Genomic DNA, 99,669 nt, shown 5'->3' with positions numbered 1-99,669 from the left:
GGATACAAGCGGGCCGGAATGAAGACCATCGAGGTCGACTCCTCCCACCTCGTCATGCTCGCCCACCCCGACCGCGTCATCGCCCTCATCGAAGAAGCCATCGACGCCACCTCCAAGTAACACCCCCGGAACCAGAGGGATACCACCGATGAACACACCGCTGTCACGCCGAACCGTGACCGTGTCCATGCTGGCCGGCGCGGCCGCCGTGGGCGCCGGGGGTCTCGCCCGCGCCACCCCGGCGCAGGCCACGACCGGCACCACCACCCCGGCCGCCGCCGACGCGACCCAGCCGACCATCGTCCTCGCCCACGGTGCCTTCACGGACGCGTCTAGCTGGACTTCCGTGGTCAAGAAGCTGCTCAAGCACGGGCACCGCGTCGTCGCACCTCCGGTCCCCCTACGTGGAGTGGCCAGTGACGCCGCCTACCTCCGCAGCGTCCTGGACAGCATCGAGGGCCCTGTCGTCCTGGTCGGCCACTCGTACGGCGGCTCCGTCATCAGCCGCGCCGCCGTCGGGGCCGCCCACGTGAAGGCCCTCGTCTACATCGCCGCCTTCGTTCCGGACGTCGGTGAGAGCGCGGCCGAGCTGACCGACAAGTTCCCGGGCAGCTCCCTGTCGCGCACCACCGTCACGCAGAAGTACCCGCTGACCGGTGGCGGCCAGGGCGACGAGCTCCTCATCCGCCAGGACCTGTTCCACCGGCAGTTCGCCGCCGGCATCCCCCGCGTCACCGCGGACACCCTGGCTGTGGGGCAGCGTCCCATCACCGTGGCCGCCCTCCAGGAGCCCGCCACCGCGGCCGCCTGGAAGAAGCTGCCGACCTGGTACCTGATCGCCACGGAGGACCGCAACATCCCGCCGGCCGCGCAGCGCTGGATGGCCACCCGTGCCAAGGCCCGCACCGTCGCCGTCCACGCCCCGCACGCCGTCGCAGTGAGCGACCCGCGCGCCGTGACCGACATCATCCGCAACGCCGCGCGGTCCGTGCGCAGCAGCCGCTGAGCCGGCCCGGACGGGAGGGCGGGCCGGCTCCCCCCGGCCCGCCCGGTTCTTTTCCGCACCCGCCGTTCTACAGGAGGAACAATATGACCGACGTCGCGAAGAAGGCGGGGGGCAGCCAGCCCTGGCTGCACCAGAAGGGCGAGGTGATCCAGGAGTTCGGAACGGTCAAGCAGTTCCCGATCGGCCTGACCTACGAGGCCCGGATGTACGCCTGCCAGCGCCTGAACAAGGTGCTCGCGGACACCCAGATCCTCTACCACCTCTACAAGAAGTCGCACTGGCTGATGCGCGGGGCGACCTTTTACCAGCTCCATCTGCTGCTCGACAAGCACGCCGGGGAGCAGCTCGAGCTCGTCGACACCATCGCCGAGCGCGTGCAGACTCTGGGCGGCGTCGCCGTGGGCGATCCCCGGCACGTCGCCGAGATCACCTCGATCCCGCGTCCCCCGGACGGCGTCGAGGAGGTTCCGGCCATGCTGTCCCGACTGCTCGAGGCCCACGAGACGATCCTCGTCGAGGCGCATGACGCCGCCGCTCGCACCGTCGAGATGGGTGACGACGGCACCAACGACCTGCTGGTGTCCCAGGTGATCCGGACCGGCGAGCTCCAGGCCTGGTTCGTGGCCGAGCACCTGGTCGACACCCCGCTGGTGCGCGTCTGACACGCACCAGCGGCGAACGCACGAGGGCAGGGCGGTTCTTCGGGAGGACCGCCCTGCCTTCCTGTTCGTGCGGATGCCGTCAGAAGGACCCGGCGTCGGGTACCACGTGCATCGCCGCTTCCTCCGCCGAGGCGCCGGCGCCGTCCAGCCCCGCATCGATGCCGTAGACGTCGGTCTCCGGGTCGCCGGGCGCGACCGGAGGCGCGACGAGCCGGCCGGCACGGTCGTCGCCGACCTCGCCGTCGACGAGCTCGCCGTCCGTGCCGTAGACGTCACCGACGCCGTCACCGAGGGGAACCGCGATGTCCGGTACCTCTTCGGCCAAGCGCTCGTCCAGGGTCTCGCCCCTCAGCCGCTCCGCCGCGGTGACGCCGGTGTGCTCCGCACCCCACGGCCGCTCCGGCGGCGAGTAGCCCCCGTCGAGGACGTCGTCGCCGGCCGCGTAGTCCAGGGTGTCCGACGCGTCCAGCACACCCGCGTCGTCCTGCACCTCCGAGCCGTCCGGCTGATAGACGTCGTCGCCCGTCATCTCGTCGCTCATCCGCGCTCCTCCTCATCACCGGGACGCACCCGCCGTGCTCCGAACAGCAGAAGTATCGGCGCACCTACCGCCCGCCGAGACGGTCACCGGGAGGACTGTGCACTCCTGGAGCACCACCGGCGGAGGACGAGGCGCTAGGAGGCAGGCAGGTCCTCCGACGGTGCTCTCGCGGACCGCGGCGCGGAAAGGTGATCGTCGGGATCCACGACGGGGCCGGCGGTCGCGTCGAGGGCGTGGGTCACCTCGGGAGCGGTACCCGGGACGAGGAGCGCGCGGGCCTCTTCCTCGGAGCGGCGGTCGGTCACCGTGAGCCGGGTGTGGTGCTGGGCAAGGTGTTCAGCCCGGGAGGCGGCCAGATGGATCTCCACGAAGCGGCCGGGGTCCCGGTGCCGGGCCCCGGAGGCAGGGCGAGGGCCAGCAGGACGCCGGCGCCGACGCTCGCGCACCAGGCGAACAGCGTCAGCAGGGACAGGGCGACCGACACGGGCACCCCGTCCATGCGCCACGTGCGCAGATCCACGTCCGTGTCGAAGGCGCCGGCGCGGGCCGCGCCCATCGCGACCAGCAGCCAGAAGCACACGACCACGACGAGGGCCGCGGTCAGCACGATGGTGGGCAGGCCGACGGCGGCCGTGAACACCGTCCGCATCGCTCGGCCCCCCACTCGGGTTCCGGTGCCGGTCACCCCCGTGACCGGCACCGGAACCATCCGATGTGCTCCCCGCGGCCATGCTGCCCGGGCGGTCCCCGCGGGCGCATTGCCGGTTCCCGGCAGAGTTGGCGGTGGCCTGCATGCCGGTGCGCGTCGAGGAAACGACAACTGCCGTCCCCTCAGGGGTGGGTATGCTCCGGGTCGAACTGGTCGACGGCTTGGGGGACCGATGGCGGCGGGGGACGGTCGGGTGCTGGACGACGGCCGGATCAAGCATCTTGAGCTGATCCAGATGGTCGTGGCCCGGATGGGCAACAACTCGTTCCTGATCAAGGGCTGGTCGCTGACGGTCACCGGCGCGCTGCTGGCGTTCGCCGTCCGCGCGGACGACCGGGCCGTCACGGCGGTCAGTCTGGCACCGGTCCTGGCGTTCTGGCTCCTCGACGGTTACTTCATGTACCGGGAGCGCCTGTACCGGCGCCTGTACGACCGGGTGCGGCGTCCGGAGGTGGCGGTGGAGCCGTTCGCGATGGACGTGGAGCCGGGCCGGGAACGCGCGGGAGTGGCGAAGGCGGCGCTCTCGCCCACCCCGGTCTGCTTCTACGGGGGACTCCTCGTCGCCCAGGTCTTCGCCCTGCTGGTCGCCGCCTGACCCACGGGCGGACGGTTCGTCACCTACGCGCGCGGCGCCCGCCGCCGGCCTCTCGGGGCCGGGACGCGCGCCGCGCGGGGGTCGTGCGGGTGGATCAGCGGGCGGTCCGGGTGTGGACGTACTCCACGAGCCGGGTCAGCGCGTCCGGCTCCGTGGACGGCAGGACGCCGTGGCCGAGGTTGAAGATGTGGCCCTCCAGGCCCGCCGCCGCGTCGAGGACCTCGCGGGTCTTGGCCTCGACCGCCTGCGGGGAGGAGAAGAGGACGGCGGGGTCCAGGTTCCCCTGGAGCGCCTTGCCGGGGCCGACACGGCGGGCGGCCTCGTCCAGCGGGACGCGCCAGTCGACGCCGACGACGTCCGCGCCGGCCTCGCCCATGTCGCCGAGGAGCTCACCGGTGCCCACACCGAAGTGGATGCGCGGCACGCCGTACCCGGCGACGGCGTCGAAGACCTTGCGGGAGGCGGGCTGCACGAAGCGGCGGTAGTCGGCGGGGGCGAGGGCGCCGACCCAGGAGTCGAAGAGCTGGACGGCGCTCGCGCCCGCCTCGATCTGCACCTTGAGGAAGGCGGCCGTGATGTCGGCGAGCCGGTCCAGCAGGTCGGCCCACAGCTGCGGGTCGCCGTACATGAGCGCCTTGGTGTGCTCGTGGTTGCGGGACGGGCCGCCCTCCACGAGGTAGCTCGCGAGGGTGAACGGGGCGCCCGCGAAGCCGATCAGCGGGGTGGCGCCGAGCTCGCGGGTGAGCAGGCCGTACGCCTCGGTGACGTACGAGACGTCCTCGGGGGTCAGGTCGCGCAGCCGGGCCAGGTCCTCGCGGGTGCGGACCGGCTTCTCGACGACCGGGCCGATGCCGGGCTTGATGTCGAGGTCGATGCCGATGGCCTTGAGCGGGACCACGATGTCGCTGAAGAAGATCGCCGCGTCCACACCGTGCCGGCGCACCGGCTGGAGGGTGATCTCGGTGACCAGTTCCGGCCGCATGCAGGACTCGAGCATCGGGATGCCCTCGCGCACCTTGCGGTACTCCGGCAGTGAGCGGCCGGCCTGGCGCATGAACCACACGGGCGTGTGCGGCACCGGCTCACGCCGGCACGCCCTGAGGAAGGCGGAGTCGTACGTGGCGGTCGGCTGCTTGCCCGCGGGGCTCTGGTTGGCACTCACAGCGGCAAGTCTCGCATGTCCCCCGGGCGGTGCCCGCCCTCGGGTGCGGGCACGCCGGGCCGGGGCGCGCGCACCCGCTCGGGGGCCCCGGCGCGCCCTGGCGGCACCGCGTGATCCGGACATCGCGCCCGCACGCGGGTGTCTCTCCCTGCGCCGGGGCGCCGTTCCGCTTAATCTTCCCCGCATGGCTGCGGCTCAGGGACGACTGTCGGACGACGCTGGCGGAATGGACGAACCGAAGGGCACCAAGGAGGGCGGGCGGCAACCGGGCGGTGCGGCACCGCCGCCGTTCACGGCCGCCGTCGACGCGCTCCAGACCGCGCGGCTGCGGCCGCAGGTCGAGGTGGAGCCGACGCGCGCGCCGCAGCGTCTCGCGCCGTACGCGTACGCGCTGGAGGCCGCGGTCGTCGACGGCGACGAGGATCTGGCCGACGGGCGTCTGGTGCTGCTGCACGATCCGGCCGGCCACGACGCCTGGCAGGGAACCTTCCGGCTGGTCACCCTGGTGCGTGCCGAGCTGGAGCCGGAGATGGCCGCCGACCCCCTGTTGCCGGACGTGTGCTGGTCCTGGCTCACGGGTGCCCTCCAGGCCCGGGGCCTGGCCTACGGCGAGCCCAGCGGCACGGTCACGCGGGCGAGCTCCCACTACTTCGGCGGGCTGTCGGCGCGCCCGTCCGCGTCGCAGATCGAGATCCGCGCGTCCTGGACGCCCCGCGAGGGCCTGAACGGGGTGCCCGACACCGCCGCCCACCTCGCCTCGTGGTGCGACCTGCTGGCCCAGGTCGCGGGTCTGCCGCCGGCCGGTCCGGGCGACGCGTCGATCGTCACGCTGCCCCAGCGGCGCGGACCGCAGTCCCGCTAGAAGCCCACGCACGGCCGATCACTTCTGGTCACCCGGCGATGCGCGTCGACGCAGGCCGACGCCTGCCGGACTTTCGGTCACTTTGTCGATACGGCCACTTTCGGCCTCGTATCGACAAAGATCTCGACAGAGATGGGAACCGTTCGATCTTCGAATGATCGACCGCCTGTCCGAATTGCTCGGATTGTTACTCACCAGATCGTGATCATTCTCTAAAGGCGGACGCGTTCGGTGCCGAAGACGACTGTGACCTTGAAAGCACGGTTCGTCCCGGCTTCGTCCCCCAGGAGCCGGTCCCGTCCCCCCACCCCAGGAGGCCTGGTGTCCGTTCTCCTCGAGCAGCCCGCAAGCCTGGTCGCCTACCGCCCGAACAAGCCGACCGCCATGGTGGTCGTGGCCGACCCGCGCGTCCGTTCCACCGTCACCCGCCATCTGTGGGCGCTCGGTGTGCGCGACGTCATCGAGGCCTCGTCCGTCGCGGAGGCTCGTCCCCGCATCGGCAACCCCCGCGACATCTGCGTCGCAGACGTCCATCTCCCCGACGGCTCCGGCCTCACCCTGCTGTCCGAGACCCGCGCCGCGGGCTGGCCCAACGGGCTCGCCCTGTCCGCCGCCGACGACATCGGCGCCGTCCGCAACGCCCTCGCCGGCGGTGTCAAGGGCTACGTCGTCACCGGCACCCGTACCAACATCGGGCTCCCCACCCGGCCCGGTGCCGCCCCCATCGGCGGCGCCGCCGCCCGACTGCACCGCCGCCCCCCGGGTGCCCCGAGCCACCCGGGCGGCTACCGCGAGCTCTCCGGCCGCGAGGTCGAGGTGCTGCGACTGGTCGCGGAGGGCCAGTCGAACAAGGCGATCGGCGTCTCCATGGGCCTGTCCGCCCTGACCGTCAAGAGCCACCTCGCCCGCATCGCCCGCAAGCTCGGCACGGGCGACCGCGCCGGCATGGTGGCGGTGGCCCTGCGGACCGGCATCATCCACTGACCGCCCCGACTCCCCTCCGCTCCCCGACCGTTTCCCCCTCCTCCATGAGCCCGATCCTTCACTGACCTGTCTGGATCACGACCCCCCGGAGCCCGCCGACGGAACGTTCCGTCGGCGGGTTCCGCGCATACACCGATACCCTTGACCGGTGACCGACGCCCACGAAACCGCAGCAGACCGTTCACTGCGCACCACCGGAGGCGCCCCTCCGGACGACGCCGGATCTTCTGCGAGTCAGGCGCCGATCCCCTTGCTCGAGCCACGCGAGGGTGTTCCGCCGGTGATCGCCGACGCGGCCGCCCTCGCCGAGGTGACCGCCGCCTTCGCCGCCGGCAGCGGCCCCGTCGCCGTCGACGCCGAGCGCGCCTCCGGCTACCGCTACGGCCAGCGCGCCTACCTGGTGCAGTTGCGCCGCCAGGGCGCCGGCACCGCGCTCATCGACCCCGTGGCCTGCCCCGACCTGTCGGAGCTGGGCGCGGCGATCTCCGGCGTCGAGTGGGTGCTGCACGCGGCCACCCAGGACCTGCCGTGTCTGCGGGAAATAGGGATGGTGCCCACCCGCCTGTTCGACACCGAGCTGGCGGGCCGGCTCGCCGGCTTCCCCCGGGTCGGCCTCGGCGCGATGGTCGAGAACGTGCTGGGCTTCGTCCTGGAGAAGGGCCACTCGGCCGTCGACTGGTCGACCCGCCCGCTGCCCGATCCGTGGCTGCGCTACGCCGCGCTCGACGTCGAGCTCCTCGTCGACCTGCGCGACTCGCTGGAGAAGGAGCTGGACCGGCAGGGCAAGCTGGAGTGGGCCCGGCAGGAGTTCGACGCGATCGCCTCGGCGCCGCCGGCCGAGCCCCGCAAGGAGCCCTGGCGCCGCACCTCCGGCATGCACAAGGTGCGCCGGCGCCGGCAGCTCGCCGTCGTCCGGGAGCTGTGGCAGACCCGGGACCGCATCGCGCAGCGCCGGGACGTCTCCCCCGGCAAGGTGCTCGGGGACGCGGCCATCGTGGAGGCCGCGCTCGCCCTGCCGGCCAACGCGCACGCGCTCGGGGCGCTCGGCGGCTTCGGGCGGGTCAACCGCCGGCAGCTGGAGCAGTGGCAGGCCGCGGTCGACCGGGCCAAGGGCCTCACGGAGTCGCAACTGCCGCAGCCGGGCCAGCCGGTGACCGGTCCCCCGCCGCCGCGCGCCTGGGCCGACAAGGACCCGGCCGCCGCCGCCCGGCTGGCCGCGGCGCGGGCGGGGGTGACGGCGCTGGCCGAGCAGCTGAACATGCCGCAGGAGAACCTGATCACCCCGGACACCGTGCGCAGGGTCTGCTGGGAGCCGCCGAAGCCGGCCGACCGGCAGAGCGTGGCCGCGGCCCTCACCGGACACGGCGCCCGGCCCTGGCAGGTGGAACAGGTGACGCCGGTACTGGTGACGGCCCTGAACCAGGAGGCGGAGCCTGCCTGACGGACGCGGGACGGGGCGCGGGACCGCCCTGCGGCGCCCCGCCCCCTGCCGGCCGTGACGGTGGCGCCGCGGGTGCCGGCGCCACCGTAGGGGTGATGTCCGCCCGGCTCCGGGTGTGACCTTCGCCGCTTGGGGCGGGGGGACTGGGCAGCTACGTTACTCATAAGTAGCATGGGCCTGAGCGCACGCTCAGCGTGCCGCAGCAGTGCAGTGCCATCCCGCACCCTGGAGGAGAGCCATCGTGCCTCGTACCGTCAGGGACGTCGTCTTCGTAGACGGCGTCCGCACCCCGTTCGGCAAGGCGGGCCCGAAGGGCATCTACCACGAGACCCGCGCCGACGACCTGGTCGTGAAGGCGATCCGGGAGCTGCTGCGCCGCAACCCCGGTCTCGACCCCAAGAAGATCGACGAGGTCGCCGTCGCCGCGACCACGCAGATCGGTGACCAGGGCCTGACCATCGGCCGCACCGCCGGCATCCTGGCGGGCCTGCCCACCTCGGTCCCGGGCTACTCCATCGACCGCATGTGCGCGGGCGCGCTGACCGCCGTCACCACGGTGGCCGGCTCGGTCGCCTTCGGCGCGTACGACGTCGCCATCGCGGGCGGTGTCGAGCACATGGGCCGCCACCCGATGGGCGAGGGCGTGGACCCGAACCCGCGGTTCGTCAGCGAGAAGCTGGTCGACGAGTCCGCCCTGTTCATGGGCATGACCGCCGAGAACCTGCACGACCGCTACCCGAGCATCACCAAGCAGCGCGCCGACGAGTACGCCGTGCGCTCGCAGGAGAAGGCCGCCAAGGCGTACGCCAACGGCCAGATCCAGGCCGACCTGGTGCCGATCTCGGTGCGCCGCACCAACGAGGAAGCCGGCGAGACGGGCTGGGGCCTGGTCACCGCCGACGAGCCGATGCGCCCGGGCACCACCCTGGAGAACCTGGCGGGCCTGAAGACGCCGTTCCGCGTCCACGGCCGGGTCACCGCGGGCAACGCGGCCGGTCTGAACGACGGCGCCACCGCGTCCCTCATCGCGAGCGAGGACTTCGCCCGCGAGAACGGCCTGCCGGTCAAGATGCGCCTCGTCTCGTACGCCTTCGCGGGCGTCGAGCCGGAGGTCATGGGCTACGGCCCGATCCCGGCCACCGAGAAGGCCCTCGCGCAGGCGGGTCTGTCGATCTCCGACATCGGCCTGTTCGAGATCAACGAGGCCTTCGCCGTCCAGGTCCTCGCGTTCCTGGAGCACTACGGCATCGCCGACGACGACGCGCGCGTCAACCAGTACGGCGGCGCCATCGCCTTCGGCCACCCGCTCGCCTCCTCCGGCGTCCGTCTGATGACGCAGCTGGCCCGCCAGTTCGAGGAGCAGCCGCACGTCCGCTACGGCCTGACCACCATGTGCGTCGGCTTCGGCATGGGCGCGACGGTCATCTGGGAGAACCCGCACTTCGAGGGGGACAAGTGAGCACCACCGCAGAGCTGCTGAAGGGTGCGGCCGAGCTGTTCCCCGGCGAGGTCGTCACCCAGGCGCACGTACGCCACTTCGACCTGCCCCTGGGCGCCGGGCGCTTCGCCCTGATCACCCTGGACAACGGTCACGACCACACCAAGCCGACCACCCTCGGCCCGCAGTCGCTGGCGAACATCGACGCCGCGATCGACCAGGTCGAGAAGGAGGCCGCGGACGGCGACATCGTCGGCGTCGGCGTCACCGGCAAGCCGTTCATCTTCGCGGTCGGCGCCGACCTCAAGGGCGTCGAGCTGCTGAAGCGGCACGAGGACGCGCTGGCCATCGGCAAGGGCGGCCACGACGTCTTCAAGCGGCTGTCGAAGCTGGCCGTGCCGACCTTCGCGTACTACAACGGCGCGGCCATGGGCGGCGGCGTCGAGATCGGCCTGCACTGCGCGTACCGCACGGTGTCGGCGGCCCTCCCGGCGTTCTCGCTCCCCGAGGTCTTCCTCGGTCTGGTCCCCGGCTGGGGCGGCTGCACGCTGCTGCCGAACCTGATCGGCGCCGACAAGGCCGTCTCGGTGATCATCGAGAACAGCCTGAACCAGAACAAGCAGCTCAAGGGCAAGCAGGTCTACGAGCTCGGGATCGCGGACGCGATCTTCGAGGGCGCTGACTTCCTGGAGCAGTCGCTGATCTGGACGGCGTCCGTCCTCAAGGGCGAGATCGCCGTCGAGCGTCCGGCGATCGACCGCGGTGAGGCCTGGGACCAGGCCGTCGCCCGCGGCCGGTTCATCGCCGACGGCAAGGTGCACGGCGCCGCCCCGGCGGCCTACCGCGCGCTGGACATCATCGCCGCCGCCAAGAACGGCGACCTCCAGCAGGGCTACGACGCCGAGGACCAGGCGCTCGCCGACCTCATCATGGGCGGCGAACTGCGCTCCGGCATCTACGCCTTCAACCTGGTGCAGAAGCGCGGCAAGCGCCCCGCCGGTGCCCCGGACAAGTCGCTGGCCCGCCCGGTCACCAAGGTGGGCGTCGTCGGCGCCGGCCTGATGGCCTCGCAGCTGGCGCTGCTCTTCCTGCGCCGCCTGGAGGTCCCGGTCGTCCTGACGGACATCGACCAGGAGCGCGTCGACAAGGGTGTGGGCTACGTCCACGCCGAGATCGACAAGCTGCTCGGCAAGGGCCGTGTCAACCAGGACAAGGCCAACCGTCTCAAGGCCCTGGTGACGGGTGTCCTGGACAAGGCCGAGGGCTTCGCGGACGCCGACTTCATCATCGAAGCGGTCTTCGAGGAGATGGGCGTCAAGCAGAAGGTGTTCGCTGAGGTCGAGGCGGTGGCGCCGGCGCACGCCGTCCTGGCCACCAACACCTCGTCCCTCTCCGTGTCGGAGATGGCGTCGAAGCTGAAGCACCCCGAGCGGGTCGTCGGCTTCCACTTCTTCAACCCGGTCGCGATCCTCCCGCTGCTGGAGATCGTCCGTGGCGAGCAGACCGACGACGCGGCGCTGGCCACGGCGTTCGGCGTCGCCAAGAAGCTGAAGAAGACCGCGGTCCTCGTGAAGGACGCCCCGGCGTTCGTCGTGAACCGCATCCTGACCCGCTTCATGGGCGAGATCCAGAACGTCATCGACGAGGGCACGCCCGTCGAGGTGGCGGAGAAGGCGGTGGAGCCGCTCGGTCTGCCGATGTCTCCCCTCGTCCTCCTGGAGCTGGTCGGCCCGGCCATCGGCCTGCACGTCTCGGAGACCCTCAACCGGGCCTTCCCGGAGCGCTTCACGGTCTCCCCGAACCTGAAGGCGGTCGTCGAGGCGGGCAAGCGCGGCTTCTACGTCTACGACAGCGGCAAGCCGGAGCTGGACCCGGAGGTCGCCGCGCTGCTGAAGCAGGGCGACACGGTCCTGACGGAGGAGCAGGTCCGCGCCCGCGTCCTGGACGCGGTGGCGCAGGAGATCGGTCTGATGCTCGACGAGGGCGTCGTCGCCGAGGCCCAGGACATCGACCTCTGCCTCATCACCGGCGCCGGCTGGCCCTTCCACCTGGGCGGCATCACGCCGTACCTGGACCGCGAGGGCGTGTCCGAGCGGGTGAACGGGAAGCGGTTCCTGGAGGCGGGCGTGGCGAGCGTTCCGGCGTAGGCGCTCTGTCCCGTGCGCCTGAGGGGCGTGGGGCGACTGCGGACCGGCTGCGGCCGGTCGCGCAGTGCCCCACGCCCCTTTTGGCTGCGGTCACCGACCTCGTGCCGCCGCGGCATGCGTCTCCGCTCCGACCATCAAGTCCTGATCGGTACGGTGACGCCTTGCCGCAGCCGGTGAGTCGGGGCCCTACACCTCCGATGCCGCCAGCTCCGCGATAGCGGCTGTTGCCCGGGCGCAGTTGTTGCGGTCCTCGTAGGCGAAGAACGCGCGCGCCCGGTAGTCGTACTCCGGCTCGCGCACACATCCGTTGCTGAGGTAGCGAATCACTTCGGTCACCACCTCCTCGACGTTGCCGCACACCGGTCCGAACCCGTCGTACTCCGCCTCGAAGTACCCCTTTCTGGCGTGCTTGGCCCAGTACTCGTCCGGATCGAACCGGGCGTAGACGAGTGGCGTGCCGAGATAGGCCATGTCGAAGTGGACCGAGGACCAGTCGGTGATGAACAGGTCGCACTGGCGTAGGGCCGTCTGCACACTGACCTTCGTCTGGTCCAGACGCTGCACCCGGGGGTGGTCCGGTACGACACCGTCGATCATGTTCCGCATCTCGTAGTGCGGAAGGAAATCGAGCACGTAGTCGTAGTACTCCAGCGCCTCCATCAGCTTCGGGTGGCGCAGCAGCTGCACCATGAACTCCCGGTAGGTCGACTCCCGGAAGATCTCGTCGACCGCGTCCTTGTCGGCACCGTCCTGCTGGAGGTAGGAGGGGATCGTCAGGTACTTGCGCCAGGTGGGCATCAGCAGGACACGCCGTCGGCCTCGGTCCGGCTGCAGCGCGTCGAAGCGCGGAAAGCCCAGCGCCTTCGCCTGCTCCCCGTAGTGCATGTGCTCGGAGAAGTACTGGGCCTCCCGGTCGCTGGTCGCGAACACGAGGTCCACGCCGGTCCGGTTGCGGTGCAGGGCCTTGCTGCCGTCCTCGTCGGTGACACCGTGCTGGAGGAAGACCCTCCGGGCCCCGACGCGCCAGTTGAGGTGCTTGAGGTACTTCGTGCGGTCCCAGCCGTCGGGCAGCATGTACGAGTCGATGTCGTAGGCGTTGATGAGCAGCGACGCGTGCAGCATGAGCAGCTTGTGCTTCCAGGAACTGTGCGCCACCACGTTCCCCAGACGCTTCAGCTTGGCCCGGTCGGCGCTGTCCTTCTCGATGATGTAGTAGGCCTTCCGGCGGCGCTCGTGCGTGCGCAGATACGTGAACAGGTGCAGGCTGTTGTCCTGTGCGGTGTCCTTGCGCTCGCCGATCAGCCATATCTCCTTGCGCCGGAAGAACGCGAGCGTGGCCCGCCGGATGGAGCGGGCCCGCCAGAAGGGCGCCTTGCGCTTCTTCTGCTCCTCGTCCAGACCCTCGAGGAACTCCTCCCAGGCTTTGTCGCCGTCCCGGCCCTGCGCCTCCCGGACGACCAGGACGGAGTTGTCCTTGCCCTTCGACAGCGGAAGGACCCAGCGGTCCGCGATCTTCATGGGCCGGGCGCTGCGCAGCATCGCGGTGGTGGTCATGCACGGACGCGAGACATCGCGGCCCGAGGTGCAGAACACCAGCTTCAGCGGGAACTCACCGTCCTTGAGGGCGCTTGCCGGGACGACCGCCTCGAAGCCGCCCCAGGCGAGGTCGTCACGCGTTGCCAGCAGATCACTGCGCCACACCTGCCGCGCGGTCACCATCTGACCGCTCTTCTCCACCCACAACTGCAGGGGATTGCGCATGGGGTGGCTCATCGGGAGTCCGTTGAGCACGAACCGGCCGGCCACCACGATGCCGCCGGAGTCGGGGTCCGCCTGGATCCGCTCCACGTGCACGCTGGTGGCGGAAACCTTCGTCAGCGGGAGCAGCGCGCTCGGCACCGCGACATCGAGGTAGAGGTCTCCCCCGCGTCCGTACACACCACTGATCGCCTGCTCCGGGCGCGCGAAGAGCTCGTACCAGTTCATGTACATCGCCAGGAACGGCACCCGATGACGGGTGTCGTGGGTGGAGGCCAGCACCGCGTCGGGCGTCACCAGCGTGTAGACGGCGCGGGCCCGCTGGAAGAGCCGGAACAGTTCGTCCTCGGGCAGCGCCTGCGGCGCGCGCAGGGCGAACCCCTGGTAGCTGCGGACCAGGAACCGGTTGAGGACCTCCTGCCGGTGACCCGAGAGGCGGGAACGGAGCGCCATCAGGTACTCCTCCAGAAGGAGGTGGTCCCAGTAGTTCTCCGTGCGCTCCCACAACTTGTCCATCGTGGAGTCCTCGGCGGCACGCTTGCGGTACTTGTAGACCGTGCTCGGCACCATCGCGATGCGGTCCGCGAGCAGCATGGCGGGAACCGAGAAGAACGCGTCCTCGAAGTGCACCCCTTCGCGGAACCGGATGTTGTTGGCGCGAATGAACTCGACGTCGAAGAGCTTGTGGCAGGCGCTTCCGCCGTGAATCATCTCGGGGATGTTCTCGATTCCGGGATGCACCTGAACACTCTTCCCGAAGTAACGGAGCCAGGGCCATTTGGTCTCCTCCGGGAAGGTCTCCATCCGCCCGATGGTGAGCGGAACACGCTCCTTCACCGCAGTTCGCCACATGGTTTCCAGGGCGTCTTCGGGCAATACGTCGTCGGAGTCGCAGAACGTGATGTAGCGGGCGCTGACCATGTCCATCCCCGCGTTCCTGGCCCCACCGGCCTTCCCCTCGGGGTGCACGAACGCCCACACGTTCTGATGCTGTGCGGCGAACTGCGCGGCAATGGCAGGTGAGCTGTCACTGCTGCCGTTGTCGACCAAGATCACCTGACAGCGGTCGAACATCGTCTGGCCGGCCAGCGAGTCCAGGCACTCCTGGAGATATCTCTCCACGTTGAAGATGGGCACGACGACGGCGACGGCGTAGAGGGGATCGAACACGTTTGACTCCTGATTTCTGACGAATACCCCATTTCTGGAGCGGCCCCTGATCAGTGCTGGGCGGACTCGACGACGAGTTGGGCGTTCCCGCCTTCGGCGGTGATGCGCGCGAGGCCGTGGAACCCGTTGACGGGCTGCTGTTGGACCAGTGACGGGGAGACGCTGCAGGGGCGCGAGACGTCCCTGCCCCGGGTGCACAGCACCAGACGTACGGGGAAGGAGCCGGCCGGGAACTCCCGGGGGTCGACGGCGACGCTGAAGACGGCTCCCGCCCGGCCCGGCCCCTCGTGTGCCTGCCCGTGGTTCACCGCCGGAAGGGTCTTACCGCTCCGCTCGAACCAGACCTGCAGTTCCAGCTTGGCCAGCACTTCGTCGGGGAGCCCGTTGACCGAGAAGCGGCCGTGGATCACCGCCGTCCCGCCCTCCCCGGCGGAGACTCCCTCGATCCGGGCCGGAACGGATGTGACCTTGGTGAGGGGCAGCCCCCAGGACGTCCCCGGGTAGTCGACGTACAGGTCCCCTTCACGGCCGAAGACGGAACCGAGAACGGAAGCCGGACGGTAGAAGAGGTCGAAGTCCCCGAAGTTCAGCGCGAGATACGGGAGCCGGTGCCTGGTGTCGTGCGTGCTGCGGGCGAACTGTTCCGAGGTGATGCCCCAGTAGAGCGTGCGGCAGCGCTCGAAGAGCTGCCGGCAGTCGGATTCCCCGAAGACCTGAGGCGCTCGCAGCAGGAAACCCTGCATGCTGCGGATGAGGAACCGCTCCAGCGTCTCCTGCTGGTACGGCGTGAGCCCCTGGCGCATACCCGCGAGGTACTCCAGCATCACCAGCTGGTCGGCATAGTTCTGCGGCAGATCCCAGATGGTGTCCATGACAGAGGTGCCGTCGCCGCGCCTGCGGTACTCGTAGACCGGAGCGTCGACCAGCGCGATGCGCTCCGACAGCAGCAGCGCGGGCAGCGAGACATAGGCGTCCTCGAAGGCGGTGCCGGTCCCGAACCGGATGCCCTGGGAGCGCAGCAGGTCGAGATCGAAGATCTTGTTCCAGCAGGACGCGGAGTGGATCAGGTCAGGGATGTCGACGACGCTGCCCACCGTCTTGACGCTCTTGCCGAAGTACTTGTGCCACGGGGCCTTGACCGGCTTGGGGAAGTGCTTCTCGCGGCCCACGACGACCGTGGCCCTGGTTTTGACGATGGTGTTCCGCAGCACTTCCAAGGACCGCTCGGGCACGATGTCGTCGGCGTCCCAGAAGACGATGTACGGCGTTACTGCCATGTCCATGCCCATGTTGCGGGCATCGCCGGCCCGGCCCAGAGGTTGCGAGACCAGGTCGACGTTGGGGTACCGGCCGGCGAATTCGCCGGCGATCGCCACCGACTGGTCGCAGCTGCCGTTGTCGACGAGGATCACGTGGGCACGCGCGAAAGCCGTCTGTGCGGCCACCGACTGCAGAAATTCGGCGAAGAAATTCTGGACGTCGCGGAACGGAACGACGACTGTCACGTCACGGTTGGCTTGGGACATACTTCCTCCTGGCACACCACATCATTGTTTCAACCCCGAACGAGACGATCGATCGCTTCCGACGACCTCATGTTGTTCTTTTGATCCCGGTACTCGAAGAACTTCTCCACCCGCCGCAGGTACTCAGGCTCCCTGACACACCCTCCCCGCATGTAGCGGATCACTTCGCCCACCACCTCTTCGACGCTTTCACCGACCGGCCCGAATCCGTCCCGGCGGGCGTCGAAATAGCCCTTCTGGTAGTGCCCGTCCCAGTACTCCTCGGCATCGAACTGCGCGTAGACCAGAGGGGTTCCGAGGTAGGCGACGTCGAAGGCAGTGGACGACCAGTCCGTCACGAAGAGATCGCAGTGCCGCATGGCGTCCTGCACGCTGACTTCGTTCTGGTCGACGATCCGGACGCGGTCCCGGTCCGGCACCATCTCCCCGACCATCGCACGCATTTCGTAGTGGGGCAGGAAGTCCAGGGCGTAGTCGTACCGGTTCAGGGCGGCCAGCAGATCCGGGTCGTTCAGGAAGCGGACCATGAACTCCCGGTAGGCGGAGGCGAGGAACCGGTCGCGCATGGCCTGTCGCGCCTCGCGTCCTCCGCCGTCACGGCTGTACGAGGCGACGGTCAGATAGGCGCGCCACGTCGGCATGAACAGGATGGTGCGGCCGCCGCGAGCGGGGACCAGCGCGTCGAAACGGGGGAAGCCGGTGACCTCGACCTGTCCCTCGTAGCCGAGTTCCTCCGACAGGAAACGCCCCTCGTGCCGGCTCACCGCGAGGATGAGGTCGACGCCCGTGCGGTTGCGGTGCAGGCCCTTGCTGACGTCCTTGTCCGTCACACCGTGCTGGAGGAAGACCCGGCGGGCGCCCACGCGCCAGTTCAGGTGTTTGAGGTAGCGGGTCCGGTCCCAGCCGTCGGGCAGCATGTAGGTGTCGATGTCATAGGCATTGACCAGCGCGGACGCGTGCAGCATCAGCAACTTGTGCTTCCAGGAGCTGTGCGCGACCACGTGCCCGAGGCCCGCCAGGTGGGCTCGGTCCGGGCTGCCGGCCCGGATGACGTAGTACGCCCCGCGCCGCTTCCCGGCGGTGCGCACATGCCGGAACAGGTGCCGGCTGTTGTCCTGCGCCGTGTCGCCCCGCTCACCGAACAGCCAGATGTCCCGGCCGAGGAGCAGCGGTTTCAGCGGTTTGGTGAGCAGCCGTATCAGACGCTGCTTCCAGAACGGCCGACGGCGCAGCACGTGCTTGGCGTCCTTGGCGAGGAGGCTTCCCAGGATGCCCCGCCTGGTGAACCGTCGCGCCGGACCGGAGACCATCAGGACGGCCCGGTTCTTCCCCTTCCAGTGCGGCACCACCCGTGTCCGGCCGTGCTCGACGACGCGCGCCCCGCGCAGGTACCCGGCGGCGACGAGGCACGGGGTCACCGCCTGACCGCCCTCGGTGTCAAGGACGAATTCGAGGTCGTGGACACCCTGCCGCAGAGCCTCGAGGGGCAGGTCCGCGGTGAAGCCGCCCCACTCCGTGTCAGGCCTCGTGTTCTTCAGATCCCGCCTGCGGACCTGCGTGGCGGGGACGCTGAGGCGGCTCCCCCTGACACGCAGGCCGAGGTGCCCGGCCAGGGGCCCGACCATGGGCATGCCGCTGGCCTCGAACCGTCCGGAGAGCCGCAGCGTCCCGGTACCCGGCACCCTGCGGACGTGCTCCAGGTGTGCGGTGAACGGCGTGGCCTGCGCCAACGGGGAAAGCTCGTCCGGCAGTCCGCCGATGAGGTACGGGCGGCCGTCGCGGACGGAGAGCTTGTGCAGTCTGGCCGCCCGGTCCGCGAAGAGGCCGAAGTCCCCGGTGAGGAAAGCGAGATATGCCACGCGATGGCGCGCGTCCGCGGTGGCCCTGAGGATCACGTCGGGGGGGACGTCCCAGTAGACCGCGCGGCACCGCGAGTAGATGTCCTCCAGCTCCACGCCCTGGAAGAGGTCGGGTGCCCGGAGCGCGAATCCCTGGTAGCTCCGTACCAGGAAGAGGTCGAGCACGGCTTTCGACGACTGCGTGAGGCCCGCACCCAATCGGTGCAGGTACTCCACGAGCAGGAGGTGGTCCCAGTAGTTCTGCCGCCGCGTCCAGATCGCGTCCATGGTCGAGTTCCCCGCGGCGCGCTTGCGGTACCGGTAGACACACGCGTCGACCAGGGCGAGCCGGGTGGCGAGAACGAGCGCGGAGACGCCGACGTAGGCGTCCTCGAAGTGAACGCCTTCCGCGAAACGGATGCCGTGAGAGCGCAGGTAGGAGAGGTCGAAGAGTTTGTTGCAGGCGCTTGCGCTGTGCACCAGTTCGGGCGCCTCGGCAAGGCTGCCGAACGTCCGGTCACCCTTCCCGAAGTGGTCCTTCCAGGCCCAGTTGGTCGGCTTGGGGAATGTCTCCATCGCGCCCACCACGACCTGTGCACCGGTCGCCAGGGAGGCGTCCAGCATGCGTTCGAGCGCGGTGGGCGGGAGCACGTCGTCGGAATCGCAGAACGTGATACGCGGGCTGGTAGCCCGGTCCATGCCGAGGTTGCGGGCCGCTCCGGCGCCGCCGCCCCGGCGCACCAGCACCGTGGTGTTGGCGTGCCGGCGGGCGAACTCCGCACAGAGTCGGTAGGAGCCGTCCGTACTGCCGTTGTCGACGAGCAGGACCTCGCAGCGCTCGAACACCGTCTGCGCCTCGATGGAGTCCAGACACTCCTGGAGGTACTGCTCCACGTTGTAGACCGGCACGACCAACGTGACGTCATAAGGATTCATGTGCGGCGGAACTCACTCGCAGGCGGCGTGACAGGGAAGGGGAGGTCATCGGCCGGCGGCATGGATGCTCCTCTCCGGCTCGGCGTCCCGCTCGAGAGCATGCTCGTACTCGGCTGCCTCGTAAGGACTCGGCACCGGGAAATAGGCATCCAGGAAACGTTTCAGCATCTCGCGCTGAGCTTCCGGGTCAGCCGATTCCACCGTGTCGTTCAGGCAGAAAGTGTCCATGTTCCGGTTGGCGAGCAACGTGTTCAGGCGCCGCTCTGCCAGGTCGGCCGAGAGGTCGATGTACCGGTACTGGATGTCGCCCACCGTGGCCCGTGCGGAGTGGTACGCGAAATAGTGGTGCAACGACGAGGCGATCGGCACGTCCCCGGGGGAACGGAAACGGGAATGCTGGGTTGCCGTGTGCTCCGCCGGGAATGTCTCCTCGATCTCCTGCAGCACGCTCCTACGAAGCGCATGCGGCGTGTGCTTCATCTTCTGGGATATGGCGGTACCGAATTTCTGGGCAATGAGCCAGCGGCTGTTCTTGCCCGCAGCGTTGACCGGGAGATCGGTCGGAGAGACGCCGCCTCCCGGAATCAGCGCAGGTGAGGTGAAGAACTTGGTGATGCCGTTCGGGTGGAAGAAATGTGCAGGCGTCACCGGGCGACCGAAGAAGACGTCGTCGTTCAAGTAGAGGAAGAACTCCGAGAGTCCCGGAATATGGTGCAGCTGGCTCTCGATGGCATGTGAGTTGAACGTCGGCAGGGCTGCGGGGTCGGAGAAGATCTCCCGGTGGTCCACCACCCGGAGGTTCGCGTGCTGCGCATGGAGCCAGGCGGGGACCTGTCCGGCCGTCACGAGATAGATGTTGCGCACCCAGGGTGCGTTCTGGTGGAGCGACCGCAGCGAGTAGCGCAGTTCGTCACGGCTGGTGTACCGCGAGTCGTTCGCCGCCTGCTCATGGAGCCCGTCCGCGGAGAACCCCTGACGCGCACGGTCGCGCGACGCCCGCCAGACCGGATCCGAGTCGTCGACCCAGGTGTAGACGACGTCGATGGGGAACTGGTGATCCTCGGGGAGCGGCACGGCGAACTCGGCCAGCGTCCTGGCGTCCCCCGTGTGATACGCGGGAGGTATCGGGCTGAAGAGACTCTGCGGTGCCGACTTGCGCGGAGCGCTCGCCGGAACCGCGTCGATGACCCGGTTGGGACGTGGAGCCCGCAGCTCCCCGTCCCGCTCCGTCCACATCTCGAGGTCACATCCGGATGCCGCACCGAAAACCAGCCGCTGGGTCGGGTCGCACACGTACCAGGCCAGCCGCAGCACCTTGTGGTTGCGCAGCTGCCGCCACGACCGCTCCTCGCCGCCGGGCTCCATGCGGGCCTCGTTGCCGCCGGCCGGTCCCACGTAGCCAGGGGCCTGCGCGAAGGCCATCTGGAGCAGTTCCTCGACCACTGGACGGGATGCGGCCGGGACGGCGACGGTCGGCAGTCCGCTGTTCGTGCCCCGCACACAGAAGTAGTCGATGCCCGCCGCCTCCAGAACGGAGACCACGATGTTCAGGTTGCGGGCGCGGGCCGCCCAGTCCGTCGCCCCCTCGACCAACAGCACGCGCATGTGGCGGCGGCCGACGCGGACGACCCGCTGGCTGTAGGCGTTGCTGTGACGGGGAGCCTTCCGCTTGCCCCCCATCGCCCAGACCACCGTGGCGGAGCGCACGGAGTCGGCGGCGGTGAGCGAGGACTTCACAGCTTTGCGGACCGGGGTCGGCACCCTCCGGACGATGCGTTGCCTCGCGCCGGTCGGGACCGCAGAGCGGTACGCCGAGATCAGCGCACCGGCTTCAGGGTTGTCCGAGCCACCCACGAGGCATCCACCATCCATACCCAGCAGCTCCGCCTTCCAAGGATGTCGCACACCTCGCTGCGGGGGCCCTGGGAGAGGAAGAAGCTCGCGTCACCAGCGGTAGGGACTCATCGCCCCGAACTGCTGCGATCACCACACATCGGCAATCCATCAAACTTTCACATAATGGTTTCCTAAAAGTCCAGGTCGCGACAGCCCGTGGACAGGTTGTGACGCGTGACGATCGTCACGGATGAGCGGTACAACCTTTTCCGCCCTGGACTTCCCCGATGCTCTGGTGTACTGACGGCTCGTAAGTTGACAGGCCCCGCCGAGGTGTGCCGACGCAGCTGGACTCAGGTGCCCGGCAGACGGTCCCAGTCGGACAGGGTGAGCCCGGGTTCAGGCCGCTGCCGATTCACCAGGACAGCGCCGTCCGCGGCGACCACCGCCATGACGACCCGGCCTCGACCGTCCAGCGCCAGCGCCGGAGTGCCGATACAGGTCACCCCCGTGTCGGTCCACCACAGCCCGCCGGACTCCTCTCCGGTGCCGCAGACGCCGAGCACGGCTGTCCCCGTACGCCCCTGATGGGCCATGACCGTGCAGTCATAGCCGTCGACGGCGGCACGGAGCGTGGCGTGGGGTCCCTCTCCGGGAGCCCCGCCCGCGGGAAAGGCCCATTCGCCGGGCCGCTGCGCATAGACACCCGTCCCGCTCTGCTCGGACCAGTACGCGGTGAACACCCCCGGAGCGGTCTCCAGGAGCGCGGCCGAGCCGGGGACCGGGGCGGGTACGAGATCCTGCGCCCGGCGCAGGTCCGCCCCCTGCTCCGTCTGCACCCAGCGCATGACCGACCGGTGCCCGGGCGCGAGAACTTCGACCAGGCCGACGGAGTTCGCCGCCGCGGTCAGCCCGCCCGCGACCGCACCCCCACGCAGGTCTTTCCAGGCCTCCCACGCCCCGCTCCTGGATTCGCGCCGGAGCATCACCCCGCCGGGGCCGCCGGAGACGAAGACGTGGACCGTGCCCTGCCCGTCGACGGCGGCGGTCGGCATGCCGAGTACCGCCGCATCCCTCGGGTCGCGGTACGGGTTACCGAGAGAACGCCACTCCCCCAGCGTCCGGGCCGACTGGTACTGCACTGCGTAGAGCAGATCGACCTTCGACGCTCCCCCGTCCGCCCGTTTCTCCCGGCGCCCGATGAAGTGCGCGTAGCGATTGGCCCCCTGGGCGACGGTGAGACCGGTCAGCCCGGCAGCGGGGAAGAAGTCCGGCCCACTCCAGCGCCCGCTGCCGACCGCGGTCTCCGTCCAGCGGTGCACACCGCCTTCGACGAGCGCGTACACGGCGAGGCGGTCGTCGTTCCCGCGCAGCAGCCACGACCCCGTGGCCACCGCCGTCACGGACACTCGCCGGGGCCGGTCCTCGGCCTCGGCAGCGCCCCGGGACCGCCGGTCCACCGCCTGCGCACCTCTGCCGCGCATGTGTGCCGTCCCTTCCCGCCCCAGGCCCGGTGCCCACAGATGACTCCAGAATTCGCCACATCATAAGCACGTACGAACACGTGTCCCGCTGCTCCGTCGGCGCCTCACAAGCCTCAGGTCACGGCCTCGGGAACGGATCCAGGGGCGGACGGCACCCCTGGGGACGGGGTGGTCCACCGTCCCCGCCAGGGCGAACAACCGGGCACATTGCTCGCACGGGTGCTCGAGTGCACGTCTATAGTTCAGTGCCAACCAAGCGTCAGCCGAGCAGCACCGACCCGGCCCCTCACGGGAGCGGCCTGCTGCCCTTGCCCTCCGGGCACGAGTTGCGAGGACCCCGCCGTGAGCCACGACCTGAGCACCCCTGTGCCGCCTGCCCGCCATTCCCCGCCCGGCAAGCGCGGCAGTCGCAGAGCTCAGAAGAAGAAGCGCCGGACCGGCCGCATCATGCTTCTCTCTCTGCTCGTTCTCGTCCTCGCACTCGGCGGTACCGCCTACTGGCTCTACAGCGACCTGGACGGCAACATCAACGGCGTCGACATCAACGACGCGATCGGCAAGGACCGGCCGGAGAAGCTGCCCACCTCCGGGCAGAACATCCTGATCCTCGGCTCCGACTCACGCGCCGGTGACAACGCCGAGTTGAACACCGGCAAGGTCGCCGGGGCCCGTTCTGACACCGCTCTGGTGATGCACATACCCGAGGGCCGTACGAAGGCCGTCGCCGTCAGCATCCCGCGTGACACCCTGGTGACCCGTCCCGACTGCACCAAGTCGGACGGCTCCGAGGTGGCCTCGGCCGAGCGGGTGATGTTCAACTCCATCTACTCGCAGGTCGGTCCGGCCTGCGTGGTCAAGACGGTCGAGAAGATGTCCGGCGTACGCATGGACCACTACGTGGAGATCGACTTCGCCGGCTTCAAGGACCTGGTGGACGCGATCGGCGGCGTCACCGTCACCGTCGATCAGGACATCCACGACAGCTCCAGCGGCCTGGACCTGACCGCCGGTACCCACCGTCTGAACGGCACCGAGTCCCTGCAGTTCGTCCGCACCCGGCACGGCGTCGGCGACGGCAGCGACCTCGGGCGCATCGGCCTCCAGCAGGAGTTCATGATCGCGCTGCTCGGCGAGATCAAGAAGCAGGACCTGCTGGGCAGCCCGACCAAGACGTACAAGATCGCCGACACGCTCACCGCGGCTCTCACCACCGACTCCGAACTCGCCTCGCTCACCGCTCTGGCGGACTTCGGCCGCAGTCTGAACGGCGTCGACCCGTCGACCATGGATACGATCATGCTTCCGGTGGCGTACGACAAGATCGACCAGAACCGGGTAGTGGCCGCCGAGCCGCAGGCGTCGACGCTGTGGAAGGCGATCCGCAGCGACGAGGAGATCCCGGAGTCGGCCAAGAAGTCCCCCGCGACCGGCGGCACTTCCTGAACCGGCCGGCCCCGCCGCCATCCACTCGGGAAGGCAGCGGGGCCGGGGACTCCGGGTCCGTCAGACCTCCTGCCACGCCGTGAGTGCCAGCCCCGGCTCGTCCTTGCGGCGGGTCAGCAGGAGCCGGCCCGTCGACGGGGAGAGGACCGCCGCCACCACCCGGTCGTCGGCGTCCAGGGCGAGGGAGACCTCGGCGTCGGCGGGCAGGTGCGGGCCGGACTCGGTCCACCAGGCGCCCGCCGCCTCCTGCTCCGCGGGGTACGCCGCGAAGGCGACCCGGCCCGAGGGCGTGCACTGAGCCAGCAGCGTGCAGTCGTGGCCGTCGAGTTCGCAGCGGACGGCGGCGGCCGGGCCGGGGCCCGCCGCCGGGAGGACGGACACGGGGTCGGTGCCGGGGCGCCAGGCGCAGAGGGTGCCGGACGCGTCGGTGAAGAACAGGGTGGTGTTCTCGTCGGAGGTGGCCAGGGCGCGCAGGGTGTCCGGGCGGGCGGTGGCCTCCACCGCGTCGGCCAGCTGGAACTCGGTGCCGGGCGCCTCCTGGCGCCAGTGCAGGATCGTGCCGGCACCGGCGGCGTACGCCTCGATGCGACCGGCCCTGCCCGCCACCGCGACGGGCGCGTCCTGCAGCTCGGCGCCCTTGAGGTCACGCCACGGTCCCCAGCCGCCCTTCTGCTTCTGGGCCCGCATGCCGAGCCCGCCGGCGGCGTTGCGCACGAAGACGTGCGCGCGGCCCTGGGGGTCGACCGCGACGGCGGGCCTGCCGGTGCGGTCCCCCTTGCCGTTCGGGTGGCCCACGGGCTCCCAGTCCAGGGCGGCCAGCAGCGGCCGGAAGTGGGTGGAGTGCACCAGGCCCGACTCGCCGGGCACCGTGGGCCGCCAGGCCACCAGGTGCGCGTAGGAGTCGGCACCCTGGCCGACCGCCAGGCCGGGGTGCAGTCGCTGGTCCCCGCCCATCCTGCGCGGCGCGTCCCAGGCGCCGCCGGGCACCTGCTCCGCCCGGCACAGGACAGCGTCCTGGGTGACCAGGTAGACGCTGAGTCGGCCGTCCCGGCCGCGTATGAGCCACTCGCCGTTCACCTGATCATTTTATGCCGCCGTCCGCCGGCCCGCTCCGGCCGGGTGCCTTCGCGTGCGACCCTGACCCCATGAGCGACAGCGGACCCCTCCTCGTGATCGTCGACGGCGCGAACGTCGTGGGGTCCGTGCCCGACGGATGGTGGCGTGACCGGCGCGGGGCCGCGCAGCGGTTGCGCGACCGGCTGGCGGCGGACGGGGTGCCGGGCCGGCCCGGCCCGGTCGAGATCGTCCTCGTCGTCGAGGGCGCGGCCCGCGGCGTGGAATCCGTGCCCGGCGTACGGGTGGAGGCGGCACCCGGCAGCGGGGACGATCACATGGTCGAGCTGGTCGCACGGGCCGGTGACCGCCCCGTCCTGCTGGTGACGGCGGACCGCGAGCTGCGCCGCCGGGTGACGGAGCTGGGCGCGGAGGTGGCGGGGCCCCGGACGGTCAGGCCGGTCTGACCAGCCGGCCTATGGCCTGTCCTCCGCCGCCGTGCGCCGGTACAGCACCGCCCCGTCCACCTCCCCCGCCTCCTCGTACGCCGCTCCCAGCAGGCGCCGCAGGGTCGGCACGTGGTCCGGTGCGTAGGGCTTCCCCCGGGAGTCGTCGACGACGAGGGCCGGCGGGTGCGCGGTCAGTTCCTCGCGGAAGGTACGCCAGGCGCCCTCGACCCCGTACCGTTCGCCGACCATGGTGCCGTCCCGGCCGCCGCCGTAGTTGGTGAGCAGTCCGGCGGTGAGATAGCGGCTGGCCGGGGTGCGGCCGGCGAACCAGTACGCCTCGGGGTGCATGCCCCAGAACAGGACGCGGTCGCCCGGGCGGGTGCGGTGCGCGGCGGTGTCCGCGAGGCGACGGGCGTGGTCGAGTTCGGCGCGGGGCGCGAACAGGCCCCAGGTGAGGAACAGGGCGCAGCAGGACGCCGTGACGAGGAGCGTGCGCATCCGGCGTTCCCGGGACGCGGTGCGCAGCGCGGCCGTCGCCAACAGGGCCAGCGGTGGCAGGAGTTGCAGGTAGTAGTGACCGTGGAAGTGGAGGCCCACCGTGACCGCCCCGGCGGACGCGGCGAGCCACAGCCACAGGTCGGCCGTCCCCGGGCGGGCGACGCGCAGCGACCGCAGGACGGGTGGGAGCAGTCCCGCGCAGGCCACGGCCAGGACACCGGTGTTGGCCAGCGCCCGGCCCAGTACGGGGAGGGCGGATCCGCCGAGGGAGGCGTAGGTGCCCGAACCGGTGACCGTCCAGAAGAGGAAGCCCGCCGGGTCGGTGACCAGGGCCGCGCCCAGTACGGGTGCCACGGCCCCCGCCACGAGCCGCGCCGTCCCGGCCCGCCTGGCGCCGCACAGCAACAGCACCGGCAGCAGCACCGCGCCGCCGGTCTGCTTGGCGAGGACCGCGCAGCCGACCGCGAGACCGGCGGCGCCGGGGCGGCGGCGGTCGGCGCACCACATCGCGGTCGCCGTGCACGGCAGCATGAACACCTCGAACGTGGCCGCCTGGGCGTCCTCCGGGTTGAGCCCGACGGAGATCAGCAGGTACAGCACTCCCGCCGTACGGCCGGCGGTGTCGCCCCAGCGGCGCCGGGCGAGGGAGGCGAGGGCCACGGCGGTGACGAACTGGGCGAGGACCGCCAGGACCCGCAGCGGCGTCAGCGACTCGGGGCCGGCCACCGCGAACGCGGCCTGGTACAGCCAGGGCACCAGCGGGGGCTTGCGGTCGACGACCGTCTCGTACAGCTCGCCGCCGTGGGCGAGCAGGCCCGCCTGGACGGCGAGGTAGCCCTCGTCGGGGTTCCACAGGGGGCGGGCGAAGGAGGGGACGCGGGTGACGCAGGCCAGGACCGCGAGCAGGGGCAGCAGGCGCGTCCAGTAGCCGGCCCCTCCGCGCACGGTCGGTACGGAGTGTGACGGGGTGAGGAGCCTGGCATCCATGGCCGTACGTTAACCGGCCCCGCATTTCCCACGAGAAGGGACATACAGGGCCGGGTCGACCTGGGACAATGACTACGGAGAGTTGCCGCCGGCTGGTGTGGCCGGGGTGTCCTCGCCGCGGGCCATGCGGCTGTGGGTGCGGCCGTAGAGGAAGTAGACGACGAAGCCGATCGCCATCCAGATGCCGAACCGGACCCAGGTCTCGGCGGGCAGGTTCAGCATCAGCCACAGCGAGGCGGCCACCGACACGATCGGCAGCAGCGGGACCAGCGGGGTGCGGAAGGCGCGCGGCAGGTCGGGGCGGGTACGGCGCAGGATGATCACGCTGATCGCGACGACCACGAAGGCGAACAGGGTGCCGATGTTCACCAGCTCGGCGAGCTCGCTCAGGCTGGTGAAGCCCGCGACGATCGCGATGATCACGCCGAGCAGGATGGTCGGCCGGTACGGGGTCCGGAACTTCGGGTGGACCACGGAGAAGAAGCGCGGCAGCAGTCCGTCGCGGCTCATCGCGAAGAACACCCGGGTCTGGCCCAGCAGCAGGATCATGCACACCGTGGTCAGGCCGACGGCGGCGCCGAAGCTGATCACACCGGCGAAGAAGGGGTGCCCGGTGGATTTGAAGGCGTCGGCGAGCGGGGCGTCGACGGACAGCTTGGTGTAGTGCTGCATGCCGGTGACGACGATCGAGACGGCGACGTACAGGACGGTGCAGATGAACAGGGAGCCGAGGATGCCGCGGGGCATGTCGCGCTGCGGGTTCTTGGTCTCCTCGGCGGCCGTGGCGACGATGTCGAAGCCGATGAAGGCGAAGAAGACGACGGACGCGGCGGTGAAGATGCCCATCACGCCGAAGTTGGACGGCGCCCACCCGAACATCAGCTGGATCAGCGGGGAGTGCAGGCCCCCGCCCGCCTCCACCGGCTGCTCGTCGGGAATGAACGGGTCGTAGTTGGAGCCCTTGATGAAGAAGGCACCCGCGATGATCACGATGAGGACGACGGTCACCTTGATGGCGACGACGAGCGAGGTGATGCGGGCCGACAGCTTCATGCCGAGAACGAGGATGCCGGTGAGCACCAGCACCAGGGCGGCGGCGAGGATGTCGAAGCCGAAGCCGTCGGCGCCCTCGCGGCCGGCGAGGGCCTCGGGGAACTGCCAGCCGGCGTTGTCCATGAACGAACGGATGTAGCCCGACCAGCCGACGGCGACCACCGCCGTTCCGAGCGCGAACTCCAGGACCAGGTCCCAGCCGATGATCCAGGCGGGCAGTTCGCCGAGCGAGGCGTAGGAGAAGGTGTAGGCGGAGCCGGCCACCGGGACCGTGGAGGCGAACTCGGCGTAGCACAGCGCGGCGAGCGCGCACACGACACCGGCGACGACGAAGGCCAGGGCGACGGCGGGCCCGGCGTTGTCCTTGGCGACCGTGCCGGTCAGCACGAAGATGCCGGTGCCGATGATGACACCGACGCCGAAGACCGTCAGGTCCAGCGCGGACAAGGTTTTCTTGAGCGCGTGCTCCGGCTCCTCCGTGTCCCGGATGGACTGCTCGATCTTTTTGGTCCTGAAAAGACTGCTGCTCACGGGTACCTCCGACGCTTGTCGTCCTCGACATGATCGTGAGGGGGCGTAGTGCGTATGCCCGGGTGTGAGCGGATTCACGCGGATGGGCAGGTTTCACCACTGCAACGAGTGGAGAACCTGCCCATCCGGCCGTACGTCAGTCGCGCGCCGCCTCCACGGAGTCCACCTCGGCCCCGGCGCGCTCGTACCGTCCGTCGAGCTTGGCGACCAGGCCGGTGACCTGGCGGGCGATGTCGGGCGCGGTGAGCCCGATCTCGGCCAGGACCTCGGCGCGGGAGGCGTGGTCGAGGAAGCGCGGCGGGATGCCGAAGTCGCGCAGCGGTACGTCGACGCCCGCGTCGCGCAGGGCCTGTGCGACGGCGGAGCCGACGCCGCCCACGCGGGAGTTGTCCTCGACGGTGACGACCACCCGGTGGCGCTCGGCGAGCGGGGCCATGGCCTCGTCGACGGGCTTGACCCAGCGCGGGTCGACCACGGTGGTGGTGATGCCCTGCTTGGTCAGCAGGTCGGCGACCTCCAGGCACATCGGCGCGAGGGCGCCGACGGAGACCAGCAGGACGTCCGGGGTGTCGGTGCCGGGTGCGCGCAGGACGTCCATGCCGCCGACGCGGCCGACGGCGGGCACGGCGGGGCCGACGGCGCCCTTGGAGAAGCGGACCACGGTCGGCGCGTCGTCGACCTCGACGGCCTCGCGCAGCTGGGCGCGGACCTGGTCGGCGTCGCGCGGGGCGGCGAGCCGCAGGCCGGGGACGACCTGAAGGATCGACATGTCCCACATGCCGTTGTGGGAGGCGCCGTCGGTGCCGGTGACACCCGCGCGGTCCAGCACGAAGGTGACGCCGCACTTGTGCAGGGCCACGTCCATCAGGACCTGGTCGAAGGCGCGGTTGAGGAAGGTGGCGTACACCGCGAAGACCGGGTGGACGCCGCCGTGGGCGAGGCCGGCCGCGGAGACGGCGCCGTGCTGCTCGGCGATGCCGACGTCGTAGACACGGTCGGGGAAGGCCTTGGCGAACTTGTCGAGGCCGACCGGCTGGAGCATGGCCGCGGTGATGGCGACGACGTCCTCGCGCTCCGTGCCGATCTTGACCATCTCGTCGCCGAAGACGGACGTCCAGTCGGCGCCGGAGGTGGAGATGGGCAGGCCGGTGTCGGGGTGGATCTTGCCGACGGCGTGGAAACGGTCGGCCTCGTCCTGGAGGGCGGGCTGGTAGCCGCGGCCCTTCTCGGTGAGGCAGTGCACGATGACGGGGCCGCCGAAGCGCTTGGCGCGGGTGAGGGCGGACTCCAGGGCCTCGAGGTCGTGGCCGTCGATGGGGCCGACGTACTTCAGGCCGAGGTCCTCGAACATGCCCTGCGGGGCGATGAAGTCCTTCAGGCCCTTCTTCGCGCCGTGCAGAGTGTCGTAGAGCGGGCGGCCGACGACCGGGGTGCGCTCCAGGACCTCCTTGGTACGGGCCAGGAAGCGCTCGTAGCCGTCGGTGGTGCGCAGGGTGGCCAGGTGGTTGGCGAGGCCGCCGATGGTCGGGGCGTAGGAGCGCTCGTTGTCGTTGACGACGATGACGAGGGGGCGGTCCTTGGCGGCGGCGATGTTGTTCAGTGCCTCCCAGGCCATGCCGCCGGTGAGCGCGCCGTCACCGATGACGGCGACGACGTGGTCGTCGCGGTCGAGGACCTGGTTGGCCTTGGCGATGCCGTCGGCCCAGCCGAGGACGGTGGAGGCGTGGCTGTTCTCGATGACGTCGTGCTCGGACTCGGCCTGCGAGGGGTAGCCCGACAGGCCGCCCTTCATCTTCAGCTTCGAGAAGTCCTGGCGGCCCGTGAGCAGCTTGTGCACGTAGGACTGGTGGCCCGTGTCCCACAGCACCTTGTCCTTCGGCGAGTCGAAGACGCGGTGCAGGGCGAGGGTGAGTTCCACCACGCCGAGGTTGGGGCCGAGGTGGCCGCCGGTCTTGGAGACGGCGTCGACGAGGAAGGTCCGGATCTCCTCTGCCAGCCGGCCCAGCTCTTCCAGGCTGAGCCGGTCCAGATCGCGCGGTCCCGTGATGCGGGTCAGCAGCGGCACCCGTGCCTCCTTGAAGTAGAGCTGTTGCCGGGCTCGACGAGTCTAATGTTCCGCCCCGGCGGAACGTGTCCGGGCGGTGCGTCGTACATCACGCGTTCGGCTGTACCCAACGGTGGCTGCTTCTACGTCGCCGGGAGCCCTCTTTCCGATCTTTCCGTTTTGTCGGCTCGCCCGGCGGAGGCTCCCGACAGCCGCACGCACAGCGGTCCGCCCGCCCCACCCATGGCTCAGATGGGTGGGGCGGGCGGACCGTCGTCGGCCGTGCGGCCAGGGGGCGTCGTTTGAATCCTGCCGGGATCGCGGGGCCTGGCACCGTCGCCCGGAGCCCGCCTGATCCGCACGACAGCCCCTAGGCGCGGCCGGCCGTCTTCTGTGTCTTGCGGGTGACCGCGTCGATGACGACGGTCGCCAGCAGCACACCACCGGTGATCATGTACTGGACCGGCGAGGCGATGCCCTCCAGGGCGAGGCCGTACTGGATCGAGATGATGACCATCACACCGAGCAGCGCGTCCCAGGTGCGGCCGCGGCCGCCGAAGAGGGACGTGCCGCCGATCACGGCCGCGGCGATGACGTTCATCAGGAACTCACCGGTGCCCGCGCCCTGGTTGGCGGAGGCGATCTTCGAGGCGACGAAGAGGCCGCCGATCGCGGCGAAGGTACCGGCGATCGCGAAGACCGAGATGCGGACCAGGTCGACGTTGATACCGGCCCTGCGGGACGCCTCGACGCTGCCGCCGAGCGCGTAGATCTTGCGACCGTAGGCGGTGCGGCGCAGCACGAAGTCCGTGAGCAGCAGGAACGCCAGGAAGATCACCACGGCCAGGGGCAGGCCCTTGTACTGGTTGAAGACGATCGCCACGGCGAAGGCCAGCACGGCCAGCAGCACCGTGCGCACGACGATCTCGCTCAGCGGCCGGGACGGCACCCCGGCGGCCGCGCGGCGGCGGTTGTCGAAGAACGCGGTGAGGAAGTACCCCGCGGTCACGACGATCGCCAGGCCGTAGGCGGCGGCCACGTCGGTGAAGTAGTAGCTGGTCAGCTTGGCGACCACACCGTCGGCGTCCAGGTTGATGGTGCCGTTGCTGCCGAGGATCTGCAGCATGAAGCCCTGCCAGAACAGCAGGCCGGCCAGGGTCACGGCGAAGGCCGGGACACCGATCTTCGCGAAGACGAAGCCGTGGATCGCGCCGGCCACGGTGCCCGTGAGGATGGCCAGCACCAGGGCCAGGATCTCGTTCATCCCGTGCGTGACGCTCAGCACCGCGAAGGTGGCGCCCGCGACACCGCTGACCGAGCCGACCGACAGGTCGATCTCGCCGAGCAGCAGGACGAAGACGATGCCGACGGCGATCATGCCGGTGCCGACCATGGCGATCGACATGTCGGAGAAGTTGCCGGCGGTGAGGAAGTTGGAGTTCAGGCTGGTGAAGATGGCCCAGATGATCAGCAGACCGACGACGACCGGGAGGGACCCGAGGTCACCGGCCTTCATCTTCCGCTTGAACTCGCTGAGGTAGCCCGCGAAGCCCTGCTCGCGCACCAGCAGCCGGGGGTCGACCGTGGGGACCGCGGCGGAGGCGGCCTCGGGGTTCTCCACGGCGTGGTCCCCGGCGGGGGTGGAGGTCTTGTCGATACTCACTTCTGGATCTCCCCATTGGTGCGCGCCGCACGACGGGTCACGGCGTTGTCCGTGGCGCCCGTGATGGCGGAGATGATCTCTTCCTGCGAGGTCGACTTGACCTCGAAGACGCCGTTGTTGCGCCCGAGGCGCAGGACGGCGACCTTGTCGGCGACCGCCTTCACATCGGCCATGTTGTGGCTGATGAGGATGACGGCGTGACCGCGCTCGCGCAGCCGCTCGACCAGGTCGAGGACCTGCGCGGTCTGCTCGACGCCGAGGGCGGCGGTGGGCTCGTCGAGGATGACCAGCTTGGGCTCGCCGAGCATGGAGCGGGCGATCGCCACGACCTGGCGCTGACCGCCGGAGAGGGAGGCGATCGGGATGCGGACGCTGGGGATGCGGATGGACAGCGTGTCCAGCAGCTCGCGGGACCGGCGCTCCATCTCCACCTCGTCCAGGACGCCGCGCTTGCGCAGCTCCCGGCCCAGGTAGAGGTTGCCGACGACGTCGATGTTGTCGCACAGCGCGAGGTCCTGGTAGACCGTCGCGATGCCCAGGTTCTGGGCGTCGTGCGGCCTGTTGATGGTGACGGCCTTGCCGTCCCACTCGATGGCGCCCTCGTCGATGGGGTGCACGCCGGCGATCGTCTTGACCAGCGTGGATTTTCCGGCTCCGTTGTCGCCGACCAGGGCGACCACCTCACCGGCGTGGACCTCAAGCTCTACGTCGGTGAGCGCCTGGACGGCACCGAATCGCTTGGAGACCCCGCGCAACGCCAGCACGGGCGTAGCGGACACGTGAACCATCTCCTTCGCCGCCTGACCCGGCGGGAGGTTGTGCAGAAGTTTGGGGGTGGTGATTTCCGTCCGGCGCCCCGCGTAGCTTGCGGGGCTGATGATGCGGGGCGCCGGAGGAAGCCGCGTGCAGCCGGTCCCGTACCCGCTCGGCGGGTACGGGGACGGGACTGCTTACTTCAGGCCGGCCTTGTCGCAGGCGGCCTTGTACTTGCCGGCGCAGATCTCGTCGAGGGTGTAGAAGCCCTCCTTGATGACGGTCTCGTTGATGTTGTCCTTGGTCAGCGAGACGACCGGGACGAGCACCGTCGGAACGCCCTTGGTGGTGGCGCTGTCGGCCTTGCTCGTGGCGATGGAGTCGAGCGACTTGCCCTGGGCGAGGGCGACGGCCATCTCACCGGCGACCGCGGCCTCCTGCGGGTACGACTTGTAGACGCTCATGTACTGCTCACCGGTGAGGATGCGCTGCACGCCCGCGAGCTCGGCGTCCTGGCCGGTGACCGGGATGTTGCTGATGCCGGCGGCCTTCAGGGCGGTGATGATGCCGCCCGCCATGCCGTCGTTGGCGGAGTAGACGCCGACGATCTTGTCCTTGCCGAGGGCGGAGATGGCGCCCTCCATGTTGGCGTTGGCGTTCTCCGGCTTCCACTCCTTGGTGTCGTACTCGCGGCCGACCTTCACCTTGCCGTCGAGGACGGAGTGGGCGCCCTCCTTGAACTGGGCGGCGTTCGGGTCGGTGGAGGAACCGTTCATCATGACGATCTGGCCGTCCTTGGCCTTGTCGCCCAGCGCCTTCAGCAGGGCCTCGCCCTGCGTCTTGCCGACGGTCACGTTGTCGAACGAGGTGTAGGCGTCGATCGGGCCCTCGGCCAGGCGGTCGTAGGCGACGACCGGGATGCCCGCGTCCTTGGCCTTCTTGATCGAACCGGCGATGGCCTTGGAGTCCACCGCGTCCACGATCAGGACGTCGACCTTGTTGGTCACCATCGTGTCGACCTGCTGCGACTGCTGGCTGGCGTCCTGCTTGGCGTTGGCGTAGACCACCTCGCCCTTGTTGTTCGTGAGCTCCTTGACCTTCTTCTCGATCAAGGGCTTGTCGAACTTCTCGTAGCGCGCGGTCTGGTTCTCCGGAAGGAGCAGACCGACCTTGATGGCGTCGCCCTTCTTGGCGCCGGAGTCGGACGAGTCGGCCTTGTCGCCGGACTCCTTGGCGCTGCCACAGGCGGCGAGCGAGACGGCCATGGCGGTGGCGGCAACGGCAACGGCGGCACGACGCATACGCGTGTTCACTTCAGAAACCTCCCTGACGAGGCCGCGTCGTTGCGGCCGAGGTGGCTGGAAGTCAACTCGGCCACACGTGCGACGTCAAGAAGTAAATCCTTAACGAGATGGCAACGGTGCCATCCGTTCTCTAAGTGAAGGCAGGGGTGGCCGCGGACAGGGCGCCGGTCGCACTCCCGTCCAAAAGCGTCGAATCGCCCATCTCGCTGAGCGCCAGGGCGAGCGCTCCGAGGACCTCCGCACGGCCCCCAAGTGCCCCCGGAAGTACGGAGAGTTGACGCGCCGCGCTGGGGATGGCGTAGCGGCCGACGGACTCCCTTATCGGGCCGAGCACCAACTCACCCGCCTCGGCGAGATCGCCGCCGAGGACCACGCGGCTCGGGTTGAGCAGGTTGCAGAGATTGGCGACTCCACTGCCGATGTGACGGCCGACGTCGGCGATCACCCGACGGCAGCCCGGGTCGCCGTCCCGCGCCAGCCGCACGACGCCTTCCATCGTCAGGTCCGTGCCGTGACTGGGCTGGAGCAGCGGGAGCACATAGCGTGCGGCCGCGAAGGTCTCCAGGCAGCCGCGGTTTCCGCAGCGGCAGACGGGACCGGCTTCATCCAGAGTAATATGCCCGATTTCTCCTGCGGTGCCGCCGGGTCCCCGATAGATCTTGCCGTTGATCACGAGACCCGCTCCGACACCGCTGGCGACCTTGATGTACGCCAGGTCGCGCACCCCCCGGCCGCTGCCCCAGACCAGCTCGCCGAGGGCGCCGAGGTTGGCGTCGTTGTCCACGTGCACGGGCACGCCGAGCCGCCCCCGCAGCTCCTCGGCGGGCCGGGTGCCGCCCCAGCCGGGCAGGATGGCGGTCGAGCCCAGCGTCCCCGACTCCACGTCGATCGGGCCGGGCACGCCGAGGCCCACGCCGGCGATCTTGGAACGGTCGACGCCGGTGGCCTCGATCAGTCGGCTGACCAGCTGTTCCGCGCGGTCGAAGCCCTGCGCCGAGGACGCGTCGACGTCCAGCGGCTCGGACTCCTCGGCGAGCACCTGGTGGGCGAGGTTCCCGACCGCGACGCGCAAATGCGTGTGCCCGAAGTCGACACCGATGACGATGCCCGCGTCCCCGCTCAGCGAGACGCTGCGGGCCCGGCGGCCGCCCGCCGAGGTGGGCGTGACCTCGACGGTCCCGCCGTCCTTCAGTTCCCGGACGATGTTCGAGACCGTCGCCGCGGACAGACCCGTCGTCCTCGCGATCTCCGCCTGCGTGAGCGACCCGGCGAGCCGTACCGCTCGTACGACCCGTTCCAGGTTGGCTCGGTGCAGCGACGACTGCGACCCGGGAGTCTCCACGACGACCTCCTGCGCACGGGGCCGCTTCGATGAGGCCCCGTCTATGTCCAACTAGTGAACTCTAAGCTGAGCCGTTCGGGTCGCCTCCCGTCAAGAGGTTGAACCGCATCCGGGTGCCCCGCACACGCACACGTATGCCGCCCCCGATGGTCCGGGAGCGGCATGCGCGAGGGTCGGGGCGGGCTACTTCAGGGCGCCCGCCGTGAGGCCCTGGACCACCTGGCGCTGGAAGATGATGTAGGCGGCCAGCACCGGCAGCATCGCCATCACCAGGCCCGCGAAGAGGCCGGACCAGTCGCCCTTGTAGCCCTGGCTGACCGCCAGTTGCACCAGGCCCTGGGTGAGGACGTGCTTGTCCGGGTCGGTGTTCAGCACGGTGGGCAGCATGTACTGGTTCCACTGCCCCAGGAAGTTGAAGATCCCCACGCTGATCAGGCCGGGCTTGGCCATCGGCAGCATGATCTGGAAGAACGTCCGGGTGTGGGAGGCCCCGTCCACGAACGCCGCCTCCGCCACCGAGCTCGGCAGGGTCCGGAAGAACCCGGTCAGGAAGAACACCGTGAACGGCAGCGAGTACGCGATGTAGACCAGGATCAGCCCGTGGATGGTGTTCAGCAGGCCCATGTTGTCCACCACGTAGAACAACGGGACCAGCGCGAGCATGATCGGGAAGCTCATGCCGCCGATGAACAAGTAGTAGATGAACCGGTTGCCCGGGAAGTCGAACCGGGCGAGCACGTAGGCCGCCATGGAGCCGAGCACCAGGGTGCCGACGAGCGAGCCGCCGACCACCAGCACGGTGTTGAGGAAGTAGTCGCCCATGTGGGCCTGTGACCAGGCCCGCGACCAGTTGTCGAAGTGCAGCTTGTCGGGCAGCGACCAGGGCGAGCCGAAGATGGAGGCGTCGTCCTTGAAGGAGGTCATCACCGCCCACACCAGCGGCATCCCGACCATGATCGCCCAGATGACGAGGACGCCGTGGGAGAAGACGTTGAGGGTGGTGCCCTCCTTCTTCCCCTTGGTGAGTCCGCCGGGCGGGGCCTCGGTCTTGCGGACGACAGGGCCGGACTCGGCCGGTACGGGGGCGGGGGTCTCGGTCGTCTTCATGATCAGAACTCCAGCCGCTCGCGCCGGCCCAGTCGCATCACGACGGCGGCGAAGGCCAGCGTGACGATGAGCAGGGCGACGCCGATCGTGGTGGCGTAGGCGGCCTGACCGTCACGGAACGCCTTCTGGTACACGTACAGGACCATGACGGTGGTCGAGTAGTCGGGGCCGCCGGGGCCGGTCGTCATGATCTGTACGACCGCGAACGACTCGGCGCCGAGCGCGAGGATGCCCATGTAGACCCAGCCGGACTGCACGGTGTCCCACAGCAGCGGCAGGGTGACCTTGAAGAAGGTCGTCGCGCGGTTCGCCCCGTCCAGCAGCGCGGCCTCGTACAGCTCCGCCGGGATGGACGCCATGCCCGCGGAGAACAGGACCACGAAGAAGCCGACCGTGGACCAGACGAGCACCGCCATCACGCACCACAGCGCCAGGTTCGGGTCGCCCAGCCACAGCGGCTGGATCGATTCGAGTCCGATGCCGCGCAGCAGCGAGTTGATCGCGCCGCTGTCCGGGTTGTACGCGAACGCGAACAGCAGGGCGACGATCGCGATCGACAGCACCTGGGGGAAGAAGTAGACGATCTTGTAGAAGCCGGAGCCGCGGACACCGGTGATCACCGGCCCGCCGCGGCGGTGGCGTCCCCCCACGTTGATCATGAAGGAGAAGAACAGCGCCAGGCCGAGCGTCACCAGCGGCACCAGCAGGGCGAACATCACGCTGTGCTGCAACGACTTCCAGAAGATGTCGTCGTCGAGCATCCGTGAGTAGTTGTCGAAGCCGACCATCGTGAACTCGGGACTCAGTCCCGTCCAGTCCGTGAACGAGTAGTAGATGGACTGGATGAACGGCCAGACGACGAAGAGCGCGTACAGTCCCAGGGGAACCGCCAGGAACCCCACGATGAACCGGTACTTGCCGTGCTGCATTGCTACCGACCCCGATCTGCGCGCGGGTGGCGCCGCCAGGGCCCGGCCGGCGACGATCCGCCGGCCAGGCCCTGGTGACACGTCCTCACTGGTGCTTGTAGTGCTTGATCGAATCGTCCTTGGCCGCCTCGTCGGCGAAGCCCTGGATCTTCTTGATGGCCTCGGCCGGGGTGAGGCGGCCGGCCATCATCTCGCCGAGTCCGGAGACGCCGATCTTCTCCTTCTGGAGCTGCACGTACCAGTCCTGCAGACGCGGGTTCACCACGTTGGTGCCCGCCAGTTCCAGCGCCGCGACACCGGACTTGAGGCCCGGGGTGAGCTCGATGCCCTCGGTGCCGCCGTTGTACGCGGTCAGCGACTTCACCTTGGCCGTGAAGTTCTTCGAGGACGCCTCGCCGAGCATGATGCGCAGCTGCTCCATGCCGCCGGCGCCGTTGGCCGCCTTGGCCGGGACGATGAACGGCTCGCCGCCGGAGGCCCAGATGGTGCCGAACGGCATCTTGTCGGAGGAGTCGATGCCGGGCGGGGCCGAGACGGAGAGCTGGAAGTCGGCGGGGATGACCTTCGCGGACTCGTTCTCCACCCACGAGCCGTTCGGGATGAACAGGGCGTCGCCCTTGGCCCACGCGGTCTGCGACTGGATGTGGTCCAGACCCGGGGTGCCCTTGAGGACGTAACCCTTCTTGTAGAGCTCGTAGTAGGCCTCGAAGACGGTCTTGACCGCCGGGTGCTTCCAGGCGTTCGGCTCGAGGTTGTCGATGGCGTCGAGCACGTCGACGCCGCCGACCTTGGCGATCATCGGGTACATCGAGAAGGGAAGGTAGTAGGGGTACTTGCCGGCGTAGGTCCAGCCGGCCATGCCCTTCTTCTTCGCCTTCTCGCAGACGGCGAGCATCTCGTCCCAGGTCTTGGGGTACTCGGCGTCGAGCGAGTCCAGGGCCTTCTGGGAGTACCAGTTGCCGTACACCGTGTAGGCGTAGTAGAGGATCCAGACCTTCTCGCCGTCGAACTGGCCCATCTCCACGATGCCGGGACGCAGCGTGTCGCGGACCTTCTTGCTCGGGTCGTCGTAGGACGGGGCGTCCAGCAGCGGGGTGAGGTCGGCGAGCTGGTTCTTGCCGACCAGCACGCCCATGTCCATCTGCTCGGCGCCCGAGTTGTCGACGAGGTCGGGCGGGTTGCCACCGTTGAAACGCGGCTGCAGCGTGGACTGGATCTTCTGCGTGGCGGCGAACTTCACCTTGGCCTTGGGGAAGTTCTGCTCGTAGATCTTGACGGCGTCCTCGGCGTACTCCTTGCCGAAGCCGCCGTCGAAGAGGACGAATTCCATCTGGGCGGTCTCGTTGACGGCCAAGGGGTTCTTGGCCGTCTTCTTGCCGGACTCGGCCTTCTTCTGGTCGTCCCCGCCGCCGCTCGCGCAGGCGGACAGGAAACTCATGGTCGGTACGGAGATCAGGCCGAGCGCGGCGGACCGCTTGATCAGATCGCGGCGGCCGACGCCCGTTCGGTTGTTCTCGGCGGAAGTGGATCCCATGCTCAAGTCCTCGCCTTCTCCAGGACTCAGGCGGTGAACCGGATCCTCCCCGGCACCGCGATCGGGTCACGCTGGGTCGTGCAGGAAGTGCGGATGCTGCTGTACGGGCGCCTTGGCGGTGTGCTTTCGCGGTTCCCCCCACGGATCCCCCGGTGGCCGACAGGTATAGTCCACTTCCGGTCGACGGAGCAAGATCGAATGCATGGTTCCCGGCACGTCTTTTCCGAGTTGAGACCTGGCGGAAATATGGGCGGACCGTGTGCCCCCTGAAGGAAATCTCACGGGCACCGCACCTGGGCGCCACAGGCAACACCCTTGACACCACTGGCATCTTCACGCGCTACTGTTCCTTGCGCTGCGAATTTGACAACGTTGTCCACTACCCGGAAAGCACTTCCGGGGAGCGCAGGGAGGGTGCTGGGGCATGCGGTACAGAGTTCGGCACAGATGGGGCCCGGCGGTCGTGCTGACGACCGCCTTCACGGTGGCGGTGGGTTCGCAGGGGGCCGCGGTGGCGCTGCCCGCGGCGCCCGCCGCCGCCGACCGGGAGTTCGCGTCCTCGTTCGAGGCGGACGACCCGGTTCCGGACTGGCTCAACACGGTGGAGACCGCTCCGGACGGCAGCAAGCGCGCCGCGGGCGTCGACGGCGGGTACAGCACGGGCATACCGGGCAATGTCACCGACCACGTCACCGACGTGCGGGCGAGCGACGAGAACACCGGCGGCGGCGAGGTGAAGGAGAACCTCGTCGACGGTGAGCCGAGCACCAAGTGGCTGACCTTCGCCAAGACCGGCTGGGCCGAGTTCGACCTGGACAAGCCGGTGAGCATCACCAAGTACGCGCTCACCTCGGCCAATGACCACGACGAGCGCGACCCGGCGGACTGGACGCTCCAGGGCTCGGTGGACGGCACGACCTGGCAGACCCTCGACAGCCGCTCCGGGCAGTCCTTCGGCGAGCGGTTCCGGACGAAGACCTACGATCTCGCCCAGCCGGCCGAGTACCGGCACTTCCGGCTGGAGGTCACGAAGAACAACGGCGGGGACATTCTCCAGCTCGCCGACGTGCAACTGTCCACCGGCGACAGCGACACGCCCGTCCCCGAGGACATGCTCTCGCTCGTCGACCGCGGCCCGAGCGGCTCGCCGACCGCCAAGGCGGGCGCCGGCTTCACCGGCAAGCGCGCCCTCAGGTACGCCGGCCGGCACACCGCGGACGGCCGGGCCTACTCGTACAACAAGGTCTTCGACGTCGACGTGAAGGTCGACCGCCGCACCGAGCTGTCGTACAAGATCTTCCCGTCGATGGCGGACGGCGACCTCGACTACGACGCCACGAACGTCTCCGTCGACCTGGCCTTCACCGACGGCACCTACCTGAGCGACCTGGGCGCCACCGACCAGCACGGGTTCGCGCTGACGCCGGCCGGGCAGGGCGCCGCCAAGGTCCTCTACGTCAACCAGTGGAACGCCGTCGAGTCGGGCATCGGCACCGTCGCGGCCGGCAAGACCGTCGACCGGATCCTGGTGGCGTACGACTCCCCCAAGGGCCCGGCGAAGTTCCGCGGCTGGCTGGACGACGTGGCCATCAGGTCCGTCGGACCGGAGCGGCGCGAGGCCCATCTGTCCGACTACGCGCTGACCACCCGCGGCACCAACTCCAGCGGCGGCTTCTCGCGTGGCAACAACATCCCGGCGACCGCCGTACCGCATGGCTTCAACTTCTGGACGCCGGTGACCAACGCGGGCTCGCTGAGCTGGCTGTACGACTACGCGCGCGGCAACAACGCGGACAACCTGCCGACGCTCCAGGCGTTCAGCGCGAGTCACGAGCCGAGCCCGTGGATGGGCGACCGGCAGACCTTCCAGGTGATGCCCTCCGCCGCCTCCGGCACCCCCGACACCGGCCGGGAGGCGCGCGAGCTGGCCTTCCGGCACGAGAACGAGACCGCCCGGCCGTACTACTACGGGGTGCGGTTCGAGAACGGTCTGAAGGCCGAGATGGCGCCGACCGACCACGCGGCGATCATGCGCTTCACCTACCCCGGTGACGACGCGAGCGTGATCTTCGACAACGTCACCGACCAGGCCGGCCTGACCCTGGACAAGGAGACCGGCACCTTCACCGGCTACTCGGACGTCAAGTCCGGGCTGTCCACGGGCGCCACCCGGCTGTTCGTGTACGGCGAGTTCGACAGGAAGGTCACCGGCGGCGACTCGGCCGGCGTCAAGGGCCACCTGCGCTTCGACGCCGGCGAGGACCGCACGGTGACGCTGCGCCTGGCGACCTCGCTGATCGGCGTCGACCAGGCGAAGGACAACCTGCGCCAGGAGATCCCGAAGCGCACCTCCTTCGACAAGGTCCGGAAGAACGCCCAGAAGCAGTGGGACCGGATCCTCGGCAAGGTCGAGGTGGAGGGCGCCACGCGGGACCAGCTGACCACCCTGTACTCCAGCCTCTACCGGCTGTACCTGTACCCGAACGCCGGCCACGAGAAGGTCGGCGGCACGTACAAGTACGCCTCGCCGTTCCAGAAGATGCCGGCGGCGGACACCCCGACGCAGACCGGCTCGAAGGTCATGGACGGCAAGGTGTACGTCAACAACGGCTTCTGGGACACCTACCGGACCACCTGGCCCGCGTACTCGTTCCTGACGCCGTCCACGGCCGGTGAGCTGGTCGACGGCTTCGTGCAGCACTACAAGGACGGCGGCTGGACCTCACGCTGGTCCTCCCCCGGCTACGCGGACCTGATGACCGGCACCTCCTCGGACGTGGCGTTCGCGGACGCCTACGTCAAGGGCGTCGACTTCGACGCGAAGGCGGCGTACGAGGCGGCCGTCAAGAACGCCACCGCGGTGCCCCCGTCCTCGGGCGTGGGCCGCAAGGGAATGGCCACTTCGCCGTTCCTCGGCTACACCAGCACCGAGACGCACGAGGGCCTGTCGTGGGCGCTGGAGGGCTACCTCAACGACTACGGCATCGCGAAGATGGGCGAGAAGCTCTACAAGGAGACCGGCGAGAAGCGGTACCAGGAGGAGTCGGCGTACTTCCTCGACCGCGCCCAGGACTACGTCAACATGTTCGACGCGAAGGCCGGCTTCTTCCAGGGCAAGGACGCGGCGGGCAAGTGGCGCGTGGACTCCGCCAAGTACGACCCGCGTGTGTGGGGCTACGACTACACGGAGACCAACGGCTGGGGCTACGCCTTCACCGCCCCGCAGGACAGCCGGGGCCTGGCCAACCTGTACGGCGGGCGCAAGGGCCTCGGCGACAAGCTCGACGAGTACCTCGCCACCCCGGAGACGGCCTCCCCCGAGTTCGTCGGCTCCTACGGCGGTGTCATCCACGAGATGACCGAGGCGCGCGACGTCCGCATGGGCAACTACGGGCACTCCAACCAGGTCGCCCACCACGCGCTGTACATGTACGACGCGGCCGGGCAGCCGTACAAGACGCAGAAGAACGTCCGCGAGGTGCTCTCCCGCCTGTACACCGGCAGCGAGATCGGCCAGGGCTACCACGGCGACGAGGACAACGGCGAGCAGTCGGCCTGGTTTCTCTTCTCCTCCCTGGGCTTCTACCCGCTGGTGATGGGCAGCGGCGAGTACGCCATCGGCTCCCCGCTGTTCACGAAGGCGACCGTCCACCTGGAGAACGGGCGGGAGCTGGTCGTGAAGGCGCCGAAGAACAGCACGAAGAACGTCTACGTGCAGGGTCTGAAGGTCAACGGCAAGCGCTGGAACTCCACTTCGCTCCCCCACTCGCTGCTGGCGAAGGGCGGCGTCCTGGAGTTCGACATGGGTGCGAAGCCGTCCGCGTGGGGCACCGGCAAGGACGCGGCGCCGGTGTCGATCACCCAGGACGACCGGGTGCCGGCGCCGCGCGCGGACGCCCTGTCCGGTGACGGGGCGCTCTTCGACGACACGTCGGCGACGGACGCGGCGGTGACGTCGGTGGACCTGCCGGTGTCCGGTGAGGGCGTCAAGGCGGTCCAGTACACCCTGACCTCCTCGGCGGACCGGACGAAGGCCCCGGCCGCCTGGACGCTCCAGGGCTCGTCCGACGGCATCACCTGGCGGACCCTGGACCAGCGCTCCGGCGAGTCCTTCGCCTGGGACTGGCAGACGCGGGCGTTCTCGGTGAAGTCGCCGGGCACGTACGCGAAGTACCGGCTGGTCCTGGACGGCGAGCACACGCTGGCGGAGGTGGAACTGCTGGCGTGAGCCGGCGCGGGGGTGGCGGGTGCGGGCCTGTGGCCCGAAACCGCCACCCCCGCGTGTCGCCCCGTTCCCCGTAGGTGACGCAGGCACCAGAATGGGCGGGCGTCACCGGCCGGCGCCGGACGGCGCACGGTCATCGCGCGCTCGACGGAGGGGGAACACGTGCGGACGAGCATCGGCAAACGGTTCACGGGGCTGGTCACGGGGGCGCTGCTGGCGGCGGGGGCCCTGTTCGCGACGGCCGCGCCGGCCCAGGCGTACGACCCCGATCCCGGCGTCGCCACGTACTACCGCGACACCGGCACCTGCCCGTGCAGCGGCGGCACCCTCACCGACCCGTTCGACAGCACCTCCTTCGCGTACGACGCGGGCGGCACCGCCGTCAAGATGGAACTGAGCGACGCGGGCTGGTTCGTGGGCAAGGTGGAGTTCCATCCGAACGACGAGAAGCTCTGGGTGTACGACACCAGGAACGACGGCGACACCTTCTACGTGGCCGTCGGCTACTCGTCCGGCGGCTCGTACCACGACCTGGGCACGTTCTCCGCGCCGGGCACCTCGGAGACCGTGGACCTCACGGTGAAGGACCTCGACATCCCGGACGGCGCGTACGTCGACATCACGCTGTACGACGGGGCCGGCCGCACCGACTACATCGCCGCGGCCCGCGGCACGGGCGGGGCGGTCGCCTGACGTCCGCGGGCGCCCGCCGGAACGCCCGAGGGCCGCACCCCCGTGACGGGGGTGCGGCCCTCGACCGCTGTGCCGTACCGCTTACTTGCGGATCAGGCTGCGCAGCACGTACTGCAGGATGCCGCCGTTGCGGTAGTAGTCGGCCTCACCGGGGGTGTCGATGCGGACGACCGCGTCGAACTCGACACCGGTGTCGGTGGTGACCTTCACCGTGCGCGGGGTGGTGCCGTTGTTCAGCTCGGTGACGCCGGAGACGGAGAAGGACTCTTCGCCGGTCAGGCCGAGGGAGGCCGCGGTCTGGCCCTCCGGGAACTGGAGCGGCAGGACGCCCATGCCGATGAGGTTCGAGCGGTGGATGCGCTCGTAGGACTCGGCGATGACGGCCTTGACGCCGAGGAGCGCGGTGCCCTTGGCGGCCCAGTCGCGGGACGAGCCGGAGCCGTACTCCTTGCCGGCCAGGACGACGAGCGGGATGCCCTGCTCGATGTAGTTGCGGGAGGCGTCGTAGATGAACGACACCGGACCGCCGTCCTGGGTGAAGTCGCGGGTGTAGCCGCCCTCGGTGCCCGGCGCGATCTGGTTGCGCAGGCGGATGTTGGCGAACGTGCCGCGGATCATGATCTCGTGGTTGCCGCGGCGCGAGCCGTAGCTGTTGAAGTCGCGGCGCTCGACGCCGTGCTCCGTCAGGTACTTGCCCGCCGGGGTGTCGGCCTTGATGGCACCGGCCGGGGAGATGTGGTCGGTGGTGACCGAGTCGCCCAGCTTGGCGAGCACCCGGGCGCCGGAGATGTCCTCGACCGGGGCCGGCTCCATGCCCATGCCCTCGAAGTACGGGGGCTTGCGGACGTAGGTGGACTCGGTGTCCCACTCGAAGGTGTCGCCGGTCGGGATGGACAGCGCCTGCCACTGGGCGTCGCCCGCGAAGACGTCGCTGTAGGACTTGGAGAACATGTCCTCGCCGATGGCGTTGGCGACGACGTCGTTGACCTCGGCCTCGGAGGGCCAGATGTCCTTCAGGTAGACCGGGTTGCCGTCCTGGTCGGCGCCGAGGGCGTCCTTGGTGATGTCGACCTTCATCGAACCCGCGAGGGCGTAGGCGACGACCAGCGGCGGGGACGCCAGGTAGTTCATCTTGACGTCGGGGTTGATGCGGCCCTCGAAGTTCCGGTTGCCGGAGAGGACCGAGGTGACGGCGAGGTCGTGGTCGTTGACGGCCTTGGAGACCTCGTCCGGCAGCGGGCCGGAGTTGCCGATGCAGGTGGTGCAGCCGTAGCCGACGAGGTTGAAGCCGACCTTGTCGAGGTACGGGGTCAGGCCCGCCTTCTCGAAGTAGTCGGTGACGACCTTGGAGCCCGGGGCGAGGGTGGTCTTGACCCACGGCTTGCGGGTCAGGCCCTTCTCGACCGCCTTCTTGGCCACCAGGGCGGCGGCGACCATGACGTACGGGTTGGAGGTGTTGGTGCAGGAGGTGATGGCCGCGACCGTCACCGCACCGTGGTCCAGCTCGTAGGTCGTGCCGTCGGGGGCGGTGACCGGGACCGGGTTGGACGGCACGCCGTTGGTGACGGCGGGGGCGTCGGAGGCCGGGAAGGACTCCTGGCCCGCCTCGTCCACGCTGTCGACGTAGTTGCGCACGTCCTGCTTGAACTGCTCGGCGGCGTTCGCCAGGATGATGCGGTCCTGCGGGCGCTTCGGGCCGGCGATGGAGGGCACGACCGTCGACAGGTCGAGCTCGAGCTTCTCGGAGAAGTCCGGCTCGGCCTTCGGGTCCAGCCAGAGGCCCTGCTCCTTGGCGTACGCCTCGACGAGGGCGACCTGCTGGTCGGAGCGGCCGGTCAGGCGCATGTAGTTCAGCGTCTCGCCGTCGATCGGGAAGATCGCGGCGGTGGAGCCGAACTCCGGCGACATGTTGCCGATGGTGGCGCGGTTGGCCAGCGACGTGGCGGCGACGCCCTCGCCGTAGAACTCGACGAACTTGCCGACGACGCCGTGCTTGCGCAGCATCTCGGTGATCGTGAGCACCAGGTCGGTGGCGGTGGTGCCGGCCGGGAGCTCACCGGTGAGCTTGAAGCCGACGACGCGCGGGATCAGCATGGAGACCGGCTGGCCGAGCATCGCGGCCTCGGCCTCGATGCCGCCGACGCCCCAGCCGAGGACGCCGAGGCCGTTGACCATGGTGGTGTGCGAGTCGGTGCCGACCAGGGTGTCGGGGTACGCCTTGCCGTCACGGGTCATGACGACGCGGGCCAGGTGCTCGATGTTCACCTGGTGGACGATGCCGGTGCCGGGCGGGACGACCTTGAAGTCGTCGAAGGCGGTCTGGCCCCAGCGCAGGAACTGGTAGCGCTCCTTGTTGCGGCCGTACTCCAGGTCGACGTTCTGCTGGAAGGCGTCGTTGGTGCCGAACTTGTCGGCGATGACGGAGTGGTCGATGACCATCTCGGCCGGGGAGAGCGGGTTGATCTTGTTCGGGTCGCCGCCCAGCTCCTTGACGGCCTCGCGCATGGTGGCGAGGTCGACGACACAGGGCACGCCGGTGAAGTCCTGCATGATCACGCGGGCGGGCGTGAACTGGATCTCCTGCGACGGCTGGGCCTGCGAGTCCCAGCCGCCGAGGGCGCGGATGTGGTCGGCGGTGATGTTCGCGCCGTCCTCGGTGCGGAGCAGGTTCTCCAGCAGCACCTTCAGGCTGTAGGGAAGGCGCGCGGAGCCCTCGACCTTGTCCAGCCGGAAGATCTCGTACGACTCGTCGCCCACCTGCAGCGTGCTGCGGGCGTCGAAGCTGTTCGCCGACACGACAGTCTCCTTCATTTATGTGCGCGTACCACCGCATCCTGCCGCCACGCCGCCCTGGCCGGTCCGCTAAGGTAGGGCTAAGTTAGGTAACCCTTACCAGGGTGGCGGCTGCGGTGCGCCTCGGCAGATATCTCGATGTCGAGATAACTCTAGTACATGGGGGCGGGCTGGTCATGCCCGGGCGCGGTGTGGCGTGTACCCCACCCGAGTGACCCGGGCGGCCATCTCTACGCCGAACCGGGGTATCCGACTTGCGCCGGGACCATCCGGCACGACTCGGAAGGAGGCACGATGCCGCTCACGTTCCGCAAGAGCTTCCGGATCCTCCCCGGAGTACGGCTGAACATCAACAAACGTTCGTGGTCCATCACGACCGGTGGCGGGAACGGCCCGCGCCACACCCGCAGCAGCACGGGACGACGTACGACATCGATGGATCTGCCGGGACCTTTCGGCTGGCGCCGCACGACCACCGATCGGCGCCGCTGACGTCCCTTTGACGTCCCATCACCCGAACGGACCCCCCAAGAGGCGCCATCTCATATCTGAGATAGCCTCAACCTCATGGCAGACGACTACCTCGTACGCATCGGCAAGCTCATCCGTGACGCCCGGCAGCACCGCGGCTGGACGCAGTCACAGCTTGCGGAGGCGCTCAACACCAGTCAGAGCGCCGTCAACCGCATCGAGCGCGGCAACCAGAACATCAGCCTTGAGATGATCGCCCGCATCGGCGAAGCGCTGGACAGCGAAATCGTCTCCCTGGGCTACGCGGGTCCGATGCACCTGCGCGTGGTCGGCGGCCGGCGCCTCTCCGGTGCCATCGACGTCAAGACCAGCAAGAACGCCTGCGTGGCCCTGCTGTGCGCCTCGCTGCTCAACAAGGGGCGCACAGTGCTGCGCCGGGTCGCCCGCATCGAGGAGGTCTACCGCCTCCTGGAGGTGCTCAACTCCATCGGCGTGCGCACCCGCTGGATCAACGACGGCACCGACCTGGAGATCGTGCCGCCGGCCGAGCTGGACATGGAGGCCATCGACGCCGAGGCCGCCGTCCGCACCCGCTCCATCATCATGTTCCTGGGCCCGCTGCTGCACCGCATGGACCGCTTCCGGCTGCCCTACGCCGGCGGCTGCGACCTCGGCACGCGCACCATCGAGCCGCACATGATCGCGCTGCGCCGGTTCGGCCTCGACGTCGCCGCGACCGAGGGCCACTACCACGCGGTGGTCGACCGGAGCGTGCGCCCGGGCCGCCCGATCGTGCTGACCGAGCGGGGCGACACGGTCACCGAGAACGCGCTCCTCGCGGCCGCCCGGCACGACGGCGTCACCGTCATCCGCAACGCCTCGTCCAACTACATGGTCCAGGACCTGTGCTTCTTCCTGGAGGCCCTGGGCGTCAAGGTCGAAGGCATCGGCACCACCACGCTGACCGTGCACGGCCTGCCGGTCATCGACGCCGACGTGGACTACTCCCCCTCCGAGGACCCGGTCGAAGCGATGAGCCTGCTGGCCGCCGCCGTCGTGACGGAGTCGGAGCTGACGGTGCGTCGCGTGCCCATCGAGTTCCTGGAGATCGAGCTGGCGGTGCTCGAGGAGATGGGCCTCGACCACGACCGCACACCGGAGTACGTCGCGGACAACGGCCGCACGCGCCTGGTGGACCTCACCGTCCGGCCCTCCAAGCTGGAGGCGCCGATCGACAAGATCCACCCGATGCCGTTCCCCGGCCTCAACATCGACAACGTCCCGTTCTTCGCGGCCATCGCGGCGTCCGCGCAGGGCAAGACCCTCATCCACGACTGGGTCTACGACAACCGCGCCATCTACCTGACCGACCTGAACCGCCTCGGCGGCCGCCTCCAGCTCCTGGACCCCCACCGCGTCCTGGTCGAGGGCCCCACGCGCTGGCGCGCCGCCGAGATGATGTGCCCGCCGGCCCTGCGCCCGGCGGTGGTCGTCCTGCTGGCCATGATGGCGGCGGAGGGCACGTCGGTGCTGCGCAACGTGTACGTCATCAACCGGGGGTACGAGGACCTGGCGGAGCGGCTGAACTCGATCGGGGCGCAGATCGAGACGTTCCGGGACATCTGAGGGCTCCGAAAAGACGCCGTCGTCCCGCTTCCAACCTGCATGAACGCGAGGCCGTAGGGAGCGTGGTGACTTCTTCGGGACGCACGGGGTGCGACGCAGGCGGGGCCGGAGGGACGTGTCGTCCCTCCGGCCCCGCCGTGCTGCCTGAGCCCCGCCGGCCTCCGCGCGGGACCGGCTGTCCCGGGGGCTCAGGCGGTCGGTGGGTCCGCCGGTCAGTAGGCGGAGTCGACGTTGTCCATGGAGCCGTACTTGTCGGCCGCGTAGTTGCAGGCGGCGACGATGTTGGCCACCGGGTCGGTGATGGAGTCCTTGGTGCCCTTGACGTGGTAGTAGTCGAAGGTGGGCTGGATTGTCTGGAGCAGGCCCTTCGAGGGGATGCCGTTCTGGGCGTTGACGTCCCAGTTGTTCTGCGCGTTCGGGTTGCCGGACGACTCGCGCATGATGTTGCGGTGCAGGCCCTCGTAGGTGCCCGGGATGTTCTTGGCGTCCATGACGTCCAGCGCGGTGCGGATCCAGCCGTCGAGGTCGTCACCGTGCTTCTTCTTGCCGGCCTTGACGATGGCCTCGATCTTGTCGGTCTGGGCCTGGGTCTGCGCGGTGGATGCCTTGGCCGGCTCGACGGCGTGCGCCGGGCTCGGGGCGAGGGTGAGGGTGACGGCGGCGGCGCCCGCGGCGGCGAGGGAGGCCACGGCGGACTTGCGGATGTGGGGACGGCGCGTGAGGGCGTGCATGGGTGTACCTCTCCATTCGGGAACGTGATGGGGAGGCCGACGGGGGGTCGGCGACGCGGTGTCCGCGTGGGACGCGGCTTCGCGTCATCAGGGCCGGTGTCTGGATCACGGACGGGCTCTTCCCGTCCGGTCCCGGCACTCGGCTCCCCGGTACACCGAACACACTGCGGAACGCTCCGGCGCCGCGACAAGTGTGTGACCTACTACGCCGCTTCGCAGACCGGCGGCCTGATGGCCCGGACGGCAGGCGACCACGCGGGCGAGCGGCCGTCGGGCGTCTACTAAGCCCGGCCCTGTGTGACGTGAGCCCTGTGCGCGCCCTCACAGAGCCGGTCACCCGGTGGTCACCTCTCGTCACCCTGCGAAGGCAGGCACCTCACTCAACGGAACGTCGGAGTCACCGTTCGAGGTCGCGAGGAAGGCCGCGTCCCGATACAAGGCGAGGTGGTGCGCGAGGACGCGCGTGACGAGGCTGTGTCAGTCGGTACGCGCGGAACTCCGCGCCCGCCGCGGCCGGGGGACGCGCCTCAGCGGGACCGCGTGCCGAGGTCCGTGAGCAGGTCGTTCAGCACCGTTTCCTCCTCGACCCAGACACCGCACTCGGGGAGAGCGACGGCCAGGGCCGGGTCCCAGGGGGTGGCGGCGGGCGGGCCCCTCAGGGCCCTGGCCTCGGCCAGTGTGGTCACCGCTGCCCGGTATTCCCCCGCCGTGTACCGCCACGGCCTCCAGGGGACGCTTCGCGCCAGTGCCGTGGCGATGCGACCCCCGCCCCAGTCGAGATCACCGTGGTAGCCGCGTCGTCCAGGGCCTGGGCGAGCCGGCGCGCGAGGATGCGGAAATCGGGGTCATCTCGCCCGACCCTTCCACCGCGGTCCCGAGCTCACATGGGAGTTGCGAACACGCACTCCGCCCAGACCGTCTTGCCCGGGCCTCCCGGCCGGAGGTGCCAGCCCCAACGGGTGGCGAGACCGGCGACCAGGGTCCGTTCAGCTCAGGAGGCGGGTGGCTCGTCGGCGAGCTGGTTGTTGTGGTCGATCTCCGCCATGTGGGCCTCGGCCCAGTCCCGCAGGGCGGAGAGCGGCGCTTCGAGGGAGAGGCCGAGTCCGGTGAGCCGGTAGTGAACGGCGGGCGGCACGGTGGGTTCCACGCGGCGCGCGACCAGGCCGTCGCGGACCAGGCTCCGCAGGGTGGTGGACAGCATCTTCTGCGAGATGCCCGGGACACGGCGCTTCAGTTCCGCGAAGCGGAGCTCGTCCGGGGCCGCTTCGGCCAGCACCTTGACCGTCATCGACGTCCACTTGGTGCCGATGCGGTCGAGCAGCCGACGGGTCGGGCAGCGCGGATCGAGCAGGTCGCCGCGCTCCCCGGGCCGTTGGTCACGTCCGCCGGTCCTCGACCTGGTCACCTGGAGCTCACCACCTGATGCGAAAGTGCCGTCTTGGGCGGGCCACGGTAGTTCCTTACGGTGACCATGTCACTGTCGCTCACCGCCCCGGAGGACCCCATGCCCGAGCTGCGACGCGTCCCCGTCAACGGTGTCGAACTGAACGTCGCCCTCGCGGGATCCGGTCCGGCCGTCCTGCTGCTGCACGGCTTCCCGCACACCTGGGAGCTGTGGACGGACGTCATGGCCGACCTGTCCGGCCGCCACCGCGTCATCGCACCGGACCTGCGCGGGTTCGGCGCGAGCAGCGGAGCCGCCTCCGGGTACGACGCGGGCACGCTGGCCGAGGACGCCGCGGCGCTTCTCACCGCGCTCGGCGTGTCCTCGGCCGCGGTGGTCGGCATCGACGCGGGCACCCCGCCGGCCTTCCTGCTGGCCCTGCGTCGCCCCGGTCTCGTCCGGCGCCTGGTCGTCATGGAGTCCCTGCTGGGCAGGCTGCCGGGCGCCGAGGACTTCCTCGCCGGCGGGCCACCGTGGTGGTTCGGCTTCCATTCCGCCGCGCCCGGCCTCGCCGAGACCGTGCTGGAGGGCCGCGAAGCCGCGTACGTCGACTGGTTCCTGCACGCCGGGACGCTGGGCGACGGGGTGCCCCCGGCCGTCCGGGACGCCTTCGTCCGCGCGTACACCGGCCGCCAGGCGTTGAGCCGCGCGTTCTCGTACTACCGGGCCCTGCCCGAGAGCGCGGTACAGATCGAGCGGGCGGTCGCCACTGCCCGCCTGACCGTGCCGACGATGGCGCTGGGCGCCCGGCCTGTCGGTGACGCACTGGAACGCCAACTCCGCCCCCTCGCCGACGATCTGACCGGACACGTCATCGAGGACTGCGGCCACATCATCCCGCTGCACCGGCCGCGCGCCCTGCTCACGCTGCTGCATCCGTTCCTGGCCGGTGAAGACGGTCGCTCCTGATGAGTGGTCAGGGCCGGGCCCGGGAGGCGGGGCAGGAGGCACTCGCGCAGCATGCGCGGGGCCTGCTCTCCGCACACCCGCCGCGGGTCCCGGGGCGCTACGGCTGTCGGTCCACGGGGCGGTCGGCCGGGCCGGTGCGCGGTCGCAGGCGTTCGCCCTGCGGGCCGAACATGATCAGGTACTCGACGGGTCCACCGGGGCCGGCGTTCGCCACCCCGTGGGCGGTGCGGGTGTCGAACTCGGCCACCTCGCCGGCGGTGAGGACGAGGTCCTGATCGCCGAGCGCCAGCCACAGCCGCCCGTACAGCACGCACAGCCACTCGTACCCGTCGTGGACGACCTGCCGTGGCCGCGGTGGCGGTCCGTCGACGGGCGGCAGCACGTGTTTGTGGGCGTGCAGGCCCCCGACGTAGCGGGTCAGGGGCAGCACCGTCTTGTCGTCGCCGCGCCTCAGCGGCGCGGGCGGGCGCGCTCGGTCCGCCGCGGCGGACTCGATGCCCGCCAGCTCGTCCAGGGAGAGGCCGTACGTCTTCGTCAACCGCAGCAGCACCTCCAGGGTCGGCGTGCGCCGGCCGGTCTCGATCCGCGACAGCGTGCTGAGGGAGATGCCGGTCGCGCGGCTCACGTCGGTCAGCGTGTCACCGCGGTGCTCGCGCGCGGCCCTCAGCCGCGACGCCATCGCGGCCAGGGTGCCGGTCACGCCGTCGTCCGTCACGGGTCGTCCCGCCTCCCTTCCAGGGGCCGCCTCCAGGGACGTGTCCTGCCACTTTGCCAGACGGGCAAGAGGTGTCGCCCCGGCCTGCTGCCGCAGCGCATCATCGGTGCATCCGCGGCACCAGGATTCCCGAGGAGACAGAACCATGCCCCAGCCCACGCCGTCCGCCGGCCCACGCCACCGCACCGTCCCAGCGCCCGCCGGACGGCTGCACCTGGTCGAGCAGGGCACCGGGCCGCTGGTCCTGCTCGTGCACGGCTTCCCCGAGTCCTGGTACTCCTGGCGCCACCAGCTCCCGGCCCTCGCGGCGGCGGGCTACCGGGCGGTCGCACTCGACGTGCGCGGCTACGGCCGCTCCTCCAAGCCCGCCGCGACCGACGCGTACCGCATGCTCGACCTGGTCGAGGACAACGTCGCCCTGGTGCGCGCCCTCGGCGAGGACCGCGCGGTGATCATCGGGCACGACTGGGGGTCCAACATCGCCGCCGCCTCGGCCCTGCTCCACCCCGACGTGTTCCGCGCGGTCGGGCTGCTGAGCGTCCCCTACGCCCCGCCCGGCGGACCCCGCCCCACCGACGTCTTCACCCGGATCGGAGGCCCCGAGCAGGAGTTCTACGTGTCCTACTTCCAGGAGCCGGGCCGCGCCGAGGCCGAGATCGAACCCGACGTCCGGGGCTGGCTCGCGGGCTTCTTCAGCGCCCTGTCCGCCGACACCATGCCGACCCGGGGCGAGCCCGACCCGCACTTCCTGGACCGGGGCACGGGACGGCTGCGCGACCACTTCCCGGCCGGCCCGCTTCCGGCCTGGCTGGCCGAGGCCGATCTCGACGTGTACGCCGGGGAGTTCGAACGGACCGGCATGACCGGGGCGCTCAACCGCTACCGCTGCATGGATCGCGACTGGGAGGACCTCACCCCGTACAACGGCGCCCCGGTCAAGCAGCCGTCCCTGTTCGTGGGCGGCGGCCTGGACGCCTCCACGACGTGGATGGCCGACGCGATCGACGCCTACCCGGTCACGCTCCCCGGCCTGGTCTCCTCCCACATCCTGGACGGCTGCGGCCACTGGGTCCAGCAGGAACGCCCGGAGCAGGTCAACGGTCTCCTGACCGCCTGGCTGGCCTCCCTCCAGGACTGACCGGGGAGACCTGACCGGTGACACCGGACCCGCAGGAACCCCGGCCGTCGTACGGCCGGGGTTCCTGGGAGCGGCGGATTCGGTCAGCAGCTCGGATCAGGAAGCCTGGCGCTGCAGGGTGAGGACGCCCGGCCGCCACGGCAGCTGGTCGTAGGGGCCACCCGCGGTCGGGGACTTGCCCTGGTAGAGGAGCTGCAGGTTGCAGGGGTCGATGGTCATGGTCTGGTCGGGGTTGTTGCGGACCAGGTCACCGTGGCTGATGTCGTTGGTCCAGGTGGCACCACTGTTGGCCTTGCCCGCGAAGGGGTTGCTCTCGGTGGCGGCCTGCGGGGTCCACGAGCCGCTCAGGCTGGTGGCCGTGAAGGAGCGGAAGTAGCGCTGCTCGTTCGCACCCCGAGCCTCGACGATCATCAGGTACTGGTTCTGGCCCTTGACCTTGTAGACCTGCGGCGCCTCGAACAGGTTCTTCGCGGTGTCGCTCATGACCGTCGTGTACGACGAGCCGAAGTTGCCCGGGAAGTTCCCGATCGGCATGCTCGCCCGGTAGATCTTGCCGTTGTCACCGGCGAAGAACAGGTACATGTTCTGGCCGTCGGCGATCAGGGTCTGGTCGATCGGACCGGTGCCGGAGTCGGGAAGGCTCCCGGTGAACAGCGGCTGCGGAGCGGACCAGCCGTTGGGGTTGGTCGGGTCGCTCGACGTGCGGTAGATGAAGGGCCACGCACCCCACTGGTACGCCAGGACCCAGATGTTCTTGGGCGCGAAGTAGAACAGCGTGGGCGCCACCGCGGACTGGCTCATGCCGGTCTGTCCGGCCGACGCCATGTCCGACCAGTTCGTGAAGGGGCTGAACATCATCGAGCCGTACGACGATCCCGACACGTTCGACGCGTAGACCAGGTGCCTGCCGTTGTAGGTCACGTTGGTGAAGTCCTTCACCGCGGCCCACCCGTTCGCCGGCTGCGCCAGCGCGCCCGTCGACGTCCACCGGTATGTCGACGGAAGGGGGCACGTGCCGTCAGGCGGGGTCGGGGTCCCGGACAGGCCGGTCCACTTCTGGTTGCTGCCGCCGTTGCACGTCCAGAGCTGCACCGCCGTGCCGTTGGCCGTACCGGCGCCCGCGGCCTCCAGGCACAGCCCGGACTCCACGCCGACGACCGTGCCGTCCGCGTTCACCCGCCACTGCTGGTTCGCACCGCCGGAGCAGGCCCAGATCTGCACCCGGGTACCGGCCGTGGTGGCGTGGCCCGGAACATCGAGGCAGGAATTGCCGTACACGGTGAGCTGATTGCTGTCCGTCAGGGTCCACTGCTGGTTCGTCCCGCCCCAGCAGTCGTAGATCTGCAGGGCCGTGCCGTTGGTCTGGCCGGCTCCCGGCACATCGAGACACCGGTTCGAGCCGACACCGCGCAAGGCGCCGGTGGAAGCCGCCTGAGCCGGGGTGGCGACGAGCATCGCCGCCAACGCGGCCAGGGCCCCGACGACGGCGGCGAGCACCACAGACGTATGCCTGCGGCTGAAACTTCGTCTGCGCATGGGAACTTCCTCATCCTCGGGCGTGCTCGAACGGGTGACGTGTTCATGACATTTACGTGAGCGGCTCACTCCCTGCGATTCGGTCATTGCGGGAGCGTGCGTTCGGCATATCGAACGCAGGTCGGAATGTCGAGCAAATTGAATGATAGGGAGACGGTGAACGACGTCAATACCTCTCGCAAGAGTCGAGAGCTCCATCGAAAGATTCGGGGAGACGCCCCCCGCACAGACCGCGTCCCCCGGGAGCACGGGGCTCCCGGGGGACGCGGTCTGTGCGGTGCGGGGGACTACCAGGTGAAGGCCGCCGACTGGTTGCCGGTGGCGACGCAGTAGGACGTGAAGCTGCCGCCCGCGTCGTTCACGGTGAACTTCAGGGACCAGTTGGACGCGCTCGGCGCGCCCGTGAGGGCCGCCGAGTCGGTGGTGTCACCGGTGGAGAGGGACCCGGCCGCCAGCGGGAGCGGGCCGAAGGTGAGCGGGTCGCCCGTGGTCGCGGCCTCGTGCACGGTGCCGGAGAACTGCACCTCGCTCGTCGCGCCACCCGACGTCTTGTTCAGCTTCAGCGTCGTGGTCACGGTGTTGGCGTCGAGCGGGAACTGCGTGCGGATGTCCGTCGAGTCGATCCGGATCGTCTTGCCGTTGCCGGAGTCGGCCGCGGTGAGCGTGACGGTGCCGCTGCCCGCGAACCCGCAGTCGTACGAGGCCGTCGCGGTCGCCGGAGCGACGGCAACGGCCGAGCCGGCCAGGGCCAGGGTGGTCGCGAGCGCGCCGGAGGCGGCGATCGCGGTCAGGGTGAACCGTCGCGTCGAGAAGCCGTGCATGGGGGTGTGCTCCTTCGTGGCAGGTGCCGTATTCCTGACAGAACTGGGCTGTGCGTGAGTGCCGGGCCCGGCGTCACTGCTTCAGTACAGACCGTGATCCTCTTCTGGTGGTTGGCGATCTCTTGGCTTGCCGCGGTGAGCTGCGCGGATCGGCCGAGGCGTATCGCGGCGGCGTGCCGTCGTCCCGAGGGCGCCCAGCGCTCGCATAGGTCGGGTATGGCACCTGCGGGCAGAGTGGGCTGATTCTTTCGACCCAGGGAACGCCCATGGACTCCACAGGAGCAGCCTTGTCCGCACCACTGACCGTCGCCGGCGCCCAGTGGTGCGTCGTGCTCAACGGCGAAGGGCAGTACTCGCTCTGGTGGGCCGACCGTGAACTGCCCGCCGGCTGGCGCACCGAGGGGACCAGCGGGACGCGGGAGCGGTGTCTGGCCCGGGTGCAGGAGGTGTGGGCCGATCCGCGTCCGGCGGGGCTGCGCCGTCGTACGGCGGAGGGGGTGAGCGCGGACGGTGTCCGCGTCGCCGAGATCGTCGGGCGTCAGGCGCGCCGGGTGCCGGGGGCGGTGGCCGTGCAGGGGGACGGGTTCGCTTTGTCCTTCGGCGGGCTCGACGCGGCGTCCAACCGCTGGGCCCGGTACCTGCGGTCGCTGGGGGTGGGACGCGGCGCGCTGGTGGGGGTGCTGCTCGGACGGGGGGCCGAACTGCACGCGGTCACGCTGGGCGTGTGGAAGGCGGGGGCCGGGTGTCTGCCGCTGGACCCGGAGTTCCCGGCGGCCCGGCTGCGCGCGCTGCTCGCCGCCACGGGGGCACGGTTCCTGGTCTCCGAAGTGGCCCACGGGCCGGACGGGTTCGAGGGGCAGGTCCGCTACGTGGACGATCCCGAGGTCTGCGGCGCGCTCGCCCGGCAGTCGGTCGAGCCGCTCGGCGGAGCGCCGGACCCGGAGGACGTGGCGTATGTGACGCAGGTGCCCGCGGCGGCCGGGCGCCCGCTCGCCGTGGCGGTCACGCACCGCGGGCTGGCGCACCATGTGACGGCGGCCGTGCGGGAGCTGGACGGCGCCGGGGACGGTGGAACGGCGGTGTTCTCGTCGGTCGCCTCCGAGTCGGCGGCGACGGGCCTGTGGGCGCCGTTGTGTGCCGGCCGGCGGGTGCTGCTCGCACCGCAGGCCCTGGATCTGGCGGGGCTGGGCGAATGGCTCGCGGTGACGGGTCCGTTCGCGTTCCTGGTCGTGGCCCCCGGTCACCTCGAGTTGCTCATGAGGCAGTTGGGGGAGGCGGGAAGTGCCGCGCTGGCCGAGGTGTTCGTGGTCGCGGGCGGGGCGCCGGGGCCCGCGGCGGCGCGGCTCACCGAACTGCTCGGTTCGGGCCGGCTGCGTACCGCGTACGGGACGGCCGAGACGTCGTACGGCGGCATCACTCCCCTGCCGCCCGGCGCGGACGCGCGGCTGCGGGTGCTCGACGGTGCCTGTCTGCCGGTGCCGGACGGTGTGGTGGGCGAGCTGTACGTGGCCGGCCCCGGCGTCGCCCGGGGCTATGTGGGCCGGGCCGCGCTGACGGCGCTGCGGTTCGTGCCCGATCCCTACGGTCCCGCGGGGGCGCGGATGCACCGCACCGGGGAACTCGCGCGCCGGACGGCGGGCGGGGAGGTGCAGCTGCTCGGCCGCGGTGACCGGCAAGTGTGGGTGCGCGGCCACCGGGCCGACCCGGCGGAGACCGAGGAGGCGCTGCACGACCACCCGAGCGTCGGCGAGGCCGTCGTCCTCGGCGTGCAGGCCGCGCCGGGCGATGTCCGCCTGGCCGCCTACGTGGTGCCGCGCCCCGGCGCGCAGGGGCTGGACGCGGCGGCGCTGGCGGCCCACTGCGGGCGGCGGCTGCCCGGGCACCTGGTCCCCGCGAGCCTCACCCTCCTCGACGAGGTGCCGCGCGACGCCGACGGGCGGGTGGAGCGGGCGGCACTGCCCGGGCAGGGCGGGCCGGGCGGCACCGGCGGGCGGGTCCCGCCGGGGCGGCGCACGTTTCTCGGCGGGAGCAGTCTCGCGGAGCTGCTCGCGGAGCACCGGGTGCCGGGCGCCTGCGTCGCCGTGCTGGAGGGCGGCGGGCTGGTGGCGGTCGAGGCCGCGGGCAGCGACGGCGCGGGCAGGCCGATCACTCCGCGCACCGCCTTCCCGGTGGGGACGCTGAGCCGGCACGTCGCGGTCCTGGGCGCGCTGCGTCTCGTGGAGGAGGGGGTGCTGGCGCTGGACGCCGCGGTCGGCCGCGGCGGGGACACGTCGGTCACCCTGGCGGATCTGCTGGCCCGTGCCGACGCCGGTCCCGTGCCGCTGCCCGCGCTGCTGGAGGACGCCACGGGCGAGGCGTTCGGGCCGCTGATGCGGCGTCTGGTGCTCGGGCCGCTCCGGCTGGACGACAGCTGCTTCGGCGGGCCGCCACCCCGCACCGACGGCAGGAGCGGCGCACCGGTGGCCCGGCTGGGCCATGACGCCGCCGGGCGCGCGGTCGACGGCGTGCGGGCCGCGGATCCCGCCGAGCTGTGGACCACCGCCGCCGATCTGGCCGAGGTGGCGTTGGAGCTCCGGCGCTCCGTGCTCGGCGCTCCGCTCGCCCTGCTCGGCCGGGACACCGCGGCCCGGATGCCGGCACTCGGCGACGGCTTCCACGGCCCGGCCACGCCCCTCGACGCCGCCGGCTCCGACGCCGTGTTCGGCTACGAGGGGGCCCCGCCCGGCTACTACGCCGCGTCCGTGCTCTCCCTGCGCGGGGGCGGCGGCCTCGTGGTGCTGGCCAACGGCCGGGCCGGGGACCGGGTGGGCGAGGAGGTCGAGGCCCGGCTGCGGAGCGTACGCCGGGCGGCGGACCGGAGCCGCACGGCTGGTGACGGTGGGTGACCGAAGCCGCCGGATCCACTGGGAGACGCTAAGTGACCGGCACGTAGCGTGAGTTGTCGTAGAACTGTGTTGTCAGGACCAGGTCCAGTCCACACAATGTCTCCGCAATGTCTTCGCGGGGGGCGGGACGTGCGTGGTCCTGGAAGGAGGCGGTGTGGCGCCTCGATTGTCGTTCCAGGTGCTGGGCCCGCTCAAGGTGAGTGTGGACGGCCGGCCGCTGCTCCTGCGCAGCGCACGCCAGCGCACGGTGCTCGCCGTGCTGCTGCTCACCCCGGGCCGGGCCGTCTCCGTGGACGCGCTGACGGACGCCGTGTGGCACAGCGATCCGCCCGTCACGGCACGCAACCAGATCGCCATCTGCGTCTCCGCGCTGCGCAAGACGTTCCGCGACGAGGCGGGGGTCGACGGCCTCATCGAGACGCTGCTGCCGGGTTATGTGCTGCACCGGGACGGCCACTACGTCGATGTGGCCGACCTGTACGAGTCGGCCGCGGCCGCCCGCGCCGCCGCCGAGGCCGGGGACCTGGGCGAGGCCGCGGCCCGCTTCGAGGACGCCCTCGCGCTGTGGTCGGGGCGGGTGCTCGACGGCATGGACGGCGGCGCGCTGAACGGCACGGTCGACCGGATCTCGGAGCTGAGGACCAATCTGACCGAGGAGTACGCCGCCGTCCAGCTCCAGCAGGGCCGCTACCGGTCGGTGCTGGAGTGCCTGGCCCCGGTCGTCGCGGAGAACCCGCTCCGCGAGCACGCCCGCGCCCTCCTGATGCAGGCCTACCACTTGTCGGGCCGCCGGTCCGAGGCACTGGACTGCTACCGCGAGGGGCGCCGCATCCTCGTCGCGGAGCTGGGCGTCGAGCCGGGCTCCGAGCTGCAGGAACTGCACCGCACGGTGCTGGAGGGCGACGGGAGGGCCCCGGCACGGGCCGCCGCGTTACCGGAGCCCGTCGTCCCTGACGCCCCTCCGGCCCTCGCTCCCGCCGTGGTGCCCCGGCAACTCCCCCTGGCGCCGGAGCCGTTCGTCGGCCGGCAGAACGAACTCGACTCGCTGCAGGGGCTCGTGCCGCCTGCGCCGGGATACGCCGGCGCCACGACGGTCCGGGTCGCGGCGGTGTGCGGCCCGGCCGGTGTCGGCAAGAGCGCGCTCGCCCTGCACTGGGCCGACCGCGTCGCGGGGCGCTTCCCCGACGGCCAGCTCTACCTGGACCTCCAGGACGGGCACGGCGGGCCCGGCACACCCGAGGCGGCCCTGGAACGGGCGCTGCGCGCGCTCGGGGTGCCGGGCACCTCGATCCCCGCGGGGCTCGAGGACCGGGCGGCGCTCTACCGCAGCACCCTGGACGGCAGACGGCTGCTCGTCGTCCTCGACGACGCCCGCTCCGTGGACCAGATCCGTCCGCTGATGCCGGGCCGTGGCCCCGCCCGGGTCCTGGTCACCAGCCGGGACCCGCTGAACGGGCTCACCGGGACGCTGGCCGTGGCCCGCGTGGACCTGGGCGCCATGAGCCCGGCCGAGTGCCTGGACCTGCTGGCCGCGACGATCGGCGAGCACCGGGTGTCGGCCGAGCCGACCGCGGCGCAGCGCCTGGTGGATCTGTGCGACCGGCTCCCGCTGGCCCTGCGGGTCGTCGCGACCCGGCTGTTGTCCGACCACCGGTGGTCGCTGCGCCAGATGGCGGCGCGGATGGAGGACCGGCGCGAGCGCGTCAGCGTGCTCAGCCCGGGTGAGAGCGGGGTGCGCTCGGGCGTCTGGCTCGGCTACCGGGCGCTGTCGGTGCAGGCCGCGCGGCTCTACCGGCAGTTGAGCATGCTGGACGTGCCCGACTTCCCGGCCTGGATCGGCGTCCCCGTCCTCGGCGTCACCCCGGACGCGTCCGAGGAACTGCTCCACCAGCTCGTCGGCGCCCAGCTCCTGGAGATCCGTCCCGCGCCCGGCGGCGGGCCCCGCTTCCGCTTCCAGGAGCTGATGCGCCTGTTCGCCCGGGAGAGGAGCCTGGCCGAGGACAGCGCGCAGGAGCGCGAGCAGACCCTGGAGCGGGTCCTGACCGCCGTGCTCACGCTGGTGCACGCGGCCCAGGAGCAGTTGTACGGCAAGGGCGAGGCCCCGCACGGCGGTCCGGTGCCCAGCGAGCCGGTCCCGGGCGAGACGGTGAGCGAGCTCGTCGCCGACCCCGTCGAGTGGTTCGAGGACGAGCGGGAGACGCTCGGGGCCCTGGTGGCGCAGGCGGTGCGCGACGGGCAGGCGGAACGTGCCTGGCTCCTCGCGGTGGGGACGGTTCCGTTCTACGAGACCCGCAACTACCTGGAGGACTGGCGGCACACCGCCGAGTGCGCCCTGGAAGGCGCCCGGGACGCGGGCGACACGCGCGGGGCGGGCACCATGCTCCGCACCCTGGGCACGCTCGCCATCTACCAGCGCCGCTACGGCGAGGCGCGGGAGCGGCTGCTCACCGCCCTGACCCAGTTGGAGCGGACCGACGACGTCCAGGGCCGGGCCATCGTGCGGCGCAACCTCGCGGTGTGCGCCCGCTTCTTCGGCGACCTCGCCGAGGCGGCCCGTTACTGCGAGGAGTCCTTGGTGCTGTTCCGGCGGGCCGGGGACAACTCGGGCCTGTCCCACGCGCTGGGTCTGCTGGCCCAGATCGAGATCGAGCAGGGCAACCCGGAGCGCGGCGTGGAGCTGAGCAACGAGGCGATCGAGGTCAGTTACGAGGCGGGGTCGCTGCGCAGCCGCACCCAGAACCTCTACCGGCTCGCCGAGGCGCTGCTCGGCGCGGGCCGGTCGGCGCAGGCGGAGCGGATCTGCCACGACGTGGTGGGGCTCACCCGTGGCCAGGGCGACCGGCTCGGTGAGGCCCATGGGCTGTGCGCGCTCGGCGAGGCACAGTGGCGGCAGAACGAGCCGCACAAGGCGCGCGCCAGTCTGCGGCGGGCGCTGCGTCTGGCGGAAGAGGTGCGCGACCGCTTCCTGCAGGCCCGGATCGTGACCCACCTGGCCTGTGCCGAGGCGATCCGCGGCGACTCGGGCGCCGGTGAGCCGCTGGACTGGGCCCAGGCGGAGTTCCGTACGCTCAACGCGCCGGCGTGGGAGCGGCGCGCCGGCCGGCTGCGTGAGGTCCTGGAGTCGCACGACGCGCTCCGCCCCATCGAGGGGTCGGTCCTGGCCGGTCTGCTGGCCGACCGCTGATCCTCCCGCCCCTCTCCCTCTCCGCGTCCCGCGTACGCGTCAGGTCCAGGGCAGGTCGTCCTCACCGGCGGCGGCCTGCGCGCTGATCCCGGTCCACGGCAGATCGTCCGTGCCCTGCTCGCCGGCGCCCAGGGTGAGGAGCAGCGGAAGGAAGAGGAGCGCGGTGCCGGCGAGCGCACTGGCGAACGTACGGGGCTTACGCATGAAGAAATCTCCTCATTGTTTGCAGAAATGCCTGCAGAAGCACCAGGAACACCCTGATGGAATTTCTGGAATCATCCTATGGGTGCGCGTTTTTGACCGTATTTCGTCGTCATTTCGCGTGCCTTAAATCGAGACGATAACGCGCGAAAACCGCCGGCAGGTAGTGTCCTCGAGTGGAATTCGAAGGAGATTGAACCGAGCGGGATGGAGAGTGCGCTGTGCCGAACTCTGCTGGTGTGTCTCCCCGGACCGCCGAAGAGGCCGCCGGGCCGGCCGGCCCGGGCCCGGCCGCGTCGGGCGCGCTCGCATTCCGGCTGCTGGGGCCGGTCTCCGTGATCCGGGCGGGCGTGGCGGTCCCGTTGTCCGGCGCGAAGATCCACACCGTTCTCGCGGTACTGCTCCTGGCGCGCGGCGCGCTGGTCACCGACAGCCGGCTGAGCGCCGCGCTGTGGGCGGACGCTCCGCCGACCACGTCGAACGCGCAGATCTACACCTACGTCTCCCGGCTCAGGAAAACACTGGGAAACCGTGTGCAGATATTCCGGAAGGGGCCGGGGTACGTGCTCGACGCCGGGGATTCCGAGGTCGACCTGTTCTCCTTCGAACGGCTCGACCGGCTCGGCCGCCAGGCTCTGGAGGAGAACCGTCACGAGGAGGCGGGCAGACTCCTCGGTGGCGCGCTCGACTGCTGGAGCGGGCAGGCCCTGGAGAACGTGACCGAGCATCTGCTGCGGTTCGAACGGCCGCGGCTGGAATTCCTGCGGGCCCAGGCGCTGGAGCGGCGGATCGAGGCGGACCTGTCGCTCGGCCGGCACCGCTCCCTGGTGCCCGAACTCCTCTCCCTGGTGGCCCGCTTCCCCATGGACGAGAATCTGCGCGCCCACCTCATCACCGCGCTGCACCGCTCCGACCGGCAGGCCGAGGCCGTCCAGGTCTACGGAGAGGGCCGCCGGATCCTCGACGAACAGCTCGGCGTCGTGCCCGGACAGCAGCTCAGCGAGGCCTATCTGCGGATGCTGCGCGGCGAGAACGCCGGACCGCCGCGCCGGCCGGTCCTGCTGCTGCCCTCCCGGGCCGCCGCGTTCACCGGGCGCGGCGCCGAGGCGGCCCGGCTCAGGTCGCTGCTGCTGCGCCGCCCCTCGGGTCCCGGCGCACGGCTCAGGGCGGCGCTGGTCACGGGCATGCCCGGCAGCGGCAAGACGGCCCTGGCCGCCGAAGTGGCCCACGGCTGCGCGGAGGCGTTCCCGGACGGCGTGGTGCACGCCGACCTCCAGGACGCCGACGGGACCGCCCGCCCGCCCGCGGCCGTGCTCGCGGAGCTCCTCGCCGCGCTGGGCGGGACCGAGGACACCGCGCGGACCGCCCGGCACGATCTGAGCGAGCTGGTGCGCCGTTACCGCGCCCGGATCGCGGACTCCCGGCTGCTCGTCGTGCTCGACGACGCGTCGAGCGACGTACAGCTGACCGGGCTGCTGCCCGTCGGGCCGGACAGCGCGCTGCTCGTCACCAGCCGGACGCGGCTGACGACCGTGCCCACCGCCCACACCCTGAGCCTCGGGCCACTGGACGACGAGGACGCCGTGGCGCTGCTCGCCGAGACCGTGGGCGACGACCGTGTCCGGGCCGAACCCGGGGCGGTCCGGGACGTGGTGCGCCACTGCGCCGGGCTGCCGCTCGCGCTGCGGATCGCGGGCGCCCGGCTCGCCGCCCGCCCGCACCGGACCGTGGCCCGGTTCGCCGACCGGCTCGCCGACCCGCACACCCGGCTCGCCGCCCTGAGCTACGGCACCCTCGATCTGGCCCGCACCTTCGGCCGCGCGGTGACCCGGCTGAGCCCGGCCACCGCGGCCGTGCTGCCCTGGCTCGCCTCGGTGGGGCCGGGCCCCTTCACCGCCCTGCTCGCGGCCGAGGTGACCGGCCTGACCGAGACCGAGGCGGAAGACGCCCTGGAGGAACTCGTCGACGCCGGCCTGCTCTTCGCGGAGCCCGACGGCGCCCTCGGCGAGGACCGCTACCGCTTCCACCCGCTGGTCCTGCTGCACGCGGACACGACTCCCCGAAGGGACCTGCCCCGGTGAGCCCGCGGCCGACGGCCGGTGCGGTGACAGCCCTGTTCACAACGGACGGCCGAGACCGGCCGCCACGACGCACAAGGATGGTGACTGCCATGAGTGAGGCGGCCCCGATCACTCGACAGGACGCGGTGCAGGCCCTCTACTCGGCCATCGAGGAAGCGGCCGGACTGCTGGAGGTGGCGTACGCGCCCGACGACGTGCTGCGCGTCCTGAACCTCTACGGAGGCGATCTCACCCAGGCCGTGGTCGCGTTCCGGGTGGCGACCGGCGCGGGCCGCGCCGGTGAGCTCGACTGCCGGTTCACGGTCCCGGACGACGTCGATCCGTATCGACTCGCCGTGGACAGCGGTCTGTTGGAGAAGACCGACCACCCCGTGTCCCGGCTGCTCGCGGACCTGCGGGACAACTGCCCGATCGACGGCTACGGCATCGACTTCGGTGTCGCGGGAGGGTTCAAGAAGATCTGGGTGGTGCTGCCCCGCACCGACCTCCAGGACGTCACGAAGCTCGCCGGCCTCCCGTCGATGCCGCGCAGCCTGGGTGAGAGCCTCGACTTCATCTCCCGGCACGGCCTCGGCGACACCGTGGGCCTGCTCGGCATCGACTACCGCAACCGCACCGTCAACATCTACTTCGGCGAGCCGCCCGCCGGGGGCATCGCCCCCGAGTCCGTGCGCTCCATGCTCCGCGAGGTCGACCAGGCCGAACCCAGCGAGCAGATGCTCCGGCTCGGCCGCCAGGCCTTCGGCGTCTACGTGACCCTCGACTGGGAGTCCCCGGTCATCGAGCGGATCTGCTTCGCCGTGGCGACGACGGACCCGGCCTCCCTGCCCGTCGAACTCGACGAGCGGATCGGGCGGTTCGTGCGGCACGTGCAACGCGCCGATCCGCACACGAAGTTCGTCTACGCCGTCGCCTCCCAGCCCGACGGCGAGTACTACAAGCTCCAGTCCTACTACCGGTGGGGCGCCGGCGTGCCGGAGATCATGCAGCTCCCCGAAGGGGCCCTCGCGGACCCGGTCTGACCCGGCGCCGCCTCACCCTCCCCTCCGGCCTCTCCCCCTGTCTCTCCCCCTCTTTCTCCCCTCCCCTCATCACCCCTGCCTTCTCACCTCCCTTTTCTTCTCATCCGCTTTCGGAAGGACGAACCTTGAGCACCGTAGAAGTTCCGGTACTGATCGTGGGCGGCGGCGGCTCCGGCCTGGCCGCGTCCGTCTTCCTGTCCGGTCACGGCGTCGAGCACCTGCTGGTGGAGCGCCGCCCGGACACCTCGCGCCTGCCGAAGGCGCACTACATCAACCAGCGCACGATGGAGATCTTCCGCCAGTACGGCCTGGCGGACGACGTGGCCGAACCGGCCGCCACGCCCGAGCAGTTCGGCAAGGTCCGCTGGCAGACCACGCTCACCGGCCAGGGCCCGCTGGACGGGCGGGTCATCCACGAGATGGACGGCTTCGGCGGCGGCGCGCTGCGTGAGACGTACGAGGCGGCGGGCCCCGTGATGCCCGCCAAGCTGCCGCAGATGCGCCTCGAACCGGTGCTGCGCCGGCACGCCGAGGAGCGCAACCCCGGAGGCGTCCGGTTCGGCCACGAGCTGGTCTCGCTGGCCGAGAACGCCGGGGGCGGGACCGGCGAGGGCATCACCGCCGAGATCCGTGACACGAAGACCGGCGAGGTCACGACGGTCGTCGCGCAGTACGTGATCGCGGCGGACGCCGGCCGCACGGTGGGCCCCGCGCTCGGCGTGCGCATGGAGGGCCTGCCCGCCCTGTTCGACGCCACCACGGCGTACTTCTCCGCGGATCTGTCGCAGTGGTGGACCGAGGGGTCGGTCATCACCTGGTTCCTCAACCCCTACCGCCCCGACCTGTCCAGCGCGCTCATCGAGATGGGCCCGACCTGGGGCAAGCACTGCGAGGAGTGGGGTCTGCACCTGCCGCTCGCCGGTATCGACCGCACCGACGAGCAGGCGGTCGTCGGCCGCATCCGCGAGGTGCTCGGCGTGCCCGACCTCGAGCTGACCCTGCACGAGGTGACCAGCTGGAGCGTGGAGGCGGTGCTCGCGGAGCGCTACCGCCACGGCCGGGCGTTCCTCGTCGGCGACGCCGCCCACCGCCAGCCGCCCGCCGTGGGTCTCGGCCTCAACAGCGGCATCCAGGACGCGCACAACCTCGCCTGGAAGCTCGCCGCGGTGCTCTCGGGCCGCGCCGGCGACGCGCTGCTCGACACCTACGAGTCCGAGCGCCGGCCCGTCGGCCAGTTCAACCTGGGCTGGGCGATGTCCGCCGCCGGGCACCTCCAGGTGGTCACCAACGCCGCCGTCGGTCTCGGCCCGCACGTGCCGCCGGAGCGCCGCACACCGGTGTTCTTCTCCTACTTCTCGCCGACCCCGGTCGGTGCCGCGCAGCGCGCCCGGGCGGCGGAGATCTTCGCGACGCACCGCGGCGAGTGCCAGGCCCTCGACGTGGAGACCGGTTTCGCCTACGAGCAGGGGGCGGTCGTCCCGGACGGCAGCCGTCCGCCGGCCCGCTCGCCGCTGGGCGACGAGTACCGGCCCACGACCCGCCCGGGTCATCTGCTGCCGCACGCCTGGGTCGAGCGGGACGGCCGGCGCGTGTCCACCCACGACCTGGTCGGCTCCGGCACGGGCTTCGTGCTGATCACCGGGCCGGACGGGGACGCGTGGGCCGAGGCCGCCGAGCTGGCCGCCGAGAAGCTCTCGGTCCCCGTGACCGCGGTCCGGATAGGCGCCGAGGACGCGGAGTACGCCGACGCCGACGGGGTCTGGCAGCACCTGCGCGGGACGGACGCAGCGGGTGCCGTCCTGGTCCGGCCCGACCAGCACGTGGCCTGGCGCGCCACCGGCGCCGAGGCGGACCCGGCGGGGGCCCTGACCGGGGCGCTCGCGCTCGTCCTGGGTCACCGGGCCCCGTGACCGCCCGCATCTCCTGCCCGTACTCCCCGACGAACACGGAAGAAGCAGCATGATCAACAGACGGTCCTTCCTCACCGGTGCCGGCGGTGTCGCGCTGGCCACGACGGCGCTGACCGGTGCCGCGCAGGCCAAGGGCGACGCGTTCGGTACCCGGTGGAGCCGGCTCGCCGACCGGCTCCAGGGGCGCCTCGTCCTCCCGTCGGACGCGGACTACCAGCGGGCCAAGCAGCTGTACCAGGTGCAGTTCGACGCCACCAGCCCCAGGGCGGTCGCCTACTGCGTCTCCGCCGCCGACGTGTCGGCCTGCGTCCGCTTCGCCGAGGCCTACGGCATACCCGTCGCCGCGCGCAGCGGCGGCCACAGCGCGGGCGGCTACTCCACCACCGAGGGTCTGGTCATCGACGTGTCCGGGCTCAACTCCATCGTGCTCGGCGAGAGTTCGGTGCGGATGGGGCCCGGCGCCCAGCTGGTCGACATCGGGGACACGCTCGCGCCGGCCGGCCTCGGCATCTCCGGCGGGTACTGCCCCACCGTGGCGGCCGGCGGGTTCTTCCAGGGCGGCGGCATGGGCCTGTTCACCCGCAGCGTCGGTATCGCCTCCGACAAGGTGAACTCGGCGCAGGTGGTCCTCGCCGACGGGCGTGTCGTCACCGCCTCGCCCCGCAGCCACAGCGACCTGTTCTGGGCCCTGCGGGGCGGCGGTGGCGGCAACTTCGGGATCGTCACGTCGTACGACGTGACGCCGTCGCCGCTGACCGACGTCGCCGCCATCAACCTGGTGTGGACCTTCGACCAGTCCCTGGACATGCTGGACGGCTGGACCCGGTGGCTGCCCGACGCGCCGTGGACGATCGGCAGCGGTGTCAACGTCACGCTCACCGACGCCGGCCCCGGCACTGTGCCGACCGCGTCGGTGTTCCTCGGGTCGGTGGACACCGGCGCGGGGTTCGAGGCCGAGATCGCCCGGCTGATCTCGCTGGTCGGCCGGCCTCCGGTGTACCAGCAGAAGTTCACCGCCCCGTACCGGTCGGTCCTGATGTCGCTGTACCAGTGCTCCGACCTGACGGCGCAGCAGTGCCACCGTGCCGACACCTCCCCCGACGGCAGGATCCAGCGGCCGGCGTTCGGTGCCTGGCGCAGCCGGCTGTTCGAGCGGACGATGCCGCGCGAGGGCTGGGCCAAGGCGCTGGAGACCTTCAACGCCAACCGGTTCGCCGGGCAGATGCGCCAGTTGCAGATCTCCGCGCTCGGCGGCCGGGCCAACACCGTGGCCCGCGACGCCACCGCCTACGTCCACCGCGACAGCCTCTTCTCGGTCAGCTACCTCACCTCGAACGCCGCCGCACCGGTCGCGGACGAGGCCAAGGCCGCCGCCTGGGAGTACGTCGACGACGGCTTCGCGGTGATCGACCCGTACTCCAACGGCGAGACCTACCAGAACTTCATCGACCCGCGCCTGCCGGACTGGCGGCGCTCCTACTACGCCGAGAACTACGCGCGGCTGGCCCGGGTCAAGGACAAGTACGACCCGTACCGGTTCTTCCGGTTCGCGCAGGGCGTCAGATGACCCGCCGCCCGGCTCCGCACGGGGACGCGTCCCCGGCGGGGCCGGGCCCGTCTCCCGCAACTCCAGGCCAACCGGCCGTTCGGACCGGCTCAGACAGGAGTACTCCATGAAGATCGCGGACCCGGTGCGTCCGGCCCCGCTGCCGTTGCCCGAGCACGTCTCCCCGGACCAGGTGCACCAGGCCACGGCCCGGCTGGTCGCGTACATCAGCGGCCGCACCGACGACGACGGCGCGATACGAGAGCAGTGCGAGAGCAGAGTGCTGGAGTCCGCGCTCGCCCTCGCGCTGATGACACGGACCGGCGTGGACTCCCCCGCCCGGGACCGCCTCCTCGCCTATCTGCGCGGACACCAGGAGTCCCCGGACAAGCTCGACCGGGTGCTCGCCTCGCGTGCCGTCGCCACTGCCGCGGGCCGGGAGGCCGGCGCCGACAGCGCCCTCGTCGCCACTTTGGCGTCGGGCGTCCTGGGCGCCGCGCCCGGCTTCATCTCCACCCGCCGCCGCCTGATGGTGTACGCGGTGCTCTCGGTGCTCGGCTGCCCGCTGCCCGCCGACGCCGAACTCCCGGGCGGCGGCGCGGTCCCCACCGACCCGCTGCACTCGTGGGCGGCCGTGCAGCAGGCGTCCATCATGCTGATCCTGGCCGGCGCCCTCGGCGTACGGAACCGGGCCACCGAGGCCGCCCTGGACACCCTGCTGGCCACCGACCCCGGCGCCACGGTGTGGGAGGGCTACGCGCTGATGCACCTGTTGGTGCTGCACGCGCTCGCCGGGACGCCCGGCCACGAGGAGACCGTGCGCCGCGGCGTCACGACGCTGCTGCGTCACCAGCGCGCCGACGGGGGCTTCCCGTTCGTCCTGGAGATGCACAACTGGTGCACGTCCACCGGCGGTCTCGCCCTGCACGCGGCGGGTGCCGACCCGGCGCTGCTGCGCCGCATGGCGTCGACGCTCGCCGCGCAGCGGGGCGGCGCCGCGCTGCGCTCGCTCTCCCGCGGCGAGGCGCTGACCGGCGGCTGGTCGATGTCGCCGCTCGTCGCGCAGAACGACGTCGACGACACCTCCTGCGCCCTGGAGTTCCTCCAGGCGGTCGACCCGGTCGCGCACGCCGGGACGGTGCGCGAAGGGGTGGCCGCGCTGCTGGCCGTGCAGGGCGCGGACGGCGGCTTCCCGACCTACGTCGGGGGCGCCTCCTCCGAGCCGTGCATGACGGCCGCCGCGGTCTGCGCGCTCGGCCCGCACCCGGCCACCGCACCGCAGCGCGAGCGGGCGTTGGCGTTCCTCGCCGACAGCCAGCTCGCCGACGGCGGCTTCGAGCCGGGCTGGAGCCGCAGCCGGCTGCACAGCCTGTTCCGGGTGCGGCTCGCCGCCTGCACGGCGGCCCCGGACGATGCGCGCTCCGCCGCCATGGCCGCGCGGATCGAGCAGACGGTGCGCGAGACGCAGAACGCCGACGGCGGCTGGGGCATGCAGCCCGGCGACCCCAGCGACGACATCAGCACCGCCTACGGCCTGATCACGCTCTGCCACGCCGACGATCCCCGGCCCGTCGGCGCGGCCCTGACCTGGCTGCTGGAGCGGCAGAAGGCCGACGGCAGCTACGGCGGCCCGCCCGACATGGTCGGCCCGCGCCCCTTCGCGTACCACTTCCCGCTGCTCACCGACATACCGGTGCTGCTCGCCCTCGGGCACGCCCGCGCGCGGGTCCCCGAGCTGCGGGGCGCGCTCGCGGGACGCGGTGCGTCCCTGAGCCCCCTGCCCGCCTCGACCACCTCCCCCTGAGAAACACCACTCACCCCCACGGAACACGGAGAGACACACATGCTGCGAAAACTGGCCGCCCTGCCCAGCGGAAGGGTGGGCAAGTGGGTCGTCATCGCGCTCTGGGCCGTCGTACTGGTCCCGGCGCTGATGCTGGCCGGGAAGCTCGGTGACGCGGAGGAGAACGACAACTCGGCCTGGCTGCCCGGCAACGCGGAGTCCACCGCGGTCGTCGAGCGCGCCCAGAAGCTGATGCCCGCCGACTCCGTGCCCGCGATCGTGGTCTACGACCGGGCCGCCGGGATCACCGACGCCGACCTGGCCAAGGCCCGGGCGGACGCCGAGGCGTTCCAGGGCATCGAGAACGTCGTGGGCACACCGCAGGGTCCGGTCGCGTCCGAGGACGGCAAGGCGATCCAGACCATCGTCCAGGTCCACAAGGACAAGTCCGGCTGGGAAGGGCTCGGCAAGGTCGTCGACGCGATGGCCGACGTCGGTGAGAAGGACGCGGACGGCCTCGGCTTCCATGTCGCGGGGCCGGCCGGCTACGGCGCCGACTCGATCAAGGCGTTCGGCGGCGGCGGCGCGCTGACCACCATCACCGCGCTGGTCGTGGTCGCGATCCTGCTGATCACCTACCGCAGCCCGCTGCTGCCGCTGCTGCCGCTGATCACCGTCGGCGTGGCCCTGATGGCGGCGGAGGCGCTGATCTATCTGCTGGCCGACAACGCCGGCCTCGTCGTCAACAAGCAGACGAGCTTCATCCTGGTCGTCCTGATCTTCGGCGCGGCCACCGACTACGCGCTGTTGCTGATCTCCCGCTATCGAGAGGAGCTGGCACGCCACGAGGACCGGCACGAGGCGATGGCGGAGGCCCTGTACCGCTCCGGCCCGGCGATCGTGGCCAGTGCGGCGACCGTCGCGATCAGCCTGATGCTGCTGATGCTCGCCGTGCTGAACTCCACCAAGGGGATGGGCCCGGCCTGCGCCATCGGCGTCCTGGTCGGTCTGCTCGCCATGGTGACGCTGATGCCGGCCCTGCTGGTCGCCTGCGGCCGGTGGATCTTCTGGCCGTCGAAGCCCGTGTACGGCGCCGAGACGGAGCAGAAGGAGAGCGTCTGGAGCCGGGTCGGCGCCGCCATCTCGGGCCGGCCGCGGCTGGTGTGGGTGGGCACCGTGCTGGTGCTCGGAGCGATGGCGCTCGGCACGCTGGGGCTCGACGCCTCGGGTCTGTCGAACAAGGACCAGTTCACCGACAAGCCGCAGATGGCGGTCGGTGAGGAGATCCGTGCCGCGCACTTCCCGGCCGGCTCCGGCGATCCCGTCTACGTCGTGACCAAGGCCGGCGCCGCCGACCAGGTCAAGTCGGCGCTGGCCGGCGTGTCCGGGATCGGCGGGGTCGCGGATCCGGTGGTCAAGGGCGACGAGGCGGTGCTGCTCGCGCAGTTGGAACACGAGCCCAGCAGCGAGGCGGCCATGAGTACCGTCGACCGGGCCCGGACCGCGGTCCACCGGATCGAGGGCGCGGACGCGCAGGTCGGCGGCAGCACCGCGATCATGGTCGACACGGAGAACGCGGCGGCCCGGGACTCCAAGGTGATCATCCCGATCGTGCTGCTGGTGGTCCTGCTCATCCTGGGGGTGCTGCTGCGCGCGGTGGTCGCGCCGCTGCTGCTGATGGCGACGGTGCTGCTGTCGTTCGGGGCGGCCCTCGGCGTGAGCAGCCTGGTGTTCGAGCACGTCTTCGGCCTCGCCGGAGCCGACGCGTCCTTCCCGCTGCTGGCGTTCGTGTTCCTGGTCGCGCTGGGCATCGACTACAACATCTTCCTGGTGACCCGGGTCCGCGAGGACACGCTGCTGCACGGCACCCGGCGTGCCGCGCTGACCGGTCTGTCGTCCACCGGCGGTGTGATCACCTCGGCGGGCGTGGTGCTGGCCGGCACGTTCGCGGCGATGGCCTCGCTGCCGCTGGTGTTCGCGGTGGAGCTGGGCTTCGCGGTGGCGTTCGGTGTGCTGCTCGACACCATCGTGGTGCGTTCGGTGCTGGTCACCGCGCTCACCCTGGACGTGGGCCGCTGGATGTGGTGGCCCAGCAAGCTGTTCCGGCACCGCGACGACGTCGCGGCGTCAACGGGCGAGCCCGATCAGGTGCCCGTGTACAGCGGCAGGTGAACCACCCCTGCCACGGGTTTCCGGCGCCGCCCACGCGGCGGTGCCGGGCCCGTGCGCGGGAGGCCGGCCCGGGAACCGCGGGGAGCGGACCGGGCCGTGCGCATGGACTTCGCAGGGCCGTGCGGCCGGAGGCGACCGCATGCACCGTCCGGGGCATGTCCGGACACACACTTACGGGGCTGACACGATGAGTGCAGAGACGCTGGAATGGGGAATCCGCCGCAGCACCATGACCGCCGTCCCGGTGGCCGTCGGACAGCGCGGAGGACGGGTCGCCGCCGAGCCGCCCGGGGCGAACCCGGGGAGAGCGGACGGCACGGGGGCACAGCGCATAGCGGAACTCGAGCGCGAGGTCCGTGAGTTGAAGCGGGCCAACGAGACACTCAAGCAGTACGTCAGCAAGGCGCTGGACCTCGGCACCATGCCGCCCCGGCGCCCGGACGACCGCGCCCCGGACACCGCGGGGTCCGGCAGCCCGGAGGCGGCCGGTCCCCCGCGCCGTGCCGCGTCGGGCGCGGGGGTGGAGTTCCGCGTCCTCGGTCCGGTGGAGGCGGCCGTCGGCGGCCGGTGGGTGGACCTCGGGGCCCCCAAGCAGCGCGCGGCGCTCGTACTGCTGGTGAGCCAGGTGGGCCAGCCGGTCTCGGTGGACGTACTGGTGGAGGCGCTGTGGGACGGCCGGCCGCCGCAGTCGGCGATCACGTCGCTGCACGCGTACATCGCCAATCTGCGGCGCGCGCTGGAGCCGCACCGGGCGCCGCGCACCCCGTCGACGGTGCTGTGCACCCGAGGGCGGGGCTATCTGCTGAACAGCCGCGCCGTCGAGGTCGACGCCCACCGCTTCTGGGAGAACGCCACCGCCGGCTGGCAGGCGCTGGACCGGGGCGATCCGCAGCGGGCGCTGTACGCGTTCGAGGCGGGCCTGGCCCTGTGGCGCGGGGAGGCGTACGCGGAGGTGGCCGCGGCCCCGCATGTCGCGCCCGAGGCCGTACGCCTGGAGGAACTGCGCCTGTCGGTGATCGAGGGCCGCTGCGCCACCCTGATCGCGGTGGGCAACCACGAGATGGCGGTGCCCGAACTGGTGGCCTTCACCCAGGCCCATCCGCTGCGCGAGTACGGCTGCGAACTGCTGAGCCTCGCGCTGTACCGGGCGGGCCGGCAGGCCGACGCGCTGTCGGTGCTGCGGGCCCACCAGAAGAAGATGGTGGAGGACCTGGGCATCTCGCCCAGCCCCGCGCTGCAGCACCTCGAACTGGAGATCCTGCGCCAGGCACCGGAGCTGGAACGCTCGTAGCACTCACCCCGTGTCGCCGGCGGAGCCCCCGGCGCGGCGGTTCCCGGACGGGCCGCCGCGCCGGGGGCTTTGTCGTCTGTCCGCGCCCCCGCGGTGGGCCTCGGCCCCGGCCGAAGGGGGCGGCCGGGGCCGAGGGGCGGGTCAGCGGGCGAGCACGAGGGTGGTCGGGGACGGGGTGTCCAGGAACCGGATGTCCTCGAACCCGGCGGCGGTGAGCCACGCGTGGTAGTCGCGGCGCCGCCAGGTGGAGCCGTGCCGGCTCTTGAGCAGCATCTCCCCGGCGAAGGTCAGGGCGAACGGCGGGCCGCTGCGGTCGTCGTCGGTGATGTAGTCGGAGACGACGAGCGTGCCGCCGGGCCGCAGCGCCCTGCGTATCCGGGTGAACACCGCCTGATTGGCCTCGGGCCCTTCCTGGTGGGCGATGTTGGAGTACATGACGACGTCGTGGGCGCCGGCGCCGAAGTCGACGGTGTGGAAGTCGCCGTCGACGTGGTCGACGCGGTCGCCCACGCCCTGGTCGGCCAGCAGCCGCCGGGCGATGGCGTTGATCGGCGCCCAGTCGACCTGGGTGGCGCGGGCGTCGGGGTTGAGGCCGAGCCAGACGGCGGAGCAGACGCCCGAGCCGCCGCCGATGTCGAGGATCGAGACCTTCCCGGCACCGGCCAGCCCGAGCGCCTCGGCGGCGATGTGCGCGACGGGCACGGACTGGGCGGCGATGGCCTGGACGAGGTTCTCCCAGTGCGGGTTGTCGGCGACCTCCACCACCGCGTCCGTCACCGGCCCTCCGGCGCGTACGACGTCGGGCAGGGCGGCCAGCGATCCCAGGTGGCCCATCTTGAGGCGGGCGAACCCGGCGAGCGAGACGGGCCGGCCCGCCACGAGGAACGCGGCCGCCTCCGGGGTGTTGCGGTAGCGGCCCCGGTCCACCTGGACCAGGTCGAGGGCGACCAGGCCGTCCAGGAGCGCCTGCGCGCCGCGGGGCGCCATCCCGGCCCGCTCGGCCAGCGCCGCCGGCGTGTCGGCGCCGTTCTCCAGGTGCGTGAACAGGTCGTACGTCGCCGCCGTGCCCAGGATCCCGGTGGCCCAGTAGCCGTTGATCATCCGCAGGATCCGGTCGGACGTGGGTCCGGCCTGCGTGCCGTCGCTGCTGTCGATGCCGATCGTGCCGTCGATGCCGACGGTGCTGTCGATGCCGGTGCTGCTCATCAGATCCTCCCTGCGTACGGGCGCGGCACGGCCACGGCGGCCGGGTGCTCCCGGTGGTGTCGGGCCGTGCCGTCGACCCAGGTGCCCAGGGCCATCTCGGCGGTGATGCCGGGGCCGAAGCCGGCGATGACGCCGGTGGCGTCCATGGGCAGCGGCCCCTCCTCGAACCGTCTGCGCAGCGCGTCGAGCACCACGGCGCTGGCGATGTTGCCGTACTCGGTCAGCGTCCCCCAGCTGTGCCGGAAGACCGTGCGGTCGACCCCGAGGTACTTGGCGAGGTCGTCCAGGATCCGGGGGCCGCCGGCGTGGATGACGTAGAAGTCGAGGTCCGCGGCGTCCCAGCCGTTGCTCGCGGCGAGGTCGCGCAGCACCGGGGCGAGCGGCTCCATGGTGCCGGGCACCCGGCGGTCGAGCTGGAAGTGGAACCCGGTGTCGCGGACGGCGTACGAGATCCAGTCCTCCGTGTTCGGGATGAGGTACGAGGCGTTGCGCCGCAGTTGGACACCGGTGACTCCGGGGCCGCCGCGGCCCCGCACCACGGCCGCCGCGACCGCGTCGCCGAACAGCCCGTCGGACAGCAGTGAGCCGATGTCGTCGGCGTCGGGCTGGTAGCACAGCGAGCACAGCTCGCACGAGACGATCAGCACGTTGCTGTCGGGGTGGGCCGCGCAGAAGTCGTGGGCGCGGTTGATCGCCGCCCCGCCCGCCGCGCAGCCCAGCTGGGCGATGGGCAGCTGCCGGGTGTCGTAGCGGAACCCCATGGTGTTGATCAGCCAAGCGGTGAGCGAGGGCATCATGAATCCGGTGCACGACACGTAGATGATCGCGTCGATGTCCTCGGCCCGCAGCATCGCGTTCGCCAGGGCCTCTTCGACGGCCTCGGGGCAGCGCTTTTTCGATTCCGTCTCGTAGATGCGGTTGCGCTCTTCGAATCCCGGGTGGTCCAGGGTCTTCTCTATCGGCTGCACCAGGTGCCGTTTCTGCACTCCGGTGTTCTCTATCAGACGGAGCGCGAGGGGAAGCTGGGGCTTTCCCGCGTGGGCTTTCCTGGCGAAATCCAGGGTCTGCTCCATGGTGATGATGTATTCCGGTACGCGCACCGCGGGCTTGCAGAGGATGGGCATGTCCGGCGTCTGCCTCTCAGGAAGGTGTCGTGGGGTCTTCGTCGTTCGGGGTGCCGCGGAGCACGGCCGGGCGGCGCCCCGGTCAGTTCGGGCGGAGGTTGTTCTTCAGCTCGGCCCGCAGCACGTCCACGACGCGTTCGACCTGGTCCGGGCGGAGTTCGGCGTGCATGGGGATGGCCAGGTTGCGCTGGAAGAGGTCCGCCGAGACCGGGCAGCGCTGCGCGGCGTCGTACACCGGCTGCAGATGGCTGGCCCAGGTGCCGTGTCCGCAGCCGATGCCCTGGGCGCGCAGCGTGGCGGCGAGCCCGGAGCGGTCCACGCGCGGGTCGAGGGTCACCAGGTAGGACTGCCAGGCGTGGGTGCGGTCCGCGGGCACGTGCGGCACCGTGAGCAGTTCCTCGTCGGCGAGCAGCTCCGTGTACGACGCCGCGATCCGGCTGCGGCGTTCCAGGAGTTCGTCGACCCGGGCCAGCTGCACCTGGAGGATGGCGGCGGCGATGTCGGAGAGCTTGTAGTTGTAGCCGATGTCGGTGAACGAGGGGATCGGCAGGCCGACCACCTGCGCCTGGTCGTAGATGCTGCCGATGCCGAACGACGAGCGCAGCCGGGCGTCCGCGCCGATCACCGGGTCGGCGGCGAGCAGCGCCCCGCCCTCGCCGCTGCTGGCGCCCTTGCGGCCGTGGAAGGACAGGCAGGCCACCGGCGCCAGCGCGCCGGCCGGGCGTCCCCGGTACGTGGCGCCGACCGCGCAGGCCGCGTCCTCGACGACGAACAGGCCGTGGCGGTCGGCGACGGCCATCAGCTCGGTGTAGTCGGCGGGCAGTCCGACGGTGTCCACCGCGATCACGCCGACCGTGCGCGGGCCGATCAGGTCCGCCACCGCCTGCGGGTCGACGGTGCCGGTGTCGCGGCGCACGTCGGCGAAGACGGGGGTCGCGCCGACGTAGCGCACGGCGTGGGCCGGGGCGGGGAAGGTGTAGTCGGCGACGATCACCTCGTCGCCGGGCTCGACGCCGAGCGCCAGCATGGCCAGGTGGAGCGCCGCCCCGCAGTTGCTCAGCGTGACCGCGTCACCGACGCCGTAGCGCTGCTTCAGCTGGGCCTCGAGTGCCTTGCCCCTCGGGCCCTGGCCGGCCGGCCAGCCCGAGGCGAACACCTCGGCGACGGCGGCGAGTTCCTGGTCGCCGAGGCTCGCGTGCACGAGCGGGATGCTGTCCGTGGTCGTCACGGTCATCGGAGGTCGCCCCTCAGCTGGGTCTGTTGTCGGGTCGTCACTGGTCATGCCGCGGAGCGCCCGGCCGGGGCCGGGGCGGGCGGGGTGAAGCGGAGCGGGGTGATCTGCTGGACGTCGTAGCGCTTGCGCATCCGCTCCACGGCCTCGGAGTCCACCGTCCGGCCGGCGGCGAAGATCTCGACGATCTCCTCGAAGTAGCGCTCGTGGTCGGGTGAGGGGGAGCTCTGGAAGAGCATGCGGGCCGGTGCGTCCGTGGGGTTGCGGAAGGCGTGCGGGGTGCCCGGCGGCACGAACATGCAACTGCCCGTGACCGCCCGGGCGGCACGGTCGCCGCCCGGGGACTCCCAGCCGTGCCAGGTGTCCGGGGTCCGCTCGGTGGGCTCGAACGCGAACAGCTCCAACTCCCCCTCCAGGACGTAGAAGAACTCCTGGGAATGGCTGTGGGTGTGCGCGCCGACGTCGAAGCCCGGCGGTACGACCACCTCGAACACGGAGGACGAGGAGCCGTCCGCGGCCGTGACCTTGAAGGTCACGTCCTGCGCTTTCGTGACGAGTTTCCGGCCCTGACCGGGCGGGACGATGAGACCGCTCATGCTGGTGTCGCTCTCTCGGGTGGAATGCGGACGCGGAAAGACAGGGAAATCCGGGGACCCGGATGCGTCAGGACGGTGGCGGGCGTTTTCCGGCACGTCGCGAAAGCCGCACCGTGGCGGGGCCGGCCGGCCTCCGCAGTGAGAATGCCAGCGGTGACTTGGGGACCACTGGGTCCGCGATTGGCGTCTGCTTGCCGCCAAGCGGAGGCCAATCCGCCGCGTATTCCCCGGCAAGGGACGGCGTCGAGGATGCATTTCGCGGTCCGTCGATCACCGTCGGGACGGCTGCATCCATACGGAATTTCGGAATCCATCCCGAGGGGGAAATCATGCCGTCCGCCCCGCATCGAGTTCTGCTGGCCGAGCCCCGGGGAGCCTGCGCCGGAGTGCACCGGGCCATCGAGACGGTGGAACGCGCGCTCCAGGTGCACGGCGCTCCCGTGTACGTACGCAAGCAGATCGTGCACAACGAACACGTCGTGCGGGATCTGGAGGGCAAGGGCGCCCGTTTCGTCGACTCGGAGGAGGAGGTGCCGGCCGGTGCCGTGTGCGTCTTCTCCGCGCACGGGGTGTCCCCGCGGGTCCGCGACAACGCCCGGCGGCGCGAGCTGACGGTCGTCGACGCCACGTGCCCGCTCGTGGCCAAGGTCCATCAGGAGGCCGTCCGGTTCGCCCGGGACAAGGACACGCTGATCCTCATCGGGCACGTCGGCCACGAGGAGATCGAGGGCACGTACGGGGAGGCCCCGGAGCGCACCGTCGTCGTGGGCAGCGTGGCGGAGGCCAGGCGGCTCGACCTCGCGCCGGGCACGAGCGCCGCGTACCTCACCCAGACCACGCTGTCGGTGGACGACACCGCCGAGATCGTGGCCGTCCTCGAGGAGCGGTTCCCGGGGCTGACCGGTCCGGGCAGTGCCGACATCTGCTATGCCAGCCAGAACCGGCAGAACGCGGTGAAGGCGATCGCGGGCCGCAGCGACCTGGTCCTGGTCGTCGGCTCGGCCAACTCCAGCAACTCGCTGCGTCTGGTGGAGGTGGCCCGGGCCGCGGGCACCGACGCCCGGCTGCTGCCCGACCCGGACCTGATCGACGCCGCCTGGCTGGAGGACGTCCGCACGGTGGGCCTCACGGCGGGCGCGAGCGCGCCCGAGGCGCTGGTGGAACGGGCGCTGCGCCGGCTGGCGGAGCTGGGCTTCGGGGACGTCGAGACGGAGGTGACGGCCACCGAGAACGTGGCGTTCAGGCTGCCGCCGGAACTGGAGGAGGCGGGGATGTCAGGCGGTGCGGAGGCGGTGCGGGAGGACGCCGGCGGTCACGAGGAGACCTGCGGCAAGCTGCTGGACCGCGTCGACCGGCGGATCGGTGAGCTGCTGAGCGCCGAGGAGGCCCGCTGGAGCGCCGTGGACCCCCGGGTGGCGGTGCCGGTGGCGGCCGTCGCGGAGCTGGTCGCGGCGGGCGGCAAGCGGCTGCGTCCCCTGTTCTGCGTCACCGGCTATCTGGCCGCCGGCGGCGGGGCCGCCGCGGACGAGGACACGGTCGTCGACGCGGCGGCGGCGCTCGAACTGCTGCACGCGTTCGCGCTCATCCACGACGACATCATGGACAACTCGCCCACCCGGCGCGGCGCGCCGACCGTCCATGCCGCGTACACGGACCTGCACGCGCGGCGCGCCTGGGCCGGGGAGTCACGCCGGTACGGGGAGGCCGTCGCCCTGCTCGCCGGGGACCTGGCGCTCAGCTACGCGAACCGGCTCGCGGCCGGTCTGACCGGCGCCGCGGCGCAGGTGTGGCACGAGCTGGTCACGGAGATGATCATCGGGCAGCAGCTGGACATCGCGCTGGCCGCCGAGGTGGAGCCCGACCCGGACCTGGCCCGCTGGGTCGCCGTCTGCAAGTCGGGCCGCTACACCATCCACCGCCCGCTGGCCCTCGGCGCGGCCATCGCCGGACGCCCCGGGCTGTACGCGGTCTTCGAGGCGTACGGGGTCGCGGCCGGCGAGGCGTTCCAGCTGCGGGACGACCTGCTCGACGCGTTCGGTGACGCGTCGGTGACCGGGAAGCCGACCGGCCTGGACCTCGAAGAGCACAAGATGACCCTGCTGATCGCGCTGGCCGCGGCCAGGGATACGCGGGTCGCCCGGCTGGTCGAGGACAGCCGCCACGCCGACTGGAACCCGGCCGAGCTCCGTGCCGCCCTGCTCGCCTCCGGGGTGCGCGCGGACGTCGAGGAGCGGATCGACGCCCTGGTCGCCGACGCCCGTACGGCCGTGGCGGACGCCGGCCTGCCGCACCACTGGCGCCTGCGCCTCGAGGAACTGGCCGACATGGTCGCCTACCGCGACCGCTGACGCCGCGACCGCGCCCCGCACCCCACCCGCACCTCCGCCCAGCAGGACGCACAGGGAGACCTCATGGGAAGTACGTTGTTGAACAAGCTGAGTCACCGGCCGGACCGCGCGCCGGCGCCCACGTCGATACACAAGCGCGGCCTGTATCTCGGTGTCGTCCCGGAGAGGGCCGCGCGGGTGCGGGGCGGCATGCCGCTCGTCCTCGACCACGACCTCGACGTGCTGCCGGAGGCCGGGCGTCGCCTGACGGTGCGTCAACTCGCCGGTCACGTGGCGGACGTGGCGAACCGACTAGCCGTCGCCGGGGTGCGCCGCGGCGGTCATGTGGTGATCTGCAAGGCCCCCAACTTCGACCTCTGGCTGCTGGCGACGGCCGTGGAGCGCATCGGCGCGGTCCCGGTCATGCTCTCGCAGCACCTGGACTCCGAGGCGCTCGCCGCCCTGATGGCCCGGCTGGAGCGGCCGCACCTGGTCACCGACGGGCCCAAGCTCCGCTCCCTGACCGAGGGCGGCGTGGACCTGGCGGGGCTGACGCGGGGCGTGATCGGTGTGGGCGACGCCGGTCCGGACGCGGTCGCGCTCGCCGGGCTGGACGGCTCGGTGCCGGTGCGGCCGGTCCTGCGCGGCCTGGACGAACCGGCCATGATCACGCACACCTCCGGCACCACGGGACTGCCCAAGCTGGTCGTGCACACGCCGCGGACGATGCGGTCCCGACTGCGCCCGCAGCTGTTCCTGCTGGGGCTGATGAGGAAGCGGGGGACCGTCGCGATCCACATCCCCTTCGGCCACTCCCGGACGTTCGCGGCGATGTCGCTCTGCCTGCTCCAGGGGATGCCGGCGCTGCTGGTGAAGGACGGCACTCCGGACGCCGTCGCGGCGTTCTTCGCCGAGCGCCGCCCCTGGCTGATCGAGGCGCTGCCCAACTCCTTCCTGGTGTGGGAGGACCTGGCCGACGACGCGCGCCGCCCGTTCGCGTCGGTGAAGTACTTCAGCAGCACCTTCGACGCGATCCACCCGAGGACGGTGCGCCGGCTGCTGCACGCCTCCGAGCAGCGGGCGCAGTTCTTCCAGATCTACGGGCAGAGCGAGGTCGGCCCCGCGGCCGGCCGGCCGTACTACCGCCGGTTCGTCCACAAGATGGACGGCCGCTGCGTGGGCTACCCCCTGCCGGGCAGCGCCCGGGTGCGGCTGGTGAGCCGGGACGGCAGGCGACCCTCGCAGCAGAACCCCGGCTTCATCGAGGTCCGCTGGGACGGGCTGGCGAAGACGTACCACGGCGAGCAGGAGCGCTACGACGCCAACGTGCATGACGGCTGGTGGCGCACCGGGGACGTCGGCTACCGCACGTCGTTCGGCTGCCTGCACATGCTCGACCGCGAGTTCGACACGATCCCCGGGGTGGGCAGCAACCTGGAGATCGAGGACGTCCTCCTGGACGAGCTGGCGGAGCTCGCCGAGGTCGTCGTGGTGCCGGGCCCCGGCTCCAGGGCGGTCCCGGTCGTCTGCACCCACCGCGACGAGCCCCTGGACCCGGACCGCTGGCGCGCCGCCACGGCGGCCTACCCGCAGCTGGCGGAGCCTGTCCAGATCCCGCTGGCCGAACTGCCGCGCACCGCCACGCTGAAGACCCGCCGGGTCGAGCTGTCCCGCCGCCTCGAGGCCGGCCTGTAGGCCCCGGGGGTCACCAGGCGCCGTGGTCGAGCAGGCCCAGGGTGAGGACGGCCACGGCGGTGATCAGGAAGACGATCCCGCCCACGATGTCGCGGGAACCCACCCGCAGGTGGGCGATGATCGCACCGATGAAGTAGAGGATGAGGCCGCAGGCGGCGAGCGTTCCCAGCACCGGTACGGCGAGCCCGGCCAGCAGTCCCACGGTGCCCGCCGCCAGCAGGGACCCCAGGACCGGGACGTACTTCCGGGGGATGCCCTTCATGTCCGCCTGGGTCTTGGGGTACTCGTGGCCGATCAGGTACGTGACGGCGGCGGCTCCGTTGAAGACCGCGCCGATGATGGTGACCGTGACGAAGGCGATGTTCACGTTCTCTCCGCTCTGTGGAGACATGGTTGCCGGGTGCACCAGTGACCGGATGGCCTGGTAGCCGCTGCGCAACACCACGACGCGTCGGTGCTGTCTGGGTCGGGATGCTTTTGTGCGGTGATGATCGTACAGGCCGCCCCGGCGCCGAACCGTCCGTATCCACTGGTCCTCAGCCACAACTGGCCGAATCCGAGTGGGAGTTCATCGGACGGGCCGTCACGCCCCGTCAGATGGGCGTCCGGCGGGTCCGGCGCAGGAGCGACAGGGTGAGCAGGGCCGGCCCGACGAAGCCGTACGCGACCGGCCGTCGTCCTACGCGCACGACGTCCGGTACACGCTCACGCCCAGCGGCAGTCGCTCGGAGTCGTGGTCACCGATTGAGAACCCGGGAGGAATACCGCCTCCCGGATTTTCGGCAGCCCTGGCCGCACAAGGAGGAGCGGCAATTATAGAAATGAATGTGCAGCGAATTCCGACGATTACCTGAAAGCGACCGGAGAACGCCCAGGAAATGACCAGGGCCGGTCGGTGTCAGGACCAGGAGGCCGCGGTGCCCGACGGGCCGATCTCCACGCGGTACTTCGTCAGCATGCGGCGCAGCCGGCGCAGGCCGTCCGGGGTGTCCAGGAGCAACGGCGGTTCCCCGGTGGCCTCGACGAGGTCGCTGTCCTCGCCGTCGCCGAACAGCACCAGGGACTCGTTCGGCTCGTCCAGCCGGGACCGCCAGACGAACCCGTCCGCCCAGTCCGCCTCGGCCCGCAGCCAGTGCCCCCAGCGGCGGGTGAAGGCGTACTCCGTGGCGTCGGAGCGGACCAGCCAGCCGTCGCTCTGCTGCACCGCGTTGAGGTCGGTGATGCTGCGCAGGGAGACGAGCCTGACGTCCCTGGCGAGCCTGATCCGGGAGAGCCGCTTGCCGGCCACCTCCTCGTGGGGCAGGAACCGCGGGCTGCCCAGGGCGTCGAAGCCCAGGCCGCGCACCAGCCGCTCGACCAGCGCCGTGACCTCCTTGGGGGCGGCGTACAGGTACGAGTAGGCGTCGTTGGCGGTGCTGTCGAAGCGGCCGCCGCCGAAGTGGTGATCCTGTCTCGTCACGTTGAAGCAGTCGGCGCCACGGCCGTGCGAGTGCACCCGGTACAGCTCCTTGCCCGCCCGCCAGGTGACCGAACGCGCCCTCGCCGCGCCCTTCTCCGGCAGTCTCGCGCCACGAGCCATGTCAGTCGTCCTCCCCCACCGCGCGTGCCGCGGCCAGTAGTTGATCGTCCAGGCCCGCGCCGAGCAGCGTGGCCGGTACGGCGTCCAGCCACAGGTTGGGGCCGAGCCACCAGTCGGCCACGCCCCAGGGGTCGCCGGCCGCGCCGAGGAGGCCGTTGACGGCGAGCACCAGCGGGCGCGACCGTCCCTCGCCGTCGAACTGGAAGGCGGGCAGCACCTCCACGCCCTCGCTCGGGCGGAGCCTGATCAGCTCGGGCTCCTCGGGTTCGACGCCGAAGACGTCCCGCAGCTCCTCGGCGGTGAGCACGGGTTCCTCCATGATCCGGTCGCGGGCCGAGAGCAGGGGCCCGTCCGGCACTCGCGCCGACCGCGCGGCCGCGTCCGCGCCGGTGTCGCCGAGGGAGAAGTGGGCCAGCAGGGCCTCGTGCGGCGGCCGGTCCGCAAGCGTCGCGGCGCTGAGGCGGCGGTCGGCCGCCGAGCGCCCGTCGTCGGGCAGCGCCCGGCGCAGATGGTCGGCGACGAGCCGGGTGATCCCCCTGGCCCGGTGTTCGTCGCCGCCCTCGGCGAGGAGGTCGAGCAGGACGTCGAGTTTCTCCCGGTCGTCCGGACGCAGCTTTTCGCGTACGGTTTCCGGTTCCGCCACCAGTTCCGCGATGAGTTGTTGTTCGTACTCTTCCATACGCCCCTCCCGCGATCCGGATGCGAACGTACGCTAGTGAGTTACGATCCGGTTTGGCAATTCCGGTACGGGAACGAGAAGTTCGGCCCGGCCTTTTTCCGCGACACGGTCAGGGGGATTTCGTGCGCGCAGACGACAAGGGTTTCAAAGATCGTTCCCAGGAATACGCCCAGGCACTGAACGACGTCGGAAAGATCGTCGGGACGGGGCGCGAGGCCGAGGCGCTGCGCTGCGCCGGCCTCCTCGACCGGGCCGAGGAGGTCCTGCGGGCCGCCGGGGACGCGCCCGGTCCGGTCCCGGGGGAGCTGGACGAGGCGGAGCGGCGGCTGGCCGCGCTGCTCGCGTGCCCGGCGGACAGCGGGGAACAGCGGTCGCTGCTCGAGTCGGCCGTCTGGGCGGCGCGGTTGCGGTACGCGTACGAGCAGACGCCGCGCAGCCTCGACACCGTGATCGACCGGCTCGACGCGCTGCGTACGCTGACCGCCGCCGAGGCAGTGGGCCACGCCGAGGCCGGACCCGGGTCCCCCGGGGAGGCACTCCGGGCCGAACTCACCGACATGGTCTGCGATCTGGCCTTCGACCTGGCGGACCGCTGCTACCGGAGCGAGCCCGGCGAGGCGCGGGCGGCCGACGCCGACCGGGTCGTCGAACTGCTCGGCTCCGCACTGGAGGGGCCGGACAGCCGGCTGGTCCCCGACCCCACCCGCTGCCGTGCCGTCCTGGGCCTGGTCCTGTCGGGCCGCTGCCGCGGACCGGAGCACGACACCCCCGAGCGGCTGGCGGACCGGCGGGCCGCCGTCGGTCACCTGCGCACGGCGCTCGGCGCGGACGACCTCGACCCCGCGCTGCGGCCGGCCGTGGCCTTCGACCTCGCCCTCCTGTCCTACCTGGAGCTGGGCGACCGGGTCGACAGCGGCACCGGTCCGGACCCGGACGGCCTCGTGCCCGAGGTCGTGCGGCTGCTGGAGATGCTGCGCCCGCACCTGGCCGACGACGGTCCCGACGGCGCCGATGCCGCGGAACTGGGCTGCGAGATCGGCGACTTCCTGCTCGGCCTCTCCTCCTCGGCGTACGCCCAGGGCACTGCCGCCGCGTGGTTCCGTCGGGCGCTCGCCCATCCCGCGCTGGGCCGGGATGCCTTCCTCGACACACAACGGCGGCTGGGCCTGGTGCTCGCCGAGCGGTCCGAGGAGAACCGCGCCGCACAGCGCCCCGGGGATCCCGTCCCGGCCGCGGACCGGGCCGAGGCGGTCGTCCTGCTCGAGGAGATGCTGTCCGGCCGCTGGGGCGCCGCCGCGGACCCCGGAAGCGTCGCCCGCACGGAAGCGGGGTGGCCGGACGAGGAGTTCCTCGCCTGCCTGACCGCGATCGTCAACCTGCGGTGGCTGGACCTGTCCGACCGGGTGCTCGACGACGACGGCATCGACCGGCTCGTCGCCCGCGTCCGGCAGCTGACCGCCGTGATCGGACCGGACGACACGGACCGGGCCGAGATGGTGCTCAAGGCGGGCATCACCCTCACCGAGCGTGCCGTCGACCGGGCGCAGCCCCACTCCTACGAGCTGAGCAACGTCGCCGTCGGCACCGGCCGGTCCGATCCCGCGCTGGCCGTCGAACGCATCGCGCCGAAGGCGGTGGCCGACCTCCGGGAGGCGGCGGACCTGCTGCGGACCGGCGCCGGCCTCTACCCGCACGACGACGAACTGCGGCTGGGCGCCTGCGTCCTCCTGGGCACGGCGTTGCTGCTGGACTTCGCCTGCGGACTGCCCGTGGCGCGGCGCCCGCTGCTGCGGGAGGCGCTGCGGTATCTGCGGGTGGCCATGGAACGGCTGCCCGCGCGCAGTGCGCTGCGGGACGACGACCTGCACGGGGCGTTCCTCGGCTGTCTGATGTACCAGGTCTGGTACACCGAGCCGTTCGCCCGGGCGCGCGACGAGCCCGGTGGTCCGGGGATGCCGGACGTGAGCGGTTTCGCCCAGGTCGAGGACGACCTTCAGCTGCTGGCCTCGATGCTGGATCCGGAGACCCTGGAGAAGGAGCCGGTGTTCGTGCTCGTCGGCATGACGGTGGACGTCCTGCGGTCACCGGGCGAACTGCCGTCCGCGGCCGACTCCCTGGCCTGGGCACGACGGCTGCGCACGGCCGCCGTCCGGGTCGAACCGCAGGCACAGGGGCTGCGGGCGGTGATGCTGGCCTTCGCGGGCGTGCTCGGGCTGCGGGCCGCGCAGGCGGGGCCGGTCACCCGGGAGGAGCGGGCGGCGACCGGACGGGACCTGCGAGGGGCCCTCGACCTGCTGCCGTACGGGTCGCCGATGCGCGGCCCGCTGAGCCGCGCTCTGCTGGAGGAGGCGGCGGGCGACGCCCGGGACCTGATCCGGACGCTCTTCGAGGGCCTCACCGGGAGGGGAGGGGCCGGACCAGCCACCGGTACGGGGCCGGTCCGGCCGGCTCACCACCGCCCCGGCACCGCCGGGCGGGGCACTGCCCACGCCGGTTCGGCACGCATCGGTGCCACCGGAAAGGAGCCCGCGTGGGTGTGGACGGGGACCACGGGGACCGTCCCCGACAGCGTTCCCCGTGCCCGGGCACGGCCCGCCGGGGAGTGGGCCGTCGAGTCCCCGCCCGTGCTCGATCCCGCGGCGACCGTCCTGCTCGGGGACGGGTCCCCCGACCCGTTCGCCCTGCCGGCCGGACGGGTCGCCGAGCTGCTGGGCGGCGCGTCCCCGGCCGACGGGCCGGTACAGGCCGCGGCTCGCGCCCTGCTGCACTACCACCGGTGGCTGCGGGAACGCGACGAGCACGACCTGACCACCGCCGTCGCCCTGGTCCGACGGGCCCGCACGGCGCTGGACGACAGGTGCGCACCGGACGCCGGCGGCCCGCTGTCCGCAGACCCCGCCGCCCCGCCGGCAGGGGCGACGGCCCCCCGCTCCCCCGCGGAGCGCTCCGCGCAGGCGGACCGGTGTGCGGAGTTCCTGGCCCGGCTGCTCCTGGACCGGCATCTGCTGCTGGGCGACCGCGGCGATCTCGACGCCGCCGTCCAGGTGTACGAGGCGCTGCTGCCCCGCGCCTCGCAGCGCACCGTCCACCCGCCCCTGGCCGCGCTGCTGGCCTCGGCCGGTGATCCGCGGGTCCCGGCGCGGGTGTTCCGTCCGCTCGGAGACGGGCCGTGGGCACCGTTCCGGGCGGAGCTGCTCGCCGGCCTGGGGACCGCGCGGCTGCTGCTCGCCGGGGCGCGCCGCCGGGACGCGGAGGTCTCGGCGGCCGGCGCCCTGGAGGACCTCGGCACGGCGTGCCGGGACCTGCCGCCCGACCACCCGCGGCTGCCCGCCGTCCGGACGGAACTGGCCTGGCACGCCCTGCGGCAGGCGCGCGCCGGCCAGGACCCCGACGCGGAGCGGGCGGCCGTCGACGAGCTGCTGCGCATCGCCGCGAGCTGCCCGGCGAGCAGCCCGCACCGGCCGGCGATCCTGCTGCGGACCGCGGCGACGCTGTGCGGACCGGACGCCCGAACCGGTGAGGGACCGGACGCCGGAGGGCTCCGCAAGCTCGACGAGGCCGTGGCGCTGCTGCGGCAGGCGGCCGAGGAGAGCGCGCACGAGTTCCACGGCTCCCGCAGCCGCTGCCTGTACGGGCTGGGCGTCCTGTTGCTGACGCGGCACCGGCGGACCGCCCGGGCGGACGACCTGCGGGACGCGGTGGCGGCGCTGCGGGAGGCGCGGCTGGTGCTGAACGCGACGCCGGGCGACCCGTTCGCCGTGGTGCTGATCCGGGCGCTGGCCCTGGCCCACCGGGTGCACGGACCGGACGACCGCGAGCACCGTCGCGCCTCGCGCGAGACGGCCCGGTCCGCGCTGTCGGCGCACGGCCGGTCCGTCCTGTTGCAGTCCGGGGCGGGGCACGGCCTGGAGGCGGCCCGTGCCGTGGCGGACGACATGCTGCGGCTGGTGCGGTGGAGCCTCGCCGACGGGCTGCCCGGCGCGGCCTTCGAGGCGCTGGAACTGGGCCGCGGCCTGGTGCTGAACGCCGCGACGGTGGCCGTCACGGTCCCCGAGCTGCTGCGCGACGCCGGTCACCCCGGCCTCGCCGACCGCTGGGAGGCCGCTGCCGGCGACCGTGAGGACGCCGTGCCCGACGGGCTGCGGCGCCTGGTGCTGGAGGCGTTCGCGGGCGGTGCCGCCGAGAAGCGGCTGCTCGCCGCGCCCGGCCCGGCCCGCGTGGCGGAAGCCCTGCGGCGGCTGGACAGCGACGCGCTGGTGTATCTCGTGCCGGGCGAGGGCCGGGCACCGGGTCACGCGGTCGCCGTCACCTCGGCGGGCGACGTCCACGCGCTGCCGCTACCGGGGCTGACGGCACTCGGGCAGGGGCCGCTCGACGTGTACGCGCGCTCGCTGCGGGCGTTCCAGGACGCCAACCGGGAAGAGGCCCGGCCGGCGCCCCGGCATCCACGGGTGATGCACGAGAAGTACCGGCGCACGCTGCTGCGGCTGGAGCAGGAGTGGCACCTGGCGCTGGACGGGCTCTGCTCCTGGGCGGGCGAGACCGTGATGGACCCGCTGCTGGCCGCGGCGGACGGGTGGTGGCCGGACCGGACGGCGAGGCTGGTCCTCGCGCCGGTGGGCGCGCTGGGCATCGTGCCCTGGCACGCGGCCCGCTGCCTCGTGCCGTCCGCCGAGGGCCTTCCGCCCGGCCGGAAGGGACCGGTGTACGCGTGCGAGCGCGCCGTCCTCTCCTCCTGCGCGAGTGCCCGGCAGCTCGTCGAGGTCGCGGACCGCACGCGGGCGGAGGTGGGCGAGGGCCGGGTGGCCGTGGTCGTCGCGCCGGACGGGTCGCGGACGATGCACCGGGAGGCGGCGCTGGTCGCGTCCCGCCACCCGGAGGTCACCGTGATCGGCGGCATGGGCCGGGAGGCCCCTCCGGACGGGTGTGCGGCCGGGGCCGCGCCGCTGCCGCCCGTACCGGCGTCGCTCGTCCCGTACCTGCCTGGGCACAGCGCCGTGCCGACCGCGCTGCTGCACGTCAACTGCCACGCGGAGGCCGGTCCGTCACCGGCGGACTCGGTGCTGAAGCTGGACGCGACGCACCGGGTGTCCGTGGCGGACATCCTGGCGGGCGCGGCGCAGCGGGACCCGGGGGTGCCGGGCGGCACGGTCGTCCTGGCCAACTGCACCAGCGACCTGACGGTCGACGACCACGACGAGGTGCTCACCCTGGCCACGGCCTTCCTCGGGGCGGGGGCGACCGCGGTCATCGGCTCCCGCTGGGCGATCACCGACGATCCGCGGACCACCTTGCTGATGCTGCTGCTCCACCACCACCTCGGGCGGGGAGTGCCGCCGCGGGACGCCCTGCGTGCCGCCCAGCTGTGGATGCTGGCGCCGGACCGCATCCTGCCGCCCGAACTGGCCGGGTACGAGGACCTGCTGGGCGACCAGGCCCGGCGTCCGCCGGACGAGCTGGAGGTGTGGGCCTCCTTCGCCCACCACGGGCGGTAGCGGAGTCGGGCGGCGGCTCCTGGCCGGATCAGTCGCGGTCTCGGTCCTGGACGAGCTTGACGTCCCGCTCGTGCTTGGCGTGGAAGTGCGGCAGCAGCACGATGCCGAACGGCCGCATCTCCATCAGGGTGGCCTCGACGTGGGCCGCGCCGGACCGCAGGACCCGCGCGGTCGTACCGGTGTTGGACCAGTGGTGCAGGCGGCCGTCGCACACCGCTCGGGAGCCTCCGATGCCGTACGTGACGGACTCGTCGGACTGGCTCACGGAGGAGGTGACGTACACCGGACCGGTGCCGGCGGCGCAGCGGTAGGTTCCGGACAGGGTGATGGTGCCGTCCGCCGCGATGCGGCCGGTGGGGTCGACGGTCACCGTTTCGGCGGTGTCGGCCTTGGCGGGCGCGGCGGGTGCGGCCGTCGCGGTCGCCGTGGGGGCGGCCAGCAGGAGCAGTGCGGCGCCGGCGGCCGCGGCGAGGGCGGCGGGGCGTACGGACATGGGGGACCTCCCGGTCGGTCGGAATGAGGGATTCCACTCGTACCGGGCGGGCAACCCGAAGCGAGTGACCCTCACCCCTTCGGTGGCGAGTCCGCGTCGGCCGTCGTGGAACCGTCGCCGTGTTGTCCGGGTGTTGTCACGCTTCGCCGCAGCCCCTTGGCGACGGCCGCCGGCGGGGCGCACGGTCGGTGTACGGGCGGTTCCACCGACGGGGCGGCCCTCACGACGTGGAGGTGCGCCATGTGTTCCCACCGGCCTTCCTGCCCCGCAGCCGACTCCGCCGCCGCGCACGTCGTCGCCGCCCATCCCGAGCAGGGGTGGAACCTGCTGTGCGACGGCGGCATCGTCTTCGACGACACCGGCGAGCTGCTGCCCGACGGCCGTGCCGTCGCGCCGCACCGGGTGCCCGCCGACCGACTGGCGACGGCGGCCTGACCGTCCCGGGCGTCGCCCTCAGAGCTTGCCGGCGACGAACTCCCGCAGCAGGGAGGTGAGCAGTTCCGGCTGGTCCTCGGCGATGAGCGTGCGCGTGTCCTCGATCTCCACCAGCCTTCCCTGCGGGAGCAGTTCGGCGAGGCGGCGGCCGTGGTCGCGGGGCATCATGAGGTCTTCGAGAGCCCAGACGACGAGCGCGGGCCGGTCGAAGCGCCGCAACCCCTGGGCGGCCTCCAGCAGTTCGCCGCGCCGGACGTGGGTGTTGTAGTGCCGGAAGTCGCGGCGGATCGCCGGGTCGGTGCGCAGGGGACGCAGCCAGCCGTCGACGATCGCGTCCGGCACGGGACGCTTGGTGAGCGCGCCGATCCCGACGGGCAGGCGACGCAGGATTCTCAGACCCAGCGTGCGGACCAGCAGGGGCACGCCGCCGGGCACGCGGCAGGCAAGGCCGATCAGCTTGCCGGGCAGTCCCGGCGGGTAGTTGTCGAAGGCCTCGCACGAGATCAGCACCAGCCGGGCGAGGCGCTCGGGGTGCCGGGCCGCCACCGTCTGGGCGCGGCCGCAGTCGCTCTCGACCAGGGTGACGTCGGTCAGGTCGAGGCGGTCGAGGAACTCGGCTATCAGCTCGTTGACGAGGTCCGGGGTGGGCGGCCGGGACAGGGGCCGGCGGTGGGAGCCGTAGGGCAGGGTCGGTGCGATCACCCGGTGGTCGGCACGCAGACCGGCGATGACCTCGCGCCAGACGGTGGCGTCGTGGACCAGGCCGTGGAGGAGGACGACGACCGGTCCCTCGCCGCCCGTGTCCTCGTACTCGAGGGTTCCCGCGCTCAGTTCGATGTCCGGCATACCCGAACTCTAGGGCGGGCGCGGGACTTACGGCAGTACGGCGAATCCGTCCAGTTCCACCAGGGCCCGTTCGTCCCACAGGCGGACGACCTCCACCACCGCCATCGCCGGGTAGTCGCGGCCGGCGAGGCGGCGCCAGGTGCGGCCGAGGCCGGCGGCGTGGTGGCGGTAGTCGGCGACGTCGGTGGCGTAGACGGTGACGCGGGCGAGGTCTGCGGGGGTGCCGCCGGCGGCGCGCAGGGCGGTGAGGAGGTTGGTGAGGGCTTTCTCGAACTGTTCGGGGAGGGTGTCGCCGGTGATCTTCCCGGCGGTGTCCAGCGCGGTCTGGCCGGCCAGGAAGACGACGCGGGTGCCGGTGGCCACGACGGCGTGGGAGAAGCCGGTGGCCGGGGAGAGGCCGGGCGGGTTCACGCGTTCGGCGGTCATGCGCCGGCCTCCCGGGTCGTGTCCTGTGCGCGGTACAGCTCCTTGGCGATGATGTCGCGCTGCACCTCGCTCGCGCCCTCGTAGACGCGGGGCGCGCGGACCTCGCGGTAGAGGTGTTCGAGGAGGTGGCCGCGTTGCAGGGCGCGGGCGCCGTGCAGTTGGACGGCCTTGTCGACGACGTACTGGGCGGTCTCGGTGGCGAGGAGCTTGGCCATCGCGGCACGCCGCGGCACGTCCGGCGCGTTCTCGTCGTACGCCGTCGCCGCCGCGTACACCATGAGGCGGGCCGCCTCGGTGCGCAGGGCCATCTCGGCGACCTGGTGGGAGACGGTCTGGAGGTCGCGGAGTTTGCCCCCGAAGGCGTCACGGGCGCCGGTGTGGGCCAGGGTGGCGTCCAGGGCCGCGCGGGCCATGCCGACGGCGAAGGCGCCGACGCTGGGACGGAACAGGTTGAGGGTGCCCATGGCGACGCGGAAGCCGCGGTCGGGTTCGCCGAGCACGTCGTCGGCGGTGACGGGCACGGCGTCGAAGGCCAGGGCGCCGATGGGGTGCGGCGAGAGCATGTCGAGGGGGGTGCCGCCGAGGCCGGGACGGTCGGCCGGCACGAGGAAGGCGGTGACGCCGCGGGCGCCGGCGCCGGGGGTGGTGCGGGCGAAGACGGTGTAGAAGTCGGCCTCGGGGGCGTTGGAGATCCAGCACTTCTCCCCCGTGAGCCGCCAGGCGGAACGGCCGTCGCCCTCCGCGACCAGGGCGGCGGCGGTGCCGGTGCCGTCCGGCCGCACGCCCCTGCGCGGGCCGCCGCCGGCCGGCACGGAGGCGCCCGGCACCGCGACGGTCCCCGTCCCGTCCGCCGCGTCCCGCACCCTCGTCGGCTCCGCCCTCAACGTCAGGGCCGCAGCGTCCGAGCCCGCCGTGGGCTCGCTGAGGGCGAAGGCGGCCACCGCGGTGCCGTCGCTCACCCGGGGGAGCCAGCGGGCACGCTGGGCCTCGGTGCCGTGGGCGTGCACCGGATGGGCGCCGAGCCCCTGGAGGGCGAGCGCGGTCTCGGCCTCCGTGCAGGCGTAGGCGAGGGACTCGCGCATCAGGCACAGGTCGAGCGCGCCGGAGGTGAACAGGCGGGGCAGCAGGCCGAGGGCGCCGAGTTCGGCGACGAGGGGACGGTTGACGTGACCCGGGTCGCCCTTGTCGGCCAAGGGGCGCAGCCGTTCCGCGGCCAGGGTGCGCAGCCGCTCGCACCAGGCGAGTTGTTCCGGTTCGAGCGAGAATGCGGTCATCGCCGGTCCCTTCCCCTGCTCCCCTGCCCGCCGTGCCACTCCCGAGGTTATCGCGCACCGTTGACTGTCGTCACCAACACGATACGCTCGTTGCGCGAGCCCACCACGACAAAGGGGGCGAACCGCCATGGCAGATCCGCACACCGCAGATCCCCACCGCGCGGATCCGCACCGCGCCGGACCGCACCGCTCGGCCCACGTCGACACCTTCACGCGCGAGCATCTGCCGCCCCCCGACCAGTGGCCCGAGCTGCGCTTCGATCTGCCGGAGCTGCACTACCCGGCCCGTCTGAACTGCGCCGCCGAGCTGCTCACCGGCCCGCCCGACGACCGCCCGGTCTTCCGCACCGCGTCCGGCGACGCCTGGACCTACGGACAGCTGCGGGCCCGCGTCGACCGGCTCGCGCACCTGCTCACCGGCGACCTGGGGGTCGTGCCCGGCAACCGGGTGCTGCTGCGCGGCCCCACCACCCCGTGGCTGGCCGCCTGCTGGCTGGCGGTGCTGAAGGCGGGCGCGGTGGCCGTCACCGTGCTGGCGCAGCAGCGCCCGCACGAGCTGAGCACCATCTGCGAGATGGCCCGCGTGCGGCACGCCCTGTGCGACGTCCGCGCCGTCGACGACCTCGCGAAGGCGGAGGTCTCGGGGCTGCGGATCGCGACGTACGGCGGGGACGCGCCCGACGACCTGCTGACCCGCGCGGAGGCCGGCACCGCACCGGCCGCGCCGTTCCCGGCGGTGGCGACCGCCGCCGACGACGTGGCGCTGATCGCCTTCACCTCGGGCACCACCGGACGCCCCAAGGGGTGCATGCACTTCCACCGCGACGTGCTCGCGATCGCCGACACCTTCTCCCGGCACGTCCTGCGGCCACGCGCGGACGACCTCTTCGCGGGCAGCCCGCCGCTCGGGTTCACCTTCGGGCTCGGCGGGCTGGTCATCTTCCCGATGCGGGCCGGGGCCAGCGCGCTGCTGCTCGAACAGGCGGGCCCGGGGCAGTTGTTGCCCGCGATCGCCGAACACCGGGTCTCGGTGCTGTTCACCGCGCCGACGGCCTACCGGGCGATGCTGGACCAGCTGGACGCGTACGACGTGACGTGCCTGCGGCGCTGCGTCTCGGCGGGCGAGAACCTGCCGGCGGCCACCTGGCACGCCTGGCACGAACGCACCGGCCTGCGCATCATCAACGGCATCGGCGCCACCGAGCTGCTGCACATCTTCGTCTCGGCGGCCGACGACGCCGCCCGGCCCGGCACCACGGGCGTCCCGGTGCCGGGGTGGCACGCGCGCGTGCAGGACGGGAACGGCGTGCCCGTGCCGGACGGGGAGCCCGGACTGCTGGCGGTGCGCGGGCCGGTCGGCTGCCGGTACCTCGCCGACCCGCGGCAGCGGGAGTACGTCCGCGACGGCTGGAACATCACCGGGGACACCTACGTCCGCGAGCCCGACGGGTACTTCCGTTACGTGGCACGCGCCGACGACATGATCATCTCCGCCGGGTACAACATCGCCGGGCCGGAGGTGGAGGACGCGCTGCTGCGGCATCCGGACGTGGTGGAGGCGGCGGTGGTGGGCCGGCCCGACGCGGCACGCGGGCAGGTCGTGGTCGCCCACGCGGTGCTCAAGGACGGCGCCGAGCGGGACGCCGAGGCCCTGCGCGCGTACCTCAAGTCCGAGCTGGCGCCGTACAAGTGCCCGCGTGAGATCCACTTCCGGGACGCGCTGCCGCGCACGGCGACCGGCAAACTCCAGCGATACAGGCTCCTGACCTCCCCCGACACCCGGGGCGACCAGGGCTGATGCCGACAACCTAAGATGATCAACGTGTCCGACCAGCACCCGCAGCACACCCCGAGGTCCCTGATCGTCACGCTCTACGGCGCGTACGGCCGTTTCGCGCCGGGTCCGGTACCCGTCGCCGAGCTGATCCGGCTGCTGGCCGCGGTGGGGGTGGACGCGCCGTCCGTCCGTTCGTCGGTGTCCCGGCTGAAGCGGCGGGGGCTGCTGCTGCCCGCCCGGACGGCGCGCGGCGCGGCCGGGTACGAACTGTCCGACGGAGCCCGCCAGTTGCTGGAGGACGGGGACCGGCGCATCTACGCCACCGCGCCCTATGCCGACGAGGGCTGGGTGCTCGCCGTGTTCTCGGTGCCCGAGTCGGAGCGGCAGAAGCGGCATGTGCTGCGCTCCCGGCTGGCCGCGCTGGGCTTCGGCACCGCCGCCCCCGGCGTGTGGATCGCCCCGGCCCGGCTCTACGAGGAGTCCCGGCACACGCTGGGCCGCCTGGGCCTGGACGCCTACGTGGACTTCTTCCGCGGGGAGCACCTGGGCTTCTCCGCGACCTCCGAGGCGGTGGCGCGGTGGTGGGACCTGGACGCTATCGCCACGGCGCACGAGGCGTTCCTCGACCGCCACGCGCGCGTGCTGCACAGCTGGGAGCGCCGCCCTGACACCCCGCCCGAGGAGGCGTACCGGGACTATCTCCTGGCGCTGGACTCCTGGCGCCACCTCCCCTACGCCGATCCGGGCCTGCCGGCCCGGCTGCTGCCCGCCGACTGGCCCGGCACCCGCTCGGCGGCCGTGTTCCGGGCGTTGCACGAGCGGCTCCGGGACGCCGGAGCCGACTTCGCGGCCCAGGAGCCGGCCTGAGCCGACGGTGAGATCCACAGCACATTCATCCGCGATAAGGGAACCCTCAGCCCTCTCCGACCCTCTTCTCAGGTTTCCTGCCTAGCGTCCCGACCCATGAGTCTCACGCGTAGCTTGAACCGGGCCCTCGCCGTCACCACCGGCCTCCAGGTGCGGAGAGCTCCCCGGCCCACGGCGTCGAAGCCCGCACCGGAGCCCGCGAAGCGCGGGGCGGCCCCCTACCGATGTCCGTCGGGCGAGGAACTGTCGACCGAGCGGCTGTTGCGGCAACCGGTCTTCATCATCTCGTCCATCCGCTCCGGCTCGACCCTGCTGCGCATGATGCTGGGCGCCCACCCGCGACTGCACGCCCCGCACGAGCTGCACCTCGGGCGGATGGAGGTGACCTGCACCAACTGGTTCTCCCAGCGGGCGATGGGCGCCCTCGGCCTGGAGCGCGGCGATCTGGAGCACCTGCTGTGGGACCGCGTCCTGCACCGGGAACTGGCCCGGTCGGGCAAGGACTTCGTCGTGGAGAAGACGCCGGCCAACGTCTACATGCACCAGCGCCTGAAGGACTGCTGGCCCGACGCCCGGTTCGTGTTCCTGCTGCGCCACCCGGAGTCGGTCGCCCGCTCCTGGCACGAGAGCGACCCCGTCAAGCGGCCCTACGACAGGGCCGTCAGGGACGTGCTGCCCTACCTGACGGCCGTCGAGGAGGCCCGCACCGCCGACGCCGCCGGCTTCACCGTGCGCTACGAGGACATCACCACGGCCCCCGAACGGGAGATGCGCCGCCTGTGCGCGTTCCTCGGCCTCGACTACGAACCGGCCATGCTGCACTACGGCGAGAAGAGCGACGCCGAACTGGTCAGGGGCCTCGGCGACTGGCGCGACAGCATCCGCACCGGCACGGTACAGCCGGGCCGCCCGCTGCCCGAGACGGAGCGGATCCCCGCACCGCTGCGCGCGATGTGCGCGGCCTGGGACTACACGTCCTGAACCGGGTCACTCGCGCAGCGCGAGCCGGGGCTTGGGGGCGTCGGTGCGTCCGGTCTGCGGGCGGCGGCTGCCCGCCCGGTACGGCGCCGGCCATTCGGCGCCGGGACCCGCGTAGCCCTGTTCGGCCGCCGCGTGCAGCGTCCAGTGCGGGTCGTAGAGGTGGGGGCGGGCGAGAGCGCACAGGTCGGCGCGTCCGGCCAGGATCAGCGAGTTGACGTCGTCCCAGGAGGAGATCGCGCCGACGGCGATCACCGGGACGCCCGCCTCGTGCCGGATGCGGTCCGCGAAGGGGGTCTGGTACGACCGCCCGAACTCCGGCCGTTCATCGGCCACGACCTGTCCCGTGGACACGTCGATGGCGTCGGCGCCGTGCGCGGCGAAGGCGCGGGCGATCTCCACGGCCTCCTCGGCGCTCGTGCCGCCCTCGGCCCAGTCGGTCGCGGAGATCCGCACGGTCATCGGCCGTTCCCCGGGCCAGGCGCCGCGTACGGCGTCGAAGACCTCCAGCGGGAAGCGGAGCCGCTTCTCCAGGGTGCCGCCGTAGGCGTCGGTGCGGTGGTTGGTGAGCGGGGAGAGGAAGCCGGAGAGCAGGTAGCCGTGGGCGCAGTGCAGTTCGAGCAGGTCGAACCCGGCGCGCGCGGCCCGGACGGCCGCGGCCGTGAACTGCTCGCGCACGTCCGTCAGCTGCGCCCGGGACAACTCGCGCGGAACCTGGCCGTCCGGCCGGTAAGGCAGCGGGGAGGCCGCCACCAGCGGCCAGTTGCCGTCGGGGAGCGGCTCGTCCATGCCCTCCCACATCAGCCGGGTCGAACCCTTGCGTCCGCTGTGCCCGAGCTGGACGCCGATCGCCGTGCCGGGCGCCCGGTCGTGCGCGAAGTCGGTGATCCGCCGCCACGCCTCGGCCTGCCGTCCCGTGTACAGGCCGGCGCAGCCGGGGGTGATGCGGCCCTCCGGGCTGACGCACACCATCTCGGTCATCACCAGTCCGGCGCCGCCCAGCGCCCTGGCGCCCAGATGGACCAGGTGGAAGTCGCCGGGGACGCCGTCGGTGGCGGAGTACATGTCCATCGGGGAGACGACGACGCGGTTGCGCAGGGTCAGGCCGCGCAGCCGGAACGGGGTGAACATCGGGGGCGTGCCGGGCGGGCAGCCGAACTCGCGCTCCACGGACTCGGTGAAGCCGGGGTCGCGCAGCCGCAGGTTGTCGTGGGTGACGCGGCGGCTGCGGGTGAGCAGGTTGAAGGCGAACCGGCGGGGCGGCTGATCCACGTACCGGGCGAGGTCCTCGAACCACTCCAGGCTGGCTCGGGCCGCCCGTTGGGTGGAGGCGACGACGGGGCGCCGCTCCTCCTCGTAGGCGGCCAGGGCCTCCTTGAGCGAGGGCTGCTCGTCCAGGCAGGCGGCGAGCGCGAGGGCGTCCTCGACGGCCAGCTTGGTGCCGGAGCCGATGGAGAAGTGGGCGGTGTGGGCGGCGTCGCCGAGGAGGACGACGTTGCCGTGCGACCAGCGTTCGTTGACGACCGTGCGGAAGGTGGTCCACGCCGACTTGTTGGACCTCAGCGGCCGGCCACCGAGGGCGTCGGCGAAGATCTTGGCGCAGCGGTCGGCGGATTCGCGCTCGCCCAGCTCGTCGAAGCCGGCCGCCCGCCACACCTCCTCGCGCATCTCGACGATGACGGTGGACGCGTCGGGCGCGTAGGGGTAGCCGTGGAGCTGCATCACGCCGTGCTCGGTCTCGGCGATCTCGAAGCGGAAGGCGTCGAAGGCGAACTCGGCGGCCAGCCAGATGTAGCGGCAGCGGTGGGCGGTGATGTGCGGGCGGAACACCTCCGCGTAGGCGTCCCGGGTGGTGCTGTGCACCCCGTCCGCGGCGACGACGAGGTCATGGGTCCGCGCGAGCCGGTCGGGGTGCGGGGCCTCGGTGCGGAAGCGGAGGTCCACGCCGAGGGCGTGGCAGCGGGCGTGCAGGATCTCGAGGAGACGGCGGCGGCCGAGGGCGGCGAAGCGGTGTCCTCCGGAGGTCTGGCGGGCGCCCCGGTGGACGATGTCGATGTCGTCCCAGCGGACGAAGTCCTGCTGGAGGGCCGCGTATACCTCCGGGTCGGCGTGTTCGATCCCGCCGAGGGTCTCGTCGGAGAGGACGACGCCGAAGCCGAAGGTGTCGTCGGGGGCGTTGCGTTCCCAGACGGTGACCTCGCGGTCGGGGGCGAGGCGTTTGAGGAGGGTGGCAGTGTAGAGGCCGCCGGGGCCTCCGCCGGTGACTGCGATGCGTTCGGGGAGGTCGCGCTTGTCGGGCAGGTGCGGCGTCGTGGGGGCTGGTCGCGCCCCGCGGCGGAGCCGCTGATCGACACTGCCCCGCGCCCCTGAGGTGGGCATGCTCGCCTGAGCTGGAGACATGCCCTACCTCCCCCGCCATTTCGGGGGGCGCTTCTCTGTGAAGGCCGCGTGGAACTCCGCGTAGTCCTCGCCGTTCATCAGGAGGGCCTGGGTGGAGGCGTCCAGTTCCACCGCCGCCGCCAGGGGCATGTCCAGCTCGGCCGTCAGCAGTGCCTTGGTCTGCGCGTACGCGAGGGCCGGGCCGTCGGCGAGGCGGCGGGCGAGGGTCCGGGCGGCCTCGTCGGCGTGGCCCTCGTCGGTGAGCTCGCTGATCAGGCCGATCCGCTCGGCCTCCAGCGC

71 protein-coding genes and 3 pseudogenes (1 of these 74 cut by a window edge) are annotated in these 99,669 nt (G+C 71.6%); 33 read left to right on the top strand and 41 right to left on the bottom strand.

Going from position 1 to position 99,669, the window contains the following annotated elements; all coding sequences use genetic code 11:
- The 3 genes and pseudogenes from IEZ05_RS22430 to IEZ05_RS22420 all read left to right on the top strand — a co-directional run.
- A pseudogene (locus IEZ05_RS22430) lies at window positions 1-120 on the top strand (alpha/beta hydrolase); the annotation flags it as partial.
- Window positions 121-148: 28 nt separating this feature from the next.
- Window positions 149-1,006 (top strand): alpha/beta fold hydrolase, encoded by an 858-nt coding sequence (locus IEZ05_RS22425; protein WP_189231989.1) that lies wholly within the window; start codon window positions 149-151, stop codon window positions 1,004-1,006.
- 83 nt (window positions 1,007-1,089) lie between these two features.
- Window positions 1,090-1,668: a Dps family protein gene (locus tag IEZ05_RS22420; protein WP_189231988.1), complete on the top strand. Its 579-nt coding sequence runs from the start codon at window positions 1,090-1,092 to the stop codon at window positions 1,666-1,668.
- Window positions 1,669-1,747: 79 nt separating this feature from the next.
- Here the strand turns inward: IEZ05_RS22420 and IEZ05_RS22415 are convergent, their stop codons facing one another.
- Window positions 1,748-2,209 (bottom strand): DUF5709 domain-containing protein, encoded by a 462-nt coding sequence (locus IEZ05_RS22415; protein ID WP_189231987.1) that lies wholly within the window; start codon window positions 2,207-2,209, stop codon window positions 1,748-1,750.
- Between the two features lie 301 nt (window positions 2,210-2,510).
- Window positions 2,511-2,858, bottom strand: coding sequence for a hypothetical protein (locus tag IEZ05_RS22410; protein ID WP_189231986.1), 348 nt, complete (start codon window positions 2,856-2,858; stop codon window positions 2,511-2,513).
- Between the two features lie 253 nt (window positions 2,859-3,111).
- On the opposite strand from IEZ05_RS22410, the gene IEZ05_RS22405 reads away from it, so the two are divergent.
- Complete coding sequence (locus IEZ05_RS22405; protein ID WP_189231985.1) at window positions 3,112-3,513, top strand: hypothetical protein; 402 nt, start codon at window positions 3,112-3,114, stop codon at window positions 3,511-3,513.
- Between the two features lie 94 nt (window positions 3,514-3,607).
- On the opposite strand, the gene hemE is transcribed toward IEZ05_RS22405, so the two are convergent.
- A complete protein-coding gene (gene hemE, locus IEZ05_RS22400) occupies window positions 3,608-4,675 on the bottom strand; it encodes a uroporphyrinogen decarboxylase (protein ID WP_189231984.1) in 1,068 nt (355 codons plus the stop codon).
- Window positions 4,676-4,859: 184 nt separating this feature from the next.
- Here hemE and IEZ05_RS22395 point away from each other — a divergent pair, with 184 nt between their 5' ends.
- The 5 genes from IEZ05_RS22395 (at window position 4,860) to IEZ05_RS22375 (ending at window position 11,547) form a co-directional block, all read left to right on the top strand.
- Complete coding sequence (locus IEZ05_RS22395) at window positions 4,860-5,537, top strand: DUF3000 domain-containing protein (RefSeq protein ID WP_189231983.1); 678 nt, start codon at window positions 4,860-4,862, stop codon at window positions 5,535-5,537.
- 321 nt (window positions 5,538-5,858) lie between these two features.
- Complete coding sequence (locus IEZ05_RS22390; RefSeq protein ID WP_077797935.1) at window positions 5,859-6,521, top strand: response regulator transcription factor; 663 nt, start codon at window positions 5,859-5,861, stop codon at window positions 6,519-6,521.
- A 148-nt stretch (window positions 6,522-6,669) separates the two neighbouring features.
- On the top strand, window positions 6,670-7,962 hold the full coding sequence (locus IEZ05_RS22385) for an HRDC domain-containing protein (RefSeq protein ID WP_189231982.1): 1,293 nt from the start codon (window positions 6,670-6,672) through the stop codon (window positions 7,960-7,962).
- Between the two features lie 241 nt (window positions 7,963-8,203).
- Window positions 8,204-9,421 (top strand): thiolase family protein, encoded by a 1,218-nt coding sequence (locus IEZ05_RS22380; RefSeq protein WP_189231981.1) that lies wholly within the window; start codon window positions 8,204-8,206, stop codon window positions 9,419-9,421.
- Window positions 9,418-11,547 carry a 3-hydroxyacyl-CoA dehydrogenase NAD-binding domain-containing protein gene (locus tag IEZ05_RS22375; protein ID WP_189231980.1) on the top strand — a complete coding sequence of 710 codons (2,130 nt, stop codon included), beginning with the start codon at window positions 9,418-9,420 and terminating at the stop codon, window positions 11,545-11,547. The genes IEZ05_RS22380 and IEZ05_RS22375 overlap by 4 nt, the downstream gene beginning before the upstream one ends.
- A 186-nt stretch (window positions 11,548-11,733) precedes the next feature.
- On the opposite strand, the gene IEZ05_RS22370 is transcribed toward IEZ05_RS22375, so the two are convergent.
- The 5 genes from IEZ05_RS22370 to IEZ05_RS22350 form a co-directional block, all read right to left on the bottom strand.
- Entirely contained in the window at window positions 11,734-14,475 is a 2,742-nt protein-coding gene (locus tag IEZ05_RS22370; RefSeq protein WP_189231979.1) for a bifunctional glycosyltransferase/CDP-glycerol:glycerophosphate glycerophosphotransferase, read from the bottom strand.
- A gap of 50 nt (window positions 14,476-14,525) precedes the next feature.
- Window positions 14,526-16,001 carry a glycosyltransferase family 2 protein gene (locus tag IEZ05_RS22365; RefSeq protein ID WP_189231978.1) on the bottom strand — a complete coding sequence of 492 codons (1,476 nt, stop codon included), beginning with the start codon at window positions 15,999-16,001 and terminating at the stop codon, window positions 14,526-14,528.
- Window positions 16,002-16,030: 29 nt separating this feature from the next.
- Window positions 16,031-18,775 carry a bifunctional glycosyltransferase/CDP-glycerol:glycerophosphate glycerophosphotransferase gene (locus IEZ05_RS22360; protein ID WP_189231977.1) on the bottom strand — a complete coding sequence of 915 codons (2,745 nt, stop codon included), beginning with the start codon at window positions 18,773-18,775 and terminating at the stop codon, window positions 16,031-16,033.
- A gap of 45 nt (window positions 18,776-18,820) precedes the next feature.
- Window positions 18,821-20,629: a stealth family protein gene (locus tag IEZ05_RS22355; RefSeq protein ID WP_229869805.1), complete on the bottom strand. Its 1,809-nt coding sequence runs from the start codon at window positions 20,627-20,629 to the stop codon at window positions 18,821-18,823.
- Window positions 20,630-20,964: 335 nt separating this feature from the next.
- Entirely contained in the window at window positions 20,965-22,095 is a 1,131-nt protein-coding gene (locus tag IEZ05_RS22350; RefSeq protein WP_189231975.1) for a PLL family lectin, read from the bottom strand.
- 342 nt (window positions 22,096-22,437) lie between these two features.
- Between IEZ05_RS22350 and IEZ05_RS22345 the strand changes: the two genes are divergently transcribed.
- Window positions 22,438-23,538, top strand: a complete 1,101-nt coding sequence (locus IEZ05_RS22345; RefSeq protein ID WP_373298828.1) for an LCP family protein — start codon at window positions 22,438-22,440, stop codon at window positions 23,536-23,538.
- 60 nt (window positions 23,539-23,598) lie between these two features.
- Here the strand turns inward: IEZ05_RS22345 and IEZ05_RS22340 are convergent, their stop codons facing one another.
- Complete coding sequence (locus tag IEZ05_RS22340; protein ID WP_189231973.1) at window positions 23,599-24,615, bottom strand: PLL family lectin; 1,017 nt, start codon at window positions 24,613-24,615, stop codon at window positions 23,599-23,601.
- A gap of 68 nt (window positions 24,616-24,683) precedes the next feature.
- On the opposite strand from IEZ05_RS22340, the gene IEZ05_RS22335 reads away from it, so the two are divergent.
- Complete coding sequence (locus IEZ05_RS22335; protein WP_189231972.1) at window positions 24,684-25,058, top strand: PIN domain-containing protein; 375 nt, start codon at window positions 24,684-24,686, stop codon at window positions 25,056-25,058.
- A 9-nt stretch (window positions 25,059-25,067) separates the two neighbouring features.
- Here the strand turns inward: IEZ05_RS22335 and IEZ05_RS22330 are convergent, their stop codons facing one another.
- From IEZ05_RS22330 to ngcE, 10 genes are all read right to left on the bottom strand, one after another.
- Window positions 25,068-26,525, bottom strand: a complete 1,458-nt coding sequence (locus IEZ05_RS22330) for a glycosyltransferase family 39 protein (protein ID WP_189231971.1) — start codon at window positions 26,523-26,525, stop codon at window positions 25,068-25,070.
- Between the two features lie 72 nt (window positions 26,526-26,597).
- Window positions 26,598-28,109 carry an amino acid permease gene (locus IEZ05_RS22325; RefSeq protein ID WP_189231970.1) on the bottom strand — a complete coding sequence of 504 codons (1,512 nt, stop codon included), beginning with the start codon at window positions 28,107-28,109 and terminating at the stop codon, window positions 26,598-26,600.
- 136 nt (window positions 28,110-28,245) lie between these two features.
- The gene (gene dxs, locus IEZ05_RS22320) at window positions 28,246-30,174 is read right to left on the bottom strand and encodes a 1-deoxy-D-xylulose-5-phosphate synthase (protein ID WP_189231969.1); all 1,929 of its coding nucleotides are present in this window, start codon (window positions 30,172-30,174) and stop codon (window positions 28,246-28,248) included.
- Between the two features lie 349 nt (window positions 30,175-30,523).
- Complete coding sequence (locus IEZ05_RS22315; RefSeq protein WP_189231968.1) at window positions 30,524-31,816, bottom strand: sugar ABC transporter permease; 1,293 nt, start codon at window positions 31,814-31,816, stop codon at window positions 30,524-30,526.
- Window positions 31,813-32,604, bottom strand: coding sequence for an ATP-binding cassette domain-containing protein (locus IEZ05_RS22310; RefSeq protein WP_189231967.1), 792 nt, complete (start codon window positions 32,602-32,604; stop codon window positions 31,813-31,815). Before IEZ05_RS22310 ends, IEZ05_RS22315 begins: the two co-directional genes overlap by 4 nt.
- A 162-nt stretch (window positions 32,605-32,766) precedes the next feature.
- Complete coding sequence (locus IEZ05_RS22305) at window positions 32,767-33,870, bottom strand: ABC transporter substrate-binding protein (RefSeq protein ID WP_189232005.1); 1,104 nt, start codon at window positions 33,868-33,870, stop codon at window positions 32,767-32,769.
- Between the two features lie 133 nt (window positions 33,871-34,003).
- Window positions 34,004-35,215, bottom strand: a complete 1,212-nt coding sequence (locus IEZ05_RS22300) for an ROK family transcriptional regulator (protein WP_189231966.1) — start codon at window positions 35,213-35,215, stop codon at window positions 34,004-34,006.
- Between the two features lie 183 nt (window positions 35,216-35,398).
- Window positions 35,399-36,322 carry a carbohydrate ABC transporter permease gene (locus tag IEZ05_RS22295; RefSeq protein WP_189231965.1) on the bottom strand — a complete coding sequence of 308 codons (924 nt, stop codon included), beginning with the start codon at window positions 36,320-36,322 and terminating at the stop codon, window positions 35,399-35,401.
- 2 nt (window positions 36,323-36,324) lie between these two features.
- The gene (locus IEZ05_RS22290; protein WP_189231964.1) at window positions 36,325-37,251 is read right to left on the bottom strand and encodes a carbohydrate ABC transporter permease; all 927 of its coding nucleotides are present in this window, start codon (window positions 37,249-37,251) and stop codon (window positions 36,325-36,327) included.
- An 85-nt stretch (window positions 37,252-37,336) separates the two neighbouring features.
- Window positions 37,337-38,785, bottom strand: coding sequence for an N-acetylglucosamine/diacetylchitobiose ABC transporter substrate-binding protein (gene ngcE / locus IEZ05_RS22285; RefSeq protein WP_189231963.1), 1,449 nt, complete (start codon window positions 38,783-38,785; stop codon window positions 37,337-37,339).
- Window positions 38,786-39,209: 424 nt separating this feature from the next.
- Here ngcE and IEZ05_RS22280 point away from each other — a divergent pair, with 424 nt between their 5' ends.
- Complete coding sequence (locus IEZ05_RS22280; RefSeq protein WP_189231962.1) at window positions 39,210-43,013, top strand: GH92 family glycosyl hydrolase; 3,804 nt, start codon at window positions 39,210-39,212, stop codon at window positions 43,011-43,013.
- A 159-nt stretch (window positions 43,014-43,172) separates the two neighbouring features.
- The gene (locus IEZ05_RS22275) at window positions 43,173-43,703 is read left to right on the top strand and encodes a hypothetical protein (RefSeq protein ID WP_189231961.1); all 531 of its coding nucleotides are present in this window, start codon (window positions 43,173-43,175) and stop codon (window positions 43,701-43,703) included.
- 81 nt (window positions 43,704-43,784) lie between these two features.
- On the opposite strand, the gene acnA is transcribed toward IEZ05_RS22275, so the two are convergent.
- Window positions 43,785-46,499 (bottom strand): aconitate hydratase AcnA, encoded by a 2,715-nt coding sequence (gene acnA, locus IEZ05_RS22270; protein ID WP_308426940.1) that lies wholly within the window; start codon window positions 46,497-46,499, stop codon window positions 43,785-43,787.
- Between the two features lie 291 nt (window positions 46,500-46,790).
- Between acnA and IEZ05_RS22265 the strand changes: the two genes are divergently transcribed.
- Together IEZ05_RS22265 and IEZ05_RS22260 are read left to right on the top strand one after the other, a co-directional pair.
- Window positions 46,791-46,988 (top strand): DUF4236 domain-containing protein, encoded by a 198-nt coding sequence (locus tag IEZ05_RS22265; RefSeq protein ID WP_189231959.1) that lies wholly within the window; start codon window positions 46,791-46,793, stop codon window positions 46,986-46,988.
- A gap of 75 nt (window positions 46,989-47,063) precedes the next feature.
- On the top strand, window positions 47,064-48,593 hold the full coding sequence (locus IEZ05_RS22260) for a helix-turn-helix domain-containing protein (RefSeq protein WP_189231958.1): 1,530 nt from the start codon (window positions 47,064-47,066) through the stop codon (window positions 48,591-48,593).
- 212 nt (window positions 48,594-48,805) lie between these two features.
- Here IEZ05_RS22260 and IEZ05_RS22255 read toward each other — a convergent pair whose 3' ends face one another.
- The 4 genes and pseudogenes from IEZ05_RS22255 to IEZ05_RS22245 form a co-directional block, all read right to left on the bottom strand.
- A complete protein-coding gene (locus IEZ05_RS22255) occupies window positions 48,806-49,324 on the bottom strand; it encodes a transglycosylase SLT domain-containing protein (protein ID WP_189231957.1) in 519 nt (172 codons plus the stop codon).
- 527 nt (window positions 49,325-49,851) lie between these two features.
- Window positions 49,852-50,103, bottom strand: a pseudogene (locus tag IEZ05_RS22250) (DUF2399 domain-containing protein); the annotation flags it as partial.
- A gap of 101 nt (window positions 50,104-50,204) precedes the next feature.
- A pseudogene (locus tag IEZ05_RS36440) lies at window positions 50,205-50,303 on the bottom strand (ATP-binding protein); the annotation flags it as partial.
- A gap of 12 nt (window positions 50,304-50,315) precedes the next feature.
- Window positions 50,316-50,729: a winged helix-turn-helix transcriptional regulator gene (locus IEZ05_RS22245; RefSeq protein WP_189231956.1), complete on the bottom strand. Its 414-nt coding sequence runs from the start codon at window positions 50,727-50,729 to the stop codon at window positions 50,316-50,318.
- A 99-nt stretch (window positions 50,730-50,828) separates the two neighbouring features.
- Here IEZ05_RS22245 and IEZ05_RS22240 point away from each other — a divergent pair, with 99 nt between their 5' ends.
- Window positions 50,829-51,677 carry an alpha/beta fold hydrolase gene (locus tag IEZ05_RS22240; protein WP_189232003.1) on the top strand — a complete coding sequence of 283 codons (849 nt, stop codon included), beginning with the start codon at window positions 50,829-50,831 and terminating at the stop codon, window positions 51,675-51,677.
- A 97-nt stretch (window positions 51,678-51,774) separates the two neighbouring features.
- Here the strand turns inward: IEZ05_RS22240 and IEZ05_RS22235 are convergent, their stop codons facing one another.
- Complete coding sequence (locus IEZ05_RS22235) at window positions 51,775-52,356, bottom strand: helix-turn-helix domain-containing protein (RefSeq protein WP_373298830.1); 582 nt, start codon at window positions 52,354-52,356, stop codon at window positions 51,775-51,777.
- Between the two features lie 181 nt (window positions 52,357-52,537).
- On the opposite strand from IEZ05_RS22235, the gene IEZ05_RS22230 reads away from it, so the two are divergent.
- Window positions 52,538-53,530, top strand: coding sequence for an alpha/beta fold hydrolase (locus IEZ05_RS22230; protein ID WP_189231954.1), 993 nt, complete (start codon window positions 52,538-52,540; stop codon window positions 53,528-53,530).
- A 96-nt stretch (window positions 53,531-53,626) separates the two neighbouring features.
- Here IEZ05_RS22230 and IEZ05_RS22225 read toward each other — a convergent pair whose 3' ends face one another.
- A complete protein-coding gene (locus IEZ05_RS22225; RefSeq protein WP_189231953.1) occupies window positions 53,627-55,066 on the bottom strand; it encodes a non-reducing end alpha-L-arabinofuranosidase family hydrolase in 1,440 nt (479 codons plus the stop codon).
- Between the two features lie 287 nt (window positions 55,067-55,353).
- Window positions 55,354-55,887: a hypothetical protein gene (locus tag IEZ05_RS22220; RefSeq protein WP_189231952.1), complete on the bottom strand. Its 534-nt coding sequence runs from the start codon at window positions 55,885-55,887 to the stop codon at window positions 55,354-55,356.
- Window positions 55,888-56,174: 287 nt separating this feature from the next.
- On the opposite strand from IEZ05_RS22220, the gene IEZ05_RS22215 reads away from it, so the two are divergent.
- Window positions 56,175-58,772: an AMP-binding protein gene (locus IEZ05_RS22215; RefSeq protein ID WP_189231951.1), complete on the top strand. Its 2,598-nt coding sequence runs from the start codon at window positions 56,175-56,177 to the stop codon at window positions 58,770-58,772.
- A 154-nt stretch (window positions 58,773-58,926) separates the two neighbouring features.
- Window positions 58,927-61,956, top strand: a complete 3,030-nt coding sequence (locus IEZ05_RS22210) for an AfsR/SARP family transcriptional regulator (RefSeq protein ID WP_229869804.1) — start codon at window positions 58,927-58,929, stop codon at window positions 61,954-61,956.
- Window positions 61,957-61,995: 39 nt separating this feature from the next.
- On the opposite strand, the gene IEZ05_RS22205 is transcribed toward IEZ05_RS22210, so the two are convergent.
- Window positions 61,996-62,160 (bottom strand): hypothetical protein, encoded by a 165-nt coding sequence (locus tag IEZ05_RS22205; protein WP_189231950.1) that lies wholly within the window; start codon window positions 62,158-62,160, stop codon window positions 61,996-61,998.
- A gap of 236 nt (window positions 62,161-62,396) precedes the next feature.
- Between IEZ05_RS22205 and IEZ05_RS22200 the strand changes: the two genes are divergently transcribed.
- From IEZ05_RS22200 to IEZ05_RS22170, 7 genes are all read left to right on the top strand, one after another.
- On the top strand, window positions 62,397-64,238 hold the full coding sequence (locus IEZ05_RS22200) for an AfsR/SARP family transcriptional regulator (RefSeq protein ID WP_189231949.1): 1,842 nt from the start codon (window positions 62,397-62,399) through the stop codon (window positions 64,236-64,238).
- Window positions 64,239-64,327: 89 nt separating this feature from the next.
- A complete protein-coding gene (locus tag IEZ05_RS22195; protein ID WP_189231948.1) occupies window positions 64,328-65,260 on the top strand; it encodes an aromatic prenyltransferase in 933 nt (310 codons plus the stop codon).
- Window positions 65,261-65,385: 125 nt separating this feature from the next.
- Window positions 65,386-67,170, top strand: a complete 1,785-nt coding sequence (locus tag IEZ05_RS22190) for an FAD-dependent monooxygenase (RefSeq protein ID WP_189231947.1) — start codon at window positions 65,386-65,388, stop codon at window positions 67,168-67,170.
- A gap of 49 nt (window positions 67,171-67,219) precedes the next feature.
- A complete protein-coding gene (locus IEZ05_RS22185; protein ID WP_189231946.1) occupies window positions 67,220-68,737 on the top strand; it encodes an FAD-binding oxidoreductase in 1,518 nt (505 codons plus the stop codon).
- 106 nt (window positions 68,738-68,843) lie between these two features.
- Complete coding sequence (locus tag IEZ05_RS22180) at window positions 68,844-70,520, top strand: prenyltransferase/squalene oxidase repeat-containing protein (RefSeq protein ID WP_189231945.1); 1,677 nt, start codon at window positions 68,844-68,846, stop codon at window positions 70,518-70,520.
- Window positions 70,521-70,559: 39 nt separating this feature from the next.
- Window positions 70,560-72,671 carry an MMPL family transporter gene (locus IEZ05_RS22175; RefSeq protein ID WP_189231944.1) on the top strand — a complete coding sequence of 704 codons (2,112 nt, stop codon included), beginning with the start codon at window positions 70,560-70,562 and terminating at the stop codon, window positions 72,669-72,671.
- Between the two features lie 187 nt (window positions 72,672-72,858).
- The gene (locus IEZ05_RS22170) at window positions 72,859-73,962 is read left to right on the top strand and encodes an AfsR/SARP family transcriptional regulator (RefSeq protein WP_229869803.1); all 1,104 of its coding nucleotides are present in this window, start codon (window positions 72,859-72,861) and stop codon (window positions 73,960-73,962) included.
- A gap of 141 nt (window positions 73,963-74,103) precedes the next feature.
- On the opposite strand, the gene IEZ05_RS22165 is transcribed toward IEZ05_RS22170, so the two are convergent.
- The 4 genes from IEZ05_RS22165 to IEZ05_RS22150 form a co-directional block, all read right to left on the bottom strand.
- Entirely contained in the window at window positions 74,104-75,168 is a 1,065-nt protein-coding gene (locus IEZ05_RS22165; RefSeq protein ID WP_189231943.1) for a class I SAM-dependent methyltransferase, read from the bottom strand.
- Window positions 75,168-76,292, bottom strand: a complete 1,125-nt coding sequence (locus IEZ05_RS22160) for a type III polyketide synthase (protein ID WP_189231942.1) — start codon at window positions 76,290-76,292, stop codon at window positions 75,168-75,170. The genes IEZ05_RS22165 and IEZ05_RS22160 overlap by 1 nt, the downstream gene beginning before the upstream one ends.
- A gap of 82 nt (window positions 76,293-76,374) precedes the next feature.
- Window positions 76,375-77,526, bottom strand: a complete 1,152-nt coding sequence (locus IEZ05_RS22155; RefSeq protein WP_189231941.1) for a DegT/DnrJ/EryC1/StrS family aminotransferase — start codon at window positions 77,524-77,526, stop codon at window positions 76,375-76,377.
- A gap of 44 nt (window positions 77,527-77,570) precedes the next feature.
- The gene (locus IEZ05_RS22150; protein ID WP_189231940.1) at window positions 77,571-78,119 is read right to left on the bottom strand and encodes a cupin domain-containing protein; all 549 of its coding nucleotides are present in this window, start codon (window positions 78,117-78,119) and stop codon (window positions 77,571-77,573) included.
- A 329-nt stretch (window positions 78,120-78,448) separates the two neighbouring features.
- Here IEZ05_RS22150 and ispH point away from each other — a divergent pair, with 329 nt between their 5' ends.
- Window positions 78,449-80,467: a 4-hydroxy-3-methylbut-2-enyl diphosphate reductase gene (gene ispH, locus IEZ05_RS36945; protein WP_189231939.1), complete on the top strand. Its 2,019-nt coding sequence runs from the start codon at window positions 78,449-78,451 to the stop codon at window positions 80,465-80,467.
- Between the two features lie 63 nt (window positions 80,468-80,530).
- On the top strand, window positions 80,531-82,141 hold the full coding sequence (locus IEZ05_RS22140; RefSeq protein WP_189231938.1) for a class I adenylate-forming enzyme family protein: 1,611 nt from the start codon (window positions 80,531-80,533) through the stop codon (window positions 82,139-82,141).
- 10 nt (window positions 82,142-82,151) lie between these two features.
- Here IEZ05_RS22140 and IEZ05_RS22135 read toward each other — a convergent pair whose 3' ends face one another.
- From IEZ05_RS22135 to IEZ05_RS22125, 3 genes are all read right to left on the bottom strand, one after another.
- Entirely contained in the window at window positions 82,152-82,532 is a 381-nt protein-coding gene (locus IEZ05_RS22135; protein WP_228753327.1) for a DoxX family protein, read from the bottom strand.
- Between the two features lie 507 nt (window positions 82,533-83,039).
- Complete coding sequence (locus tag IEZ05_RS22130; protein WP_189231937.1) at window positions 83,040-83,720, bottom strand: RES family NAD+ phosphorylase; 681 nt, start codon at window positions 83,718-83,720, stop codon at window positions 83,040-83,042.
- A gap of 1 nt (window position 83,721) precedes the next feature.
- The gene (locus tag IEZ05_RS22125) at window positions 83,722-84,399 is read right to left on the bottom strand and encodes a DUF3168 domain-containing protein (protein WP_189231936.1); all 678 of its coding nucleotides are present in this window, start codon (window positions 84,397-84,399) and stop codon (window positions 83,722-83,724) included.
- A gap of 122 nt (window positions 84,400-84,521) precedes the next feature.
- On the opposite strand from IEZ05_RS22125, the gene IEZ05_RS22120 reads away from it, so the two are divergent.
- The gene (locus IEZ05_RS22120; RefSeq protein WP_229869802.1) at window positions 84,522-89,894 is read left to right on the top strand and encodes a CHAT domain-containing protein; all 5,373 of its coding nucleotides are present in this window, start codon (window positions 84,522-84,524) and stop codon (window positions 89,892-89,894) included.
- Window positions 89,895-89,922: 28 nt separating this feature from the next.
- Here IEZ05_RS22120 and IEZ05_RS22115 read toward each other — a convergent pair whose 3' ends face one another.
- Complete coding sequence (locus IEZ05_RS22115; protein WP_189231934.1) at window positions 89,923-90,387, bottom strand: DUF6299 family protein; 465 nt, start codon at window positions 90,385-90,387, stop codon at window positions 89,923-89,925.
- 240 nt (window positions 90,388-90,627) lie between these two features.
- On the opposite strand from IEZ05_RS22115, the gene IEZ05_RS22110 reads away from it, so the two are divergent.
- Window positions 90,628-90,822 carry a DUF5999 family protein gene (locus IEZ05_RS22110; RefSeq protein WP_189231933.1) on the top strand — a complete coding sequence of 65 codons (195 nt, stop codon included), beginning with the start codon at window positions 90,628-90,630 and terminating at the stop codon, window positions 90,820-90,822.
- Between the two features lie 18 nt (window positions 90,823-90,840).
- On the opposite strand, the gene IEZ05_RS22105 is transcribed toward IEZ05_RS22110, so the two are convergent.
- The 3 genes from IEZ05_RS22105 to IEZ05_RS22095 are packed head-to-tail and all read right to left on the bottom strand — an operon-like array spanning window position 90,841 to window position 93,368.
- A complete protein-coding gene (locus IEZ05_RS22105) occupies window positions 90,841-91,668 on the bottom strand; it encodes an alpha/beta fold hydrolase (protein ID WP_189231932.1) in 828 nt (275 codons plus the stop codon).
- A 27-nt stretch (window positions 91,669-91,695) separates the two neighbouring features.
- Window positions 91,696-92,094 carry a RidA family protein gene (locus IEZ05_RS22100; protein ID WP_189231931.1) on the bottom strand — a complete coding sequence of 133 codons (399 nt, stop codon included), beginning with the start codon at window positions 92,092-92,094 and terminating at the stop codon, window positions 91,696-91,698.
- On the bottom strand, window positions 92,091-93,368 hold the full coding sequence (locus tag IEZ05_RS22095) for an acyl-CoA dehydrogenase family protein (protein ID WP_189231930.1): 1,278 nt from the start codon (window positions 93,366-93,368) through the stop codon (window positions 92,091-92,093). The genes IEZ05_RS22100 and IEZ05_RS22095 overlap by 4 nt, the downstream gene beginning before the upstream one ends.
- A gap of 127 nt (window positions 93,369-93,495) precedes the next feature.
- On the opposite strand from IEZ05_RS22095, the gene IEZ05_RS22090 reads away from it, so the two are divergent.
- From IEZ05_RS22090 to IEZ05_RS22080, 3 genes are all read left to right on the top strand, one after another.
- Window positions 93,496-95,166, top strand: a complete 1,671-nt coding sequence (locus IEZ05_RS22090) for an AMP-binding protein (RefSeq protein WP_373298826.1) — start codon at window positions 93,496-93,498, stop codon at window positions 95,164-95,166.
- Between the two features lie 15 nt (window positions 95,167-95,181).
- A complete protein-coding gene (locus tag IEZ05_RS22085; RefSeq protein WP_189231929.1) occupies window positions 95,182-96,012 on the top strand; it encodes a PaaX family transcriptional regulator in 831 nt (276 codons plus the stop codon).
- 96 nt (window positions 96,013-96,108) lie between these two features.
- On the top strand, window positions 96,109-96,993 hold the full coding sequence (locus IEZ05_RS22080; protein WP_189231928.1) for a sulfotransferase family protein: 885 nt from the start codon (window positions 96,109-96,111) through the stop codon (window positions 96,991-96,993).
- Between the two features lie 6 nt (window positions 96,994-96,999).
- On the opposite strand, the gene IEZ05_RS22075 is transcribed toward IEZ05_RS22080, so the two are convergent.
- Together IEZ05_RS22075 and IEZ05_RS22070 are read right to left on the bottom strand one after the other, a co-directional pair.
- The gene (locus tag IEZ05_RS22075; protein ID WP_373298829.1) at window positions 97,000-99,369 is read right to left on the bottom strand and encodes a bifunctional salicylyl-CoA 5-hydroxylase/oxidoreductase; all 2,370 of its coding nucleotides are present in this window, start codon (window positions 99,367-99,369) and stop codon (window positions 97,000-97,002) included.
- Between the two features lie 24 nt (window positions 99,370-99,393).
- A protein-coding gene (locus IEZ05_RS22070; protein WP_189231926.1) for an enoyl-CoA hydratase family protein crosses the window boundary here: on the bottom strand, window positions 99,394-99,669 show its 3' portion. The gene runs 552 nt beyond the window's last position; the window shows 276 of its 828 coding nt (coding positions 553-828); its start codon lies off the right edge, out of view; it ends in the stop codon at window positions 99,394-99,396.

This window comes from Streptomyces flaveolus (assembly GCF_014648815.1).
GTDB lineage: Bacteria > Actinomycetota > Actinomycetes > Streptomycetales > Streptomycetaceae > Streptomyces > Streptomyces flaveolus.
Note: the sequence above shows the minus strand (reverse complement) of the source record. Positions and strands in the feature narration are given on the sequence as shown.

Excerpts from the sequence above, each read along its gene's own strand:
- IEZ05_RS22100 (WP_189231931.1), bottom strand. The coding sequence starts at position 92,094 with ATGACCGCCGAACGCGTGAACCCGCCCGGCCTCTCCCCGGCCACCGGC.
- IEZ05_RS22360 (WP_189231977.1), bottom strand. The coding sequence starts at position 18,775 with ATGAATCCTTATGACGTCACGTTGGTCGTGCCGGTCTACAACGTGGAG.
- IEZ05_RS22115 (WP_189231934.1), bottom strand. The coding sequence starts at position 90,387 with ATGTCCGTACGCCCCGCCGCCCTCGCCGCGGCCGCCGGCGCCGCACTG.
- IEZ05_RS22140 (WP_189231938.1), top strand. The coding sequence starts at position 80,531 with ATGGGAAGTACGTTGTTGAACAAGCTGAGTCACCGGCCGGACCGCGCG.
- IEZ05_RS22090 (WP_373298826.1), top strand. The coding sequence starts at position 93,496 with ATGGCAGATCCGCACACCGCAGATCCCCACCGCGCGGATCCGCACCGC.
- IEZ05_RS22425 (WP_189231989.1), top strand. The coding sequence starts at position 149 with ATGAACACACCGCTGTCACGCCGAACCGTGACCGTGTCCATGCTGGCC.
- IEZ05_RS22185 (WP_189231946.1), top strand. The coding sequence starts at position 67,220 with ATGATCAACAGACGGTCCTTCCTCACCGGTGCCGGCGGTGTCGCGCTG.
- IEZ05_RS22220 (WP_189231952.1), bottom strand. The coding sequence starts at position 55,887 with ATGCACGGCTTCTCGACGCGACGGTTCACCCTGACCGCGATCGCCGCC.
- IEZ05_RS22280 (WP_189231962.1), top strand. The coding sequence starts at position 39,210 with ATGCGGTACAGAGTTCGGCACAGATGGGGCCCGGCGGTCGTGCTGACG.
- IEZ05_RS22235 (WP_373298830.1), bottom strand. The coding sequence starts at position 52,356 with ATGGCGTCGCGGCTGAGGGCCGCGCGCGAGCACCGCGGTGACACGCTG.
- IEZ05_RS22260 (WP_189231958.1), top strand. The coding sequence starts at position 47,064 with ATGGCAGACGACTACCTCGTACGCATCGGCAAGCTCATCCGTGACGCC.
- IEZ05_RS22160 (WP_189231942.1), bottom strand. The coding sequence starts at position 76,292 with ATGCCCATCCTCTGCAAGCCCGCGGTGCGCGTACCGGAATACATCATC.
- IEZ05_RS22290 (WP_189231964.1), bottom strand. The coding sequence starts at position 37,251 with ATGCAGCACGGCAAGTACCGGTTCATCGTGGGGTTCCTGGCGGTTCCC.
- IEZ05_RS22295 (WP_189231965.1), bottom strand. The coding sequence starts at position 36,322 with ATGAAGACGACCGAGACCCCCGCCCCCGTACCGGCCGAGTCCGGCCCT.
- IEZ05_RS22395 (WP_189231983.1), top strand. The coding sequence starts at position 4,860 with ATGGCTGCGGCTCAGGGACGACTGTCGGACGACGCTGGCGGAATGGAC.
- IEZ05_RS22330 (WP_189231971.1), bottom strand. The coding sequence starts at position 26,525 with ATGGATGCCAGGCTCCTCACCCCGTCACACTCCGTACCGACCGTGCGC.
- IEZ05_RS22225 (WP_189231953.1), bottom strand. The coding sequence starts at position 55,066 with ATGCGCAGACGAAGTTTCAGCCGCAGGCATACGTCTGTGGTGCTCGCC.
- IEZ05_RS22165 (WP_189231943.1), bottom strand. The coding sequence starts at position 75,168 with ATGAGCAGCACCGGCATCGACAGCACCGTCGGCATCGACGGCACGATC.
- IEZ05_RS22305 (WP_189232005.1), bottom strand. The coding sequence starts at position 33,870 with ATGCGTCGTGCCGCCGTTGCCGTTGCCGCCACCGCCATGGCCGTCTCG.
- IEZ05_RS22085 (WP_189231929.1), top strand. The coding sequence starts at position 95,182 with ATGATCAACGTGTCCGACCAGCACCCGCAGCACACCCCGAGGTCCCTG.
- IEZ05_RS22240 (WP_189232003.1), top strand. The coding sequence starts at position 50,829 with ATGCCCGAGCTGCGACGCGTCCCCGTCAACGGTGTCGAACTGAACGTC.
- IEZ05_RS22310 (WP_189231967.1), bottom strand. The coding sequence starts at position 32,604 with ATGGTTCACGTGTCCGCTACGCCCGTGCTGGCGTTGCGCGGGGTCTCC.
- IEZ05_RS22180 (WP_189231945.1), top strand. The coding sequence starts at position 68,844 with ATGAAGATCGCGGACCCGGTGCGTCCGGCCCCGCTGCCGTTGCCCGAG.
- IEZ05_RS22205 (WP_189231950.1), bottom strand. The coding sequence starts at position 62,160 with ATGCGTAAGCCCCGTACGTTCGCCAGTGCGCTCGCCGGCACCGCGCTC.
- IEZ05_RS22150 (WP_189231940.1), bottom strand. The coding sequence starts at position 78,119 with ATGAGCGGTCTCATCGTCCCGCCCGGTCAGGGCCGGAAACTCGTCACG.
- IEZ05_RS22075 (WP_373298829.1), bottom strand. The coding sequence starts at position 99,369 with ATGCCCACCTCAGGGGCGCGGGGCAGTGTCGATCAGCGGCTCCGCCGC.
- IEZ05_RS22095 (WP_189231930.1), bottom strand. The coding sequence starts at position 93,368 with ATGACCGCATTCTCGCTCGAACCGGAACAACTCGCCTGGTGCGAGCGG.
- IEZ05_RS22105 (WP_189231932.1), bottom strand. The coding sequence starts at position 91,668 with ATGCCGGACATCGAACTGAGCGCGGGAACCCTCGAGTACGAGGACACG.
- IEZ05_RS22350 (WP_189231975.1), bottom strand. The coding sequence starts at position 22,095 with ATGCGCGGCAGAGGTGCGCAGGCGGTGGACCGGCGGTCCCGGGGCGCT.
- IEZ05_RS22155 (WP_189231941.1), bottom strand. The coding sequence starts at position 77,526 with ATGACCGTGACGACCACGGACAGCATCCCGCTCGTGCACGCGAGCCTC.
- IEZ05_RS22135 (WP_228753327.1), bottom strand. The coding sequence starts at position 82,532 with ATGTCTCCACAGAGCGGAGAGAACGTGAACATCGCCTTCGTCACGGTC.
- IEZ05_RS22125 (WP_189231936.1), bottom strand. The coding sequence starts at position 84,399 with ATGGAAGAGTACGAACAACAACTCATCGCGGAACTGGTGGCGGAACCG.
- IEZ05_RS22170 (WP_229869803.1), top strand. The coding sequence starts at position 72,859 with ATGAGTGCAGAGACGCTGGAATGGGGAATCCGCCGCAGCACCATGACC.
- IEZ05_RS22195 (WP_189231948.1), top strand. The coding sequence starts at position 64,328 with ATGAGTGAGGCGGCCCCGATCACTCGACAGGACGCGGTGCAGGCCCTC.
- ispH (WP_189231939.1), top strand. The coding sequence starts at position 78,449 with ATGCCGTCCGCCCCGCATCGAGTTCTGCTGGCCGAGCCCCGGGGAGCC.
- IEZ05_RS22175 (WP_189231944.1), top strand. The coding sequence starts at position 70,560 with ATGCTGCGAAAACTGGCCGCCCTGCCCAGCGGAAGGGTGGGCAAGTGG.
- IEZ05_RS22335 (WP_189231972.1), top strand. The coding sequence starts at position 24,684 with ATGAGCGACAGCGGACCCCTCCTCGTGATCGTCGACGGCGCGAACGTC.
- IEZ05_RS22410 (WP_189231986.1), bottom strand. The coding sequence starts at position 2,858 with ATGCGGACGGTGTTCACGGCCGCCGTCGGCCTGCCCACCATCGTGCTG.
- ngcE (WP_189231963.1), bottom strand. The coding sequence starts at position 38,785 with ATGGGATCCACTTCCGCCGAGAACAACCGAACGGGCGTCGGCCGCCGC.
- IEZ05_RS22110 (WP_189231933.1), top strand. The coding sequence starts at position 90,628 with ATGTGTTCCCACCGGCCTTCCTGCCCCGCAGCCGACTCCGCCGCCGCG.
- IEZ05_RS22230 (WP_189231954.1), top strand. The coding sequence starts at position 52,538 with ATGCCCCAGCCCACGCCGTCCGCCGGCCCACGCCACCGCACCGTCCCA.
- IEZ05_RS22130 (WP_189231937.1), bottom strand. The coding sequence starts at position 83,720 with ATGGCTCGTGGCGCGAGACTGCCGGAGAAGGGCGCGGCGAGGGCGCGT.
- IEZ05_RS22420 (WP_189231988.1), top strand. The coding sequence starts at position 1,090 with ATGACCGACGTCGCGAAGAAGGCGGGGGGCAGCCAGCCCTGGCTGCAC.
- IEZ05_RS22265 (WP_189231959.1), top strand. The coding sequence starts at position 46,791 with ATGCCGCTCACGTTCCGCAAGAGCTTCCGGATCCTCCCCGGAGTACGG.
- IEZ05_RS22255 (WP_189231957.1), bottom strand. The coding sequence starts at position 49,324 with ATGCACGCCCTCACGCGCCGTCCCCACATCCGCAAGTCCGCCGTGGCC.
- IEZ05_RS22415 (WP_189231987.1), bottom strand. The coding sequence starts at position 2,209 with ATGAGCGACGAGATGACGGGCGACGACGTCTATCAGCCGGACGGCTCG.
- IEZ05_RS22365 (WP_189231978.1), bottom strand. The coding sequence starts at position 16,001 with ATGTCCCAAGCCAACCGTGACGTGACAGTCGTCGTTCCGTTCCGCGAC.
- IEZ05_RS22080 (WP_189231928.1), top strand. The coding sequence starts at position 96,109 with ATGAGTCTCACGCGTAGCTTGAACCGGGCCCTCGCCGTCACCACCGGC.